General features: G+C 61.2%; 104 protein-coding genes and 2 pseudogenes (1 of these 106 cut by a window edge). 49 read left to right on the top strand and 57 right to left on the bottom strand.

Annotated elements, in window-relative coordinates; translation table 11 throughout:
* The 3 genes from ACZ522_RS01190 to ACZ522_RS01180 form a co-directional block, all read left to right on the top strand.
* A protein-coding gene (locus tag ACZ522_RS01190; RefSeq protein WP_464391649.1) for a sugar phosphate nucleotidyltransferase crosses the window boundary here: on the top strand, positions 1–847 show its 3' portion. 326 nt of this gene lie to the left of the window's left edge; 847 of the gene's 1,173 nt are visible here — the last part of the coding sequence; its start codon lies off the left edge, out of view; it ends in the stop codon at positions 845–847.
* A 3-nt stretch (positions 848–850) separates the two neighbouring features.
* Complete coding sequence (gene glmS / locus ACZ522_RS01185) at positions 851–2,668, top strand: glutamine--fructose-6-phosphate transaminase (isomerizing) (RefSeq protein WP_464391648.1); 1,818 nt, start codon at positions 851–853, stop codon at positions 2,666–2,668.
* 273 nt (positions 2,669–2,941) lie between these two features.
* Positions 2,942–3,430 (top strand): helix-turn-helix domain-containing protein, encoded by a 489-nt coding sequence (locus ACZ522_RS01180; protein ID WP_464391647.1) that lies wholly within the window; start codon positions 2,942–2,944, stop codon positions 3,428–3,430.
* A 102-nt stretch (positions 3,431–3,532) separates the two neighbouring features.
* Here the strand turns inward: ACZ522_RS01180 and glmU are convergent, their stop codons facing one another.
* Positions 3,533–4,723 carry a bifunctional sugar-1-phosphate nucleotidylyltransferase/acetyltransferase gene (gene glmU / locus ACZ522_RS01175; protein WP_464391646.1) on the bottom strand — a complete coding sequence of 397 codons (1,191 nt, stop codon included), beginning with the start codon at positions 4,721–4,723 and terminating at the stop codon, positions 3,533–3,535.
* A 327-nt stretch (positions 4,724–5,050) separates the two neighbouring features.
* Here glmU and ACZ522_RS01170 point away from each other — a divergent pair, with 327 nt between their 5' ends.
* Positions 5,051–5,785 (top strand): DICT sensory domain-containing protein, encoded by a 735-nt coding sequence (locus ACZ522_RS01170; protein WP_464391749.1) that lies wholly within the window; start codon positions 5,051–5,053, stop codon positions 5,783–5,785.
* Between the two features lie 405 nt (positions 5,786–6,190).
* Here ACZ522_RS01170 and ACZ522_RS01165 read toward each other — a convergent pair whose 3' ends face one another.
* Positions 6,191–6,859 carry a helix-turn-helix domain-containing protein gene (locus ACZ522_RS01165; RefSeq protein ID WP_464391645.1) on the bottom strand — a complete coding sequence of 223 codons (669 nt, stop codon included), beginning with the start codon at positions 6,857–6,859 and terminating at the stop codon, positions 6,191–6,193.
* A gap of 195 nt (positions 6,860–7,054) precedes the next feature.
* On the opposite strand from ACZ522_RS01165, the gene ACZ522_RS01160 reads away from it, so the two are divergent.
* Positions 7,055–7,447 (top strand): DUF7344 domain-containing protein, encoded by a 393-nt coding sequence (locus ACZ522_RS01160; protein WP_464391644.1) that lies wholly within the window; start codon positions 7,055–7,057, stop codon positions 7,445–7,447.
* A complete protein-coding gene (locus ACZ522_RS01155) occupies positions 7,440–7,613 on the top strand; it encodes a hypothetical protein (RefSeq protein WP_464391643.1) in 174 nt (57 codons plus the stop codon). Before ACZ522_RS01160 ends, ACZ522_RS01155 begins: the two co-directional genes overlap by 8 nt.
* A gap of 438 nt (positions 7,614–8,051) precedes the next feature.
* Here the strand turns inward: ACZ522_RS01155 and ACZ522_RS01150 are convergent, their stop codons facing one another.
* Entirely contained in the window at positions 8,052–8,822 is a 771-nt protein-coding gene (locus ACZ522_RS01150) for a cytochrome b family protein (RefSeq protein WP_464391642.1), read from the bottom strand.
* Between the two features lie 284 nt (positions 8,823–9,106).
* The gene (locus ACZ522_RS01145; RefSeq protein WP_464391641.1) at positions 9,107–10,072 is read right to left on the bottom strand and encodes a universal stress protein; all 966 of its coding nucleotides are present in this window, start codon (positions 10,070–10,072) and stop codon (positions 9,107–9,109) included.
* Between the two features lie 469 nt (positions 10,073–10,541).
* On the opposite strand from ACZ522_RS01145, the gene ACZ522_RS01140 reads away from it, so the two are divergent.
* On the top strand, positions 10,542–11,582 hold the full coding sequence (locus ACZ522_RS01140) for a glycosyltransferase family 2 protein (protein WP_464391640.1): 1,041 nt from the start codon (positions 10,542–10,544) through the stop codon (positions 11,580–11,582).
* Positions 11,583–11,959: 377 nt separating this feature from the next.
* Here ACZ522_RS01140 and ACZ522_RS01135 read toward each other — a convergent pair whose 3' ends face one another.
* From ACZ522_RS01135 to ACZ522_RS01120, 4 genes are all read right to left on the bottom strand, one after another.
* A complete protein-coding gene (locus tag ACZ522_RS01135) occupies positions 11,960–13,462 on the bottom strand; it encodes a lipopolysaccharide biosynthesis protein (RefSeq protein ID WP_464391639.1) in 1,503 nt (500 codons plus the stop codon).
* A 162-nt stretch (positions 13,463–13,624) separates the two neighbouring features.
* The gene (locus ACZ522_RS01130; RefSeq protein ID WP_464391638.1) at positions 13,625–14,497 is read right to left on the bottom strand and encodes a polysaccharide deacetylase family protein; all 873 of its coding nucleotides are present in this window, start codon (positions 14,495–14,497) and stop codon (positions 13,625–13,627) included.
* Positions 14,498–14,548: 51 nt separating this feature from the next.
* Positions 14,549–15,694, bottom strand: coding sequence for an FG-GAP repeat domain-containing protein (locus tag ACZ522_RS01125; protein WP_464391637.1), 1,146 nt, complete (start codon positions 15,692–15,694; stop codon positions 14,549–14,551).
* A 97-nt stretch (positions 15,695–15,791) separates the two neighbouring features.
* Positions 15,792–16,736, bottom strand: a complete 945-nt coding sequence (locus tag ACZ522_RS01120; RefSeq protein ID WP_464391747.1) for a sugar phosphate isomerase/epimerase family protein — start codon at positions 16,734–16,736, stop codon at positions 15,792–15,794.
* A 154-nt stretch (positions 16,737–16,890) separates the two neighbouring features.
* On the opposite strand from ACZ522_RS01120, the gene ACZ522_RS01115 reads away from it, so the two are divergent.
* Positions 16,891–18,108 (top strand): Gfo/Idh/MocA family protein, encoded by a 1,218-nt coding sequence (locus ACZ522_RS01115; RefSeq protein WP_464391746.1) that lies wholly within the window; start codon positions 16,891–16,893, stop codon positions 18,106–18,108.
* A 391-nt stretch (positions 18,109–18,499) separates the two neighbouring features.
* On the opposite strand, the gene ACZ522_RS01110 is transcribed toward ACZ522_RS01115, so the two are convergent.
* From ACZ522_RS01110 to ACZ522_RS01090, 5 genes are all read right to left on the bottom strand, one after another.
* Positions 18,500–19,609: a DUF354 domain-containing protein gene (locus tag ACZ522_RS01110; RefSeq protein ID WP_464391745.1), complete on the bottom strand. Its 1,110-nt coding sequence runs from the start codon at positions 19,607–19,609 to the stop codon at positions 18,500–18,502.
* A gap of 150 nt (positions 19,610–19,759) precedes the next feature.
* Positions 19,760–21,157, bottom strand: coding sequence for a sulfatase (locus ACZ522_RS01105; protein WP_464391744.1), 1,398 nt, complete (start codon positions 21,155–21,157; stop codon positions 19,760–19,762).
* A 173-nt stretch (positions 21,158–21,330) separates the two neighbouring features.
* Complete coding sequence (locus ACZ522_RS01100) at positions 21,331–22,287, bottom strand: hypothetical protein (RefSeq protein WP_464391743.1); 957 nt, start codon at positions 22,285–22,287, stop codon at positions 21,331–21,333.
* A gap of 184 nt (positions 22,288–22,471) precedes the next feature.
* Positions 22,472–23,539 carry a glycosyltransferase family 4 protein gene (locus ACZ522_RS01095; protein WP_464391742.1) on the bottom strand — a complete coding sequence of 356 codons (1,068 nt, stop codon included), beginning with the start codon at positions 23,537–23,539 and terminating at the stop codon, positions 22,472–22,474.
* Between the two features lie 157 nt (positions 23,540–23,696).
* Positions 23,697–25,601 carry a hypothetical protein gene (locus tag ACZ522_RS01090; protein ID WP_464391741.1) on the bottom strand — a complete coding sequence of 635 codons (1,905 nt, stop codon included), beginning with the start codon at positions 25,599–25,601 and terminating at the stop codon, positions 23,697–23,699.
* A gap of 457 nt (positions 25,602–26,058) precedes the next feature.
* Between ACZ522_RS01090 and ACZ522_RS01085 the strand changes: the two genes are divergently transcribed.
* Both ACZ522_RS01085 and ACZ522_RS01080 read left to right on the top strand, forming a co-directional pair.
* Positions 26,059–26,307, top strand: a complete 249-nt coding sequence (locus ACZ522_RS01085; protein ID WP_464391740.1) for a hypothetical protein — start codon at positions 26,059–26,061, stop codon at positions 26,305–26,307.
* 26 nt (positions 26,308–26,333) lie between these two features.
* Positions 26,334–27,272: a glycosyltransferase family 2 protein gene (locus ACZ522_RS01080; protein ID WP_464391739.1), complete on the top strand. Its 939-nt coding sequence runs from the start codon at positions 26,334–26,336 to the stop codon at positions 27,270–27,272.
* Between the two features lie 42 nt (positions 27,273–27,314).
* Here the strand turns inward: ACZ522_RS01080 and ACZ522_RS01075 are convergent, their stop codons facing one another.
* Positions 27,315–28,409, bottom strand: coding sequence for a DUF1616 domain-containing protein (locus ACZ522_RS01075; protein ID WP_464391738.1), 1,095 nt, complete (start codon positions 28,407–28,409; stop codon positions 27,315–27,317).
* Between the two features lie 242 nt (positions 28,410–28,651).
* Between ACZ522_RS01075 and ACZ522_RS01070 the strand changes: the two genes are divergently transcribed.
* Positions 28,652–29,617, top strand: a complete 966-nt coding sequence (locus ACZ522_RS01070; RefSeq protein WP_464391737.1) for a glycosyltransferase family 2 protein — start codon at positions 28,652–28,654, stop codon at positions 29,615–29,617.
* 76 nt (positions 29,618–29,693) lie between these two features.
* On the opposite strand, the gene ACZ522_RS01065 is transcribed toward ACZ522_RS01070, so the two are convergent.
* Positions 29,694–31,460, bottom strand: a complete 1,767-nt coding sequence (locus ACZ522_RS01065; protein WP_464391736.1) for an asparagine synthase-related protein — start codon at positions 31,458–31,460, stop codon at positions 29,694–29,696.
* 239 nt (positions 31,461–31,699) lie between these two features.
* Here ACZ522_RS01065 and ACZ522_RS01060 point away from each other — a divergent pair, with 239 nt between their 5' ends.
* Entirely contained in the window at positions 31,700–32,665 is a 966-nt protein-coding gene (locus ACZ522_RS01060; RefSeq protein WP_464391735.1) for a hypothetical protein, read from the top strand.
* A 43-nt stretch (positions 32,666–32,708) separates the two neighbouring features.
* On the opposite strand, the gene ACZ522_RS01055 is transcribed toward ACZ522_RS01060, so the two are convergent.
* The 4 genes from ACZ522_RS01055 to ACZ522_RS01040 form a co-directional block, all read right to left on the bottom strand.
* Positions 32,709–34,202, bottom strand: a complete 1,494-nt coding sequence (locus tag ACZ522_RS01055; protein WP_464391734.1) for a hypothetical protein — start codon at positions 34,200–34,202, stop codon at positions 32,709–32,711.
* Between the two features lie 237 nt (positions 34,203–34,439).
* Complete coding sequence (locus ACZ522_RS01050; protein WP_464391733.1) at positions 34,440–35,921, bottom strand: hypothetical protein; 1,482 nt, start codon at positions 35,919–35,921, stop codon at positions 34,440–34,442.
* Positions 35,922–36,034: 113 nt separating this feature from the next.
* Positions 36,035–37,009, bottom strand: coding sequence for a hypothetical protein (locus ACZ522_RS01045; RefSeq protein WP_464391732.1), 975 nt, complete (start codon positions 37,007–37,009; stop codon positions 36,035–36,037).
* Positions 37,010–38,377, bottom strand: a complete 1,368-nt coding sequence (locus ACZ522_RS01040; RefSeq protein WP_464391731.1) for an antibiotic ABC transporter permease — start codon at positions 38,375–38,377, stop codon at positions 37,010–37,012.
* 385 nt (positions 38,378–38,762) lie between these two features.
* Between ACZ522_RS01040 and ACZ522_RS01035 the strand changes: the two genes are divergently transcribed.
* The 4 genes from ACZ522_RS01035 to ACZ522_RS01020 all read left to right on the top strand — a co-directional run bounded on the left by ACZ522_RS01035 (position 38,763) and on the right by ACZ522_RS01020 (position 45,782).
* Entirely contained in the window at positions 38,763–40,091 is a 1,329-nt protein-coding gene (locus tag ACZ522_RS01035) for a polysaccharide deacetylase family protein (protein WP_464391730.1), read from the top strand.
* Positions 40,092–40,227: 136 nt separating this feature from the next.
* The gene (locus ACZ522_RS01030; RefSeq protein ID WP_464391729.1) at positions 40,228–41,559 is read left to right on the top strand and encodes a polysaccharide deacetylase family protein; all 1,332 of its coding nucleotides are present in this window, start codon (positions 40,228–40,230) and stop codon (positions 41,557–41,559) included.
* A gap of 86 nt (positions 41,560–41,645) precedes the next feature.
* Positions 41,646–44,864, top strand: a complete 3,219-nt coding sequence (locus ACZ522_RS01025; protein WP_464391728.1) for an Eco57I restriction-modification methylase domain-containing protein — start codon at positions 41,646–41,648, stop codon at positions 44,862–44,864.
* 411 nt (positions 44,865–45,275) lie between these two features.
* Positions 45,276–45,782 (top strand): universal stress protein, encoded by a 507-nt coding sequence (locus ACZ522_RS01020; protein WP_464391727.1) that lies wholly within the window; start codon positions 45,276–45,278, stop codon positions 45,780–45,782.
* A 9-nt stretch (positions 45,783–45,791) separates the two neighbouring features.
* Here ACZ522_RS01020 and ACZ522_RS01015 read toward each other — a convergent pair whose 3' ends face one another.
* Positions 45,792–46,760 carry a TIGR03557 family F420-dependent LLM class oxidoreductase gene (locus tag ACZ522_RS01015; RefSeq protein WP_464391726.1) on the bottom strand — a complete coding sequence of 323 codons (969 nt, stop codon included), beginning with the start codon at positions 46,758–46,760 and terminating at the stop codon, positions 45,792–45,794.
* 200 nt (positions 46,761–46,960) lie between these two features.
* Here ACZ522_RS01015 and rdfA point away from each other — a divergent pair, with 200 nt between their 5' ends.
* Complete coding sequence (gene rdfA / locus ACZ522_RS01010; RefSeq protein WP_464391725.1) at positions 46,961–47,614, top strand: rod-determining factor RdfA; 654 nt, start codon at positions 46,961–46,963, stop codon at positions 47,612–47,614.
* A 31-nt stretch (positions 47,615–47,645) separates the two neighbouring features.
* On the opposite strand, the gene ACZ522_RS01005 is transcribed toward rdfA, so the two are convergent.
* Positions 47,646–48,251 carry a DUF7553 family protein gene (locus tag ACZ522_RS01005; protein ID WP_464391724.1) on the bottom strand — a complete coding sequence of 202 codons (606 nt, stop codon included), beginning with the start codon at positions 48,249–48,251 and terminating at the stop codon, positions 47,646–47,648.
* A gap of 263 nt (positions 48,252–48,514) precedes the next feature.
* Here ACZ522_RS01005 and ACZ522_RS01000 point away from each other — a divergent pair, with 263 nt between their 5' ends.
* Positions 48,515–49,975: a hypothetical protein gene (locus tag ACZ522_RS01000; protein ID WP_464391723.1), complete on the top strand. Its 1,461-nt coding sequence runs from the start codon at positions 48,515–48,517 to the stop codon at positions 49,973–49,975.
* 117 nt (positions 49,976–50,092) lie between these two features.
* On the top strand, positions 50,093–50,398 hold the full coding sequence (locus tag ACZ522_RS00995; RefSeq protein WP_464391722.1) for a hypothetical protein: 306 nt from the start codon (positions 50,093–50,095) through the stop codon (positions 50,396–50,398).
* 150 nt (positions 50,399–50,548) lie between these two features.
* Here ACZ522_RS00995 and ACZ522_RS00990 read toward each other — a convergent pair whose 3' ends face one another.
* From ACZ522_RS00990 to ACZ522_RS00980, 3 genes are all read right to left on the bottom strand, one after another.
* Positions 50,549–51,289, bottom strand: coding sequence for a mechanosensitive ion channel family protein (locus tag ACZ522_RS00990; RefSeq protein WP_464391721.1), 741 nt, complete (start codon positions 51,287–51,289; stop codon positions 50,549–50,551).
* A gap of 115 nt (positions 51,290–51,404) precedes the next feature.
* Positions 51,405–52,427 carry a DUF7972 family membrane protein gene (locus ACZ522_RS00985; protein WP_464391720.1) on the bottom strand — a complete coding sequence of 341 codons (1,023 nt, stop codon included), beginning with the start codon at positions 52,425–52,427 and terminating at the stop codon, positions 51,405–51,407.
* Complete coding sequence (locus ACZ522_RS00980) at positions 52,420–52,779, bottom strand: hypothetical protein (protein WP_464391719.1); 360 nt, start codon at positions 52,777–52,779, stop codon at positions 52,420–52,422. The genes ACZ522_RS00985 and ACZ522_RS00980 overlap by 8 nt, the downstream gene beginning before the upstream one ends.
* 212 nt (positions 52,780–52,991) lie before the next feature.
* Here ACZ522_RS00980 and ACZ522_RS00975 point away from each other — a divergent pair, with 212 nt between their 5' ends.
* From ACZ522_RS00975 to ACZ522_RS00950, 6 genes and pseudogenes are all read left to right on the top strand, one after another.
* Positions 52,992–53,420, top strand: coding sequence for a CBS domain-containing protein (locus ACZ522_RS00975; RefSeq protein WP_464391718.1), 429 nt, complete (start codon positions 52,992–52,994; stop codon positions 53,418–53,420).
* 106 nt (positions 53,421–53,526) lie between these two features.
* On the top strand, positions 53,527–54,159 hold the full coding sequence (locus ACZ522_RS00970; protein WP_464391717.1) for a DUF2238 domain-containing protein: 633 nt from the start codon (positions 53,527–53,529) through the stop codon (positions 54,157–54,159).
* Positions 54,160–54,366: 207 nt separating this feature from the next.
* On the top strand, positions 54,367–54,522 hold the full coding sequence (locus tag ACZ522_RS00965; protein ID WP_464391716.1) for a hypothetical protein: 156 nt from the start codon (positions 54,367–54,369) through the stop codon (positions 54,520–54,522).
* 91 nt (positions 54,523–54,613) lie between these two features.
* A pseudogene (locus ACZ522_RS00960) lies at positions 54,614–54,712 on the top strand (hypothetical protein); the annotation flags it as partial.
* Positions 54,712–55,436: pseudogene (locus tag ACZ522_RS00955) on the top strand (DUF2391 family protein). The pseudogenes ACZ522_RS00960 and ACZ522_RS00955, both read left to right, overlap by 1 nt.
* The gene (locus ACZ522_RS00950; RefSeq protein ID WP_464391715.1) at positions 55,436–55,828 is read left to right on the top strand and encodes a hypothetical protein; all 393 of its coding nucleotides are present in this window, start codon (positions 55,436–55,438) and stop codon (positions 55,826–55,828) included. Before ACZ522_RS00955 ends, ACZ522_RS00950 begins: the two are co-directional and overlap by 1 nt.
* A 163-nt stretch (positions 55,829–55,991) precedes the next feature.
* Here the strand turns inward: ACZ522_RS00950 and ACZ522_RS00945 are convergent, their stop codons facing one another.
* Positions 55,992–56,705, bottom strand: coding sequence for an NADH-quinone oxidoreductase subunit B (locus ACZ522_RS00945; RefSeq protein ID WP_464391714.1), 714 nt, complete (start codon positions 56,703–56,705; stop codon positions 55,992–55,994).
* 166 nt (positions 56,706–56,871) lie between these two features.
* Here ACZ522_RS00945 and ACZ522_RS00940 point away from each other — a divergent pair, with 166 nt between their 5' ends.
* The 6 genes from ACZ522_RS00940 (at position 56,872) to ACZ522_RS00915 (ending at position 59,934) form a co-directional block, all read left to right on the top strand.
* Positions 56,872–57,204, top strand: a complete 333-nt coding sequence (locus ACZ522_RS00940) for a DUF5789 family protein (RefSeq protein WP_464391713.1) — start codon at positions 56,872–56,874, stop codon at positions 57,202–57,204.
* 66 nt (positions 57,205–57,270) lie between these two features.
* Complete coding sequence (locus tag ACZ522_RS00935) at positions 57,271–57,828, top strand: YciE/YciF ferroxidase family protein (protein WP_464391712.1); 558 nt, start codon at positions 57,271–57,273, stop codon at positions 57,826–57,828.
* A 233-nt stretch (positions 57,829–58,061) separates the two neighbouring features.
* Positions 58,062–58,211: a hypothetical protein gene (locus tag ACZ522_RS00930; protein WP_464391711.1), complete on the top strand. Its 150-nt coding sequence runs from the start codon at positions 58,062–58,064 to the stop codon at positions 58,209–58,211.
* Positions 58,212–58,406: 195 nt separating this feature from the next.
* Positions 58,407–58,979, top strand: coding sequence for a vitamin K epoxide reductase family protein (locus ACZ522_RS00925; RefSeq protein ID WP_464391710.1), 573 nt, complete (start codon positions 58,407–58,409; stop codon positions 58,977–58,979).
* Positions 58,980–58,981: 2 nt separating this feature from the next.
* Positions 58,982–59,368, top strand: coding sequence for an SPW repeat domain-containing protein (locus ACZ522_RS00920; RefSeq protein WP_464391709.1), 387 nt, complete (start codon positions 58,982–58,984; stop codon positions 59,366–59,368).
* A 389-nt stretch (positions 59,369–59,757) separates the two neighbouring features.
* Positions 59,758–59,934, top strand: a complete 177-nt coding sequence (locus tag ACZ522_RS00915) for a hypothetical protein (RefSeq protein ID WP_464391708.1) — start codon at positions 59,758–59,760, stop codon at positions 59,932–59,934.
* Between the two features lie 131 nt (positions 59,935–60,065).
* On the opposite strand, the gene ACZ522_RS00910 is transcribed toward ACZ522_RS00915, so the two are convergent.
* The gene (locus ACZ522_RS00910) at positions 60,066–60,632 is read right to left on the bottom strand and encodes a hypothetical protein (RefSeq protein ID WP_464391707.1); all 567 of its coding nucleotides are present in this window, start codon (positions 60,630–60,632) and stop codon (positions 60,066–60,068) included.
* 160 nt (positions 60,633–60,792) lie between these two features.
* Positions 60,793–61,119: a TFIIB-type zinc ribbon-containing protein gene (locus ACZ522_RS00905; RefSeq protein WP_464391706.1), complete on the bottom strand. Its 327-nt coding sequence runs from the start codon at positions 61,117–61,119 to the stop codon at positions 60,793–60,795.
* Positions 61,120–61,304: 185 nt separating this feature from the next.
* Here ACZ522_RS00905 and ACZ522_RS00900 point away from each other — a divergent pair, with 185 nt between their 5' ends.
* Both ACZ522_RS00900 and ACZ522_RS00895 read left to right on the top strand, forming a co-directional pair.
* Positions 61,305–62,840, top strand: coding sequence for an FAD-dependent oxidoreductase (locus tag ACZ522_RS00900; protein ID WP_464391705.1), 1,536 nt, complete (start codon positions 61,305–61,307; stop codon positions 62,838–62,840).
* Positions 62,841–62,901: 61 nt separating this feature from the next.
* Positions 62,902–63,183, top strand: a complete 282-nt coding sequence (locus ACZ522_RS00895) for a hypothetical protein (protein WP_464391704.1) — start codon at positions 62,902–62,904, stop codon at positions 63,181–63,183.
* An 81-nt stretch (positions 63,184–63,264) separates the two neighbouring features.
* Here ACZ522_RS00895 and ACZ522_RS00890 read toward each other — a convergent pair whose 3' ends face one another.
* On the bottom strand, positions 63,265–64,926 hold the full coding sequence (locus tag ACZ522_RS00890; protein WP_464391703.1) for an NADH-quinone oxidoreductase subunit D: 1,662 nt from the start codon (positions 64,924–64,926) through the stop codon (positions 63,265–63,267).
* 254 nt (positions 64,927–65,180) lie between these two features.
* On the opposite strand from ACZ522_RS00890, the gene ACZ522_RS00885 reads away from it, so the two are divergent.
* From ACZ522_RS00885 to ACZ522_RS00875, 3 genes are all read left to right on the top strand, one after another.
* Positions 65,181–65,738, top strand: coding sequence for a hypothetical protein (locus ACZ522_RS00885; RefSeq protein WP_464391702.1), 558 nt, complete (start codon positions 65,181–65,183; stop codon positions 65,736–65,738).
* 215 nt (positions 65,739–65,953) lie between these two features.
* Positions 65,954–66,613 (top strand): helix-turn-helix domain-containing protein, encoded by a 660-nt coding sequence (locus ACZ522_RS00880; protein ID WP_464391701.1) that lies wholly within the window; start codon positions 65,954–65,956, stop codon positions 66,611–66,613.
* Between the two features lie 91 nt (positions 66,614–66,704).
* On the top strand, positions 66,705–66,983 hold the full coding sequence (locus ACZ522_RS00875; RefSeq protein WP_464391700.1) for a DUF7553 family protein: 279 nt from the start codon (positions 66,705–66,707) through the stop codon (positions 66,981–66,983).
* A gap of 443 nt (positions 66,984–67,426) precedes the next feature.
* Here ACZ522_RS00875 and ACZ522_RS00870 read toward each other — a convergent pair whose 3' ends face one another.
* From ACZ522_RS00870 to ACZ522_RS00860, 3 genes are all read right to left on the bottom strand, one after another.
* Positions 67,427–67,663 carry a DUF6684 family protein gene (locus ACZ522_RS00870; protein ID WP_464391699.1) on the bottom strand — a complete coding sequence of 79 codons (237 nt, stop codon included), beginning with the start codon at positions 67,661–67,663 and terminating at the stop codon, positions 67,427–67,429.
* Positions 67,664–68,173: 510 nt separating this feature from the next.
* Entirely contained in the window at positions 68,174–69,454 is a 1,281-nt protein-coding gene (locus tag ACZ522_RS00865) for a glycosyltransferase family 2 protein (RefSeq protein ID WP_464391698.1), read from the bottom strand.
* 458 nt (positions 69,455–69,912) lie between these two features.
* Entirely contained in the window at positions 69,913–72,123 is a 2,211-nt protein-coding gene (locus ACZ522_RS00860) for a hypothetical protein (RefSeq protein ID WP_464391697.1), read from the bottom strand.
* A 33-nt stretch (positions 72,124–72,156) separates the two neighbouring features.
* Here ACZ522_RS00860 and ACZ522_RS00855 point away from each other — a divergent pair, with 33 nt between their 5' ends.
* The 3 genes from ACZ522_RS00855 to ACZ522_RS00845 are packed head-to-tail and all read left to right on the top strand — an operon-like array spanning position 72,157 to position 75,066.
* A complete protein-coding gene (locus ACZ522_RS00855; RefSeq protein ID WP_464391696.1) occupies positions 72,157–73,623 on the top strand; it encodes a DUF58 domain-containing protein in 1,467 nt (488 codons plus the stop codon).
* Positions 73,610–74,071, top strand: coding sequence for a hypothetical protein (locus ACZ522_RS00850; protein ID WP_464391695.1), 462 nt, complete (start codon positions 73,610–73,612; stop codon positions 74,069–74,071). The genes ACZ522_RS00855 and ACZ522_RS00850 overlap by 14 nt, the downstream gene beginning before the upstream one ends.
* Positions 74,068–75,066 (top strand): DUF7982 domain-containing protein, encoded by a 999-nt coding sequence (locus ACZ522_RS00845; protein WP_464391694.1) that lies wholly within the window; start codon positions 74,068–74,070, stop codon positions 75,064–75,066. The genes ACZ522_RS00850 and ACZ522_RS00845 overlap by 4 nt, the downstream gene beginning before the upstream one ends.
* Positions 75,067–75,350: 284 nt before the next feature.
* Here ACZ522_RS00845 and ACZ522_RS00840 read toward each other — a convergent pair whose 3' ends face one another.
* From ACZ522_RS00840 to ACZ522_RS00830, 3 genes are read right to left on the bottom strand one after another with little or no spacing between them, the layout of a single operon-like run.
* Positions 75,351–76,319, bottom strand: a complete 969-nt coding sequence (locus ACZ522_RS00840) for an AAA family ATPase (RefSeq protein ID WP_464391693.1) — start codon at positions 76,317–76,319, stop codon at positions 75,351–75,353.
* Positions 76,312–77,289 carry a DUF4350 domain-containing protein gene (locus ACZ522_RS00835; protein ID WP_464391692.1) on the bottom strand — a complete coding sequence of 326 codons (978 nt, stop codon included), beginning with the start codon at positions 77,287–77,289 and terminating at the stop codon, positions 76,312–76,314. Before ACZ522_RS00835 ends, ACZ522_RS00840 begins: the two co-directional genes overlap by 8 nt.
* Positions 77,290–77,304: 15 nt before the next feature.
* On the bottom strand, positions 77,305–77,580 hold the full coding sequence (locus ACZ522_RS00830) for a hypothetical protein (RefSeq protein ID WP_464391691.1): 276 nt from the start codon (positions 77,578–77,580) through the stop codon (positions 77,305–77,307).
* Between ACZ522_RS00830 and ACZ522_RS00825 the strand changes: the two genes are divergently transcribed.
* Positions 77,579–78,247, top strand: a complete 669-nt coding sequence (locus ACZ522_RS00825; RefSeq protein ID WP_464391690.1) for a metal-dependent hydrolase — start codon at positions 77,579–77,581, stop codon at positions 78,245–78,247. The genes ACZ522_RS00830 and ACZ522_RS00825 overlap by 2 nt on opposite strands.
* Before the next feature lie 320 nt (positions 78,248–78,567).
* On the opposite strand, the gene ACZ522_RS00820 is transcribed toward ACZ522_RS00825, so the two are convergent.
* The 5 genes from ACZ522_RS00820 to ACZ522_RS00800 all read right to left on the bottom strand — a co-directional run bounded on the left by ACZ522_RS00820 (position 78,568) and on the right by ACZ522_RS00800 (position 84,826).
* A complete protein-coding gene (locus ACZ522_RS00820) occupies positions 78,568–80,058 on the bottom strand; it encodes a hypothetical protein (RefSeq protein ID WP_464391689.1) in 1,491 nt (496 codons plus the stop codon).
* A 396-nt stretch (positions 80,059–80,454) separates the two neighbouring features.
* Positions 80,455–81,657: an ABC transporter permease gene (locus ACZ522_RS00815; protein ID WP_464391688.1), complete on the bottom strand. Its 1,203-nt coding sequence runs from the start codon at positions 81,655–81,657 to the stop codon at positions 80,455–80,457.
* A gap of 24 nt (positions 81,658–81,681) precedes the next feature.
* A complete protein-coding gene (locus ACZ522_RS00810) occupies positions 81,682–82,965 on the bottom strand; it encodes an FtsX-like permease family protein (protein WP_464391687.1) in 1,284 nt (427 codons plus the stop codon).
* Positions 82,962–83,726, bottom strand: a complete 765-nt coding sequence (locus ACZ522_RS00805) for an ABC transporter ATP-binding protein (protein ID WP_464391686.1) — start codon at positions 83,724–83,726, stop codon at positions 82,962–82,964. The genes ACZ522_RS00810 and ACZ522_RS00805 overlap by 4 nt, the downstream gene beginning before the upstream one ends.
* A 185-nt stretch (positions 83,727–83,911) precedes the next feature.
* On the bottom strand, positions 83,912–84,826 hold the full coding sequence (locus ACZ522_RS00800) for an NAD-dependent epimerase/dehydratase family protein (protein ID WP_464391685.1): 915 nt from the start codon (positions 84,824–84,826) through the stop codon (positions 83,912–83,914).
* 133 nt (positions 84,827–84,959) lie between these two features.
* On the opposite strand from ACZ522_RS00800, the gene ACZ522_RS00795 reads away from it, so the two are divergent.
* The 3 genes from ACZ522_RS00795 to ACZ522_RS00785 all read left to right on the top strand — a co-directional run bounded on the left by ACZ522_RS00795 (position 84,960) and on the right by ACZ522_RS00785 (position 87,510).
* Positions 84,960–85,421 carry an NUDIX domain-containing protein gene (locus ACZ522_RS00795; RefSeq protein WP_464391684.1) on the top strand — a complete coding sequence of 154 codons (462 nt, stop codon included), beginning with the start codon at positions 84,960–84,962 and terminating at the stop codon, positions 85,419–85,421.
* Positions 85,422–85,498: 77 nt separating this feature from the next.
* Positions 85,499–86,560 (top strand): GDP-mannose 4,6-dehydratase, encoded by a 1,062-nt coding sequence (locus ACZ522_RS00790; RefSeq protein WP_464391683.1) that lies wholly within the window; start codon positions 85,499–85,501, stop codon positions 86,558–86,560.
* Positions 86,557–87,510: a GDP-L-fucose synthase family protein gene (locus ACZ522_RS00785; RefSeq protein ID WP_464391682.1), complete on the top strand. Its 954-nt coding sequence runs from the start codon at positions 86,557–86,559 to the stop codon at positions 87,508–87,510. Before ACZ522_RS00790 ends, ACZ522_RS00785 begins: the two co-directional genes overlap by 4 nt.
* Before the next feature lie 3 nt (positions 87,511–87,513).
* Here ACZ522_RS00785 and ACZ522_RS00780 read toward each other — a convergent pair whose 3' ends face one another.
* From ACZ522_RS00780 to ACZ522_RS00770, 3 genes are all read right to left on the bottom strand, one after another.
* The gene (locus ACZ522_RS00780) at positions 87,514–88,785 is read right to left on the bottom strand and encodes a glycosyltransferase family 4 protein (RefSeq protein WP_464391681.1); all 1,272 of its coding nucleotides are present in this window, start codon (positions 88,783–88,785) and stop codon (positions 87,514–87,516) included.
* 28 nt (positions 88,786–88,813) lie between these two features.
* Positions 88,814–90,154 (bottom strand): sulfatase, encoded by a 1,341-nt coding sequence (locus ACZ522_RS00775; RefSeq protein ID WP_464391680.1) that lies wholly within the window; start codon positions 90,152–90,154, stop codon positions 88,814–88,816.
* Positions 90,155–90,220: 66 nt separating this feature from the next.
* Entirely contained in the window at positions 90,221–91,168 is a 948-nt protein-coding gene (locus tag ACZ522_RS00770; protein WP_464391679.1) for a hypothetical protein, read from the bottom strand.
* A gap of 103 nt (positions 91,169–91,271) precedes the next feature.
* On the opposite strand from ACZ522_RS00770, the gene ACZ522_RS00765 reads away from it, so the two are divergent.
* Positions 91,272–92,441, top strand: a complete 1,170-nt coding sequence (locus tag ACZ522_RS00765; RefSeq protein ID WP_464391678.1) for a glycosyltransferase family 4 protein — start codon at positions 91,272–91,274, stop codon at positions 92,439–92,441.
* Between the two features lie 106 nt (positions 92,442–92,547).
* Here ACZ522_RS00765 and ACZ522_RS00760 read toward each other — a convergent pair whose 3' ends face one another.
* Entirely contained in the window at positions 92,548–93,780 is a 1,233-nt protein-coding gene (locus tag ACZ522_RS00760; protein ID WP_464391677.1) for a polysaccharide pyruvyl transferase family protein, read from the bottom strand.
* A gap of 308 nt (positions 93,781–94,088) precedes the next feature.
* Here ACZ522_RS00760 and ACZ522_RS00755 point away from each other — a divergent pair, with 308 nt between their 5' ends.
* Entirely contained in the window at positions 94,089–95,222 is a 1,134-nt protein-coding gene (locus tag ACZ522_RS00755; RefSeq protein ID WP_464391676.1) for a glycosyltransferase family 4 protein, read from the top strand.
* Positions 95,194–96,411 (top strand): lipopolysaccharide biosynthesis protein, encoded by a 1,218-nt coding sequence (locus tag ACZ522_RS00750; RefSeq protein WP_464391675.1) that lies wholly within the window; start codon positions 95,194–95,196, stop codon positions 96,409–96,411. The genes ACZ522_RS00755 and ACZ522_RS00750 overlap by 29 nt, the downstream gene beginning before the upstream one ends.
* Before the next feature lie 1,262 nt (positions 96,412–97,673).
* On the opposite strand, the gene ACZ522_RS00745 is transcribed toward ACZ522_RS00750, so the two are convergent.
* Complete coding sequence (locus ACZ522_RS00745; RefSeq protein ID WP_464391674.1) at positions 97,674–97,802, bottom strand: hypothetical protein; 129 nt, start codon at positions 97,800–97,802, stop codon at positions 97,674–97,676.
* A gap of 217 nt (positions 97,803–98,019) precedes the next feature.
* Here ACZ522_RS00745 and ACZ522_RS00740 point away from each other — a divergent pair, with 217 nt between their 5' ends.
* Complete coding sequence (locus ACZ522_RS00740; protein ID WP_464391673.1) at positions 98,020–98,241, top strand: hypothetical protein; 222 nt, start codon at positions 98,020–98,022, stop codon at positions 98,239–98,241.
* A gap of 15 nt (positions 98,242–98,256) precedes the next feature.
* On the opposite strand, the gene ACZ522_RS00735 is transcribed toward ACZ522_RS00740, so the two are convergent.
* The 5 genes from ACZ522_RS00735 to ACZ522_RS00715 all read right to left on the bottom strand — a co-directional run bounded on the left by ACZ522_RS00735 (position 98,257) and on the right by ACZ522_RS00715 (position 103,167).
* Positions 98,257–99,909: a hypothetical protein gene (locus ACZ522_RS00735; RefSeq protein WP_464391672.1), complete on the bottom strand. Its 1,653-nt coding sequence runs from the start codon at positions 99,907–99,909 to the stop codon at positions 98,257–98,259.
* A gap of 1,251 nt (positions 99,910–101,160) precedes the next feature.
* Positions 101,161–102,072: a hypothetical protein gene (locus tag ACZ522_RS00730; RefSeq protein ID WP_464391671.1), complete on the bottom strand. Its 912-nt coding sequence runs from the start codon at positions 102,070–102,072 to the stop codon at positions 101,161–101,163.
* A gap of 72 nt (positions 102,073–102,144) precedes the next feature.
* A complete protein-coding gene (locus ACZ522_RS00725; RefSeq protein ID WP_464391670.1) occupies positions 102,145–102,378 on the bottom strand; it encodes a hypothetical protein in 234 nt (77 codons plus the stop codon).
* A gap of 130 nt (positions 102,379–102,508) precedes the next feature.
* A complete protein-coding gene (locus tag ACZ522_RS00720) occupies positions 102,509–102,781 on the bottom strand; it encodes an SWIM zinc finger family protein (protein ID WP_464391748.1) in 273 nt (90 codons plus the stop codon).
* Between the two features lie 74 nt (positions 102,782–102,855).
* The gene (locus ACZ522_RS00715; RefSeq protein WP_464391669.1) at positions 102,856–103,167 is read right to left on the bottom strand and encodes a hypothetical protein; all 312 of its coding nucleotides are present in this window, start codon (positions 103,165–103,167) and stop codon (positions 102,856–102,858) included.
* A 189-nt stretch (positions 103,168–103,356) separates the two neighbouring features.
* On the opposite strand from ACZ522_RS00715, the gene ACZ522_RS00710 reads away from it, so the two are divergent.
* The gene (locus ACZ522_RS00710) at positions 103,357–103,605 is read left to right on the top strand and encodes a hypothetical protein (protein ID WP_464391668.1); all 249 of its coding nucleotides are present in this window, start codon (positions 103,357–103,359) and stop codon (positions 103,603–103,605) included.
* Between the two features lie 442 nt (positions 103,606–104,047).
* Here ACZ522_RS00710 and ACZ522_RS00705 read toward each other — a convergent pair whose 3' ends face one another.
* The 5 genes from ACZ522_RS00705 to ACZ522_RS00685 form a co-directional block, all read right to left on the bottom strand.
* A complete protein-coding gene (locus ACZ522_RS00705; RefSeq protein WP_464391667.1) occupies positions 104,048–104,377 on the bottom strand; it encodes a DUF7344 domain-containing protein in 330 nt (109 codons plus the stop codon).
* 331 nt (positions 104,378–104,708) lie between these two features.
* Complete coding sequence (locus tag ACZ522_RS00700) at positions 104,709–104,963, bottom strand: HalOD1 output domain-containing protein (RefSeq protein WP_464391666.1); 255 nt, start codon at positions 104,961–104,963, stop codon at positions 104,709–104,711.
* Positions 104,964–105,254: 291 nt separating this feature from the next.
* Positions 105,255–105,854 (bottom strand): VIT1/CCC1 transporter family protein, encoded by a 600-nt coding sequence (locus ACZ522_RS00695; protein ID WP_464391665.1) that lies wholly within the window; start codon positions 105,852–105,854, stop codon positions 105,255–105,257.
* Positions 105,854–106,141, bottom strand: coding sequence for a DUF211 domain-containing protein (locus ACZ522_RS00690; protein WP_464391664.1), 288 nt, complete (start codon positions 106,139–106,141; stop codon positions 105,854–105,856). Before ACZ522_RS00690 ends, ACZ522_RS00695 begins: the two co-directional genes overlap by 1 nt.
* Before the next feature lie 366 nt (positions 106,142–106,507).
* Positions 106,508–107,758, bottom strand: coding sequence for a Cdc6/Cdc18 family protein (locus tag ACZ522_RS00685; RefSeq protein WP_464391663.1), 1,251 nt, complete (start codon positions 107,756–107,758; stop codon positions 106,508–106,510).
* A 322-nt stretch (positions 107,759–108,080) separates the two neighbouring features.
* On the opposite strand from ACZ522_RS00685, the gene ACZ522_RS00680 reads away from it, so the two are divergent.
* Positions 108,081–109,109: a DUF1616 domain-containing protein gene (locus ACZ522_RS00680; RefSeq protein WP_464391662.1), complete on the top strand. Its 1,029-nt coding sequence runs from the start codon at positions 108,081–108,083 to the stop codon at positions 109,107–109,109.
* Positions 109,110–109,584: 475 nt separating this feature from the next.
* Here ACZ522_RS00680 and ACZ522_RS00675 read toward each other — a convergent pair whose 3' ends face one another.
* The 3 genes from ACZ522_RS00675 to ACZ522_RS00665 form a co-directional block, all read right to left on the bottom strand.
* Positions 109,585–111,051, bottom strand: a complete 1,467-nt coding sequence (locus ACZ522_RS00675; protein ID WP_464391661.1) for a cohesin domain-containing protein — start codon at positions 111,049–111,051, stop codon at positions 109,585–109,587.
* Positions 111,048–112,292, bottom strand: a complete 1,245-nt coding sequence (locus ACZ522_RS00670) for a metallophosphoesterase (protein ID WP_464391660.1) — start codon at positions 112,290–112,292, stop codon at positions 111,048–111,050. Before ACZ522_RS00670 ends, ACZ522_RS00675 begins: the two co-directional genes overlap by 4 nt.
* Before the next feature lie 342 nt (positions 112,293–112,634).
* Positions 112,635–113,774 carry a hypothetical protein gene (locus ACZ522_RS00665; RefSeq protein ID WP_464391659.1) on the bottom strand — a complete coding sequence of 380 codons (1,140 nt, stop codon included), beginning with the start codon at positions 113,772–113,774 and terminating at the stop codon, positions 112,635–112,637.
* Between the last annotated feature and the right edge of the window lie 212 nt (positions 113,775–113,986).

Below are 113,986 nucleotides of genomic sequence, written 5' to 3'. Positions count from 1 at the left end.
CAACATCATCGACGACAGAATCGTCGCGTCAACGCTCGAACGGTACACGACGACCGACTCGGCGGCGACTGTCGCCGTCGCACACTCGGACACGCCCGAAGAGTACGGCGTGGTCATCTCCGACCGCGGCCTCATCTCGGATATCGACGAACACCCCGTCGAACGAGAGGGGTACCTCGTCAACGCGGGCGTGTACGTGTTCGACCGCGGGGTGTTCGATGCGCTCGACCGGACCGACCCGTGGCAGGGCGAGATTCGACTCACGGACGCTATCGCCCACCTCGACGGTCCGGTGACGTCGATTCTCGTCAACGGCGGATGGCTCGACCCCTCGAACCCGTGGAAGCTCCTCTCGGTGTCCGAGACCGTGTTGGCCGACGAACTCGGCTCGGAGGTCGTAATCGCGGACTCTGCGAGGGTCCACGAAACCGCCGTCATCGAGGGTCCGGTCATCATCGGTCAGAACTGCGACGTGGGTCCCGGCGCGGTCATCCGCTCTGGGACGTGCCTGCAGGACAACGTCCACGTCGGGGCGAACACCGTAATCGAGCGGTCTATCGTCTCGAACGACGCCTACGTGGGCGCGAACGCGCTCCTCCGGGACTCGGTTCTCGGGTCGGGAGCCGAGATATGCGACTGCGTGGCGTCCCCGGGGGGCCGCGCGGACGTCGTCGTCGACGGGAAGCTGTACACCGACCGGCGACTCGGAAGCATCGTGGCCGACCGAGCGACGGTCGGTCCGAACGCGACGCTCGAATCCGGTTGCAGCGTCGGCGCGGAAGCGACCGTCGGCGCGGGCGTCGTCGTAGACGGCACCGTGCGCGAAAAAACGGAGATAGCTGCTTAACCCATGTGTGGAATTACTGCGTGCATCGGAGAGAACGATTCGGTCGAACCGCTCATCGAAGGACTCGAACGGCTGGAGTACCGCGGGTACGACTCCGCGGGCATCGCCGTCAAGGGCCACTCAGAAATCTCGCTGACCAAGAGCGTCGGCGAGGTGTCCGAGCTGGTCAAGAACGTCGAGGAGGACTCCATCTCGGGTGAGTACGGAATCGGCCACACCCGGTGGGCGACCCACGGCGGCGTCACGGACGAGAACGCCCACCCGCACACCGACGAGTCGGGCCGGGTCGCCGTGGTCCACAACGGCATCATCGGCAACCACCAGTCGCTCAAGTCCGAACTGGAGTCGAAGGGGCACGTCTTCACCAGCGAGACGGACACGGAAGTCGTCCCCCACCTCATCGAGGAGGAGCTCAACAACGGCGCGACGCCCGAGGAGGCGTTCCGTTCGGCCATCGCCCGACTCTCCGGGACGTACGCCATCGCCGCCATCATCGACGGCGACGAGGCCATCTACGCCACCCGCTCGGGGTCGCCCCTCGTGTTCGGCATCGGTCCGGGGCGCTACTTCCTCGCCAGCGACGTTCCGGCGTTCGTCGAGTACACCGACCAGGTGGTCTACCTCCACGACGGCGACTTCATCGCCGTCCGCCCCGACGGCTACGAGATAACCGACGGCGCGGGCCGGGAGATAAACCGCGAGGTCGAACGCGTCGAGTGGAGCGCCGAAACCGCCACGAAGGGTGGTTACGAGCACTTCATGCTCAAGGAGATTCACGAGCAACCCGGCGCGCTTCGGAACACCATCCACGGCCGCCTGAACGCCCTCGACGGGTCCGTCGAACTCGACGACTTCCCGGCCGGCACGTTCTCCGACATCGAGGAGGTCCAGTTCGTCGGCATGGGGACGTCGTACCACGCGGCGATGTACGCCTCGAGCATGCTGTCGGCCCGCGGCGTTCCGGCGTACGCCTTCCAGTCCGGCGAGTACGGCCTCGTCAGGCCGCCGGTGAAGTCCAACACGCTCGTCGTGGCCGTCACGCAGAGCGGAGAGACGGCCGACACGCTCGACGCGATTCGGCGCGCGCAGAGCGCCGGCGCGGAGACGGTCGCCATCACGAACACCGTCGGGTCTTCGATCACCCGCGAGTGCGACGAGACGCTCCTCATCCGGGCCGGTCCGGAGATAGGCGTCGCCGCGACGAAGACGTTCTGCTCGCAGGTGACCGCGCTCTCGATGATCGGCGAACGACTCGTCGAGGACATCACCGGCGGCCAGTCCAACAGCGCCCGCGACCTCGTGGAGTCGCTGTCCCGGCTTCCGGGGCACGTCCAGGAGGTGCTCGACACCTCGCTCGCGTCCGCCGTCGCGAAGGAGTACCAGGACGCCGATTCGTACTTCTTCATCGGCCGCGGCGTCGCCCACCCCGTGGCGCTCGAAGGTGCGCTGAAGTTCAAGGAGATATCGTACGAACACGCCGAGGGCTTCGCCGCGTCCGAACTCAAACACGGACCGCTCGCGCTCGTCACGCCGAACACGCCGGTGTTCGCGGTGTTCACCGGGTTCGACGACGAGGCGACGCTGAGCAACATGAAGGAGGTCCAAGCTCGCGGCGCGCCCGTCATCGCCATCACGAGCAAGACCGACGGCGAAATCGCGGAGTTCGCCGACCACGTCCTCTCCATCCCCGACACCCACCCCGACGTGGCGGGCATCCCCGCGAGCGTCCAACTCCAACTGGTGGCGTACCACGCCGCGGACCTGCTCGACCGACCCATCGACAAGCCGCGGAACCTCGCGAAGTCCGTCACGGTCCAGTAACGCGCGCCGCCCGCGCCCGACCGCTTCGACGCGCGCCGACGGAATCGGTCGAATTCTCTTCTTCCCGGCAAGAATTTCTCGGTTACCGTGTCGTTTTATCCTGACGACGGGTCAAATGACGAAAAACTCCGAGAGAGAGTTTCTGCAACTGTTTCTCATTCTCCGCGACCAGCCGGTATGCCGGACTTACCGGCTCCGGTACGCGGTGATTACCAATTCGGGCGGGGTAGTAAGAGGCGATTACATAAGGTGGGTACTCTCAAAGGGAACTCTATGGCAGCGAGCACGCATTGGGTGGCATCGACGCCCCTCCAACTGGAGGACGTAGACAGTGACGATCTCCTCGACTCCCTCGGCGACGAGGTGGCGCGAGAAATCTTGGTCGCGGGCAAGCGCGGTGCGGTCACCGCAGAGGAACTCGCGGAGCGGTGCGACGTCTCGGAGTCGACGATATATCGACGCCTCGACCGGCTGAACGAACTCGGTCTCGTCGAACGGTGCAACCCCCTTCTCAGCGCGTCGAAGGGGTCCTATCGCACGCGCATCGACGGCGTGTCCATCCAGATAGACGAAGACGAGATGCAGGTGCAGCAGGGACCGAGCGACTGCACCGAGGACGCCCTCGAAACCGTCATGGACGTCGTGGACGTCCAGCACGTGAGTTACGACGCGGACGACGAACTCGTCGACGTGCAGTTCAAACTCGAACCCGAACTCTTCGAGAAGTTCATGCAAGTGTACAGTCGCTCGCGCGACTGCTGAGGCCGCACTGACCCCGTAGCCGGTAGTTCTCTCGTTTCCCGTGGCTCTTCGGTCGCGGGACGATTCCGTTCGAAAAACCCGAGAGCGCCGCCAGCCGGCGGTTCAGCGGTCGCGGGTGACCGACTCGCCGGGGCGGACGGTCGCGCCCGGCGAGAGGACCACGCCCGCGTTGAGACTGCTGTTTATCCCCGTCTTCGCGCCGCCGCCGACGACGACGCCCATCTTCCGGCGTCCGGTCGAGACGCGTTCGCCCTTGACGGTCACCTTCACGTCCTCGCCGTCGTGCCGCAGGTTCGCGACCTGCGTTCCGGCCCCGAAGTTCACGTCGCGTCCGAGGACGCTGTCGCCGACGTACGAGAGGTGACCCGCCGTCGCGCCCGCCATCAGGACGCTGTTTTTCACTTCGACGGCGTGTCCGACCTTCGCGTTCGGGCGGAGGAGCGTCGCGCCGCGGACGTACGCGTTCGGACCGACGGTGGCCCCCGACTGAATCAGCGCGGGTCCCTCGACGACGACGCCGGAGCGAACGGTCGCGCCCTCCTCGACGACGACGGGGCCGTTCAGTTCGGCGTCGTCGCTCACGTCGCCGTCGATGCGCGTCTCCAGTTCCGCGAGCTTCCACTCGTTGGCCTCGAGCAGTTCCCACGGGCGGCCGACATCCAACCACCGCTCGAACGCGACGGCGCGCACCTCGCTCTGTTCGCAGAGGCGGTCCAGCACGTCCGTCAGTTCGAGTTCGCCCCGCTCGGACTCCTCGACGTCGCGAAGCCACGCGCCCGCCTCCGCGGGGAAGACGTACGCGCCGGTGTTGACGAGGTTCGACGGCGGGTCGTCCGGTTTCTCGACGACGCCGGAGACGAGGCCCGCGCCGTCGGTTCGGAGGACGCCGTAGGAGGTGGGATCTTCCACCTCGAACGACCCGACCGCGGGGCCGCCGTCGTAGAGTTCTCCGAGCGACGGCACGTCGTAGAGGGCGTCGCCGTTCAGGACGGCGAACGGGCCGTCGTCGAGAACTTCGAGCGCCGACTTGACGGCGTCGGCGGTTCCGCGCTGTTCCTCTTGGACGGCGTAGCGGACGGGGACGCCCGCGTACTCCTCGCCGAAGTACTCTCGGACGTCCTCGGACCGGTAGCCGACCACGAGGACGATTTCGGACGCGCCGGCTTCGACGGCTGTCTCTACGGTGTGTGCGACGAGGGGGCGGCCGGCGACCGGAAGCATCGGTTTCGGCCGCTCCTCGGTGAGCGGACCCATTCGACTGCCGACGCCTGCCGCGAGAACGACTGTCTGCATACCGGGCGTACGCGGCATCGCGGAAAATGTATTTGCGGACTACGGTCGACCGGCGCGAGATTAGGAGGCGTCTACTCGCCGTCTTCGGACGGGCGCGTTCGCGACCGGTCGCCGGCCGGTCCGTCCGTCCGTCGCCGGCGCTCGCCGACGCACTTCGACCGTTCCAACAATTTCACGTCTGGAACACTGTCTCTATAGGGTGTTATTCCGCTTGTATTCGAGTTAATCGCGTACTATCCGTCTGAATTGTCCCGGCCGGCGCTCAACGGTCTGGATCGGACCGAGACGGTGTAAACTGTCAAATAGGTGGGTCGCATCTCGCTCGGCATGTCGCTGATGGACCTCGTCGCCGGCGTCGAAGGCGCGGAGAAGACGCTCACGGCGTTCAACCCGGAAGATGGCGTCCTCGAGGAACTCCGAGAACGGTTCGCCGACCGCAACCTCGCGGTGGTGGCGCGGACGACGCTCGGCGGACCGCGGAACTTCGTGGTCCTGAGCCATCGGGGGTCGTTCGTCACCGCCCTCGACGCGGCGGAACTGCTGCGCGACGACTCCCCGGACGCGTCCGAGTCCGCGCCGACGGCGTACCGGTCCATACTCGACCACCTCGACGAGACGACGTTCACCTCCTACGACCGGCGGCGGATGCTCGCGGCGTCGCGCGAGATAGAGGACCGGGCGTGGCGGGTCGGCGAGGGGTCGCTCCACGCCGGCTTTCAGGCGGTCGAACACCTCGAACGACAGCGAGAGACGTACGAACGCCTCGGCGGCCGCGACGGACTCTCCGTTCACGCCTACGTCCGTCCGAGCGCGCGCGTTCGATCCGTCGAGAACGTCCGACTCCACCTCGAACGGAGCGCCGAGATTCGGGACACGTGGTTCGTCGCATTCGACGGCGGGTCCGAGGCGGACAATCGGTGCGCGCTTCTGGCGGAAGAACGCGACCCGGGGCGATTCTACGGGTTCTGGACGTACGACCCGGACACGGTCGAGTACGTGATAGACCACCTCCGAACGTCGTACGCACTCCCGGAACCGGACGGCGACGCGGGTCGGTGCTGACCCGAGTTCACGCGCTCCGATCGCACCTCGGACAGAGGGTCGTCGCGGAGAGGGCGAGCGTTCCGGTGGACTTGCGGGTCAGTTCTGCGCCGCACTGTTCGCACCGGGGTGGGGGACTGGTCGATTCGGTCATCACGCCACTGTGTCTCACGCGTGGTCTTGGGTGTATCGGCGCTTTCACCGACCCGGCCGCCGACAACCGTTTCGTCCGGTCTCGCTCCTCACCGGTCGAGAGTGGATACTGTCACTACATACACATAATTCAACATCGAGAGACATTATCTATTCCTTACAGTCTTAGGCATGTAACGGAGTGACGGAAAAAGCACGAACGGAATGTTGCCCGCACGTTCACCGCACCTCCGGACGCGTTCGTTCTCCAGCCGAACGGGGGTGGGTCGTAGTTCAGACGGCGTACTCGTCCAGTTCGCTCACCAACGCCCGCGAGAGCACCGTGTTCGCGGCCCGGCGGACGAGTTCCGACGCCGCCTGCTGACTGATTCCGAGTTCGCTCGCGATGTCCGAGAGCGTCGTCCGCCGCGGCACCTCGAAGTAGCCCTCTCTGAGGGCGATAGTGAGCGCTTTTCGCTGTCCCTCGCTGAGTTCGCGCACGGGGTTGGGGCCGGGTCGGATGCCGCCGAATATCCGTCGAACGTCGACGTCCACGCGGCAGGCGTCGCAGATCTTCCGAAACCGGGAGAGGGCGGCGTGTTCGGCGAACCGGACGCGCCAGAACCAGCGGTTCGCCCCGGCTTTCCCTCGGATAGTGAGAACCGCACCGCCCACCTCGCGTACGAGGGTCGAGAAGTCGTCGTCCGATTCGACCCACTCCGCCAGGTAGATCGCCTCGTCGTCGTCGTCGCCGACGAGTTCGAGGGTTTCGACCGATTCGTGGGACCGAACGGTCTCTTCGAACTGCGCCTGATCGTCGGCGACGACCCGGATGTAGGGAGTGGCGGTTCGGTCCAACGGGACGACTCGTTCGGCCTCGACGCTGGCGGGCCCGGCGTTCGCCGTCGCACGACCGAGGGGGAACGACTCGGCTGACGCGTCTAACTCCAAGGTCACGGCCATCGGTTGTACGAGTGCCTCAAAAAACAAATACTTACTCACCCCTCGTGTGGCCGTTCTATCGCCCCCGAAGCCGTAGTACGTTAGATTCGCGAACTGAACTAGTATGCTCAATTACTATTTCTCAGTTCCTTCGGTTATATACGGCATGTCATTACAAGGGACAGTAGGAAGCAGATTTGGTAACGTGTAACAAACATGTCCGTCCATCCCCCTCGGTCAGCTAGTGCATCGCCCCCGACGTGGGATACGCTGTTCGAAGTTCTCAGTTCGTCGCGCCGCCGTCGCCTCCTCGCCCTCCTGTACGACGAACCAGAGGCGCGGGTGTCGCGCGTCGCCGACCGAATCGCGGCGCTGGAGGGGGACTGCCCGGCGTCGGAACTCGCCCCGGAGGAGACGGCGTCGCTCCGTACGTCGCTTCACCACGTCCACCTTCCGGCCCTACAGGAGGCGGGACTCGTCTCGTGGGACCGTCGGGCGCGCACGGTCACACTGCTTCCGGAGGCGCGGGAACTTCCGCTCTTCGAGTCGGTCGACCGACCGCTCGTCTCGCTTCGAGGGGCCGTCACGGAGGTGCAGACGGATGTCTAGCGACGACCGGAACGGCGTCGCCTCCCGCATCGAGTGCACCGAGTGCGGTGCCATCCTCGGCACCGCACTCGTCCACGGACTCACGGCCCGCGGCCCGGACGGACCGTACGGACAGTTCGACTGCCCGGCGTGCGGCGCGCGAATCGTCCTCCCCGAGGACACCTGACCGGACGTTCGTCCGACCGTACGCGGCGCAGGACGCACCGTTTCGTGAGGGTGGAGAGGCGGCAGTGAAACGTATCTATTCGGATAGTATCCTACTATTACTAGTACGAAAATATACATTCTCCGGTGACATTACCATTTGGACGGGTTATCACGGACCCTCCACGACGCCGGGGAGAGAGAACTCGGATACGTGCACTGCTCTCCGTATTCTGGTTGTCCCACCACCTTTGTTCGCTCCCGTCTTCCACGGAGGCCCCTCCCTCGGTCGAATGGCGGGCGGGACGCTCGACTCCTCGCGGAGAACCGACGGAGACGGACCCCCTTCTGTTCGCGGCGGTCGCGACCGAAGAATTCGTTACAGGGCTAACGCTGTAACGGAAAAAATCAGCACCCGGCGGCGGGATCCGCCGGCGAAGAGATCGGACGCCGCCCGGGTTCACCGCGGCGGGCGGAGGCGGTAGTAGCGCTTGTTGAGGCCGTACATGTACCCTTCGCGCATCGTCTTCAGCACGGCGTAGGTGACGAAGAACATCACGATGGGGAGGACGAACGTGAGGTCGAACAGCAAGTCCACGTTCATCGGCACCAAGTTCTTGATAGCCAGTATCGAGATGGTGAACGCGAAGGTGACGCCGCCGACGCCGACGGCCGCCCAGAACGGCTGTTCGACCGGCCGTCGCGCGCTTCCCTTGTTGAGGAACGGCACCATCGCGATGATGCCGACGACGACGACGTTCGCTAACACCCCGTACGTCCGGTCGGCCGTCAGCTTCTGCCCACCGAGGACGGCCAATTCGGGGTTCAGCGGACCGAGCTTCAACAGGCCGAACGACCAGTAGAGGTACCAGTCCGGCAGGATGATGGCCGGCGTGGAACTGGGGTTCGCCGGCGCGCCGATGTGCGGCGGCATCGTCGCCGAGAGGAACAGCATGATGCCGACGAAGAAGCTCGCGATAGAGAGGTTGCGAATCATCTCGTGGGGCCACGTCGGGAAGCCCAGCACGTCGCGTTCGACGTAGTCGGACTCCTGACGCAGGTCCTGGTCCTCGCGGCGGGAGCGCTCGAAGTACTCGTACGTGAGTCGGCTGAGCCCCTGCGAGCGCTGTTTGCGCTCCCGCCACGTCGGCGTCTCGTCGTCGGGGGCGACCGGAAGACCCGACCCGTCCGTTCGCCCGGAGTCGTCCGGTGTTCGGTCGTCCTCGGTCATGGCGCGTACACACGTGATAACGTGCGTCCCAGACGAATAGGCATTTTTCCCGACGGGGCGACACGTCCTCTCCGTTGTTCTGTCCGGATAGTTAGAAATTCGAAGGGGGGAGGAATCGTCTCCCCTCCGGCACACTTGCTATATCTGTATCCCATTTACCGGAAATCTGACTCGACTTCGGGGCTCCGTCGGTGGACCGTCTCCGCTCTCCGCCGGTCCGCCGCCGACCGTCGGGAGTTCAGCGGACACGGTGGTGTGGCCGACGAACGGGATCGGTCGCCGCGTCAGTCGCCTTCGACGTCCGAAGCGACGGTTCGTTCCGCCCACGAGCGACCGGTGCTGTCGGAAACGACGACCACCGGAACCTGCGCGCTCTCGGCGACGGATTCGGTCGTCGAACCCGAGACGAACCGGCGTAGTCGACCCTTCGTCGGCGCGCCCATGACCACGGCGTCGTAGTACCCCGCTTGGCGGACGAGAACGTCGGCCACGTCCGTCTCCGGTTCCGCTTCGAGCGACCACGTATCGACCCGGTCGAACGAGGAGAGCCTCGAACTCGCCTCCGAGAGGACGGCCCGCCCCGCGCCGCGGTCCGCCTCCGTCGCGTCGGCCGAGAAGACGTACAGCAGGTCTATCCACGCGCCGGTGGCGGCGGCTAACGCTCTCGCGGCGTCCACGGCGAGACCCGAGTGCGGGCCGCCTGCGACGGGGACGAGAATCGACCGAACGCCGTCGAGGCTCCCTCGACCGTTCGGCCGCACCACGTCGACGTCCACCTCCGCCGCGATTCGCTCGCCCGTCGAGGGCCGAAGCCCGGACAACACCCCGTCGGACGGCGGTTCCTCCACGACGACGGTTCTCGCTCCGACGCTCGACACCGCGCGTTCGACCGCGGCGGCGACGGTGTTTCCGGTTCTGACGATTCCGGTCGCGGAGACGGACCCGTCGGAGGCGTTCCGCGCCCGCGCGGCGCGTTCCTCCGCCAGAGACGACTCCTCCGCGGAGTCGTCGAGCGGTTGGGTGGGAACGGGGTCGAGGAACACGAGTTCGCGCCCCGTCGCGTCCGCGAGGGCGACGGCGTACGTGAACGCCTGCGTCGATTCCTCGCTCCGTATCGGCACGAGAATCGGACCCGCTTCGTCGCTCCCCCCGTCGTGTCGGGGTTTCACCGACCCTCGCGTTGAGGGGGACGAGCGATTCCCGTCCGTCAGGAGGTCCGACGACAGGTCGTCGCTCGGTTTCGCGTCCATGGCACGTGCAACTCTCGAACACACATAAGCGCATCGGAGACTCACGGAGCTGTGACGCTCCGTGCGCGGAGGGTTGACTTTCGCGCGTCGATTCGACGCAGAATCGGGGGCCGGCGGTCCGTTCGACTCCCGCCGTCCGTTACGACGCTCATAACGAGTTGCGCCGGGTTCGTCGCGAGACGCACTCGCGTCCGAAGAATCGGACTCATCGGCTTCGCGGGGAGAAACGGCCGGGAGCGCTCCGCGTTCGATTCCGCCGCCGCGTCTGTCACCCCGGTTCTGTGCGCCGAAGTTCCCGCCTACTCCGAACAATCAGTCTATAACAAAGTCCGCCTGAGGATACGTTACACCGAAGGCCGTACCGACAGCCGCGCGCCGCGGACCGAGAAGGGGGCGTCCCCGCCGGGCAGTTCGCCCCCGACGCGCGGTTGCGCCGCGACGGAGGGTGGCCATCGAAGATATCTCATCTATGTACAACGGAAACCGAATCGCAGTCGTCGTACCAGCATACAACGAGGAGGGGTTCGTCGGTAGGACCATCGAGACCACCCCGTCGTTCGTCGACCGAGTGTACGCGGTGGACGACGGTTCGACGGACGGGACGTGGGACGAGATTCGGCGAACCACGCGGCGACTGAACGCCGACAAAGAGAAGGCGATGATCGCCGACGGCGGACACCATGACGGCGAGTTCGTCGTCCCCCTCCGCCACGAGACGAACCGCGGCGTCGGCGCGAGCATCAAAACCGGCTACCGCGCCGCCATGGAGGACGATATGGACGTGGTCGCGGTGATGAACGGCGACGCGCAGATGGACCCCTCGATACTCCATCGGTTCGTCGACCCCATCGTCGAGGGCCGCGCCGACTACGCGAAGGGCGACCGGATAAGCAGGCGGGAGAACGTCGGCGAGATGAGTCGGTGGCGTCTGTTCGGCAACCACCTGCTCACGTCGCTCACCAACCTCTCCAGCGGATACTGGCGGACCGTGGACTCTCAGAACGGGTACACGGCCATCTCCGTCGATGCGCTCCGCGAAATCCCGCTCGACGACGTGTACGACGAGTACGGGTTCCTCAACGACCTCCTGACGACGCTGAACCTCCACGACTTCCGCGTCGTCAACGTCCCGCACCGGGCGGTGTACGGCGACGAGGAGAGCGGTATCGTCTACCGCGAGTTCGTCCCCCGACTCTCGGGACTCCTCCTCCGGAACTTCCTCCGTCGACTCGCGGTTCGCTCCCGCGACGCCCGGTACGTGCCAGCCGTCCTCGCGTACTGTCTCGGTTTGGCCGCCGCGTTCTTCGGCGCGGGGTCGGTCCTCCGGGCCGCCGAACGCGGCGTCCGCCGTCGATACTCCTCCGGCCTCCTCCGCGGCGTCGTCACCGGCGTCTGCGGCGTCGTCCTCTTCGTCCTCGGGTGCCGGTTGGACGCCCGCGCGGCGGAACCCCTCGAAACGGAGTACACCGGCGACCGCTACGAGGCGCGCGCCGACTCCGACGCCGAGTAACGCCGCGCACCCCGTTGTTCGCCACCCGTTCTCCCTACCCTCATCTGTCGGTTCCTCGTACCCCCGCCCGTCGTCCGTTCTCCGCGTCCTCGCCCGTCGTTCCCCCGCCGTTCGCTCTTCGTCACCCGCGTTACCGCCCTTCCGACTCTCGGCGCTCTGCCGGTCGCTCGCCGCCTCCCCCGTTCGGCCGCGACGATTCCCGTTCCCTCCCGTCTTCGCTCTCCTCGTCGCCGTCGTCCTCCAGTGCTCTGCTCCGACGGACGGGGCAGCGGTGAACGGCTATCCGTGGCGGTCGCTCGCGGGAGCGAACGCCCGTGCTTCGTGATACGCAGAAAAGAATCGACGGCTCGGTCGTTCCGACGGCGCGAACGTCCGCCTCAGCGACGGGCGTTCGTGACGATGCCGCGGATGTTGCCGGTGATTCCCCAGTTGGACTGCCGGTCGAGGAACAACACGGCGACGCCGTACGCCGCCGCGCCGACGATGGCGCTCACGACGAGTTCGACGGTCGGACTGAACGACAGCATCGAATCGACGTACCAGACGACGCCGGCCATGGCGGCGCTGGCGGCGAACGGGTACGCTATCTCGCGGATTATCTCGGTGTACGTCACGTCGATCATATTGACGGTGACGTAGACGTCGAGCGGCATCATCGGGAAGATGTATATCCCGGTGACGATGGCCGCCGTCCCGACGATTCCGTACATGTCCGTCGCGGGCCAGATGAGTATCGCCATGAGGAGGACGCGAATCGCCGAGAACTTCGTGACGAGGTCGGGGCGGTCGAGCGTTTTCCACACCGGCCCGAACGCCTGTCCCAACGCCCGGAGGAAGCCGTACCCGCAGAGAATCTGCATCGGGACGATCATATCAGTCCACTGCTGGCCGAAGAAGGTCAAGACGAAGTCCGAGGCGACGACGGCGATGCCGAAGGCGACGGGCGTCGCGACGAACGCGGTCACTCGTACCGTTCGCAGGAACGCCTTCTGCAGGAGCGCGCGGTCCTCCTGTACCTTCGAGAACGCAGGGAACATCACCGACGAGATGACGTTCCCCAGCTCCGAGGCGGGGGCGTTCGAGAACCGGTACCCGTACTGGTAGAACGCCAGCGCCGCCGGTCCCAGAAGCCACCCGACGAAGGCGTCGTCGCCCTCGCTGTAGAGGAAAAAGAGGATGGACGACCCGGTTATCCACTTGCCGTAGTCCACGATGCTCTTCGCGGAGTCCCACCGGAAGTCGAGCTGCGGCCGGAACGAGTCGAGGCCGTAGGAGGCGACGAGGCGGACGACGTCGGCGGCGATGTAGCCGACGACGAGCGCCCACGCGCTCGGCCAGATGAGGGCGTAACTGACGGCGACTGCGGCCTGCGCGATGTCGCCGCCGACGCGGTAGACGAACTGCTTGTGGAAGTCGAGGTTCTTCTGGAAGTACACCATCGCGGGGTTGCGGAACCCGAGCAGAAGCGGCGAGACGCCGATGACGCGGATGAGGTCCGTCGCCCGCGGTTCGTTGAACACCATCCCCGCCAGCGGAGCGCCGGCGAAGAGGACGGCGAAGACGAGCAACCCGCGGGCGATTTCGAGAATCCAGACCGTGTTCAGGTGTTCGTCGACGTTCTCCTCGATTTGCTGTACGAGCGCGTCGTTGATGCCTATCTTCGTGAACTTCTTGACGCCGCTGAGGGTGAGAAGCGCGATACCGACGAGGCCTATCTCCGCCGGACCGACGAGGCGGGCGACGACGACGAGCATCGCCATCTGGAGGACGCGTCCGAACGCGTTCTGCCCCATCGCCCAAATCGCGCTCTTGACGACTCGCTCCGCCGTCCCACCGCTGGGGATGAGGCCCTTGATGAGCGAGCGAAGTCGACCGCTCACGGTGACCTCCTCCCGCGTGTTCGTGACTGAGCCATTTACTCGATTTGGCGTTCTACGCCTGTATGGTTATATCTGGGTTAATGTCGAACGGCTGAACACGCTTCCCTTCGCCGTATGTCAATTATTCGCTCCCTGCGTTCGTTCCGAGAGCGGAGTCGCCGGTCACCCGAGTCGCTCGACGAGTCGCCACCGCACCGCCGACAGGTCCCACCGGACGCGGTGCTCGGGTTCGTGCGCCCGGACGCGCGGCAGGAGGTGTCCGTCGTTCGACGCGGGGTCGAACAGGACGCCCCGCCGCGAGGTGACACTCACGTCGTGCGTCTCGGCGACGAGTTCCGCCGCCTCCTCGGAGTACCGGCCGTACGGGAAGCAGAACCGGTCGATATCGACGCCGAGTCGCTCCGACAGTTCGTCGTGCGCGCCGACGATTTCGGGTTCGAGGTCCGCCGGCGTAGAGAGAAGCGAGAGGTCGGGGTGCGTCCGCGTGTGATTTCCGACCGTGACGTGCTCGTCGGCCGCAACCTCGCGGAGTCGGTCCCACGACATCACGTCCGGTGCGGGACCGTCGTAGTCGTGGTGCGCCTCCGGGTCGTTGTAGCGGTCGAACTCCGCGGGCGACCGGCCGAACCGGTACGCGAGGTCGGTCCGCCCGCCGCCGACGAACGCCACCGGGACGAACAGGGTGGCCGGAACCTCGTACCGTCGAAGGAGGGGCAGAACGTTCTCGTAGAAGTCGTCGTACGCGTCGTCGAACGTCAACGCGACGCGCTTTCCGCCGTCGTCGGCGAGGACGCCGGGCAGGTCGCACACCTCGAAGTGCGTCGTCAAACACTCTAAATCGCGGCGGAACCGGCCGACCGAGACGTTCCCGTACCGCCCCGGCGACCCGACGGCGTGGTACATGAGCACGCCGTTCGCCTCGTCGGGGTAGAGGTGCGAGAACCCGAGACGCCGGTCCGCGCGCGCCAACGCCTCGAACCCCGCCCGCTCGACTCGTCGCGTCGCCCGCGACAGGATGTCGTTCTCCCGCGGCATCATCCCTCGCTGGCGGAGCGCCGCGGGTGAACGTGTACCCGTGCGAACATCTCACACCACGTTGAACCACGCGTCCACGTTACGTTCCGCGTACCCCTTGCCCACGATGTCGAGGCGGCCGTCGCCGTCTAAGTCCACCACTTTCGCCTCGTGCGTCGGGACGCCCTCCTCGATGAGTTCGGCCTCGAACGTTCCGTCGTCGGTCCGGTGGAAGACGAACTGTCGGGGCTCGTGGCCGTCTTCGAGACCCATCTCGGCGACGTATATCTCCAACTCGCCGTCGCCGTCGATGTCTGCGACTTGGAGGCTGTGGGGGTTCGAGAGGTCGTCGCGCAGGATGGTGGGCGTCCACTCCGGCGGGTCGAACAGACCGAGTCGGGCGCGGCGGTCGTCGGGGTCCTGGTACGGGAGGTCGCCCTCCGTGACGAGAATCTCGTCCTCGCCGTCGCCGTCCACGTCCGCCACGGCGAGGCGCGTCCACGGCCACCCCTCGGCGATGCTCTCGCGGTCCCACGTCCCGTCGCCGTTCCGGTGGAACACGTTGGGGCCGGCGAGAATCTCGACCGTCCCGTCGCCGTCCACGTCCGCGACTTCGACGCCCTCCACGTTGAGGCCCTCGGCGACTATGTGGCGGTTCTCGACCGGCCACGGTTCGCGCCGGGGGTCCTCGGGGATGTCGTAGTAGAAGACGACCGCGCTCTCTTGGGAGAGGACGACGACTTCGTCCTCGCCGTCACCGTCCACGTCGGCGACGGCGGTGTCGTGGTACTTCTCGAAGTCGTCGGTGATGAGGCGGCGCGTCCACTCCTCGCGGGGGTCGTCGGGTTGCTCGAACCAGTAGAGGTCGTGTTTGTTCAGGTTCTGCCCGGCGACGATGTCCATCCTCCCGTCGCCGGAGATGTCGCCGAGCGACCCGCCGACCGAGAGGTCGGGCGCTTTCGCCACGTCGTGTCGCTCCCATCCGGGGTTCTCGTACCAGAAGATGTTCGTCTCCAGTTGCTTTATCACTTCGCGGGTCCCCGGAAGTTTCCGGAGGTTGAGGTCCTTGCCGAGAACGGGAACCGTAAACGGGTAGATACCGCCGAGAGCGCCGACGATGACGTCGGGGAGGCCGTTCCCCGTCAGGTCGGTCGTGAGGCAGAAACTCATCTGACCGCACGGCGGGGAATCGTCGATTCGGCTGTGTTGGAACTCCATGTACGACTCAACAACGGTACGAGAGAGAGATTGTAATGACGAGGTTAACGTCCGATCGCCGAATATCGGACGTCCGAGGCGAGTTCGACCGGTCGATTCACCGGGTCGAACCGACCGTCGGCGACCCCCCTGCTTTGGACGCCGACGCCGCAGACTCGTCGTCGAAGAACTGCCGAACGAGTGCGGCACTGTCTTCGAACTTCTCGTCGGGACCGGCGTCCAGTTCGTTCTCGTAGACGACCCACTCGACGCCCGCCTTCCGCGCCGCCGAGAGGACGCGACCGGTGTCCACGATGCCGGTTCCGCGTTCGACGTCCTCGTACGCGCCGAACCGACCGGTCGGGGCCACGTCGCGGAGGTGAATCATCGGGACGCGTCCCGACACCACCTCGAACGCGGCGGCGGGGTCGAACCCCGCGGCGTACACCTCGCTGACCTCGAGTTCGAAGAACAGATCGTCGGGCGCGGTGCGGGCGACGAGGTTCCAGAAGCCGGTTTCGTCGGGGATTCGACTCCGGTCGTCGCCGCGGAACTCCGCCAGTCCGCGGGAGGCGTAGGTGGCGAGTCCGGTCGGAAGCGGCGACCGTTCGATGGCGTCCGTCACCCGGTCGGGGAGCAACGGCCAGAGGTCGTTTCTGACGTTGTGGTACCCGAGGTCGACGTCGCGGGCGTCGAGTTCGTGCGAGAGGTCGGCGAGGCGGTACGAGAACTCGCGGACGTTCCACCGACTGCGGAAGTGCCACGGCGAGACGCGGGAGACGACGAGGCGGTCACAGCCGACCGTCTCGCACCGGTCGAGCAGGTCGTTCTCCCCTTCGACGGCCGCCGCTATCGTCGAGAGGTCGGCGTGGGCGGCGACGGGTTCGACGCTCGACTCGTCCAGGGCGTCGGCGACGGCGTCGGGGTCGGCACCGCGGAAACGGTCGGCGAACTCGACGCCCTCGAACCCCGACTCGCCGACGCGCCGAATCACGTCGGGGAGCGAATCCGAGGACTCTCGGACGCTGTGCAGTTGGAACGCGGGACGGAGCCTACGCTTCATACTCTCGAACTCTTTCATGTAAGCATTGTTATACGGTTGTTAAGCGGCTTCGGGCGTTCGACCGCCGGCGAGGGGTCGCGGCTAGCGGCTCTCTCCCCGCCTTCGCCCCGTTATCCCGCCCATACTGAACGCGCCGGCACCCGTATCCCCCACCATGACCTATCGAATCGGATTCATCGGCACGGGAGCACCGGACGGCGACGGGTTCGCCATGGCGTACCGTCACGCGGAGGGGTACGAACGACTCGACGACTGCGAAATCGTCGCGTGCGCCGATTTGGTCCCCGAGAACGCGGAGGCGTTCGCCGAGGAGTACGGCGTGCCCGACTACCGCGTCTACGAGGACTACGAGGAGATGCTCTTGGAGGCGGAACCGGACGTGGTGAGCGTCTGCGTCCCGCCGGCGGCCCACGCCGACATCGTCGTCGGCGCGGCCAGAAACGGCGTGGTCCGGGCCGTCCACTGCGAGAAGCCGATGGCGCTGACGTGGGGTGACGCGAGGCGCATGGTCGAGGTGTGCGACGCCGAGGGAGTCTCTCTCACCATCAACCACCAGTACCGGTTCGCCCGCCCGTACTCCGAACCGAAGCGACTCTTAGACGAGGGGAAAGTCGGCGACCTAAAGCGAATCGAGTTCCGCGAGGAGGACCTCTACGACAACGGCACCCACGCGTTCGACCTCGCGAACTACTACAACGACGGGACGCCGGTCGAGTGGGTTCTCGGCCAGATAGACTACACCGAGGAGAACGTGCTGTTCGGCGCGCACAACGAGAATCAGGCCGTCGCGCAGTGGCGGTACGAGAACGGCGTCTACGGCATCGCGTCGACCGGTCGCGGCGAGGAGTTCGTCGGCGCTCTCTTCCGACTCGTCGGCACCGACGGTGTCATCGAAGTCGGGGAGGACGGCACCGTCTCCTACCGCCGCGACGGCGGCAAGTGGAAGACCGTCGACACCGGTCCGGACACCCGCTACCGTCCGAAACTGAGCAAACCTCGCCTCGCCCTCCGGTACCTCCTCGGGAAGGTGTCCGAGGGATGGGCGGAGCGTCTGGACGTCACCACGTACACGGAACGGGCCGTCGAGGACGTGATCGAGTCGCTCAGGACGGGCGAGGAGTCGGAACTCAACGGCCGGGATGCCCTTCGCGCGGACGAACTCATCTTCGCGACGTGGGAGTCTTCGCGCCGCCGGGGGCGGGTTGACCTCCCGTTGAAGGTAGACGACAATCCGCTCGAAGCGATGGTTGAGGCCGGCGTAGTCGGGCCCGACTCGGACCTCCCCTCGCGCGCCACGCGATGGGCGGACGTCGCGTCGGGGTCGTCGGGTTCGCTCCCCTCGCGCCTGCTTCGGCGCGTAACTCGGTCGTAACGGCCGCGTCCTCTCCTCCTCTCCCCTCCCCCGCACCCCCTCCCCTCTCCTCCTCTCCCCTCCCCCGCACCCCCTCCCCTCTCCTCCTCTCCGTGCTCCACCGCCGACGCGGCCGCGCCGCTACCGGCGGCGCAGCGAAAAATTAGCCCTCGGTGGCCGGTTGCGTCGGCGGCGCGCGAAACCGGCGTTTCCGAACTGACCCGCGACTTCCCTCTTTGGGAGACTTCGGCGCACCACCGTGTCCGGAGTTACCAACCCGAAACGACGACTGGGCCCGTCTCCCGACGGATCACGGGGCGAAGTGCTCCGTAGACACGTTGGTTTCTACCCCACCGCGTCCGCAGAAAAAAGGTAGTTCGCGCCGCGCCGTCCGAGCCGCCTGTGTCGTCCGCTATTGGACGGATTCGTTGATGAGACTCGCCGTCAGTTCCGCCACCTCGCGGCGGACGCGTTTCGCGCGGGTCAGGTCGGGTTCCGCGTCGTCGTCGGTGAGCGATTCGACGTAGTCGAGAATCTCCTCGGCGTCGCGGGAGTGGAATATCTCGCCCTCGTCGATGAGCGCCTGGTCCACCGAGATGCGCGTGCTCGGGAAGAAGGAGACCGCCGGCGTCTCCATGCGCGCGGCTTCCCGCGCCATCGTCCCGGAACCGGTGAGCATGCACCGCGCGTGCCACGCGAGTTCGAGGCCGTCGAGGGCTTGTTCGGGGACGTACACGTTCTCGGACGGAACTCCCTCGGCGAACTTCTCGTCGCCGTCGTTGCGCGGGAGGTAGACGACGTTGATGTCGCGTTCAGCCGCGCCCGCGAGGATGTCGGGGACGATGCTGCCGTCGGCGTCCACGTACGTCGCCGAGAGGGCCTCCGGGCGGACGACGATGAACTCCTCGCCGTCGAACGGCAGTCGCTCGGGGAACGTCGGGTCCGGCTCGAACGCCGCGACGTACACGTCCTCCTTGTATCCGTCGTAGGTGTGGACGCTGTCGGGGTCGGCGCCGCGTTCGGTCAGCACAGACGTCTCGAACGCCTTCGGGACGACGTTGTGCGTCGCCTGCGCTTCGAGGCGGTGGTACAGTTCCTCGGCCTTCAGGTCGTCCACGTAGGCGCAGATGTCGTTGTCCGTGAAGTGGATGGAGGGGATCCCGCGCGCCTTCGCCGCGAGGACGCACATCGCGTTCCGCGAGGAGAGCGCCACGTCCGCGGCGGGCGCGTTGAACGTCAGTTGCGCGGTTCGCATGGGAATCCCCACCTTCCGGAGCGTGGGGTTCTCGTAGTCCTTGCCGACCGTCTCGAAGTCGAATCCGACTTCGTCCGCCAGCGGCACCGTCTCCGTCTTCTCGCGGACGGTGACCTCCGTGTTGACGTTCGAGAGGCTGTCGGTGAGCGCTTTGAAGAAGAACGGGTGGCTCGGACTGGCGAGGTCCACCCACACGTTCACCGGTCGGCCCCGAGGCGTCCGTCGCGCGTCGTCGTCGTCGGCCCGCGCGAGTTCCGTCTCGCTCACGTCCATCCCTCCGCGCGCGTCGTCTCGCAGTCGTCGCTTCTCGGTTCCCTCTCCGAGACGATCGGTGTCCTCGTCATCGACTGTACAGCGGCGGAGAACGTGTTTTGTTATGCATCGGCGAACTGAAGTTAGCCCCCCTCAGACCGCGATTCAGATGTATCCGAGGTCCGCGAGGTGGTCGCTCATCGAGTCGTCGAACTCCGCGCGTTCGCGCTGTTCGGAGTACGGCAGGCCGTACGATTCGAGCCACAACTCGCACGTCTCGGCCAGTTCGTCGCGGACGTCGGAGCGGTCCTCGCTCACGTCTTCTTCCTCGTCGGGAATGGCGAACAGTTCGTCGCCGTCGGTGCTCCGGGTGTAGCGGAACTCGGGCGTCCGGACGCTCGTCACGTCGTCGGAGTGGTACGCGCTGGCGTCGAACTGTGGACCGGATTCGGCGAGTTTTCCGAACTTCCCCTGCGCGCGGGCACCGCTCCGCTGGGTGACGGCGAACTCGCGGTCGCTCTTGCACAGGTCGTAGCCGACGGGCAGGTCGAAGTCGACGCCGGCCGCCGCGAGGGCCGTCTGCATCGCGTCCGCGTGCTGGACGATGTCGTCGCGGGTGCCGGAGAGGCCGGGGACGCCGGAGACGACCATCGGAACGTGCGAGACGGCGTCTTCGACGGATATCATGTGGGCGAGAAGCCCCGACTCGCCGAGCAGTTCCCCGTGGTCGGAGGTGACGACGACGATGGGGTCGTCCAGTCGCGACTCGGCGTACTCGACGATGCGCCGCGTCGTCTGGTCCACGTTGAGTATCTCCGCGTCGTACATCGCGCGGATGGCCCTCCACTCGTCGTCGGCGAACGGGAGGCCGCGCGCCATGTGCTCGTAGAGGTGCTCGGACATGTCCATCGACGTCTCCAACGCCTCGTCGAGGCTCATATCGAAGCCGCCGGCGAACGCGTCCTGGTAGGGGAGCGGCGGGTAGTACGGGTGGTGGCTGTCGCCGAGGTGGACGTAGAGGAAGAGCGGCGTCCCCTCCTCGGCCGCCGCGCGGACGTGGCGCTTCGAGAGGGCTTCATTGAGGTAGCCGATGGAGTGCTTCCGGGTGTCGGTGGTGTAGCCCGCGGAGTATCGGCGCAGACCGGTGAGGTACCGAATCATCGTCGGGATACCCATCTCCTCGATGAGGTTCTCCTTGCCGAGGTAGTGGAAGTGGTCGAACCCCCGCGCGAGGCCCGTCACGTCGCTCAGTTGGGGGTTTGGCGAGATGCAGGCGGTTCGGTAGCCCTCCTCGCGGAACGCCTCGGCGACGGTCGGAACGTCGCTCGCGAGGCGGTCGTCTTGCGACCACGTACGGTGCGCGGAGGGGGCCAAGCCCGTCAGTATCGACGCGCTGGACGACCGGGTCCAGATGTCGTGCGAGAAGCAGTTCGTGAACGACGCGGCGTCCGACCGCGACCCGAGCGACCGAAGGAACGGCGTCGTGTCGCGGTCGTACCCGCCGAGCGAACTGTGGTCCTGACGGACGCTTTCGAGCGTTATCCAGACGACGTCTCGGGGCATTGGATACTCTTCGAAATGATATCGGGACGGATAATTCGTCAGCGACTAACGTTTCTTCCGCGCCGACGCGCTTGCAGTTATGAGCCTCCTTAGCCGGCGGATGACCGCGAGAAGAGTCCGACTCCGCGAGACTGTCCGCGGGCGGAGCGTTCCGTGCCGCTACGACTTCCGAATCAGTACTTCCGCGCGACGTCTACGAGTGCGCTCCCCTCTATCGAGAGGTGTTCGATGCCCTCCGCGACGGTAACCGCGTCGTCGTCGCCCGCATCGAGCGTCTTTCCGTGCGTGCTCGCACGGCGCGAGGCGACGAGGTCGTACGTCGCCGACTCCTCCTCGGCGGCCGCGAAGAACTCGACGTCCGCGTCGTCGCTCAGCGTCGCAGCGTCCACCTCGACGCCGTCGATCGCGACGCGCGCGTCGGTCGAGAGGCACAGGTCGGTGAGCGACCCGGTGTACTCGAAGCGGTGGAGACCGCCGGTGAGGTACCCCTCGGTGCTCGGTCCGAACGTCGCCGCCCGCCCCTCCGTGAGGTCGTCACCCGGTTCGGTGTCCCCCTCGACGGTGAACTCGTAGGTGACGCTCTCGCCCATCCACTCTATCTCCAACGTGTGCGGTTCGGCCCCCCTGTGCGCCGAACCGGCCGCGTCGTACGTGACGTCCGTGACAACCACCGACCCCTCGACGGTCCCCCCGATGCTGCCGGCCGTGTCGCCGACGACGGTGAAGCCCCCCACGACGCTGTCGCCCGTCTCGGCGAACTGAAGCCACTGGTTCCCCGCGGCCCCGGTCGGACGGAACCGCACGTCCGCTGCCGTCTCCCCCACGCCGACGAACCCGGTTCGCTCCCCCATCTCTATCGGGATGTTCACGCTGTACATCCCGGCGGGGAACTCGACGAGTACCCCGTCGTCGACGGCACCCCCCAGAGCGTCGTCTATCGGGACCGTCTCCGTCGGGTCCGCCCCCAAGTCCTCAACGGCGTTGACGCGCCGGTCGAACGTGATGTCGTTCCGCTGAAGGGTCGCGGCGACGGGAGTGCTCGTCGCTGCGGCGCCCGTGGCGACCGCCGCGGCCGCCGCCCCCAGTCGAAGTGCGTCCCGGCGACCCAGAAGCGTTCGACTCGATTCCAATCTCCGACTATCGGGCAATAGGGGCTCTGTGTGCTCGTTCTCGTCTCAGTGGGGAAGCCCAGATACTCCATTATCGTCGTGTTAACACCGAGTTAACGGCGCGTCGCGGCGGAGGGTCGAATCCGTCGCGCGCGCGGACGGCCGAAAGAAGGACTGACTCCGCGCACCGCCCTCGGCCACTATTTCAGTTCGTTTCGCACTGTTTCAGACCGCGGTAGAGCGATTCGAGGCGTTCGACCGTCACGGGCCAGGAGTACTCCTCCTCGACTCGCTCTCGGCTCTTCCGTCCCATCTCGTCCACCTGTTCGGGGTCGTTCACGAGGTCGGAGAGGCTCGCGGCGAGCGAATCGGCGTCGCCCGGAGAGACGAGGACGCCGTTGTCGTCTATCAGGCTCGGAATCGCGCCGACCGTCGTCGAGAGCAGGGCGTTCCCGCCTGCCATCGCCTCCAAGAGCGCGATGGGCAGGTTCTCGGCGTGCGTTGGGAGGACGAACACCGATCCCTCGCTGAGGAGTTCGCGCTTTCGCTCCTCGCTGACGTATCCCTCGTAGGTCACCTCGGGGTATCGTTCCGCGAGGTCCTCCGAGAGGTGAGAGAGGGGTCCGGACCCGGCGATGGTGACGCGGAACTCCTCGCTGCGCGCGGACAGTTCCTCGACGGCGTCGACGAACTCGCGGATGCCCTTCCGTTCGATGTGGTTCGAGACGAAGACGACGTGCGGCGGGCGCGCGCCGTACTCCGGTTCGTACTCGTCGGGGTCCACCGCGTTCGGAAGCACCGTCATCTTCTCCTGTCCGACCCGTGGCCCTACCACGTCGCGCCAGTACTCCGAGAGAACGATGACGTTCGCGCAGTGGTCGAAGACGACCGACTGGTACCACCGCAGGAGGCGCGAGTCGGACTGGACGAAACTGTCGAACGACGACCCGTGGACGTGGAGGATGACCGGCACGCGCCAGACGACGGCGGCGTAGAGCACGTAGAGGCTCGACTGGAAGAACGAGTACCAGTGACTGGAGTGGACGTGAAGCACGTCCGGCGGTCGCCGGAAGGGGAAGCAGAGCGCCTGCCACATTGCGTGCAACACCGCGCGGACGAACGCCAACGGGGAGTCGGTGTCGGCGACGGCCACGTCGTACACGCGGACCGAGACGCCGTCTCCGAGACGCTCCCGTTGCTCGCGGATGTACTGTGCGATGCCACCGGTCGGCTTCCCCGCCGGTCCGACCAGCATAATATCTGTTGCCCGCATTGAGTGTTCCCACGGTAGGAACGTGGATAGTAATGGAGTAGTTACGCCGCGGCCGGACGAACCGGCGCGTCTCGCGCGCCGTCGGCCGAGCGTTCGACCGTCGTCCGACGACCGGGCGGCGGCGTTACAACCGCGGTAACGCCGCGCGGTCACGAGCTCAGTCGGTCGTGTTCACCAGTCCCTCCTGGTCGACGTAGTACAGACGGTAGTCACCGTTCGTCTGCACGCGGGAGAGCCGCGGCGTGACCGTCTGGTTTATCTCCCGGAAGTCGTCCTGCTGATAGCGGATTCCGTGGAATCCTTTCACCTCTCGGTCCCTGTCACGTTCGGAGATGACGAGGTAGTATCCGGGGTGGTCGGTCCGATTGTTCCCCCGATACTTCGTCAAGTTCTCCACGCTGTCGAACTGGGTCTTGTTGGGACTCCACAGCAGACGGCCGGGAACCGTCACGCCGAGTGCGTCCGCGAAGCGCGAGGCACCGATGCGAACCTTCGCTATGGGGACTTCCTCGGCTTGGTGTTTGAACGTGGCGTCGTAGCCGATGAACTGCGATTCGGGCGTCTCCGAGGAGGGGAGGTAGATGTACGGCGAGGGGTAGAACGCCACGAGCGACCCCGTGAGGACGAGGACGGCGAGGACGACGCCCGCGACGCGCGCACCGCCGCTCAGGACGGAGTCGTACTCGACCGCCACCTTGTAGAGGGCGATAGCGCCGAGAACGCCGACGAGAACCATCGCGAAGCCGAGGTGGCGGAAGAAGTACGACGACACGTTGCCGACGAACTGCGCGGCGAAGAACGGCCCGAGGGTCAGCGCCGAGAAGCCGATGTACGTCGCGGCCATCCCGGAGTCGTCGACTCGGCCGCGGACGCCCCCGATTACCTCCTTCACCACCAGACCGCCCGACAGCAGGATGTACAGGAACGAGATGCCGAACAGTTTGACGAACATTATCTCGAGACTGACGTTCAGCGCGTCGGCCGAGTTTCCGCGGTCCTGCGCTATCCTTGCGGCTCCCTCTCCCGTCTGGAGGAACCCCGTGACGGAGCGTGTCAGGTTCTCGGCGAAGATGAACGTCTGCTGGTGCTGGACGGCCCATGCGATGAATATCACCCCGAGGAGGAGTACCTGCCCGGTGAGCAGTCGGTGATTGAACGACCCGGTGGTTCCCGTGGTCCCCATGGCCCCGGTCCCCGTCGTCCCTGTTGTCCCCGCACGGCGGCGCAGGACGTACCCCACGGCGAACACCGTAGACAGCAGGATGAGCACGTCGATGGCCACCTGCGGGTGGTAGAACACCGTCGCGCCGAGGGCGATAGGCGCGACGAGGCTCACCGCCGACGCCCACTCGGGGAGCGTCTCGTCCTCCGCGCCGCGCATGATGTGTTTGAAGGTGAGATAGAGGACGAACGGGAAGTACAGCGTCGTCAGCGTGTAACTGTGGAAGCCGGGGTGGGTGCTGATGTTGTTCATCGGGAGCATCAGCATCGCCGTGAACACCGCAAACCCTACCGCGCGGCCGTCGGGAACGACGGCCCACACGGCGAGGGGGACGAACACGAGGGTGACCACTGACGCGGTCATCATCGCGTACATCAACCCGTGACGGAGCGGAACGCCCATCACCTGCGAGAGGAAGATGGCGAGCGAGTGCCCGCCGGGGTAGATGAGGTCCATGAACGCGAAGTCAGTCCGCAGGAGCGACTTCGCCAATCCGAGGTGAGTCAACGCGTCACCGGACCCGTAGAAGTACATCCCTCGGAGGAACGGCAGACCGAGGAAGGTGAGCATGGCGAGTCCGGCGAGTGCGACGCCGAGCGCTCTCGTCACTCGTCCGCCGAAGACGGCGGCCCCGAAGCCGAGGAGGATCGCGAGGCCGACGCCGGCCCAGTAGACGAACGGCGTCGCGGCGTATATCGACGCGTCGTACCCGGGCGAGGGGTTCACCCTCGCTATGACGACTCCGACGGCGAGAGCGAGGTAGCCGACGACGAGTGCGATGCGCAGAGCGTCGGTAGTCTCCGTTCGCGACTGCGACCGCCCCGTCCAGGTCGCACTCATCGGCCGAGGGGCGAACAGCGACCGTGTCTGTCCGCCCCGATAGTGCGTACCGCTGTCGATACGAATTTCACACTCACTACCACGAATACATATACTATCGTTATGTCTGATGTAACGTCCGCGAACTCCTGACCGTCGGGTTCGAAGACCGGATTCGAACGGTCGCAGTCCGAGGGGGAACGCGCGGCGCTTCCCCCCGAGCGTCGGGCTTCGCTCGGGGTGCCGGCGACGCCTTTGTCGTTCGTTCACTCACCTCTCGCGCCGAAGCGTCGAATGGTCCGAGATTCGCCCGCGCGTCGCGTGCCCGCGGTAGACGATCGTGGAACGGTCTTCGCTTCGGGCAGAATAACGATAATGGCCCGAATCGTACGAGTAGCCATGAACGGATGTACCGGAGCGGGCGCGTCCCACCCCCCCCGACGAAACCGTGCGCTGACTGACTCCGCGGACGAAAACGATGAGTGACGACGCACCGGTCGAAGGCGACGAGTACAGCCACACGGACGGGACGACCGAAATCGTCTATCTAACCGAGGATGGGCGGGTGCTCACGCTCCGTGAGTACCCCTCGACGAACGCGTTCCAGGACACCGTCGAGACGGCGGCGTACCGCGGAATAAACGAGGCAGTGGCGGCGCTTCCCGGCCGAGAGGGGTTCTTGGACATGGAGTTCCCGGAAGACGACGAGGACGACGGACCGACGTGAAACGACGCTTCCGAGGAGTGACACCGATGTCCGCCGCGACTTCGTCTCGCGTCGACGAGCTCCCGGCGCAGTACCGCGAGATGGTCGACAGCGCGACCGAGCGTCGACTATCCTCCGCGCCCTCCGCGAGCGTCGTCGTCGTCACCTACCGGACGCCGCGGGAAGAACTCGAGGAGACGTTCGCCGCCCTCGACGACCAGACGGCGGACGACTTCGAGGTGATAGTCGTCGACAACGGCGTCCGGTTCGACCTCGACGAGCTCGTCGAACGGACCGAACGGGCGAGCGCCCTCGTCCGCCTCGACGGCAACTACGGCGTCACGGTGGCGCGGAACGTCGGCGCCGAACTGGCGGACTCCGACCTCCTGCTCTTCCTCGACGACGACGGCGTCCCCGACTGCGACTTCGTCGCCGCGCACCGCGACGCACACGACGACGGGGCCGTCGCCGTCCGCGGCCGAGTCCTCCCGCGGACCGAGTCGCTGTACAACCGCCTGCAGACGTGGTACGACCTCGGCGACGAGCGAGTTCCGTTCTCGCTGAACATCGAGGGCAACACCTCGGTCGAACGCGCCGCCTTCCGGGAGGTCGGCGGGTTCGAGGAGTCGCTCTCCGGTCGGGCGGGTCACGAGGGAATCGAGCTGACGTACCGACTGCTCACGAACGGGTACGACCGCGAGGGCATCGTCTACGACCCCCGTCCGGTCATCTACCACGACTACGCCACGGACGTCCGCTCGTACCTCCGAAAGCGCGTCGCGGGGCGGCGTCGTCGCCGCCTACTGGCCCGGGTCCGGCCGGAGGTGTCCCGATTGGCGAAGGAGTACTCGAAACCGTCCTCGTCGCGCTCCGAACGGGCGCGGCGCGACGAGTTCGCGCTCCTCTGTCTGGACGCGATGGTTCGACTGACGCTCACGCTCTCATCGCTCCGAAAGAAGGTGAACCTTCCCGGCGGCCGGGTGTGAGGGCGAATTCCCGCGAGAGAGAGAGAGAGGCTACGACGGGGTTCAGCCCTGCGTCGTTCCGGTCGCAGTTTGCGTTGCCGTCTGCGTCCCGCCGTCGGCCGCGGTTTGCGTACCGCCGTTCGCCCCGCCTCCACCGCCGACCGGAACCACGTCGAACCAGATGTTGACGGAGCGGTACGCCGTCTCCTCGCGCGCGTCGGCCGGCGCGTCACCGCGGTAGACGAAGTAGACGAGTCGGAGGTCTTGACCCTCCATCGTCGGCGTCACGCGGTGTCCGTACTGCCACGACTGGCCGGGGAGGAGCGTCTGCGACTCCCGCTTCAACTCCTTGCGTTCGACCACCTGGCCGTTGTCCACGCGCTGAAGTTGGACGACGGCGGTGTACTTCGTCCGTTCCTGCTCGTAGTTCTCCACCAGCAGAACCAGTTCGGAGGACGTTCCGCTGGTGAACTGCTCGGGGTACCCTCCCGCGGTGAGGTTCCCGTTCTCCTGTTCGGTGAGGATCGACACCTGCGTGAACTCCGACCCGTCGGCGGGAGCGGCGAGACTGAACGTCACCGCGACGACGGCGAGGAGTATCGCCACCGCGAGGGCGAGGTTCACCGCCGGGGTTCCGTTCGACCCGTCCAGTGCGCTCTGTGCGCCTTCGATGCCCCGATCGAACGGAACGACGTACCGCGTCCCGTCGGGGGTTCGCGCGCGTCGAACCGCGCCGAGAATCGTCGCCACGACGGCCGTTCCGGTCGCGATACCGATAATCGCCGGCTGCTGGTACTCCAACATCCCGACGTCGAGCGTCCACGCGAACACCGGGATGAACGCGACGCTGAGTCCGAACCCGAACGCGAGACGTTCAAGGAACGGAAGTCCGGCGCGCTGCGGTCCCTTGTTGCCGCCGCCGCCGCCGAGGTGCCAACCTCGGTTCCTGCGGCCCGACATCACGTCGGTTGCGGACCGACCGGACCCCGCGGCCGGGAACACGACGGTCGAGACGGCGTACCCCGGGAGGAACAGCACGAGAAACGCGCCGGCGACGACCTGTAACGGGCCCCCGATGCCAACACTGACGGCGAATGCGGTTCCCGCGACGACGGCGAGGGTCAACACTACGTCCGCCGCGAGTTCCTGCCAACTCACGGCTTCCTCCCCTGCCTGACGGCTTCGAACGACGGTCCCCCTCGGATGGTCGAATTGCGGGTCACTACCGGCTCTGTACTCCGTAGCATCTTCGTTACTATCAGAATAACAGACATCCCGACCGGAGACGCCGCCGCTTCGGCTCTCTGACCGACTCCGAAACCCCGCTTCTCCCGTTCGATTCGAGCCGTTTTCGCGGAACGCTCCCTATAACAAAACCCGCTTCGGTGAATGTTCCGACGATGGACGCGACATCCGAGTACGCCCCCGAAGTGAGCGTGGTCATCCCGACGTACGGCCGGCCGGACTACCTCCCCGACGCAGTCGAGAGCGTCGCGGGGCAGACGTACTCGAACGTCGAACTCGTCGTCGTGGACGACCACTCGCCCGAACCCGTCGAACCGGTCCTCGAAGACCTGTCGCTCGACGGTCTGTCGTGGCGGTGTCTCCGCCACGAGGAGAACCGGGGCGCGAACGCCGCCCGTCGAACCGGCATCGACGCCACCGACGGCGATATCGTCGCCTTCCTCGACGACGACGACTACTGGGCGCCGACGCTCCTCGAACGATATCTGCAGGCGTTCGACGCCGGCGGCCCCGATGTCGGCGTCGTCGCCGCCGGCGTACAGATAGTGGACGCCGAGGGCGAACAGATCGGCAGCGTCGTCCCCGAGTACGCCGGCGACGTGACGGAGAGACTCCTCCGCGGGGACCTCCAGGCGGCGACGTTCTCCCGCTTTGCGGTCCGCCGCGATGTCTTCGACGACGCGGGCTACCCCGACGAACGACTGCCGAGTCTGCAGGACCGCGAGTGGCACATCCGCCTCTCGCAACACACCCGCTACGCCTCCGTCCCCGAGGCGTTGGTCGTCCGGCGCGTCACCGACCACGGGCAGATAACCGACAACTTCGAGAAGAAACGCGACGAATCCGTCCCCCTCATCGTCGAGAAACACGAGTCGTTGGCGGCGTCGTACGGCGACGACTGCCGCCGGGAGTTCCTCTCGAACTTCGACCGCACGCTCGGGTTCTCGGCGCTCAGAAACGGCTACTACCGCGACTCCGTTCGACACCTCCTCCGGTCGATTCGCCGCGACCCGACGCAGGTGTCGGCGTACGGCTACCTGGCGTTGGCCCTCGGCGGCCCGTTCACCTACGGGTCGGCGCGCCGAGCCAAGCAGTGGCTCTCCGGGCGCGTCTCGGTTTGAAACGTCGGAAAAACGTTCTCTTAGAGGGGCTCGTTCGGCGTTCGGCGTCCCTCGCGGGGCTACTCCGACGTCGCGTTCAGTCGTAGTTCGTCTGAAGCCACTGTTCGAGCGTCGTGAGTCCAGACACCGCGCCGATGTGGTCATTCTCCTGCGTCTCGAAGTGCTCTTCCGCGATGGTCTCGACGGCGTCGCCGTCGAGGAACTCCCGGTCCGCCGCGTCGTCCATCAGGCCTTCGAGCATCGACCGCATCTCGTCGTCGGAGATGGACCAGACGCTCTGCATCCGGCGGCCGCCGTAGGCCGTCGTACCGCGGAGGCGCTGAATCGACGTGCTGGTGACGAACCCGGCGACGTGCTTCCAGAGGGGTTCCTCGGGCGGCATCTTCGTCCGTTCGTAGGGGACTTCCGCCATCCCGTAGCCGATTTCGCGCGCGAGGTCGAGTTTCGCCTCGGCGGTGCCGGACGGAATCTTCCCCCTCGTCCCCGGAATCCAGCCGACGCGCTGTTCAAGGGGCATCTGCGTCACCGCGCGGAGGAACTCCCCGTGGGCGAACGGGACGCGCGTCCCGGCGCGACTGCGGACGAGTTTGTTGCTGGCGAAGTCGCCGCGGGGGAAGTAGTTGCGGTAGTACGCGTCCAGTACCGTCTCGGCGTAGCCGTCCTGCCCGCTCTTGGCCACCTCCTCCTCGTAGGTCTGGTCGAGGTCGATTTCGCCCGCCAGCAGGTCCGACACCGTCCTCTTGTCGGTCTGGTGTTTCGCGCGGTAGAGGGCGTCCTCGCGGGAGTCGCTCAGTTCGATGGAGGAGCGTCCGATGCCGTCGCCCATCATCCCGCCCTGCCCGCACGCTTCGAGGAGGATGTCGGTCGGTTCGGGGACAGAGAACGTGGCGGTGAGGTTGAGGAACGTGTTCCACCCGAGCATCCCGTCGGTGATGGTCACCGCGTCCTCAAAGTTCTCGACGAACGGTCCGGGGGTGAGGTCCACCTCCTCGTTCTCCAGCCCGAGGATGTCGCAAATCTCGCGCGCGAGTTCGATGTTGCCGCCGCCGGCGGGGTTCGCGTCGTACGTGTACGTCCGCATGTCCGGGACGTACTGGCTGAGTTCGCCGGCCATCGTCCGACTGTCGAGGCCGCCCGAGAGCCACAACCCGACGGAACTGTCGTCCATCGTCGCCGCCGAGTCACGAATCGCCGTCCGGTACGCCGAGACGAGGTTCGGCGTGAACGAGGACTTCGGACGGGTGTCGAAGTCGAAGTTCCAGTAGCGCCGCACCATCGCACCGTCGTCATCGTACTCCAGTGCGCTCCCGCTATCGAGGTACGTCACCTCCTCTAAGAGCGTCTTGTCGCCCCAGACGTGGCCGATCATCAGCAGGTCGCCGACGGCACGTTCGTCCACGGTGGGGTCATCCACCGTCTCCGCGACTTCGTTGAGGTTCGACCCGAACACGAAGTCGTCGCCGTCCTCGGCGTAGTAGACCGACCGCGTGCCGAGTTTGTCCGTCGCGACGACGAGTCTGTCGCCGTCGGTGCAGGCGAGGACGAACGGCCCGTCCACGTTCGGGAGGGTGTCGGTGGGGTTCTCGAAGGCGCGCTCAAACAGGTCCCCCGCGTCCCAAGAGAGCGTAGAGAGGTTCGAGACGGCGCCGTAGACGACGCCGGTCAGGCCGTCTTCGTCATACGTCTCCCACCCCTCGGGGTCCCTGTCCGCGAGGTGTTCGACGCCGAGCGCGTAGTCGCCGCGAGAGAGCGTCACAGTCTCGCTCTCCGCCTTCGTCGGGGTCTCCCCGAGGAGGCGGCGGAGCGTCGATTCGGAGTAGCTTCCGCCGATGAGTCCGGTCATATGTTTGAGAACCGCGCGTGCTGCGTGCGCGTTATCTTTCCGTCGCCGTACGTGATATTCGTTATAGTGAAACTAAGGGGCTGAGGGGGCCGAAGAGGGCGGTTTGGGCTCACCGAGACTGAGTCGAGAATCCGTCTCGTCGGCGCCTGCACCGTCGAGTTCGAGCGCCGCCGCCGCCCGCGCCCATTATCACTCTAATAACAATGTCCACGGAGTGGTTCTCTCCGTTCGATACACGCATGTACTCTCTCTCGCAACTAAAGCGAGGACTCGATTCGCCGCACCTCCTCGTCCGCGAAGCGAACCGTCTCGTCCACACCCGCGGAAACCGTCGGTACAACGACGGTATCGACGTCTTCTCCGAGGACTGGGACAATCTCTTCATCCTCGACGCCTGCCGCTACGACATGTTCCGGGAACAACACGACCTGCCGGGCAGACTGGAGTCCCGCGTCTCGCAGGGAGCGCACACGAGCGAGTTCCTCGAGGCCAACGTCGCGGGCCGCGACCTGCGCGACACGGTGTACGTGACCGCGAGCCCGATGTACTACCGGAAGCGCGAGGAGTTGGACGCCGAGTTCCACGACGTGATCAACGTCTGGAAGGAGGGCGGGTGGCACGACGCCTACCGCACGGTGATGCCCGAGACGGTCGTCGAGTACGCCCAGACGGCGGCCGAACGCTACCCGAACAAGCGCCTGTTGGTCCACTTCCTCCAACCGCACTACCCGTTCGTCGGCGAGACGGGGCAGAAGTACTTCGACCTCGACGACCTCGCGTTCGAGTGGGACGCCGCCTTCGGCGACGAACTCGGCGTCTCCGATGAGATTCTTTGGCGCGCGTTCCGCGAGAACCTCGACGTGGCGCTTCCCCACGTGGAACGTCTCATGCACTCGCTGCCGGGCAAGACGGTCGTCTCCGCGGACCACGGTCAGATGATCGGCGACCGGTCGCGCCCCGTGCCGAACCGGGAGTACGGCCATCCGCCGGGCATCTACACGACCGAACTGACGAAAGTGCCGTGGCTGGTGTTCGAGAACGGGTCGCGCAAGACGATTCATCACGGCGCGGCGGAAGAGGAGGCTGAGACGTCGGAGACGGAGAGAGAGGCGTCTCCCGAGGACGTCTCCATCGGAGACGGAGAAGAAGAGGCGGAAGCCGACGACCTCGTCGAAGACAGGTTAGAGAGTCTCGGCTACCTGTAAGCGCGAACCGAGAAGCAGTGACCGAAACGGGTGTGAGCGCGCGTTACCCGTTATTGTCCTCGAAGGAGATCGACGCCTTCCTGATTGTCGTGCTGTCGCCGACCGTGAACGAGTCGCTCGGCACCGGGCAGCTGTCGGTGTGCGTGATGCCCGAGGTGGACACGCTCGACCCGTCGAAGACGGTCGCTTGTCCGGTGACGTTGATGTTCGTGTTCTCGACGACGCTGTTGTCCGAGTTGCGGAGGTAGATGCCCTCGCGGTTCCCCGTCAGGTGGAGACAGCTGTTTCGGATGGTCGAACCGTTCCGGTTGTCGATGCGGATGGCCGGCGCGGACCCGGAGGAGGACCCGGTGACGCTCACGCGGTCGAGGGTGACGCCCCACGGGCGTTCGCTGGTGACGCCGAGGCGGGGGTCGCGCGGGTCGTCGATGCGGATGGCCGCGATGCCGTCGACGTCCATCTGGAACCGGCTGTTGCGGATGGCCATCTCGCCGGCGGAGCCGTCCACCCAGACGGCCGCCGTTGTCTTCGAGGGGGCGGACTTGTAGATGAACTCGCAGTCCTCGATGTAGCCGCCCGCTTCGCCTCTGTTGCCCGTCTCCCACGTGATGGCGTGGGGGTTGATGAACTCGCCGCCGTTCTCGTCGGTCGCGTTGTCCGTGTCGACGACGAACCGGCAGCCCTGGACGTAGGAACCGCTGCCGCCGATGCGGAGCGACGTCTGGTTGTTGTTGACGAACAGACTGTTCTCTATCTTCACCGCACCCTCCGCCGCGCGGGCGTAGATGGCGTTCGTCCCGGCGTTCTCGATGTGGGAGTTCCGGATGACCAAGTCGCCGACATGTTTGCTTCCGAGCCAGATACACCCCTCGTTGGCGTCCCCGCCGAGGTGGCCGTGGGAGGTGATGTCGGTGGGGCCCGTCCGGACGAGTCCGTCGACGATAACCTGACCGTCGGGGTCGAGCGCCTGCGGGCTGAGGTTGTCTACGGCGCCGTTGCCCTGCGTCGGGTTGAAGCCGACGAAGTGGACGTCCTGCACGCGGAGGTTGTCGTGTGCCTTCAGGAGCATCCCCAGGCTCCCCTGTCGGTCGAAGCCGTAGTCGATGGCGAAGTTCTCGACGAGGATGCCGCGTCCCCCGTTCACCTTCAGGAGGAACTGCGACGCGCCGTCGTCCGAGACGAACCTCACGTCCGTCGGGTGGTCGCCCAGCCCGCGGATACCCCAGTTGTTGACGCCGCTCTCGGCGACGGTGTCCTTCCAGTAGTAGGTGCCCGGCGGGAACTCGACGAGGGTGTCCCCCCGGTCGATGGCCCGGTTGATCGCGGCGTCGATGGGCTCGTTCCCGTTCGGGTCGAGACCGAGATCGTTCACCGCGTTCACCACGCGGCTGAACGAGATGCCGTACCGTTCGTCCGCGGCGGCGGCCGCCCCCATCTTCAGCGCGTCGCGCCGGTTCAGGAGTGATTTACCCTCTTCCGTCCCCCGGTTCTGGTTTTCCCCGTTCTCCGTTTCACTGCAAACCGTGTCTTCTGCCATTCCGGCTGATCCACACTCTCTACAGAATATACTTTCGTATATTTCTCGAAATCTGTTTAGAAACTCGATAACGGACAATAAAAGTAGAAGAATATGCTACTTCACTTAATATGTTTGGATCCTACTTGTAGGCGCGGATTCGCCTCTACCCGCCGAAAGCGCCGGTTAAGGGGTACTTTACCGGCGCATTAACGAGCCGGGAACGGAGATCACGCCGCGTGAAACTCCGTTCGGAAATCAGTTCGCCCCGACCGATTCGGTCAGATCCGCACATACGTTGTTCCTCGTTATATTCTTCTTGACTAACTTTTTTGTCTTGGCGGTTAGCCAGTTTCCGGAGCCGGTGACGTTGATGTTCTTGAACAAACTCCCGGGCGACCGGACGAGTTTGACGATACCCTTGCCGTCCGGGACGGCGAGACAGCAGTCCGACAGAATCGAGTTCGGCCGGCCCTTTATCTCGATAAGCGGCGTCGGACTGGTCGCGACCTTTCCCTCGACGACGATGTCTGTCAACTTGACGCCCCACGGCTTCGCCGCCGTGATTCCGAGACGCGGGTTGCGCGGGTCGTCGATGCGAATCGCGCGGGCGTTCGGGACGTTGATGACGAACCGGCAGTTCCGAACCGCGAACGCGCCTGCGGACCCGTCGGCCCAGATGCCCGAGAGGATGCGGTTCTTCGGCGCGGAGTCGAAGATGAACGTGCAGTTCTCGATGGATCCGCCCTTCAGTCCGAGGTTGCCGGTCTCCCAGACGATGCCGTTCGGGTTTATCAGCGACCCCTTGTTCCTCGGCGCCGCGTTCTTCGTATCGACCTTGAAGGTGCAGTTCTTGACGAACGACCCGCGTCCGCCGATGCGAATCGACGCCTGATTGTTGTTGACGAACTTGGAGTTCCGCACCTCGACGCCGCCGGGGGCGCGCGAGCAGTAGATGGTGTTCGTCCCGGTGTTCTTGAACAGGCTGTTCCTGATGACGAGGCGTCCGACGTGATCTTCGCCGAGCCAGATGCACCCCGCGTTGGCCGTCCCGTTCAGGTGACCGTGCGAGACGATGTTCGTCGGCCCTGTCCGGACGAACGAATCGACGATGCCGGTCCCGTTCTTCGAGAGTATCTGTGGGCTGAGGTTATCGACGGCGCCGTTCTGCCTCGTCGGGTTGAAGCCGATGTGTTCGACGTTCTGGACGCGGAGGTTGTCGTTCAATCGGAGGATGTTCCCGATGGAACCGGCGCCGCGGCCGTGGTCGAACGTGACGTCCGCCAACAGGAACCCGTTTCCGCCGTTTCGGATGTTGATGAACTCCCGGCCGTCCTTCGCGGGCGTCCAGAAGATGACCTGTCGTCTGCCCTCTCCGATTCCGCGGATGCCCAGCGTGTTCGCGCGTTCGATTTCGTGGGAGTTCTCGAAGCGGTAGCGTCCGGGCGGGAACTCGAGCAGGGTTGATTTCCGGCCGAGAAACCTGACGAACGCGTCGTCGATGGGCTCTTTCCCCGTCGGATCCATCCCGAGATCGTTGACGGCGTTGAGGACGGTGTCGAAGGTGAAGCCGTACAGTCCCCCCTCGGGCTCACCGCTCGGCGTTCCGTCCGGTTCGCCCGGCGGCGTGGAGGTACCGCGGGGCGGCGACTCGGTGGGCGTGTCCCGACCGCCGCACCCCGCCAGCGCACCGGCGGCCGCGGTCGCACCGAGCAGTTTGAGATACCGACGACGGTTCATTCTATCTCGTTCCTTGCCGGCTTATTGATATGGTTATATTCACCGTAAAGATACAATCTGGGATATCGATACCAACGGGGACCGTCCGCGGCGCGCGGAGAGGGGACGCCATCTCACTCGAGATACCCCAAGTCGCGGAGTCGTTCGGTCGCCTCGTCCGTGGATTCTTCGGCCTTCGATTCGTTCTCTTCGGCGACGACGGTCCGGCGTTTGTCGCCTTCGACGACCAACCACGGCACCTTCACGAGTTCGTCGGCGTACACGCCCGGCGGGTGACCGTACATCTTCATCGGCACCGGACACGGCGAGGGACGTTCGCCAACGAGGTTCCCGTGGTCGGAGGTGATGACGCTCCTGCCGCCGAGTTCGTCCACGAGTCGTTCGACGTGCGGGAGGGTGATTCGGAGGTTCTCCACGTACGCCTCCCAGAGGGTGGACTTGTCTATCTCGCCGCGTTGGAGCATGTCCCACACGTTCAGGTGGTCGCTCTTGGCCTCCCGGCCGTCGGCCATCCGACGGGAGAGTTCGAGTCCGGCCTGTTCGCCGAACAGTTCCTGTCCGCGCGGACCGATGAACGGGTAGTGTGGTTGGACGAAGTGGCTGATGATGCGCTTTTTCGGGTACTTCTCCTGCGCGCGGAGGGTCGCTTCCACCATCGCCTCCGGCGTCACCGTGTTGAAATCGTCGTCCCACGCGTCGCGCCACACCGAGATGGTGTCGTGAAACGGCGAGTCGAGTCGGACGTCCACCTGCGGGTTGGCCGTCACGTACACCACGTCGTCGAACTGCCCGCCGCGGAAGTTCCGCTTGAGGAACTCCTCGGTGTTCGACCCCTTCGAGATGCGGTGGTCCAACTCGCCCTCGATGGTGTTGTTCTCCGCGAACATGTCGTAGCGGCAGGCGTCGAGGATGACGAGGTTGTCCCAGTCCTCGTCGAGGTACTCGACGCCCTCGTCCCGCGGTTCCACGTACTCGAAGTACGGTTGGACGACGCCGGCTCGAACCCCGAACGGGAGGGCGATGTCGCGCCACCATCCGGGGTCGTTCCAGTACTGCCTGAGGTTGTTGAGTAGTATCGAAGTGTCCATTCAGATTCCCTCCGTTGCGGGCGTCTCGGCGCTGTTCGCTCCCATCTCGTCGCTCTCCTCGGTTCGGGCTCCGGCGGCGATGGTTCCGTTCGCGCCCGGCCCCTCGTCGGCCGTCGCGGAGAGGTACTCCGCGAGGGCGTAGGCCATCCACGCCTGACACCACCGCATCAGCGTGAAGTTCTTGGTGTAGAGTCGGCGCTTCTGGTAGTAGAACTGTCCCTGACCGCCGTAAAGGTTCGCGAGGGTCCAGTCGATGATGCGCCGCGCGAACGCGGTGTCGCCCGACTTCGAGAAGACGATGATGCCCTGCGTCGCGTGGTGGATGTCCTTCGGGTACGAGGAGTTCTCGTCCCAGTTCGGGCCGCCGTCAGGGTCGAAGAGCACCGTGCGGTAGAACTCCAGCGCCTTCTCTAACGTCTCCTCGTAGCGCTTCTCACCGGTGACCTCGTGGTAGTGCTGGTACGACTCGATGATGAAGCCGTTGTGGTGGTTGTCCATCGAGAGGTGAGACGCCGACGGCGGGTCGCGGTACATCCACCCGCCGAGGTCCTCCTGTTTCTCGGCGATGTAGTCGAGGAGGGCGGCGGCGCGTTCGCGGTACTCCTCGTCGCCGAAGTGGTCGTAGAGGTCCACGAGGAGGCGCGCACCTATCGCGCCGCCGTTGAGCGTGTAGAATTCCCCGTCGTACTCCGGTTGGTAGACGATGCGCGCGCCGCCGTCCACCTCGTGGAACCGCAGGTCGTCTATCAGGAAGTCGGCGGCGGACTTCGCGGCCTCGGCGTACCGTTCGTCCCTGTCGGCGAGTCGGCAGAGCGCTTTCACCGCGAAGGAGGTGGGAATGACGTTCGGCGTCTCCGCCTCGCGGAACTCGCCGATCTGCTGCATCGCGTGGCGGTGGCCGCCGCAGAACCCGCTGTACCCTTCGCTTTGGTTCTCCAGCAGCCAGCTTGCGAGGTAGTCGGCCTCGTTGGCGTACAGTTCGTCGCCCGTGAACCGGTGGGCGGTCTGGTTCGCCATCGCGAACAGCGCGCTCCCTTTGAAGTTCTGACGCTGCTCTACGAGGAAGAAGGGTCGGACGTTGACGGGCGCGCGCTTGATGCTCTCTTGGACGGCGATGTTGACCCACTGGTTCTCGACGGGGAGCGCTCTCAGGAGTTTGCTGCTCATCCCGTCGAAGTAGTCGTACCCGGTGTAGTCGCGGTCTCTCGCGTACGCGAGCGTGTCCTCCAATAGGCCGACGACGAACTCCCGGTCGTCGGCGCCGCGCCGCGAGTCCAGAGAGAGGCGGTGCCCCCGCTTGCGCCGACGCCGCCGGCGTTCGCGGAGCGGTTCGAGAGCCGATGTGACGATATCTGGTGAGGGAATCATTGGTTGGAAATCCTCGCCGAGCGACTCGCTCGGCCGTTTGCGTTCACGAGGAGAGACAGGTTCTCGGGGCTTTGTTATACGGCGTATGACCGCCGCCATCGTGTCGTTCCGCCGACTCTCCGCCGACACCCGCCGCCCCACCCCCCGTCCGCGGCCGTCCGTTCCACTCCGCCTTCCATCCGTCCTCCCTCGCGTTCCGCCCAGTCGCCCGATTCCGAGGTTTCGGTCGGTTAGGGCGGCTGTAATCGGATTTTCCGCGTCGCGGGTCTCGCCACCTGCCCAGGCGCGCGCCCGCCTTCAGCGCTCGGCGCGAGGCGGTGATTTCCGGCGACATTTCGTCTTAACAGATACATAACAAACTTTGAGAGTAGCGTCGGCGAAGATAATGGACGAGGACACGTCTCTCTCGCGGCGATCGATGCTGGGGGCCGGCGCGTTAGCGCTGGCTGCCTTCTCCGGTTGTCTGGGGGGTCCCGACGACCTGACGCCGACGCCTATCGTCGAACGCCCCGCGGGGCAGGAGATAAGCGCGACGACCGACGAGACGTGCGAGAAACCCGAAAAGAGGAACTCCAAGGATCCCCTCGTCGTCGAGTTCGACAGTCGGGAGGCACTCCGCTGTCAGGGGCGACTCCTCGACGGGTTCGAGGACCTTTCGCGGTGGAAGACGTACGAGGGGTCCGTCGGGGGCGACCTCTCGACGGTCGCCGGAGGGACGCAGTCCGCGCGCCTCACCGCGAAGGGGTCCCGCGCGTGGATGTACCGCCGGTTCGAGGACGGACTCGACCTGAGCGACCGCGACGTGTCGGTGGCGGTCCACCCCGGCGAGGACGACACCCGCGTCACGCAGTTCCGCCTCCAGTTGCTCGCGCCGGACCGGGAGAACCGCGTCGAGATGTGGCACGGCGTGGACGGCGTCGGCGGGTGGATGCGCCTCGACTCCGGCCCCACGAAGTTCGTGGGCGACCCGGACCTGAGCGACGTTCGCGAGGTGCGGATTCAGTCGCTCGCTGAGGGTGCGAACGCGGTGTCGTGCAACGTCGACGGACTGCGGACGACGCCGAAGGTATCCGAACCGGCCGTCGTCCTCACCTTCGACGGCGCTCACGCCACGCAGTACCAGCACGCCTTCCCCATCATGCAGAAGTACGGGTTCCCGGGCGCGGTGGGAGTGACGCCGCGACTCCTCGGGACGTTCAAACACCTCGACGCGTCCCGACTCGCCGAGATGCGGAAGGCGGGGTGGGACGTCGTGAGCAACCCCCGGCGCGAGAAACCGCTTCCGGAGTACCCCCCGAAGAAGCGGGAGGAGTTGATTCGAACGTCCAAGCAGTGGCTCGTCGATAATGGGTTCGAGGACGGCGCGCGGTTCATCCACTGGCCGCAGGGCCGGGCCGACGCGACGACGCTCGATTTGGGCGCGAAGTACCACTACATGGGCTTTCTCGACGGCCAGTCGCTGACCGGGCGCATCACCGGCCCCATGACCGTCGGCCGCGTCAACGGCGACGACGCGGAGCGAACGCTCGAAACGCTCGAACGCGCCGAGCGAAGCGGTCAGATCGCCGTCGTCGAGTATCACACCGTCGGCGCACCGAACGACAACAGGGTCTCCGTCGACGAGTTCGTCCGGACGATGCGGCGAATCAAAGAACTGGAACTCCGCGTCCTGACGCCGTCGGACCTCTGGGAGATGCAATCGACAGGGACGTGACACCTGATTAACACGATAACGCCTGCCCTCGGCTCTCTCCTCGGTGATCTGCGGTATCCGTCCGCGCTCGGGAGAATGGTAAGAGTTCTCACTTAACACGTATATAACAACAGTCAAGACGTGCTATATACCATCGATGGACGAGAACACGTCCTTGTCACGGCGGTCGGCCCTCCGAGCGGGAGCGCTCGTCGTCGGCGGCCTCGGGGGATGTCTCGATGGGGCGGGTGAAACGACTCCGGAACCCGTAGTCGACAACCCCGCGGGGCAAAAGAGGAGCACAACGACCGACGAGACGTGCGAGAGACCCGAGAAGAGAAACTCCGAGGACCCTCTCGTCGTCAAGTTCGATAGTCGGGAGGCCCTCCGCTGTCAGGGGCAACTCTTCGACGGATTCGAGGACCTCTCGCGGTGGAACACGTACGAGGGGTCCGTCGGCGGCGACCTCTCGACGGTGAGTCAGGGGGTACAGTCCGCGCGCCTCACCGCCAAGCCAGACCAGTCCCGCGCGTGGATATACCGCCGGTTCGAGGACGGACTCGACCTGAGCGACCGCGACCTCTCGCTCGCGGTTCACCCCGGCAAAGGCGATACCCGCGTCACGCAGTTCCGCCTCCAGTTGCTCGCGCCGGACCGGAAGAACCGCGTCGAGATGTGGCACCCCGTCGGCGGCGTCCGCGGGTGGGTACGCCTCGACTTCGGCCCCACGGAGTTCGTGGGCGGCCCGGACCTGAGTGACGTTCGGGAGATTCGAATCCAGACGTGGGTCGGCGCGAAGCAGGCCGCCTCCTGCAACGTCGACGGACTGCGGACGACGCCGAAGTTACCCAAACCGGCCGTCGTCCTCACCTTCGACGACATCCACACGACGCAGTACCGGAACGCCTTCCCCATCATGCAGAAGTACGGGTTCCCCGGCGTCGCCGGGGCGATTCCGTGGCTCTCCAAGTCGCCGAACCGAATCGGCGCGGGTCGACTCAGGCAGATGCGAGACGCAGGATGGGACATCGTGAGCCACCCGCAGGGCGAAAAACCGCTGCCCGCGTACTCCCCGAAGAAGCAGGAGGAGTTGATTCGAACGTCCAAGCAGTGGCTCGTCGATAAGGGGTTCAAGGACGGCGCGCGGTTCGTCCTCTGGCCTCTCGGCCGGACCGGCAAGAAGACGCTTGATTTGGGCGCGAAGTACCACTACATGGGCTTTCTCGGCGGACGGAGTCCGAGCGGACGCATCACCGGCCCTATGACCATCGGCCGCGTCAACGGCGACGACGTGAAGACGACGCTTCGGATGCTGGAAATGGCGAAGCGAAGCCGGCAGGTCGTCGTCATCATGTACCACACTATCGGCGGGGACGGGAGCCGAATCACGACCGGCGAGTTCGAGAAGACGATGCGGCGAATCAAAGAGCTGGGACTCCGCGTCGTAACCGCCTCCGACCTTTGGGAGATGCAATCGACGGGCATGTGACCTCGAACCGGTCGGCGAGGGCGTCCGCGCCCGACGAACCTACGCCTAGCTTTTTGTGCGATGCCGAGGCGATTGTCCCTATCCCGATGGCTCGCTACCGCCGTTCGACCGCCCCCGAACCCCTCTTTTCGCCGGCCACGCTCAGGCTCGACCTTCCGGCGGCGGTCGAATCTCGACGCGGCGTGGTTCGGGCGGCCACCGAACGAGTGACGAACGCCGTCGAACGCGCCAGTCGGGCGGAGGCGGCCGAAGCGATTCGGGACGCGCTCGGGTACGACGAACTCGCGGACTGCGCAACCGCACCCGTCGCGTTCGAGAGCGTCGCCCCCGGCGAACTCGAACCCCACGGGCGCGGCCCGACGGCGCGACGCCTCGTCTCCCGCCTCGCGTCCGACGGCGGCCCCGAGTGGGGCGTCTCGACCGACGGTCGGTACTGGCGACTCCGCGGCGGGAGGCCGGACGAGGAACGGTACCACGAGGCGGACGTCACCGCCCGGGCGGCCGCGGGTCCGGAAGCGCTCGAAGCGTTCGTGGCGCTCTTCTCCCCCGCGGCGTTCGCCGGGGCGGACAACGGACCGGGCGGAGGTGCCGATCCGGGGACGGCGGACGCCCTCCTCGCCGCCGACGCCGACCGACGGCGCGCGGTTCGCGAACGACTTCGCAAGCGAACCGTGACCGCCGTGGAGGAAGCGTCCGAATCGGACCGCCTCGCGCCCGCGGCGGCACTCGTCGCGCGCCTCTCGTTCGACCTGTTCGTCGCCGACCGAACCGGACGGTCCGCCCTCGTCGGGGCGGACGAACTCGCCGCCGCCCGGCGTGCGCTTCGGGACGCCGCGGCCGCGGGGGGAGAGGCGGAGGACGCACTCGCCCCTTCGCACGTCGAGACGTTTCGCCGGTGGACGAGGGCCGCCGCGAGGGCGGACCCGACGGACGCGTTCGGCCTCTCGGAACCCCTGCGGATACTCGCTGGCGGCGACGGCCTCGTCCGAACCGCGGACGCCGCCGACGCCGTTCGACTCGCCGAACTCCTCGCGGCGGTTCCGGTCGAGGGGTCGGTCGTCGGAGCCGACTACCGGACGGTCGATTCGCGCCTCCTCGGAGCCGTCTACGAACAACTCGTCGCGCGCGGCGCGTTCGCCGCCGACTCCGACTCGTCGGTCGCGGGTCGGCGGAAGGACGACGGGTCGTTCTACACGCCGGATTCGGTCGTCTCGTACGTCGTCGAGCGGACGATTCGCCCCCTCGCGGCGGAGGCGCACCGCGACGCCGAACAAGCCGCCGATACGCGGTCCGAGAGCGACTCGGATTCGGGCCGGACGTTCGAGGAACGCGTCCGCGAGAGGCGGATTCTCGACCCGGCGATGGGGACCGGGAACTTCCTCGTCGCCGCGGTGGGATGCCTGACGGACGCCGCGCGCGAGGCGGCGAGAGACGGCGACAAGCCGGTCGTCCCGCGCGCGACGCGTCGCGCCCGAATCGCCTCGGACTGCGTCTACGGCGCGGATCGGGACCCCCGGGCGGCCGACGTAGCGAAGCTGACGCTCCGAGCGGAGACGCTCGGCGAGGGACTCGACCGGTCGGCCCGCCTCTCCCTCTCGGACCGACTGGTGACCGGCGACTCCCTCCTCGGGTCGGCGTCGGAACTGTTCCCGGACGCCGTCGCGGACGCCGGTGACGGAGCGGAGTTCGACGCCGTCGTCGGGAACCCGCCGTGGAAGGGCACCGCCGGTCGCTCGGACATCAGCGCTCGCCTCTCCGAGGACGTTCGGTCGTCCATCCGCGAGGAGTTTCGGTCCGCGGACGGGTCCCAACCGAATCTCGCCGCGGCGTTTCTCGAACGCGGACGGCGACTCGCGCCGAGGGGTCGTCTGGGGTTCGTCGTCCCCGACGCCGTCCTCGTCCGCCTCGGCGCGGAACCCCTCCGGCGGTACATCCTCCGCGACGGCGGACTCACCCACCTCCTCCGCGTCGGGGCGGTGTTCCCGGACGCCAACGAGGGTGCCGCCATCGTCCTCGGCGCGGACGAGGGGCGGGACCCCGTTCTGACGTGGCACGGCGACGCCGAGGAGTTCGCGGCGGCGGCGGAGTCCGACTCGTTCGAGTACGGTCGCCTGCGGCGGTCGGTGGTCGAGGACGAACGCTACGCTCGGTTCCAACTCCTCCGCGACGACGCGTCCGACGAGATACTCCGCAAACTCGAACGACTCGACGGGGTCTCCGCGCGCGCGTCGGTGGGGCGCGGCGAGGAGTTCGGCAAGCGCGACGACCGAATCGCCGACGAACCGGGCGAGGGCCGCGTCCCCATCGTTTCGGGGGCGGCGGTCAGACCGTACGGAATCCGGCCCGACGCCGTCCGGTACGTCGAGGCGGACGCGGTGGCGAAGGACGTGTACGACCCGCCGAAACTGGTCGCGCGGCAGACGGGGAGTTTCCTCGTCGCCGCCGCGGACGAGGCGGGGAAGACGAACCTCAAGTCGGTGTACGACCTGCACGTGGACCACGACGACCCCAAGGCGGCGTTGCACCACCTCCTCGGAGTAGTCAACTCGACGGTGTGCAACTACTACCACTACGTCCGGCGGAACGCCTACCCGGCGCAGTTCCCCCAGCAGAACCAACGGAACTACGAGACGCTCCCGGTGTGGTCCGGCGAGGCGGACCCGGAACTCGTGGCGTTGGTCGAGTCCCGCGTCGAACTCGCGCGGACGCGACTCGCACTCGACGCGGACGTCCGTTCGCACGTCGCGTTCGAGGCGGCGGACGTTCCACTCGCCGCGTTCGACCCGACGCCGGTGGACGACCCCCTCCTGTTCACCCACCGCGGGACGACGCCCGGACTCCGAATCGACGCCCTGCGCGTCCGCGCCGACGGTTCCGACGCGGTCCTCTCCGTCTCGTACGACCGGGACGGCGGCGAGGCGACGCCCCCGCGCGAAGCACTCCGGTTCGAGGACGCCGCCGCCGACGTTCGGACCGTCCTCGACGCGTGGATACCCGCCGTCTCCGACGCGTCGTTGGCCGACCGGCGGGCGGTCGGACTGCGCCGCGTCGGTCGGAGCAGTCGGACGACGCCCGCCGCGCGCCTCCGCGCCCTCCGCGTTCCGAACCCCTCGGAGTACGCCGAGACGATGGCCCGCTATCTCGCCGCCCGCGACCGACACTCGTCTTTGACCGACCGCGCCCGCCGACTCGACGCCCGAATCGACCGTCGAGTCGCGGAACTCGTCGGTCTGACCGACGAACAACTCGCCGCGGTCAGGGCGACGATGGCCGACGCGGACGGGTGGTCGTCGCTCCGCCCGTAACCTCTGGACGGTCCGCCTCCGCCTCTCGCAACCGGCTGTTTCACCTCTCACTCGAACAGATATATTCGTACTGACGGCCCGTCCGAGAAATCCGTTCACTCTTCCGCCGAGGCTACAGGTACCCGAATAATGCCCCATATACTAAGAATTCGTAAAATTTCTACAATTTCTAAAAATTCCCAACTTTCGGTGCGATACTCGCGGAAAGACCGTATCTCTGTGGGTAGAGGGACCAGTACGGAATATTTAACTAATTTTCGTCTATCGAGCAGAGATGGTCGGACTACAATCTATTATGTCCGAGTAGGGTCTCGGCGAACCTCCAGATGGATCTCGTTGTCGGACCGAACTGTCTGCGCACGCTATAGACGGCCCCGCAGTTTATGAACGAGAGCGGACTAGCCCGAGTCAATGCCCACAAGCGACGCGGACGATTCGCCCGTCCGTCCCACGTCCCTCGACGATATCCTCGTCCCTCACGACACGAGAAAGGAGTCGGTCGCCGCCGCAGGACACGCCTTCCGAATCGCGCAGATGTTCGACTCGACGGTTCACGGACTGTACGCCGTCGAATCGTCGAGCGTTCTCGACGGCCCCGCGTCCGACGACGCCGAGCACTCCCACGAGGAGATAGACTCCATCGTCCGGCAGGAACTCGAACGACAGGGGGACGCCGCCCTCACGCAGATGGCGGACCGCGCGGAGTCCCGCGGGGTTTCGTTCGTCCGCGAGATACGGACGGCGTCCACCGCGCAGGCGATTCTCGACTACGCGGAGGAGAACGACATCGACATGATCGTGATGGGGAAGGGTCGGCGGAAGAGAGACGGCCCCTCGAAGATCGGCGGCAGCCTCCTCCACGTCCTCCAGTGGACGGACATCCCGGTTCTCACCGTCAGTAACCCCGTCCAACTGTAGCGTCCTCCCTCACGAGAACGACGGAAGCACCTCCTCCTCGTAGAAATCGATGGCGTCTCGTTGGTCGGGACCGACCTGGTGGACCGACACGCGGTCGAACCCCGCGTCCGCGAACTTCTGTATCTTCTCGATGTGCTGGTCGGCGTCGGGGCCGCAGGCGACGGCCTCCGCCACGTCGTCTTCGGTCACCATCTCCGCGGCCTGTTCGAAGTGCGCGGGCGTCGGGAGAATCTGCCCGAGTTCGCCGCCGATAGCGACGTTCGGCCAGTGCTTGTACGCCGTCTGCAGACCCTCGTCCTCCGTTTCCGCCCAGCAGGCGGTTATCTGCCCGTACTTCGGCCGGTCGCCGTCGCCGTCGCCCGCCTCCTCGAACCGTTCGACGACGGTCTCGTCCGGCGACGTGGAGACGAGTCCGTCGCCGATGCGTCCGGCAGATTCGGCGGACTGGGGGCCACCCGCCGCGACGTGTATCGGAGTCGGATCGTCCGGGAGCGTGTACAGTTTCGCGTCCTCGACGGTGTAGTACTTCCCGTGGTGGTTGCACATCTCGCCGGTCCAGAGGCTACGGATGACGTCTATCGCCTCCTCCAACCGCTCGAGGCGGACGTCGTGCGGCGGCCACCGGTCGCCGAGGACGTGTTCGTTCAGGTTCTCGCCGGTGCCGACGCCGAAGAAGAATCGGCCGTCCATCATCTCCGCCACCGTCGCCGTCGCCTGCGCGACGATGGCCGGGTGGACGCGGAAGGTGGGGCACGTCACGCCCGTCCCCACTCGGAGCGACGACGTCTCCCGGGCGATGCCGCCGAGCGTCGTCCACACGAAGGAGTTGTTCCCTTGGAAGTCTATCCACGGGTGGTAGTGGTCGGAGGCGAGTGCGAAGGAGAATCCGGCCTCCTCCGCCGCGACGGCCGTATCGACCAGCGTGTTCGGGTCGTGTTCCTCGCCGCTGAGGGAGACGCCCAACTCGGGGTCGGTCACCGGCCCGCACCCCCTCGGCGTCGTACGTCCGTCGCCGCGCCGTCGCTTCGCCCCCCGCGAATCGCGTCCTCGTGGTTCGACATGGTTTCTCATAGGAAGCCCAAACCAGCGGAGTAAGAGGCTACTGCCTGCAGTTTAGCCGACGGCGGCGGCGTCACCCGTGCGCTTAATGGGCTCAGTCACCAAGCACCGATAACGGAATGACCGACGAAGCGGCATCCCTGCGCGGCCCGCCCCCGAGGGTACACTGCGGTTGTAAGGTCGGCAGCGTCGCCGACCGGTACGGCCTCGGGGACATCTCGCGGGAACTGGGCGTTCTCTGGACGACCGAGGGGGAGGACCGCTACAGTCTGCGCGAGTTGGCCGACCACTTCAACCAGCGAGTGGTGGAGTCCGCCATGTTCGACGCCGGCATGAACCCCCTTGAAGGCGAGGTAGAGAACGTCTACCGCCTCCTGACCGACGAGGAGTCGAGCGCCGGCCACCGGGTGCAGGCCGAGAACCGACTGGAGTTCGAGGGCGTCTCCGTCGCGGAGGTACGGGACGACTTCGTCACCCACCAGACGGTGTACCGACACCTGAAGAACTGTTTAGAGGAGGAGTACGAACGGGAGACCGGCCCGTCGTCGAGAGTCGAACGCGACGTGGACAGGATCGAAGCGTTCCGGAACCGAATCAGGGTCGTCGTGGACGAGACGGTCCGGAGGCTCCGCGACGCCGGCCTCTTCTCAATAGCGAGTCCGAGCGCGTACGTCGAAATCCGGATTCTCTGCGAGGAGTGCGGCGCGCGCTACACTCCCCGGGAACTCCTCGAACGCGACCGCTGCGACTGCCCGGTCGAACTCGACCGGTGAGGGGGAGAGGGACGGCGAAACGCCGACGCAGTCACCGCTCGGTGACGGACGACGAGGCGTCGGCCGATCCGGAGGTGGCGATATCGACCGTGTAGTACTCCGCTTCCTGCGGCACCTCTGTGATGAGCGTGACCGTCTCCTGTTCGTTCGCGCCGAGGCGTATCGACTCGCCTCTCACCCGCGTTATCTCCTCGTCGTCGCGGTAGAACGGTATCTCGACCGTCACCGACCGTTCCTCGCCGTCGTTCGCGAGGACGACCCAGAACTCGACTTCCTCGCCCGCCGCGTCGTCCTCGATTCTGTCCGTCCCGGCGTCGGCGACCCTCGTCTCCACGTCGATGACGGAGACGCCGTCCACCGCCCCGGACCGCGCGTTCCGGAAGAGGTGAATCCGGTTGCGCGCGGCGTGTAACTGCTCTTCGACGGCGCCGTCGGCGCGCGTCTCCAACTTGAGTAGGCGGTTGTCCACGGTGTCGAGGACGCCCTCCTCGTCCGTTCCCTCCGTCTCCGTTCGCTCCGTGTACTCCGCTATCTGTTCTTCGACGGCGTCGAGTTCGTCGTCGATATCCCCGTCGCTCTCCTCGCGGGCGCGTTCGAGGTTGTCCCTGATGTCGATAATCCGCGGTACGGTTGCCATCGCTGTTCCGCGTTGGGTCGGTAATGTAGGTAGTTGTTGTGGCCCTCGCGGTCGATTTCGGTCGCGTTCCAGCCCCGGACACCCCCGTCGCCCCCGCCGTTCGACTCTTCAGCTCGACGGCGACTGTAGTGGAACTTTACCGGTAGCGGCTTTGAAACGTCCGAAAACGGTTCGAATTGGCCCCCGCGCATAAGGCAGTTCGCGCCGAAGATGTGAGTGAACGTCTTATGTCTAGAGAAAATGATACCGGTCGCGAGAGTCGAATGACAAGAGACCACGACACGGTACGAGGATGGATAGAGGAGGAGGACCACGACGCCATCCCGGTCCGCTACTCCGGCGTCGAAGGGCAGTCGAACGAGCTTCAGATCGTCCCGGAGTCCGAGGTGACGGACACGCACGAGGAGATGACGTGGGACGACTTCGGGCGAGAACTGGAGCAGTCCGAACGCGTCGTCGTGTACCACGGCGAGGGCGACTTCGAGGTCGTCGACCGCGACGAGGCGGAGACGCGCGCCACGGTCGATAGCGAGGGCTTCGAGGAGGCCCTCCTCGAAGGCGAGACGGTGACGAGCGAAGTCACCGAGACGAAGGTCGTCGAGCGAACCATCGTCGAGGAGGCGACGATCGAGAACGAAGTCGTCGACAGGCGAATCACCGACGAGCGAATCGTCGAGGCGGAACTCGTCGACCGCGAACTCGTGGAGTTCGGACTCCTCGTCGACGACCCCGAGACGATAGAGGTGGACGACATCAGTCGGTACGACGCGAGTTTCCCGCCGAACGAGGACGTCGGCGTCGAAGCCACCCTCGACGAGGAGTGGCGACTCACCAAGGAGCGAACGGAGGAACTGGTCGTCGAGAGCCGAGTCGTCGACACCGAAGCCGCCGAGACGGACGCGACCGTGTCCGACGATATCGAGGCCACCGTCGATACCGAACACGTCCAGCGGTCGGTGCTGCAGAGCGGTATGTTCGGCGACGAGGTGGGAGCCAACGAGATAATCGAACGCGGCGACATCCGCAGCGAGTACCACGAAGGCGCGGTCGTCCGGACCCAACTGCCGGTCAGGACGATGGTCGAGGAGGACATCACCGTCCAGAAACTCCTCACCGGGACGTTCACCGAAGGCGAGACCCTCGAATCGACGACCATCCGGGAGACGGAACTCTCCAGCGAGGTCGTCTCCGACTACGAGTTCGAGTCTGACCTCCTCGCCGCCCAAGAGTCCCGTGAGGGGACCGATGTCGAAGGTACCACCGAGGGTTCCAGCGAGGGAATCACCGGGTCTGACCGCGCGGGCGAAGGTATCACCGGGTCGGAAGGCTCCCGCGAGGGGATCACCGACGAGTCCGACGCGGGGATGACCGAGTCCGAAGGCTCCGTCGAGGGCATGGTCGGCTCCACCGACGACAGTTCGACTTCCGACCAGCGTCCCGACGACGCCGTCGCCGGGACGCCCGAACGCCGCCCCTCCTCGGAGGACGAGGGCAAGCAGGTCGTCAATCAGGACGGCGAGAACGTCGGGCACGTCAAGGACGTTCGGGGTGACACCCTCTACGTCGAACCCGACCACTCGCTCACCGAGAAGATCGCGGAGTCCCTCGGATGGAGCGACGACAACGACGAGGACATCTATCCCGTCGAAGCCGAGAGCGTGACGAGCATCACCGACGACCACGTCTACGTCTCGACGTCCTCGTCGTCCTCCACCGCGACGTAAGACCTCCCGTCGGAGTATCCCGCTTTTTTCGCAGTCCGCCCCGCCAGTCCGCGGTGCGCCGTCGCAGCCGACGTAGCCGGAGTACCCAAGTGCGTTCCGACCCATCCACCGCACACCATGTCGAACGACCCCGACGACGGCGACGTGAGACGCGCGACCGAACCGACGCTGGCGCGGACGGTCATCGAGAACCACGGCGGGTACCCGGCGCACGAACCGCAGAGCGAGGGCCAAGGCGACAGCGGACTCCTCCGAGTCGGCATGCGCGGCGACGACGAGGACCTCAAGGAGATCAGTTGGGAGGAGTTCGAAGAAGAGTTCGAGGAGAAGGACCTCGCATTGGTGTACGCCGAAGACGGGGACACGGACGTCGGCGGCGACAAACCCATCCGCCTCGTGGAACGCGGGAGCGACGAGGAGTGAGCGACCGGTCGCTGTGCGTCTCAGCGCGGTATCGGGCGACGGACGCGATGTGATGCGCCGTTTCCGTAGGTAATCCTCGCGGCCGTCTGGTTCTCCGCGACCGTCGAAAAAAGGAGGTCCGGTTTCTTCGCCGCTTCGACGCTCGCCACGTCAGTCGTCCGAGGGCTGAGACTGCGGCGAGGGAGTCGAACTGGACGCTCGACTCATCCACTGGTCGATGTTGTTCGAGACGTACTCGTGACCGCCCACCCCGACGGAGATACCAACGCCGAGGGCGATGGCTGCGGCGAGTCCCCACGCCAGTGCGCGTGCGAACAGGTACAGTATCTGCACGTCAACGCCCATCGTGTCCAGGCCGATGACGACGACGGTGAAGTAGAGGAACATCCTCGTCCCGAGGGCGAACCACGAGGTGTAGGCCGTCTCCGTCGCCGCCTGCGTTCGCATTATCATGTCGCCGACGAAATCGGCGAAGATAAACCCGAACAGGATGATGAGCACGCCTGCGACGAAGGCGGGCAGGAACGACACCGCCCGCGCGATCCACCGCGAGAGCAGCGGAATCGCAAGCACGTTGGACATCGCCAGCACTGCGAGTGCGATGATGAACCACTTGGTTAACGAGCCTAACGCTCCGGATATTCCGCTCCCGCTGCTATCTCTGCTGTCGCTGCTGAACATATTGCCGAGAGGCGTCCCCTGCACGCGTCTGTCGAGGTCGGCCCCGTCGGCGAGTTTCTGTACGACTTTGCCCACTACGATGCCGATGAGCCATCCGATGATGAGGATGACCAACGCGCTGACGAGTCGCGGTAAGAACGCGACTATCTGCGATATCGTCTGTTGGAGAAACTCCGGCACCGCTTCTAACTGTAGTACTGTCGGAATCATATCGCACCCAGTAGTGGTACTCGTTATTTGTCAATCAACGCGCTGCCTGTGTGTGCGGGTTCGTCACATTCGGGCGCGGCGCGTGTTACAGAGATACCTCCGTAACAAGGACTGTTTACTCGCCGCCGGGGAGTTCTTCGGCGGGGAGGAACGTCCCGTACGTCGTCGTCCGCATCGCCACCGTCGTCAGTCGGAGGACGAACGAGAACAGGATCAACAGCGGAATCGTCGAGACGGTGAACGTGACGCTCACGAGGAACACGTTCGCCGCCGGGGCGAGCGACACCCCCTCTCCGAACGCGAGGACGCCGAGCGACGTGACGAACAGCGCCGGAACGCCCGTCAGGAGCATCGCCTGCGTCAGCGTCGCCAACTCCTCGTGGGTGTACAGCGTCTTGAAGTAGTGGCGGGTGAGGTTCACCTGTTCGAGGACGTGGACGAGTTCGGCCAGCGCTCGATCCTCGCTCTCGGACAGTTCGCCGTCGAGGGTCGTCCGGAGGAACCGCGCCGAGTGGATGTGCTGGGAGTAGTTGTTGTTCAGAACCGGCGCGAGGGAGACGTACATGTCCTTCGCCCGGCTCTTCTCGACCTCGCGCTCGATTTTTCCGACGACGCGTTCGCTCAGCAGGGTGAGCGAATCGACGAGTTCGCGGACCCGTTTCTCCGCGCGCGCGTCGTGGTTCTCCGCCTCGAACGCGGCGTCGAGCGCGCGCGTTCGGTCCCGGAGCACCGTCGTGACGAAGCGGAGGAACTTCGGCGGTTCGATGGGGGGTATCTCCCGGGACGGGTCCATCTTGTCGAGGCGGTCGCGAAACGACTCGACGCTGTTCATCCGGGTCCGAATCTGCTCCGGCGTGCCGAGTATCCGCGAGAGGATGAGTTGGTTGATAGAGATGGTGATGGTGACGAGCGTGAACAGCCCCGTGTTCGCGGTGGCGAACAGGCTGTTGTTCGCGCTCTCGGACGTCATCGGAACGAGGCCCGTCCACCCGAGAGCCAGCAGTATCGCGAGTTCGACGGCAGCGAGGAGGGCGACGAGGACGTACCGATTCCCGTCGAGCAGGAACCACCGCTTGACCGACGACTCCTCGTTCGTCGGGGAGGACGGCTCTCCGGCGCGCCGGCTCTCGTCACGCACCGACGACACCGGTCGCACCCGGCGCGACGAACCCGACAGTGACGAGGATGTACAGGATGACGACCGAAATCAGCCACGCGACGAGCGCGATTCCGCCGGCCTGCAGCCAGCCTCCGGGGTAGCGCCAGTTGATGACGCCGATGTACGCCAAGAGCGCCAGTAGCGGCCCGAGGAACGGCACCCACCCCACGAAGAAGGCGACGACGCTCCACACTATCGACGCGATCAGCGCCGAGACGAGAGCGTACGTGAAGTCGCTTTCGCCGACGATGACGCGCGCGCCGACGTAAATCGCGGCCGCGCCGATGAGCAGACTGACGACGAAAACGATAGCCGTGTCGATGAGCGCCATGCCGTAACTGTTAGACTAGTGTCAACTATGCGCTGTGCCTTCCTATTCAGGTGTTCCTCCCAACCCTTATCGGGCCGATTCGCCCGACTCCATTCCACCCGAACCGGCGCGTTCGCCCTCGAAACCCCGTCCCTGTCCGCGCCCGACGAAACCGCTCTCGGTTAAATGCAGGCACTATCTTGGTAACCCCTCGGGCGGAAGTGACAACTGCAATGCCTATCGGTAAACTCGCAACCCAAGACGCAGTCACAGCGAGTAGAGACACGAACCTCAAAGACATCGCCGATCAGATGGAGTCCGAGATGGTCGGGTCGGTCATTATCGCAGAGGACAACAAACCGGTCGGCATCGTGACCGACCGCGACATCGCCTTCGCCGCCGCCGACGGCAAGGACGTCTCGTCCACCTCCGCCGAGGAGATAATGACCGAGGACGTACAGACCATCGACTCCGACATCGAAGGCTACGAGGCGATAGAGCAGATGGGCGACACGAGCGTCCGTCGGTTCCCCGTCGTCGACGAGAACGACGAACTCGTCGGCATCGTGACTCTCGACGACGTCGTCGCGACGGTCGGCCGCGAACTCGAACAGATTGCCGACATCATCGAGAAGCAGTCGCCCGAGTACTCGCCGGCGTAAGGCGAACGGCCGCAGATGATCGCTCTGCGCCTCGGCGGAGGCGCGTCCTCGGCGTCTCCGTCCCGTCCGCCCGAAGATACTCCTCCCTCCCGGCGGTAGGTCGGGTATGGCGCAGCGTTCGGGACAGATCGTCTCCGACCGTCACGAGTATCTCCTGACGCGCTTTCTCCAACTCCTCCTCGCCGGGTTGGCGGTTTTCGGCGTCGTCCGCGGTAACCTCGGCGTCGCGTTCAACGCGGGCGTCGCCTTCGCCGTCAGTTGGCTTCCCGCACTCGTCCGCCGCGAAGTCGGTCTCCGGATGGACCTGCACATCGTCCTGTTGATAACCGCCGCCGCCACCCTGCACGCGATCGGTACGCTCGGCCCGTACCGGAACGTCTGGTGGTGGGACTACCTGACCCACGCGTTCTCGTCGTTCACGGTCACCGGCATCGCCTACGCCGTCGTGGTCACGGCGAATCGCCACTCCGACGACGTCTCCCTCCCGGAACCGTACCTCTCCCTCGTCCTCGTCCTATTCTCCCTGGCGGCGGCGGTTCTGTGGGAAGTCGTCGAGTTCGCGGCGACGAAACTCGGGCACGCCTTCGGCACGCAGTCGGTTCTCATCGTCTTCGGCGTCTCGGACATCGTCACCGACATCGTGTTCACCGCGCTGGGGGGCGTCGCCGTCGCACTCGGCGGGACGACGTACTTCCGAACGCTCGCGCGCAAACTCGCCGCTCGCCGCCCCCTCTCGTAGCGTCTTCCGGACGCTCTGGGCACGTCGGTTCCGTTCTGATACCGGACCGCTCGGTACCACTCTCTCGCGTTATCGTTCCGGTTTCCGCGCGTCGGCCCTTCGGAATCGGAAATGTGGCGGTATAACGACCAATCGTGTAATCCAAATTATGATACTAAAACCAACAAGAGTATATATGGAGAGTAGTATCTCACGCCAAGAGATACCATGGACGAAAACGACCTCACGTGGCTGATTCAGGAGTTCAACATAACCGCGGAACGGGCGAGCGACCGGGGAATAACGCCGAAGGAGTTCCTCGTCGCCTTACGAGCGTACGCCGACCGCGCCCGCGAGCAGTGCGAAGAGCCGATTCCGGAGTAACGCCCTTCGCGCGGTAGGGGCGCGGCCCTCGGTTGTCGTCGGGGGTGCGCGGCGGACACGTATTTAGGAGCCGCTTCGGAACAGTCTCTCGATGAGAGAGGCGCACGCATCGATACTTCGGGACCAAGGACGGGGCGTCGCGGGAGCACTTCTGGTCGTCGGCCTCTCGCTCCTGTACACGATGGAGACGTGGTGGCTCACCGCCACGCTTCCGATGAGTTACCTTCTCGTCTACGCGCTCGTGGCCTCGCGGTGGTCACGGTCACCACCAGACACGTCAACTTCCGCGTTCAGGGCCGCGACCCCTCCGAGCAGAGTCGGTGGCGCGTCGTCGCCGACTTCTCCGAACTCCTGCTTCAGGGCTTCGTCACCGCGTACCTCGTTTTGCTCCTGTTCGGCATCCTCACGCTCAACGACCGGCTTCCGGTCGTCGTCAGGCACGGTCTGATCCAGGTCGTTCCGCTGGGGTTCGGAGCCTCCGTCTCCAACCTCCTCGTCCAGGAGGGGGAGGCGTCCAGCGGCGAGGCGGACTTCCCGAAGAACGTCGCCGTCTTCACACTCGGTGCTCTCTTCGTGGCGTTCCCCGCCGCGCCGACGGAGGAGATGGAGAAGACAGCGAGCCACATGAGTGGGCCCACGCGTTGCTTCTCATCGCCGTCAGCCTCGTCGTCTCGCAACTCATCCTTCACGAACTCGGTTTCCGAGACCAGGAGGGGCGCGTCTCGACCCGTTCGCGCGGCCACCAGTGGGGGATAACGTTCGTCGCCTACGCCGTCGCGGCGACCGTCTCCGTCGCCCTCCTCGCCGCCTTCGGGCACTTCATCGACACGACGCTCTCCGAGGCGGTCCAGCAGGTCGTCGTCCTCTCGTTCCTCGCCTCTGTCGGAGCCAGCGCCGGGGAGGTGGTCATCTGATGGGCGAGTCGAGCGACGGCGCGGACGGCGGCGGACTGCGCGACGAGCCGTCCACCGCCGAGAAGGTGATCATCGCCGTCAGCGTCGCGTTCACCCTGTCGTTGTTCGCCTTCGCGGCCTTCCAGATGGTCACCACGCACTCGGCTACCGCGCCCACGGTGGACGTCGTGAACCGACAGACGATGGAGAACGGCGACGTCGTCTTCGTGGTCAAGTTCACCAACGACCAGGACGCCGGCATCGAGTCGGCCACCGTCGAGGCGAACTGCACGTCGCCGTCGACCACGCTGGAGTTCACGAACGTCCCCTCCGACGGGACGCGGTACGGTCGGATCGTCTGTCCGCCGGGGACGGAGGACCCGGGGGTGTCCGTCGCCGCGTGGAAGGAGTGACGGAGCGCACTCGTTCGTCGATACCTGAGTGACGCCTCCGGTTACCCGTTCCCGTTACAGATATATCGGTGTAATGGAATTCCTCGCGGGTCGGTCGGTACGAGGCGGGGACAGAGCGAAGAATCTTCGACGCTCCCCGATCGAGGCGTCTCTGCGGCGGTCGTTACGGCGAATCGGCCCAGTTGTACCGCATCACCAAGTCGTCCTCGTCTATTTCCTCGGCCAGACCCTGGACGACCTCGTCGCGCGAGAGGTCGCCGAACTGTTCGAGTTCGTACGGTTTGACGACGACCGGCGACGATTCGCCGTTGGCGATTCGCTCCTGCAGTTTGGCGACGCCGTAGACGAGTGCCTCGGGGCGCGGCGGGCATCCGGGAACGTGGATGTCCACCGGGATGGCCTCCTCCGCGCCTTTGATGACGTTGTAGCCCTCTTGGAACGGGCCGCCCGAGATGGTGCACGACCCCATGCCGACGACGAACTTCGGTTCGGGCATCTGGTCGTACACGCGCTTCATCCGAGGCGTGAACTTCGAGACGATAGTGCCCGGGATGATGATGACGTCCGCCTGTCGCGGCGACGCGCGCGGAACGCCCGACCCGAAGCGGTCCAGGTCGTGCTTTATCGCGTACGTGTGCATCATCTCGATGCTACAGCAGGCGATACCGAACTGCAGCATGAACATCGAGGACCCGCGGACCCACTCCATGAACTTGTCGAACTTCGTGAGGATGAACGGCGTCGAACCGAACGCCTGTCGGAGTTTCGAGTTGAAGCGGGTGTCCACGCCCGTGTTCCCCTTCCGGGCGTCCTGCGTTCCGGTCATTACCTCGTCTTTGTCCGGCGTAACGAACGGCTTCTCTTGTTTTTCGCTCATGATTGGGTTTGGTTGGTGGAAGGAACGCCCCGCCGGTGACGGTGCGGTTCCCGAAGCGGTCTCACTAGGGGTAGCGGCCTCCTCGTACATAGGCCTACGGTCTAAGATGGTGCGGTGACGGTGCGGGCCGCAGACTTTTGTGGCTTTGCCGAGAACAGAGTGGGTGATGAACGACGACGACGACCTCGAGACGACCGACGAGCTTCGTTCGCTGGAGATGAACCGAATTCAGGAGATGTTCAGCGAACAGGAGTTCCCGGTGACGACCGAGGAGCTCCTCGAGGAGTTCGACGACGTGGTCGTCGACTACCCCGGCGGCGACTCCGAGATGCTCAGACCCATCCTCGAAACGTCCGGACGCGAGACGTACAACACCTCCAAGGAGCTCCAACACGCCGTCCTCAACGGCGTCAGTCGGAACGCGGTGGGGCGACCGCGGTACAGCGACCGGGACCCGCCAACCGTCGGCGACGAGCAGGACTTCCAACAGTCGTTCTGAACGTTCCCGATTCGTCGAATTTTTCCCGCAATAGTTAACCGAATTCCGACCGAGTCCGTACCGTACATGAACATCGAAGACGCCGGAGACCTGTTCTTCTACGAACTCAAGGGGGCGTACTATATCGAGACGACTCTCGGCGAGGAACTGGCGGAGTTGGCCGACCAAGCGAACATCGAGACGTTGGACGAACAGGCCGACGGGTCGTTCCGCGAGGACATCCACGAGGCGTTCCAGACGCACCGCGACCAGACGGAGACGCACGTCGGACGGTTAGAGGCGGTGTTCGACGCCCTCGATCGTCAGCCCGAGACGCACGAGATTCGGGCCATCGACGAGTTCTTCGCGGAGAAAGAGCAGTTCAACAACGTCGTACTCAACGACGCGGCGCGGCCGCTTTACTACCTCGACGTCGGCGCGAAAGTCGAACAACTCGAAGTGCAGTGTTACGACTCGCTGCTTCAGCTCGCCGAGGCGTTGGACCTCGACGACGACGTCGTAGAGAACCTGGAGGCGAACCGCGAAGAGGACGACGAGATGCGCCGACGCGTGACGGAACTCGCGGAGGGCGACGGGGCCGAGGAGGTTCTCGGCTACCTCGCCGATGAGACGACGGTCGTGTGAGGTGACGGCGCGCCTCGGCCCCGAACGGGCGAGAGCGATCGACCCGCCGGTTCGGCCGTCCGGCGGGCCACATCGTACGGTTCGAGGGGGCGTCACGGCGTTACCGACGTGCACAGCATCGAGGCGGTGTACGAGCCCGCAGAGGCGGACGAACGCGTCTCTCTCTCGGACTCGTGAACGTCTCGAACGAGTCTGCCGTATCGTTTAACCACTGATAGACGAAATAGTATGGTATGGGGTTTCCTAGCATAACCTCGGCGTCAGGTGTCTTCACCTACTACATGGCGGCGATGCTCGCGTTCACCATCGTCCTCGCGGTGTACCTCGTCGCCGTGTTCCTGGGCCTCGTCCCACCGCCGTCCGAGATTCCGGTCTCATACTGAAGGCGTCACGCGCGTCCCACCGCTGACCGGGTGGCGGAGAGCCATCACGATTTTGTCGGTGGTAACGGTAGGAACCGTCAGACGGCAGGAGTCCGAGGCACCCATGACAATACACACCAATTACCGAACCCCGGTTTCGGACGCATCGGTCGGAGAGAGCGGTCAGTTCGGTTCCTCGACGATCCGACCCAAACGATGACGCGGGAGGAACGAGTTCCGCACGGGTGGCGAACGAACCCGTCGAACCCCTCAAAGCGGCGGCGGAGCGTCGCGCTTTCAGTGCTCGGTCTGGTGACGACGGTCTACCTCGCGTCGTTCCAACTCGGCGTCGTCTCGTCCGTCTGGGACCCCGTATTCGGAACCGCGAGTCGGACGGTTCTGACGTCGCCCGTCTCGTACGTGTTCTCGATACCCGTTTCGGTGTTGGGGTCGCTCGGGTTCGCCGCCGTCGCCGCGACGGCGACGCTCGAAGGGCCGGAACGCTGGCGGACGCAACCGTGCGTGGCCATCCTCTTCGGGGCCGTCGTTCTGACCGTCGGGGCCGCGAGCGTCGCGCTACTCGTCGCGCAGTCCGTCCTCGTCGGCGCATGGTCGGCACCGTGTCTCTTCGCGGCGGCGGCGTCGCTCGCCCTCGTTGGAACGGCCACAGACGAGACGCTAGCCTCCCTCCAGTACCTTCGACAGGTGTACAACTACCGAGGGTCGCTCTGGCGCGCGTTCTGGAAGGGGTCGCACGTACGCTCGCGGGTGAACGAGTCCGAGGGGTAGTCGTGGGTCCGAAGGTTCAGGACGCGTGGGGCCAATCGCTGAGCGTCCTCGTCGGCGCGTGGTTGGTCGCCGCGCCGAGTCTCGTCGGGTACGACGGCTTTGCGGCTGACATCCACCACGTCGTCGGCGTCCTCGCGGCGAGCGTCTCCTTCGTCGCCCTCTGGGAGCACGTGCGACCGCTCAGGTTAGTGAACGCGCTCCTCACGATTCCGTTGGTCTCCGCACCATTTCTCGTTCCCCATCCTCCCGCCGCGACGGCCAACGCACTCCTCTCCGGCTCGTTGCTCGTCTGCCTGGCGTTCGTCCGAGGACGCACCTCCCAGTCCTTCGGCGGGGGGTGGTCCTCGCTGTGGACGGGCGACGTCGGCGACCGGTCGAGAGACGAGTGACTGAGACACGTCGCGGCGAGTGTGTTTATTGTTCGCAAGCAACGTCCAACAGATTTACACTACCGAATACGGCGTATTGCGGCCTGAAAGGCGGTATCTTCGGAAGTACGCGCGTTCGACGGACGCGCTCACCCTACACATACAGGCATAGGGTGTATCACCGAGGCCCCTCCATTTGGAGTACCACAACGATGTGTCCCCCACCGTACCGACTCCGACCCGAGCGTCCGTCAGTCCGCCTCCGTTCGCTCTCCTCCCCCGGTGAGCGACGGTTCCCCTCGGACCGGACGACGGGACGCTCCGGTCGGAGTACCCCCCGCAGTCGCCTCCGAACCCCCTCGGCGGCGTCCGTATCGCGCGAACATCACCACTCCCTCACACACTAGCCCATGTTATTCGACGAACCCAAACGTAGGATCGATCTGCCGAAGCGCCGTTCCCGACCGTTCCTCTCGGCGGAGCGACGCGTCGCCGACTACTGCTCGATACGCGCGACGATGCGCGAGGTGAACCGACGCTTCGCGCTGGACGACGAGATCGAGTCGATGATGCCGATGCACGGCTAACGAACTCTGTATCGCCGCGACCGACGCGACGCCTCTTCTTCACACGTCTCACTGACGGTTCGGGCCCGACGACGAGTCCGCCGTCGGTCCCCGACTACCCTCGAAAACGAGAAAGTCGCTCGTGCACGACGTCAGGGCGTCTCAGTCGTCTCGGCCGCCTCGTCGTCGTCCTCTTCGGTGCTCGGGCGTCCGCTCTCGTCCGTATCGACGCCTTCGGCCGATTCCATCCCCTCGTCGCCGGCGGTTCCGTACCCGGCGTCTTCCTCCTCCGAGAGGGCGCTCTGGCCGCCGTCGTCCTCGGAGGACTCGCCGTCGTCCTTCCACTCGGTTATCGACTTCTGGACGCCCTCCCCGTCGGACATCTGTCGCCGCCAGAGGTAGACGGCGGCGAGGCCCATGCCGAGCACTATCCACGAAAGCTTCGAGGACGAAGACGAGGACTGGTCGGACTCGGACGATTGGTCCGACTCGGTCTGCTTTGTCTCGTCCGCGGAACTGCTCTCTTCGACTTCCTTGCGTTCGTAGCGGTCCGACTCCTCTATCGCCTCGACCATCGCCTCCTTCAGAACCTCCTTGAGCATCGCCCGCCCGCGCTCTTTCACCACGTCCGTGGCGATAGACTTGCCGCGGGCCTTCAACGAGGAACTCTGTCCGCTACTCGATCCGTCTGCCGACTGCGACGCTCTACGAGATGCCATCGGGTGAGATACGAACACACCGTCCAAGAGGCCCATGCTTGCAAACTAAAGCCGGAACGCGCGTTCGGGCCGAGACTTCACGCTCGCGGTCTGCGAACTGCAGAACTCGACTTCCGTCACTCCGCAAAGCGGACGGGAGAGAACGCTCGTCTCGGGCCGGTCAGTCCTCGGTCCAGTACATCAGGTTCTCCTTCTCCGTCCCACAGTTGGGACAGTTCCCCGGGAGGCCTTCGTCTATCTCACCCATCTCGCCGCAGTTCGTACACCGCCACATGAGTTCCGCCATCCCGAAGTTGTGCCCCGAACGGGCGTGTTCGACGGAGAGCTCCTCCGCCCCCTCTCGAACCGTGACGAACACGCCGGCGTTCGTCATTCCGCGAATCGTCCCAACCTCCGTTCCGTCTTCCGTATACAGCGTCGTTCCGAACGAGAGTTCGTTGACCTCTGCCTCGTCGTCGTCGTCGGGAGTCTCTCCGTAACTACTCATGGCTCTCTGTTGGGCGCTTTCGTACTTAGTCCCACCTGCCGTTCGCCGAATCGCCTCCGAACCGGCCCCGAACTGTCGTCGGGCGGGTTCGACGATTCGGCGGCGTCGCTCGCAGGCACGACGCTTTTCAGCCGATAGTGAGACGCTCTGACTAGCTTTCGCGGTCGATACGCTTCCCACTCACCATGAGCGACACAAACCCGCCGGACGGCGCCGAATCGCACCCGACCGAGTCGGTCTGGATGTCCACGACCGACCCTACGTCGTACCCCCCGCTAGACGGCGATGGAGAGGCGGACGTCGTCGTCGTGGGCGGCGGCATCACCGGACTGACCGCGGCGACGAAACTCTCCGAGGAGGGTGCGAATGTCGCCGTCGTGGAGTCGGGACGCATCGTTGAGGGGGTGACCGGGCGGACGACGGCGAAGTTGACCCTCCAGCACGGACTCATCTACGACCACCTCCGCTCGGAGTTCGGCGCGGAGAAGGCGCGGCGGTACGCCGACGCGAACCAGGAGGCCATCGAGACGGTGAAAGACAGGGTCGAACGGTACGACATCGACTGCGACTTCGACCGGACGGCGGCGTACACGTACACGGAGTCGAGCGAGAAGCGCGCTAAAATCTCCGACGAGGTGGACGCCGCGAAGGCCCTCGACATCCCCGCGGAGTTCGTCGAAGACACTCCCCTGCCATTCGACGTGGAGGCGGCGATTCGCGTCGAGGACCAAGCGCGCTTCCACCCTCGAAAGTACCTGCTCGCCCTCGCCGAGGCCGTCGAAGACGCCGGAAACGACATCTTCGAGCAGACGAAGGCCACGGAGATCAAGTCCGGCGGCAGGAACCGCGTCGTCACCGACCGCGGGACGCTGACCGCCGACGCCGTCGTCGTCGCGACGCACTTCCCCATCCTCGACCACCGCCTGTTCTTCTCCAGACTGTACCCGCACCGCTCGTACGTGCTGACGATTCGCACCGACGACGCGCCGACGGAGGGGATGTACTACCGCGCTGAGGAGCCCGAACGGACGATTCGGACGAAAGTCGCCGGGGAGGACGACCTGCTCATCGTCGGCGGTGAGGGACACAAGACCGGACACGCGGACAGCAACGAGCGGTACAGACGCCTCGAACGGTACGCCAACGAGCAGTTCGACGTCGAGTCGATGCCGTACCGGTGGTCCACGCAGGACTACGGGACGCCCGACCGGATTCCGTACGTCGGACGCGCCGGTCCGAAAGCCGACGGCGTCTACGTCGGCACCGGGTTCGGCGGGTGGGGCATGACGAACGGGACGGCGGCGGGCGAACTCCTCGCCGACCTCGCACTCGGCCGTTCGAACCCCTACGAGGGGGTGTACGACCCGAAACGCGTCTCGAAATCGAGCGCCAAGACGGCCGCCAAGGAGAACGTCCACGTCGCAAAGGAGTTCGTCGAGGGGTGGGCGAAGGGTCTGCTCGGTTCCGGGACGGTGACGCCGCCCGCGGGCGAGTCCCGCATCGTCCGCCACGACGGCAAACCGTACGGCCTCTACCGCGACGATGACGGCGAACTCCACGCCGTCTCCGCCGTCTGCACGCACATGGGCTGCATCGTCAACTGGAACGACGCGGAGAAGTCGTGGGACTGCCCCTGCCACGGGTCGCGGTTCGAGGTGGACGGTGACGTCATCGACGGCCCCGCCGTCGAGGGCCTCTCGAACCCCGGCACGCGGGAGTGAACGCCCCGGCCGTGCGACCCCGGCCGGACGACTTTTTCCCGGGCCGAGCGAACGTCCCAGTATGGCCGAGAACCACTCCATCGAGGCCGTCGAAGAGGGAGATGACTACTACCACGTCCGCTACGAGGACCCGGACGAGTTCGATACGATTCGGACGCCCGACTGGGCGGCGAAGGCGGCGAGTTCGGTCCTCGACGGGAGCGAAGTCCGGACCGGTCACGAGGCGGACGGCGGCGACGACGACTGGGACACCCAGAGCGTCCTCGTGCCCGTGGACGGGGTGGACGACGAGGACGAAGCGAGGAGCGTCGCGGACGATATCGTCGAGAAAATTAACGAGTGAAGCAGTAACAGCAGTGAGGGGCGGTAGGCGCGGGCGAGGTGGAGAGAGCGGAGTCGGACGGTCACCCCGCCGGCGTACGCGTCACCGGTCCACGCTGCCGAGGACGATGTCGAGACTGCCCAGCGACGCAATGAGGTCCGGCAGGTACTCCCCGTTCGACATGATGGGGAGCGCAGAGAGGTTGTGGTAACACGGACTCCGAATCTTGAATCGGGCGGGCGAGTCCGTCCCGTCCGACCGGATGTAGACGCCCAATTCGCCCTTGGCGATTTCGACCGCTCGGTAGATCTCTTTGTCGTTCTCCGGGCGGAGCGTCCGCGGGACGTTCGCCTGGAGGGTTCGGTCGTCTTCGGGCCAGTCCTGCAGGAGGTCCACGCACTGTTCGACGATTCGGGCGGACTCCTCGACTTCGCGCATGCGCACCAGGACGCGAGCGAAGTTGTCGCAGGTGTCCTCCGTGACGACGTTCCAGTCGAGTTCGGGGTAGTAGCCGTAGGGGTCGTCGCGGCGCAGGTCGTAATCGACGCCCGACCCGCGGGCGACCGGTCCGGTTACACCGTAATCCTTCGCCACGTCGTGCGGAAGGACGCCCGTGTTGACCGTTCGCTTCTGGAATATCTCGTTGTTCGTCATCAGGTCGTGGTACTCCTCCAGCGTCGGCGGGATGTCGTCCATGAAGTCCCGCACCTTCTCGAAGAACTCCTCGCGGGGTTCGGGGATGTCCCAGACGACGCCGCCGACGCGGAAGTAGTAGAACATCATCCGCTGGCCGGTGAGGTCCTCTAAGATGTTCTGGACCTTCTCGCGGTCACGCATCGCATACTGGAAGATGGCCGTGAAGTCGCCGTACACGTCCAGCGCGAACGTCCCGAGCGCGAGGAAGTGACCGAGCATCCGACCGAGTTCGACCGACATCGTGCGCAGGACCTGCGCGTACTCCGGCACGTCTACGTCCACCAAGTCCTCTATCGCCCGCGCGACGGCCCACTCGTTCGGCATGTTCGCCGTGTAGTCCCAGCGGTCGGAGTAGGGGATTATCTGGTGGCGGTAGGTCCCCTGCTGGGCCATCTGCTCCTCGCAGCGGTGGAGGTAGCCGATGTCGGGTTCGACGTCCGCGACCTGTTCGCCGTCGAGGTGGGTCTTCAGGTGGAGGACGCCGTGCGTCGCCGGGTGGTGCGGCCCGATGTTGATGTACAGCGTGTCGTCGTTCTCGGTCTCCGTCTTGGAATCGAGCAGCGACGTGTTCTCCCGAAGCGAGACGATCTGCGGTCGGTTCTGGTCGTAGTCCATCGACAGGGGGTGACCCTGCCACGTCTCGGGGAGGAGGATGCGACGCATGTCGGGATGCTCGTCGTACTCGATGCCGACGAGGTCGTACGCCTCCCGTTCGTGCCAGTTCGCCGTCTCGTAGACGGGCACCGCCGTTTGACTCCGCGGGTCGTCCTTCGCCGCCGGAACGACGATGCTGACCTCTCGGGTCCGGTCGTCGTAACTCGTGAGGTGGTAGATGGATTCGTAGCGGTCGCCGTACTCCTGCGCCGTGAGACAGGAGAGGTGGTCGAATCCAGCCTCGTTTTTGAGCGTCGAGAGGACGTTCTGTACGTCGTCCGGGCGGATGACGTACGCAGGCGCGTTCACGTGGTCCTCTCGGTCGATGACGTACTCATCAAGTAGCGCGTCTACCTCGTCCTGACTGGCAACGGCCTCCTCTCCGATAGCCTGTGTGTGTCGTTGTGAACTCATGGTGTATCGTCCTCGTCGGACCGGGTGCGCCCGACGAGCGCTTCCGTGCCGGGAATCGTCCATCGGCGCGTTAGTCCCCGCTCTACCCGGCGTATATACGTTGCTCCGTGGACGAGGCTATTCAACCTTCGGCCGATGGACTGAAACGTCCGCGAGTACGAACGGGCCGCCGAACGTCGTCCGCCCGAGGGAGGGCCGGAAGCGTTTATCCGGTACGATGCGAATCCCCGGCCGAGAGGTACGCCCTGAGTACGATGACTTCACCAGAACACGCGCAGGCGACCGACTCCGGCGACGAGGACGCGAGGCTCTTCGAACCGACGCTGACGAGCCTCTTCGAACACCGTCGCGTGAGAGGCGGCGTGAAGGGCCTTGCCGCCGGCGGAGTCGCTACGATCGTGATGTCCTGTTTCCGAATCTCCATCTCCCAGTCGCCCCCGCCGACGTCGTGGTTCTGGGCGAAGTACGTGAGCGGGGGCGAACCGGAGGACCACCTCGTTCCCGGGGCGATACTCCACCTGTTCTACGGCATCGTCTCCGGCGGGATGTTCGGCGTACTCGTCTCCGCGCCGTCGGACTCCTCCGCACCGCGGGACGGCGGGGAGGCCGACGAACGGAGTCAGGTCATGACCGAGCAGAAGACCACGGTGTTGGGCCTCGTCTACGGCGTCCTCCTCTCGGTGTTCGGAACCGCGACGTTGATACGGCGCGTCCTGCAGTTGGACCTCGACGAGGACGAGCGATTCGTGTTCCACGTGAGTCACGTCGTGTACGGACTCGCACTCGGCGCGTGGTTCGGTTCGGACCGGTGACGAGCGAAAACCCCTCGGCCCGTTGGATTGGGGTGGCGACGTCGCCGGGACGGATTTTTTCCGGACCGCGCGCACCGCAAACCGATTTTTCATTAGTCTCGAGTCGAGTACTCGTCCGTCGGAGAAATCGTCCTGCGTCTATTCGCCTCGTAGACTGTGTTGCCCGGTGGGAATAACGCATATACCGGAGCCGTACGTTGATCTGAAAAACTACCATGAGTCTCGTGACAGTCCGCATTCCTGCTTGCGATTTAGCCTTCGAACACGCGTTCGAGGTGGTACCGAACCTCCGATTCGAGATGATCCAGTCGGTCGCCGCGGACCGATCCGTCTCGATGGCTTACGTCCGCGCGTGGGGCGCGCCCCAGGAGGAGATAGAGGCGGCGTTCGACGGCGATCCGAGCGTAGACGACTTCGAGGCGGTCTCCCAACGCGCCGAGAGTTGGCTCTACGAGATCGATTGGGACTCCCCGCGCCTGTTCGTCCTCCGGGAGATTATCTTCCAACGCGACGGGCAGATCATCTCCGCCTCCGGCGAGGACGACGAGTGGGTCCTCCGACTGCTGGTGCTCGACCGCGACGACATCTCGAAGGTCGTAGACGACACGACGGACCACGGCTTCTCGGTGGACGTCGCCCGAATAACGAAGATGGACCCGCAGACCGCGAGTCCGGGCGAACTCACCGAAGAACAGTACGAGACGCTGCTGAAGGCCGTCGAGAAGGGCTACTTCGAGATTCCTCGCCGGACGACGATGGAGGAGCTCGCCGGGGAGTTCGGAATCAGCCACCAGGCGCTCTCCGAACGCCTTCGGCGGGGCCACCGGATGCTCATCGAGTCGGCGCTGGAGGGGCAGACGCTCAACTTCGACTGACGGCCCGCACCGCGCGAGACTCGCGAGACTCGACGCCGCGACGGTGGGGGAGGGCCGACGAATCTATCCGCGGCTAACCCGAGTTACGACCGTGACCGACAAAATCGCTCGCGCCCGCGAGGAGATTGAACGCGCCGGCGACGAAGCCGAGAGCAACGTCAGAGAGCCCCTCATGTCGCTCTCCGACGGGCTAAAGGAGATCGTTGGCGGTGACAAGACGCAGGACACCCGCCCGCACGACGACCGCCTGCGCGAAGTCGAGCACCAACTGGACGAACTGGAGGACGAAGCGGAGGGGTCGCCTCGGGAGCGAATCCGTCGAGCGAAGACTCTCATAGAGGACTACCGACAGAACGCCTCGACGGAATAGTACTCGAGGCTGAATCCCACCGCGACTGAACAGTACGTTACAGACATAACACTGTAACACGGACGCGGCGGCGAGCACCGCAAAAAACGACCGCATCCCGTCGTCAGCGTCCCGAACCGACGACGAGGGAGGTCGCAGCGTAAATGGCACGCGAGATGATGACGAAACACCGCTGGCGGATGGGTTCCGTGTTAGCTCCGGACGAACTCGTTTGCTCGTTCCGATGTCCGCGGTTCGACGCTCTCCGTCTGGCAGTCAACCGTCGTGAACGTCGGCCAGTCACCCGTTCGCGTCAGGCCGTCTCCGTCGGTTCGGTCGTCCCTGGTGTACTATGTTACCACCCACCACTGATAGACGCTCAGTTCGCTTTACCTTGACGGCCGTCGGCGCGGCAGAAATCGTCCCTTTCGCCCAAATCGTTGCTCGGCGCTCGGTTCCCCGTTTCAGGCGTGCTGGTCGCGGCTGATGACTCTGGCCGAGATGTAGGTGACCAAGATGAGCATCAGAAGCGGGAATATCGTGAGGAAGTGACTCAGGGCGGTGAGAAAGAGGTTCTCCTCCCACGGCATGTAGAGAAGGAAGAACACGACGAAGAACGCGAGGATACCCATCGGTATGATGTTCACGACGATGTCGAGAAACGTCTCTCGGTCAATTCCTGTGGCGCCAAGCGAGACCATATTGACCCATCGTTCGAGGCAGGACAAAGTAATTCCGGCCGGAACGGGCTCCGAACGGTGACCTACTCGACCCCCCGAGACGCTTTCTCGCCTATTTCCCTCTCGGACGGGCGGGCACACCCTCTAGCGAACAAAATATCTTGTACTCTCCCGAAAAGAACACACTATTTTAGTACGATTCCTATCTAACTACATACGTGAGGTTTCTTAGCCTAAATACGCTGATTTTGGATTGTCACTCGTTAAAATCGATGGTCATCTACGTATCGGATATCTAGTACCGGAAAACCGAAGTACGAAGAATTCAGACGGAAGCGGCCGCGAGTGAAGCATCCGCGGGCGAGAAGAGGACGCTCTCCGAATCTATCCTGTCCAATCATCTCTCCGATAGATGAACAGCAATACCGCACACTCCGCCGGGAGAGGCGAACGCGCAGGAGAACTGCCGCAAAAGGAGAACCGTCGAACCGACGGTGATCGTGCGTACGGTGTCTTCGCTCTACGCTTCGCTCAGTTCACCTGCGACGTTCCGTTCGCCACCATGCTCAGGAAGAACGAACTGAACACGGTTTGAACGCCGAGGATGATGATTGTCATCGCAAACAGGTTCGGCATCGGGGCCGGCAGTTGCGTGTATCCGGTACTGGCCCACCGAGCGAGAGCGGCGGCGACATAGAGGGCGCCGACGCCGCAGAGGAGGAGCCCGAGAGTCGCGCCGTGTTCGAGGCGGAAACTATCGCGCAGTCGCTTCGTGATGGGGTCGCTCGGCTTGCGGATGGGGTCGGTCGTGTAGGAACTGAACAGCGCGAACGATCCGACCTGGTGGCCGATGACGGTGAGGACGCACCCTGCAAAGGCGGTCTGCATTCCGAAGTTGACGCCGTAGACCTCGGCGCCGAGGAGTGACCCGAATATCGTCAACAGGCCGACGAGCGAGAATCCGACCGCCGGGGCCGAGAAGAGGTACCCCGGCGCGTTGACCAGCATGAACCGGATGTGTCGCCAGCCGTCGCGGAAACTATCGAGCGTCGCTTCCCCGGTCCGCTCGTGGTACGTGATGGGTCGCTCCGCGATCTCTAAGTCGTTCGCCCCCGCCTGCATTATCATCTCGCTGGCAAACTCCATTCCGGTCGATTGGAGGTCCATCTGCTCGAGAGCGTCGGCGTCGATGACGCGGAATCCGCTGTGAGCGTCGCTCACTCCGGCGTCGTAGAACGTGTTCAGGAACTTCGTCAGGAGGGGATTGCCGATGTACTGATGAAGCGGCGGCATCGCCCCGGATTTGATTTCGCCGCCGAGGCGGCTTCCCATCGCCATGTCCGCGTCGCCGTCCGCGACGAGGTCGTACAGCTTCGGCAGCTCTTCGAAGTCATACGTCGTGTCGGCGTCGCCGATGGCGATGTAGTCCCCCCGGGCTTGTTCGAATCCGTGGAGGTAGGCCGCGCCGTACCCCGCTTCGGTCGGTTCAACGACGTGCCCGCCCATCGACTCCGCGATCTCGGGCGTCCTGTCGGTCGAACTGTCGGTGACGACGATCTCCGTCGGCACTTTCATCGTCTCCACCGCCGACTTGACGCGGTTGATGCACTCGGCGATTCCCTGCTCCTCGTTCAACGTCGGAATGACGACCGAGAGCGTCGGTTCGAGATCACTCTCCGGCGTGATGAGGTATCCTTCATCCGGATCGCGCCGGAGTTCGGATTCGCCGTTCGCATACTGCTGTTCTGTCTTGGTTCCGTTCTCGTGGATGGTCGATCCGGAAGTCGAGTCCGCCACTGCTGTGGCGTTCATCGCCACGTCCCCCGCGTCGCGGACTGTCCTTCTTTGACCGTTTACGTTGTCTCCGTTTGAATTCATCTCTGACATCTCTTCATTTTGCTTACTGACATACTGTTTTCTGCCTGGTGGGTTCCCCACCCTTTCTCCGCTCTTCACCTTACCTCGTACCGCGGTCCTGTCAACTAATTAAGGTTGTTATGTACGACACCGCACACTAAAATCAAAGTTTCGGTGCCGTCAGTTGACTGTCTGATTGTCTAATAAGCCTCGTTCTGAACGCCAAACAGTACATGATATTATCAAATTCATACATAGCTATGGTAATAAATTTTTTTAAATACGTCTGACGTTGTACTCCGCTCTCGGCGTTCGCTCCAGTCGCAGACTGGGCGTGAGAATCGCCGAACGAGGTGGATGCCCGAATCGGCGGAGTACCGTCGAGAGAACCAACTCTCTGACCCATCGGCGTTCTACTCGGAATCATCGGAACTATCCGTTTGGAACTGCCGGACGAGTCTCTGTGCGGCCTCCACCGCCTCGTGAACCCGCCCCACGTCCTCCGTTTGTCCGCCGTAGACGGCCATCTCGTACGTCTCGACTAGCGTATCGAGTTCGTCTCCGGCGGCGATACCGGAGCGTTGGCAGGCGCGGTAGAACTGGCGGTGGGTCTGTCTCCGATGTGACCCATCGAGCATCGGTGACACCGCGTTCTGTACGGAACGATACGCCAGCCGAATCGCCCGTTCGAATTCTCCTTGTTCCAGCAGTTCGTCAGTCGAGAACACCGCCGTCGGAGACAGCACTTCGGGTACGTCCTCGGGTTCTTCCTCGCTCTCGTCGTCATCCGACGTCTCATCATCGGAGGATCGAATTCGATGGAGTACGTACCCTCCCGCGGCTAGTACTACTGCCACGATCCCGAAGACGAGAGATGGGGGGAGGGGCCCCCTGAACACCCAGCTAAGAAGTAATTCAACGAAGCCGTTTGGACTATTGATTGCTTCAAGGCCCCTGAGTTCCTCGGGGAGCGGAGCGGTCGCATTCGACGACTCGAGGTTGGATTCGGAACCCTCGAACGTCGCCTTCACCGTCGAACCGCTGAGGTTCTCCGCCTCAACTCGAAGCTCGTAGCGACCGTCTGCGTCGGTTTCAACGCGTTCTATCGCCTCTCCACCGACCGACACGCGGACTGATCTCCCCTCAAGTCCTTGTCCACCTTCGACGGTCAGTCGGCCGGTCGCGATGAGATCTGATTCGTTCGCCCGCACTGAGAGCGTCGTGTTTGTCGGTGTCGGTTCTACAACGATGCTTTCGCTCTGGGTGGAGACGGCGACTGCGCTGCCGTTCTGGGGTCCCTCAACGCGCAGCGGGCGTTCGCCCGTTGGAACGGACGCGGAAATCGACTCGTTCGCCGCAAACGACCCGTTGGCCGTCGTACGGTTTGTCGCAAGCGATTGGTTACCGAGCGTTAGCGAGAGTGGGTAGCCCGGGACGGCTCGGCCGTCAACCGAGAGCGTCCCTCGCGCAGACACCTGTTCGTTGTACGCGACACGGTCAGTCTGATTGTCGATGGTGACGGTAGCGTTCACCTGCTTGACGTCGATTGGGAGCGTCCCGTTCGATGCTGTATAGAGGGACGTCTCGGTAGGGACGTAACGGACACTTACGTTCGAGGCGTTCACGGACAACGTGGTCGGACGATACTCGAGCGCGAATTGGCCCTTTTCGTCGGTCTTCGTCTCGTACCGTCGATTGCCGACGGCTATCGTGACTGTCTGATTCGCGACGGAACTTCCGTTGGCCGCTATGAGTTGGCCGCTGATGCCCATCGGATCGACGAATGAGGCGTTGGAGTCGTTGGCGGTGAGCCGCAGCGTTGTCGCTCGGAGTTCTGTCATCACGACTTGGTTGCCGGTGGCGGAGATGTTCTCCTTCACCGCCGCGATCTGCTCCCGTTGGTCAGAGAAGTTTTGTTTCGTCTCCTCACTCAGGTTCGCGTACGTCTCGTTAAGGCGGTCTGCCGAACGTTCGGCCTGCGTCGAGATGTTGTTCAAGCGATGAGCCAGTTGTCTGGCCTTTTCCTCGTCGCCGCGGCGTTTGGCGTCCTGGTACGCTTCGTACGTCTGATTGAAGTCTTGGGCCGCCAGCGAGAAGTTTACTGTGCTATTCCGCGCGCGCTCGAAGTCGCCAGCCGTCACATTGGCATCGTCACTAAGCTCCACTTCGACTTCCTCGTACTTCTCCAACGACTCGAGGAACTCCTCGTCCAGTTCACCCCGTGCACTGGCGTATTCTCCCTCGCTGATTTTGATGCTACTCTCGTTGAGGCGGGCGGCCATCCGATCGGAGAGAGCGCCCCGTAACTCCGTGAGCGTCTCTTCGTTGCTCACGTTGTCAGGGTTCACGTGACGAACGGTCGAGTTGTTCGTCGTCGAGTCGTTTGTCTCCGTGTTCGTCGCCGAATCGTTTGTCTCCGTGGCGTTTGCGGGTGGCGACTGTTGTGCGAAGTCGTCAGCTCCCTTTGGTTCGGCGGCTTGCGTCTGCGCTACTGCGGGACCAACGATTCCACTTCCGACCAGAGAGAGGGCGAACAGGAGGGCGACTGCAAGCGATCGACGAGAGCCTTGCACGATGATGTTCTCGTGGTGACGGCATATATGTTCTTCCGTTGTCGAGAGCAAAACATTCAATGGAGGACGCCCAGATGAGTATCTATGGAGTTGACCCGACGAGGACACGCAGTTATCGGCACGGCCGGAACGCTGCTTCTCGTCGGCGTCCTCGGCGACAGGCCTCTGGCCGTCGTTGGTGCTGCGACGCTCTGTGCATGGCTTCTCGTTGTTCAACACCGCGCAGTGTCACGCTTCGTCGCGTGCGACGAATCGCTCTCGGTGAGCGTAGCGACGGAACAGCTAGCTCTCCAACCGAACGAGAGAGGAACGCTCACGGTCGCTATCGAATTCGAGGAGACGCAGCGCCTCTCCGCCTCGGTAACGGTTGAGTGGCCGGTCGGCGTCGACGGAGAACGGCCGACGCTGATGGTCGGGCCCGAAACGAACCAAGCGGAGACGACGTGCACGTTCTCGGCACCCCTCGCCGGTCAATACGAACTGCCTGAGTTGCAGTGTAACTACACCGACGAGAGCGGTCTCTTCGAACAACGCGTCGGACGATCCGAACACACGAGTATCGTCGTAGAGACAGCGTCACTCTCTGACCTACAAGTCGGCGGCGACGACCTCGCCGCAAAGCTGTACGGCGAGCATCCGAACAATCAGAGCGGGTCCGGAACGGACGTAATGGGGATTCGGCGGTATATTCCCGGTGACTCACTGAGTCGAATCGACTGGAACTCGACCGCTCGCCTCGGCGACGCGTACGTCCGAGAGCTCGAAGACGAGTCGTCAAACCAGACGCGAATATTCCTCGACCGCCACGAGTCGATGAACGACGGGCCACCGGGCCGGAAGAAGTCCGACTACATGCGCGAAGTCGCTCTCGGTATCCTGCAGATACTCGAACGTGACTACGACCCCGTCGGGCTAACGCTCATCGACGAAGGCGGCATCCAGTTCGACAGCGATATCCGCGAGACACCGCGGCATTATCGCCAGTGTCGCCGCGTTCTGAACGCCGACCGAGACCGCGTCGCCGAGACGCGGAGTAGGCGGCACAACGAGGGGTGGACGGGAACGCCGTCTAACGTCGCACAGCAAATCGGAGCAAGACTGAGCGCACAGGACAACGAGTTCGCGACGGTGCTCCGACCGTTCTTCGAGGCGTCCGGATCATACACCCAACGGTTCGACTCGGAACCCTTGTTTAACGGACTTCGGGTGAAGACGTCGACGGAATTGACCCGCGGGTGGACCGTAATCTGTACGGACGACACTCGACCGCAAGAGACCCGAGAGGCGGTGAAAGCGACCGTCAGCGAGGGAACGCTCGTCACTGTCTTTCTGACACCGACAGTCCTCTTCGACGGTAGCTGGGCGGACACAGAACGGACGTACGAGCGCTACGTCGACTTCGAGACGTTCCGGAAGCAACTCAATGCGATGCCGGGTGTCCACGCGTACGAGGTTGCACCCGGAGAGCGGCGTACCGCAGTCCTCGAAGCGAGGCAGAACGAGCGCGACGACGAGGGTCTAAACGGAGGTGAGAACCATGCCCGAGCGTAGGGACCGAGCGATTCGATTCGTCCTCCTCCTTGGTGGAACCGCGAGCATCGCGGCGGCGTGGTGGTCCCTCACCGGCATGGGTGGCATCCTCTTGGCGTTCGCCGTCGCTATCGTCACCGCGGTAAGCACGCGGTACTACGGCGTCGCGATAGCGCACCTCGTCACACTCGCACTTACGTGGGAGCCGGCGTTAGTCACCGTCGCCCTCCTCGAAGCGGGGTCGTTCGCGTATCTCGCAACCGACCTCGGCGCCGATCGCCGCATAAGGGACGGGGTCGCGTTAGCCGTCGCCCTCGTGGTCTTCACTGGCGGTGTCACGGCGGTGGCCCGCAACGTCAGCACGCTTTGGTCGGCTGCCGTACTGATCGCTGTCACCGGCGGCCTTGGCTACCTACTACACCGGTACGGTGCACTTCAGCTCGATATGTTAACGGAGGGTAACACGTGAACAACGACAACAAGAGAGAGCGACGAGCCAAAAACGGCACGTCCGAGGGATCGCCCGCCGAACAGACGAACCCGAAGAACACCGAGAGAGGAGACGCTCGCCGCGTCCGTCGAACGGCGAATCAGAATGAGAAGACCGACGGTGACGAAGCGACTGACGCTTCGGAGGTGCGCCGACTCAAAGCCGAGAACGAGCGTCTCCGTGAACAGTACGCCCAGAGCCGTCGGTCACGACATCGGCGGACAGCCCTCGGTCTCGCCGTTGTTGGTCTCATCGCAGGCGGCATTGCCGCTCTCGTCCCGAGCGTTCGCGGCCCTCTCGTCGCCGTCGCTGCGACGGGCATCTTCGCCAGCGTGTTGACGTGGTATCTCACGCCCGAACGGTTCGTCCCCGCGGACGTCGGCGAGGCGGTGGTTTCGCCGTTACTGACGAACGAACGGGCCGTCGTCGACCAATTGAACCTCTCGGACCGGCGGACGTACGTCCGAACTGAGGACGGTCCGCGCGTCTACGTTCCGCGAACCCCTGTCGAGGGCGTTCCGTCAGGCGTGGACCTCGACGGCCCGTTCGTCGTCAGCGACGACGCGACGACGTCGGGCGTGGCGTTCGTCCCCAGCGGCGCAGAGCTCTACCGCGAGTTCGACGAGAGCGACCCCCTAGATGGAGACGACGAACCAGAAGCAGTCGTCGCTCGTCTCTGTGAGGCTCTCGTCGAGACGTTCGAGCTCGCCCGGTCGGCCGAATCGACGGTCGAAGCGACGGACGACGGTACCCACGTGACTGTCGAACTATCTGACCCGGCGTTCGGGTCGTCGGCCGACTTTGACCATCCCGTCAACTCGTTTCTCGCCGTCGGCATCACGACGGAGTTCGGTACGGCTGTCACAGCCGACGCGTCACGCCTCGATGATGGCCGAGTCGTCCTGACATACCGGTGGCCCGCCGGCCAAGTTGAGGCGGACGGCGGATCTGGCGAGTCCGTCCGAAACCGGTGATGATCAGACGGAACTGAGCCACGGTGGTATCCGAGAGCCTTCTGCTACGCTCGTTTCGCATGAGGCTCGTTTTGTTACTCAATAAGTACTACCTCGGCTCGGCGGAAATACACTCGTCTAATGTATTGCCGCGAACAGTTACGAACATAACACTGTAACGCCGAGTATTAATTAAGAAACATTATGGACCTGAATATCACCGACAGCGGCCAAGTAGCGGATAGACGGCGAAAAATCCGCTTGAATCGAGGGCGCTTAGACGAATCGACTTGACGGAACTGCTGTCACTGTCCTTCGGGGATGTCGATGCTCCCCTCCGGGGGGTCCACTGACTCGACGACCGTTCGGAGAACGTCCGCCGGGTCCCTCTCGTTGAGTTCAGCGTCGGTCGTGAGGATGATACGGTGGACGAGCGCCGGCTCGACCATCGTGAGGATATCGTCCGGAATCACGTAGTTGCGCCCCTGAATCGCCGCGTACGCCTTCGTCGCGTTGAGAAGCGAGAGCGTTGCACGCGTGGATGCGCCGTGTTGAATCTCCGTGGACTCCCGCGTCGCAGTCACTATGTCTAAGAGGAAATCGCGGACGGCCTCGGCGACGTGGACCTCCTCGACGAACTGCTGTGCATTAAACAGATCATCGATACTGACGACCTGTTCGACGTCCGTGGCGCTGAGTTCTGGACGGGAGTGGAAGCGGTCGATAAATCGTCGCTCGTCGCTCCACTCCAGATGATCCATCGTGTACTTGAGTTGGAATCGGTCCCGTTGGGCCTCCGGGAGTTCGAATGTCCCGTCCATCTCGATAGGGTTCTGCGTCGCGACGACCATGAACGGGTCGGGGAGCGAGAACGTCTCCCCGCCGATAGTTACCTGTCGCTCCTGCATCGATTCGAGAAGCGCGCTCTGTGCTTTCGGCGTCGCGCGGTTTATCTCGTCCGCAACGACGAGATTCGAGAAGACGGGACCGCGACGCACCTCGAACTCACCGGTCTGTTCGCGGTAGATCTCCGTGCCGGTGATGTCTGCCGGAAGGATGTCTGGCGTGAACTGGATGCGGTTGTAGTCCAATCCAGTCGCCCGAGCGAACAGGTTCGCTGTCATGGTCTTCCCGATACCGGGGACACCTTCGAGAAGGAGGTGTCCGCGAGTAAGCAGCGAGACGGTGAGTCCCTCGAGAATATCGTCGTTCCCGATGAGAACCGTTCCGACCTCCTCGCGAATCGTGTCGTAGAGTTCTACAGGCTCATTCATCTTCGTCACCTTCTCTCCGCTCTGTGTTAGGTTCTGCTATCGACGCACTGTCGCCGGGTCGTTCCGAGTCGGCAGGCGACGACGAGAGCGTCGGGAGGCGACCGGACTGTCGAAGGCCGACGACGAGTAAGCCAAAGAGACCGAGACCGACCTGCATGGCCGACGAGTCCTGTAGTCGAATGAGGGCGACGCGAAGCGGCGGTTGGGACTCCGAGTGCGAGTAGTCCAACAGTACGGTTTCGTGGCCGTCGACGAGTCCCGAGACGAAACGCGGGTTGTCCGCGCGTTTCTGCATCGCGTTGATGAACAGACTGGGGTCGCTGACGGCGATGACGCGTCCCTCCCCCACCTGATCGGCGGCGACGACGGGGTACGACCGGAAGGGTTCGTCCTGGTCCGGTTCGTCGTCGCCGTCAGTATCGAGGTAGGCGAACGAGGACGTTCGGACCAGTACCGTCCCATTCGTGTTGTTGAGGACCGTCCCGTGGTTCAGCATGATGGATTCGACGCCCTCGGTCGTCGCGTTGTCGCTGACGTTCGTCGCCTCCGGCATCGCCGTCGTTGGACCATGGTAACGCAAATCATGAACAGTCCGGCCGTCAAAACGCGTCTCGACGCCGAGGTCCGCTAATAGATCGTTTCCAGTGTTTCCGTAGTCCTCTGCGACGACGAGTGTCCCACCGGCCTCGACAAACTTGCGGAGTCGGTCCGCCTCCTCGTCAGTGTACGTACTGTCGGGCGCGATGACGAACGCCACGGTCTCGTTCGGGTTGACATCGTCGTACTCGTCTGTCTCGAGTGCGACAGTCGTTGTCGCGCCCGCCTCCGTCGCTGTGGAGCGAACGGTCGACGATCCATCCCACTCCGCGTTGTACACGCCGAAGGCTGCGGACGACATCGTTGCGGCGAAGATAAGGGCGACGATGCAGACGGCGACAAGGCCGACGAGAAGCGCCTGCGGAGTATCCATATCTGGGAGGCGCACTCAGATCACCTCTATTGGGAGAATTGCGAGTATCCTGCGGACAACGACGTATCCGAAGCCGATGATTCCGAGGACGGTTATCCACCGCAGACGACGTCGCCACCGTGGCGTGACCGAGAAGGGCGCGGTGAGTTCCGTGACGGCGAGAAAACCGATCAGCGAAACGACGAAGAATAACTCGTACGAGAACGCACTGAGGACACTCAGTACGAACAAACCGGCGAGCATCCACGCGAGTTGGGCGTAGACGAACCGCTCGCGTCGAGTGACGGCCATGGTTGTCGGTGGCGTTCGCCACCTATACGTAGTTTTCGGGTCGGAGATACGAGTGGTCGTACGAACGAAGCACCTATGCACGTTCGACGGGGACGAAGAGCTAATGCTTCCGTGGGCTCACGCTGCGTTCGGCTATCTTCTCTATTCGATCGGCTCTCGAATACGCGCTCATCGCCCTCCAGCGGGTGTACCTGTGCTCGCACTCGTCTTTGGGACGCAGTTTCCTGACCTCATAGACAAACCCGCCGCGTGGACGTTCGACGTGTTGGCGTCGGGGCGGAGCTTCACCCACTCGATTTTCACGTTCGCACTCGTCGTCGGCATCCTCTGGATAGCCTTTGACGACGTTCGTTCTCGAAGCCTCGTCACCGCATTCGGCGTCGGGTACGCCTCTCACCTTCTCGGCGACGCTGTCGGCCCGCTTTCGCACGGACACGTCGGACGTATCGGGTTCTTGCTGTGGCCGATACTACCGGGGCCGCAGGGCAACCACACGAGTTTCCTCCAATTCTTCCTAACCCGTCAGTGGTCACCGATGCTGGCGTTCGGAATCGTCCTCACCGTGTTCACGCTCGCCATCTGGGTGAAAGACGGGATGCCCGGCATCGCTGACGTGTTCTTCACAACCTCATCGGAGAAAGACGGGACGGGCTACGGAAGCCGATAGCTCACTCGCCCGACGCCGTCTCCGTCACCCGCGGTTCCGAGACGTTGATCTATAGGTGGGCTTCACGCTACGCGTTCTCGATAGTCGATTCAGCCGGTGTCTCGCCGTGGTACACCACGTACGTTAATCGACGGCGATCGCTCGTCATCGTTGGCTGTACCGACTGTTGCCGCTACCACGCCCGTTGTGTTCGAGCGCCATGCCAGCGCTCCGCGGCTGTTCCTCTTCGAGAACTGTCGTCACTATCGCTTCGATGCCGGTCGCGAAAAAACACTGCAAGAAGGACCGCAGAAAGGGAAACAGAGAGAGGAGGAGTCAGCTTAACTCGGGGTAAAGCTGCTCAGCAGCTGCGTCGTCCAGCCGACGAAGTCCTCGTCCGACGTGGAGTCTCCGGTGTCCTTCTCGTCCGATTTGTGTTCGGACTTGTCGTCCTCTTTGTTCCACTTGCCTTTGCACTTTACCGTGTTGACACCGTAGAACGACGATCCGCTCTCGACGTCGAATTCACCCGAGAGGATGAATTTGCTCTTGCCGTCTCCGAGGAGATGGGTCACCTTCGACGCGGGGAACTTCGCGATGAGTTTTTCCCCGTCCACCTCCACCTTGGTGGCGTGAATCCCATTGAGGGACGGTGCCACCGGTTGGTACGGAGTCAGCCTGACCGACTTCTTGTTGACATCGCTGAGGTCGAGACCTTCCTCGTCCTGCTGGAGCTTGGCCTTGACGGTGAAATAACCCTTCTTCCGCGAGTTGAGACGGCTCGGCGCTTTCACGTAGGCCGGAACCGCAGCCGGGAAGTCGAACTGCTTCGTTTTGGTGTCACCGTCGACGGGATACTTGACCGTGAGATCGTCGTAGTACACGTCGAGGACCTCTTTGTCCCGTATGCTCCCGCGGCCGACGCCGACGCCGACGAGTTCCGCATCCTCGCCGAAGCGGTCGACGAAGCTGTCGAACGACACTCCCTCGTCGCGGAGCCGGGTGGCGATGTTCTCGACCGTCTTGCTCGACAGGAACCTGCTGTTCGGTAGCGGCACGGCCCTCCACGTGCCCTCGCTCCCTCGCAGCGCCTTCGAAACGTTGAACGTCTTGAATTCGTCGTCCGACTCAGAGTCGGAGTCGACGCCGTCGTCCACGGTGATGACCGCGAGGTACCGCTGGGACGTCGGCTTCGCGTCCGAGCCTCCTTTGACGGTCTGGGCCGCGTACAGGCTGTCGACTTGGGACTGATGGGTCGACGAGAGGCTCTCGTACGACTGGTCCCAGCGCTGTTGTGCGATCTCGTCCTTCGACAGTTTGCTGTCGTCGAACTGGTTGACGTACACCTTGGCCGTGACGGACGACTCTAACGTCGTCTGGCTCAGGGTGAGGTAGTCGTGTCCGAACGCGTTCTGCGAAATCTCGTTGAGCGACTGGAAGTCAGCGTCGAACTGACTGCGGTATTTCTTGTCGACGGCGACCTGCTGTTTCGGCTCGAGGTCGAGGAAGTCCTCGCCGTACAACTTGTTCGCGAGTTCGTCGAGCGTCTTCGACTTCGACTTCGAGGGCGTCTCGACGACCGCGTACACCTCGTCGGGGGCGGCGCCGGTGTTCTCGGGTCCTTCGTAGTAGTCGAAGGATACCCGCTGGTCCGCAGTCGCCGTCCCGAGCGTGAACGGTTTCGACAGGCGCGCTCCGAGGTTGACCATGCTGATCGCGTAATCGCCCGTCTTCGACCCGTTGGACGTGATGTGGACGACGCCACTTCTGTCCGACGAGTCGTCGGTGGGGTCGCTGACGACGTGCATCTCCGCGTCGTACGAGGAGTTCATGTCACCGTCCCAGACGAGGGCGCGACCGTTCGGGAGTTCTTCGCTCTTTACCCCGTCATCTTCGTCATCTGTACTGGATCCGGCCGAGACCGAACCAACGCCGGCCGTCGAACCGACGGCGAGGGCGCCCGATGCAGCTAGTCCTCTGAGGTACGTCCTTCGATGTATACGCGTCATTGTGTGGCTCGTCTTAATTGACAACCACATCACATTTATAGTATTTTATTAGATATGCTAGATCTGCAGTGATTGAGGAAAGTCGCGGTCGGATACCACTTGCGTACCGATCACATGGTTCGCACTCGCTATCGCGTTACACTCATATCCTGATGGTCGATGTGTAAAAACGTACCGTCTCGAAGGTCGCTGGGTGCTGAATCCGCCAGTTTTCACCGCTTACCGGCGGAGGTCGACGTACGCCGGGATACGCGATAACTGCCACCCGACGACGGCGGCGCTTCCGGTGCCGATGGCGAACGCTATCGTGCCGCCGACGGCGTAGACGACGGGCGGCGTCCGCAGGAGGGATTCGAGGCCGACCAACCGAACGACGAGGTCGTTGGTAAGACCGACGGCGAGAGGTGTCGCGAGGAGACCGCCGATACCGCCCCCGAGGCAGATGAGAAGCGCTTGCACCCCGACGATGCCAACCAAGAGGCCCCGAGAGATACCCATCGCCTGTAGCGCCGCGAACTCCTCGCGTTGTTGGTAGACGACGATTGCCAGCAGGTTCACCGTGAGTGCGAGGCCGACGATGACGGCGAGACCGACGAGGACGAATCCACTCGCGATGATGAGAGCGTTCTGTTGGAGGATGCGCTGGAGTTGCTCTTGGTTCGTCCGGAACTCGTACTCGGGGTGTCGTGCAGCGAGTTCGTCGCTGACTGCCTGAGGATTCGCACCGTCTTTGAGGTCGAGCGTGAGGAACGTCGCCGGGTCGGTTCCGGTCGTTCCAGTCACTGTCTGCAGTTCGCTCAGGTGGACGGCCACCGTCGGCGTCCCGAGGAACTTGGAGAACGTGGGCGAGATGCCGACGACCGTAAACTTGTGCTCCGAGACGGTCTGGCGACTACCGCCGACGTAGATGGTGTCTCCGACGGAGACGTTCAGCAGTTCCGCCGTCCGCGGGTCGATGATCACCTCGCGAGTCATCGGGCCGTCGTACGACCCGTTGGCGTAGTGAACGTCGCCGCGCGAGAACTCGGAGCCGTTCTGGATCTCGACGCTTCCGGTGTTCGGGATACCGACGCCGGTCAGGAGTTTCGGCTCCGTATTCTTCGACGCCGCATACACCGTGTGGAACAACACCGGCGCGGCCGTTTTGACTTGGTCATGTTTACGGAACTGGCTCCCGAGGCGGTGCGCGTTCACGAACTGGCTCTCCAGCGAACCACCCCCCTCGGCGGAGAACTCGACCGGTCCGCCGGTCACCCAGATGTCGCGCCCGGCGGCGTCGAACTTCCGCTCGCCGGTGTCGATGACGCCGAATCCGACGCTAGCCAGAAGCGTCGTCAGAAGCACCGCTAGCGCGATTCCGACGACGGCGAGTGTGGTCCGTTCCGGGGCGCGGCGCAGTTGTGCGGCCGCGATACCCACCACGGCTCGCACTCGACTTCCGAACATTTATTGCAACACCTCCGTGACCGAATCCGACCGCCACGCGACGAGAATCGGATACGGCGTCGCCACGAACCCGACGACGACTGCGACGACCATGGCGTAGACGGGGAGCACCGGCGGGAAGAGCGCGAGCGAATCGATGCCCGTCTGTGCGAGGACGAGTCGGTTCAAAACGACGATGCCGGCACCGCCGAGGAGACAGCCGAACAGACCGCCGACGACGGCGACGGTCAGCGTTGAGGCGGCGACGAGTGCAATTCGCATCCGAGTGTCGAAGCCGACCGATTCGAGAATCGCGTAGCGCTGTCGGTCGGCGTCGATTTCGAGCGCCATCGTCGTCGCCAAGAATAGCGTCGAGACGACGAGCGCGATGGCGAGCGCCGCGGCACTCACGGCCAACGGGAGATCCGAGTTGAACAGGCTTCGCGTGGCGAGTCCGGAGCGGGCGACGACGGACGCGCCGGGGTAGACTTCCTTGATGTTGGATTTCGCCGACGGATCGTTCGTCTGGACGAGGAACTGGTCCGCGAGGTCACCGTCGTCCGCGCCGGTGAGCGACTGTAACTCGCTCAGATGGAAGACGGCGATAGGAACCTGACCCTGCGCCGTCTGCGTATCGGTTCCGTTGACCGCGGTGGTGGAGAAATCCTGTTTCATCCGTCCGGTTGAGAGTCCGAGTACCGACAGCGAGTCGCTCTCGGAGGCGTTCAAAACCTCGGCGGCTCCCGGGGAGAGAACGACTTCGCCCGTGAATTTACCGTCGTATGATCCGTTCGCGTAGTAGGGATCGCCCGACGACAGCGGAGCCGTGGAGACACCCGCGATAGCCGAATTCTGGTCTGACGGAATGACGCCGACGGCGAGAACGAACTCCGGTTCGGAACTGTGCTCGCCCCGCATCTTGACGAGTTCGACGAGTACCGGCGTCGAACTCGTGACGCCGGCCACGTCCTGTAGTTGACTCTGTCTCGCGTGAACGTCGCCGAGTTGCGCGCTCTCGGCGCTGAACACCGTCGTCTGTGTTGTTCCGCCCTCGGGGACGAGCCAGTAATCCACGTTGTCCCCGTAGACGGTAGACTCCGTCGCGAGTCCGAAACTGAGGCCCGTGACGACGACGAGCAACGCGACGGTGATGGCGACGATAGAGACGGTGAGCGCCGTTCGGTTCGGCAGGTCCGAGACGAGACGCCCGACGACGCGACGAACCGCGAGGCCGATGAGTCCTCGCCACCGGGCGATTCGCGACCCGGTTCGAGACGGGTCGTCGATGCGAGGGTCGTTCGTCATTGGGAATCGTCCCTGCGCCCGTCCACGAGTCGGATTCGGCGGTCGGTGCGGTCGAGAACTTGTTCGTCGTGAGAGGCGACGACGACCACTCGATCGTCGCTGAACTCGATGACGTGGTCGAGGATGCGTGCGCCCGTCTCTCTGTCGAGTTCGCCGGTCGGTTCGTCCATGAGGAGCACTTGTGGGTCCGTGACGAGAGCGCGTGCGATAGCGACGCGCTGTTGCTCGCCGCCGCTGAGTTGGCCGGGAGTGTGCGTCGTCCGATCGCCGAGTCCGACTCGGTCGAGGAGGTCTACCGCGCGTTCGCGACGCTCTCGCTTCGGGACGCCAGACTGAACCAACGGGAGGGCGACGTTCGCGCGCGCCGACAGGGACGGCAGCAGTTGGAACCGCTGGAACACGAGCCCGACGTTGCGGTGCCGGAGACGGCTCCGTTTCTGTGCTGACTGAGCGCCGATATCGACGCCCGCGAGTTCGACCCGTCCGCTCGTGGGCGTCGAGAGACCCGCGAGGAGGTGGACGAGCGTGGACTTTCCGCTTCCGCTCGGGCCTTCGATGCCGATGAACTCGCCCGCGCGAACGTCGAGGGAGACGCCGTCGAGGGCGCGGACGGTCACTCCCCCTTGTTGGTGCCACGGGAGGAGCGAGGTGCCGCCTCCCCGACGATATTCCTGAACGACATCGATGCACCGGAGGAGAGTCTCCGGACTCCCTGATAGGTCGTCAGATTCGACAGAGCGTGCTCTCGTCTCGCGTTCCATAAACTGTCGTCCGTGAGTTCAGAGGCCGATGGTATATGGTTTGTTCTTGTTGGTAGATTCGCCACCGGCAGTGTCTCTCTCGCCCGTGCCTACACAGTAGCTCATGCCCACGCCCGAGTGGCTCGCAGAGGATAGTTCGTGGTCTGAGAGGTCTCTATCAACGAGCTTTGTCTGCGGGTTCCGAATCAAAGGTATGATTCACACACCCGCTGGACACCCTCTTCGAAGGAAACCTCGGGTTCCCAGCCTGTTGCTTCCTGCATCTTCGAGATATCGGCCTTGGTATCGTGCACGTAGATATCGAAGGGATTCTCGATGTACTTCGGTTCGATATCGGTGCCGAGTTCCTCGTTTATCATCTCGACCATCGTATTGAAATCGTAGCTCTCGCCCGTGCCGAGGTTGTAGATACCCTGCAGTTCGTGATCCGCGGCGAGTTCCATACCGCGGACGATGTCGTCGACGTGCGTGAAGTCGCGAGTCTGGGTGCCGTCGCCGAACAACTCCGGCCGCTCGCCGTTGGCGATCTTGTCGGCGAACTGGGCGACGGTGTTGGCATACTTACCTTTGTGCTCTTCGGCCCCGCCGTAGCCCTGATAGACCGAGAAGAACCGCATACCAGCAAGCCGCATGCCGTAGTGATGATGGAAGTACTCGGCGTACCTCTCGCGGGCAAGTTTCGACGCTTCGTAGCCTGTTCGGGCCTCGATAGCCATATCTTCAGGGGAGGGCTCAGTTCGTGAGCCGTAGATAGAGGAGGTCGTCGCATACACGACTGTTTCACACCCATCTTTGCGCGCCTGCTCAACCGTATTCACAAATCCTTCTACATTCACGCGGACACCAGTAGTTGGGTCGTCTTCATGCATCTTGTAGGAGGATAGCGCAGCGAGGTGAAACACCACATCGACATCCTCTGTCGGGAGATCCTCATCGAGAACGCTTGTGTTGACAAATTCAACGCGTTCATCAAGGTTATCGGCAGTACCAAGATACAGATCGTCGACTGCGATAACGTCGTTATCTACCGTGAGATGGTTAGCGAGATTCGAGCCAATAAAGCCGGCTCCGCCAGTGACAAGAACACGCTTATCCTGCATGACACTGAGTTGAGGGAACGCACCCAAATAGATGTTGATCGACAACGCACGTGTACTACAACGGCATAATCCACCGGTGCCTCAAATAGGTAATTTCGTCACTTATTTGCTCAAGACCAATTAATATCGTCTGATGGACGAAGTTAAATGGATCTCGGAGGAGGATTGGGAAACCATCGTAGGTCAAATTCCGATAGTTTCTGTCGACCTTATCGTACTCCATAAGGGCGGAGTTCTATTAGGCAAACGTGAGAACGAACCGGCCAAAGGGGAGTGGTTTGTCCCTGGAGGGCGAGTGAACAAAGGGGAAACGCTCGCTGATGCGGTTCACCGAATTGGCCGAGAAGAGCTCGGGACCGATGTCGAGATCGTCGACTCCCTCGGTGCTTACGAGCATTTTTACGAGACCGCCGATGTAGAGAGCGCTGGCGGAAAGCACTATGTGGCAAACGGATTCGTCGTGAAACCCAAAAGTACCGACTTCACCCCCGACGCACAGCACTCTGACTTCCGTGTGTTTCACACACCCCCAGCTGACCTCCATACATACACAGCTCAGTATCTTGAGGATACTAGCGAACTTAGTGGATTTTGACGATGACAGAATATCTCCAAGTCTGATAATTTTATGAAGGAAAAGTTAGTTAACCCTCCTATACAATGGGATATTTGATGAAGCTAGAATCGCAGTTAGCGGACCGTCCAGTATTCGTAACTGGAGCTGATGGATTTGTTGGTTCACATCTGGTCGACACGCTTGTGGAGTATGGCGCTGATGTTCACGCATTTGTCCGTGCAACATCTAGTGGTGAACTTAACAACATCGTACATAGAGCAGATCAAATTACGGTTCACCGAGGGGATCTACGAGACAGGCACTCGGTTCGAAAAGCGCTTTCCGCACTCGAAGGCCACGACGATTCGATAATCTTCCACCTTGGAGCACAGGCCCACGTGGGAGAATCCTGGGACCGGCCATATGAGACAATCGACACTAACATTTACGGGACTCTCAATCTTCTCCAATCCATCGTAGATCTTGACCTCGAGATCTACAAGTTCGACGTTGCAGGAACAAGCGAGGAGTACGGAAACGTCCGAGAGGAGGTAATCGACAACCATGAATTTAATGACGATGGGGGAGTCCTTCTAAGTGAACGATCACCGGTCAATCCAACGAGTATCTATGCGACGTCGAAGCTCGGAGCGGACTTCCTCACGATGAATTATTACGACGCGTATAATTTGCCGACCGTCACAACGCGGATGTTCAACAACTACGGCCCTCGTCAAAATCCGCGTTATATTACTGGGACGATTATAACGCAGGCGCTTGAACGCGAGATCGTTGAGCTTGGAAATCTCACTCCACGGAGGGACATGTGTTATGTGAGCGACGGCGTTCGCGGACACCTCCACGTCGCACTTGAGGGAACTCCTGGCGAGCAGTATGTCTACGGCTACGGGGAGAATATTTCGATGCGGGATTGGACCGAAACAATCTTGGATGTCGGCCGTGAGCATGGGTACTGGGGTTCCGTGGAGATCGTTCAAGACGAGGACCGATATCGACCTGGAGATAGTGACGTCGAAGAGCTCTTAGTCGGATATGAGAAGCTTCACAACGAAACTGGATGGGAACCCGAGGTTAGCTGGCGTGAAGGGATCCATCAAACCATCGACTGGTACGCAAATAATAAACCGTCTTGGTATGGGCGGGTGGATTGGCGATGACGGAGAAGCACGATTACTGGGATGACAAAACGGTTATGGTTACTGGAGGTGCCGGATTCCTCGGCAGCCACCTTGTAGAGCAATTAAAATACAGGTCTGATCAGGTAGACATCTTCATTCCGCGGAGCAGCGAGTACGACCTCCGGAAGAAAACGGACATCCAACAGGCGTTCGATGATTCGGAGGCTGACGTCGTAATCCATCTCGCTGCATCCGTCGGTGGCATTGGTGCAAATCGAGAAAACCCCGGTCGCTACTTCTATGATAACGCGATCATGGGGATCGAACTCATCGAACAGGCGCGGCAGTACGGCGTTGATAAGTTTACGATCCTAGGAACGATCTGTTCGTATCCGAAGGTCACGGACATTCCGTTTAAGGAAGAAAATCTCTTTGACGGATATCCCGAAGAGACGAATGCACCGTATGGTATCGCAAAGAAGGCGCTTCTCACTCAATCGAAAGCGTACCGGAAGCAGTACAATTTCAATAGCATCTATCTGATGCCAGTCAATCTCTATGGACCCCGCGACGATTTCGATCTCGAAACTTCGCACGTGATCCCCGCGATCATCCGTAAGTGCATTGAGGCCCGTGAGCGCGGCGATGACTCGATTACTGCGTGGGGGACAGGTGAACCAACTCGGGAGTTCCTTTACGTGAAAGACGCCGCAGAGGGGATTCTCGATGCAACTGAGTCCTATAACAAGAGCGACCCGGTCAATCTTGGGAGTGGATCCGAGATTAGTATTCAAGAACTTATCGAGTTAATTGCGGATCTCACAGACTTCAACGGTGAGATCAAGTGGGATACCTCTAAACCGGACGGTCAGCCACGACGTCGACTCAACGTCTCGCGAGCGAAAGAAGAATTTGGATGGGAAGCGGACACAGAGTTTGTCGACGGCCTCAAAGAAACAATCGAGTGGTACGAAGAGAATCGAGACTGAATATTACTGTTTAACGACGGCTGCAGGATTTTTGTCACTTATTCGGGTTAACAATTGATAGTAGCGATCAATTGCTACGTCTTGAGTGAACTTCTCTTCGAAGACCTCGCGGGCGTTCTTCCCTTGCTCTTTGACGAGTTCGGGGTTCTCTCTCCACGTTTTGATTGCCTCAACCACGCCATCGACATCTTCCTGCGGTACTTGGATCCCTGACTCCGCTTGCGTGACTATCTGGGCCTCATCATCATAAGGCTGAGTGATAGTGAGGATAGGCATCCCCGCGGCCATTGCCGTATAGAGTTTACTCGATACGCAGATTCCCTCAAAGCCCTCTCGAACAGTAACCACCGACACATCTCCGGAGGTAAGGCTGTACGGGACATCTTCCCAGGGCTGATACGGAAGGAATCGTATGGTGTCTCCTGTCAACTCTAGTTCTTCTGCTAACTCAACGATATTGTCTTTGTTGTCACCTTCGCCAATGATGACGAAGCAGACATCATCTTCTTTGAAGTTAGCTGCTGCCTTGACGACCGTTTCAAGATCGTGGAACTCAGCGATGTTCCCTGAATAAAGTACCGTAAATTGATCGACAAGATTGTGCTGCTCACTAAACCAGTTGTTCTCCTTGTCTTTCGGTTGAATAAACGATTCATCTGCCCAATTGTCGATGATTGCAACATCACTTTCCTTTAAACCCGGTTGTGCACTTTTTACGAGCCGATCCCTCATGGCAGGCCCAAGCGCAACAACGTTTTTCGCCCTCTGGAGAGCTTGGGCATCGAACCAAGTCCATATTTGATCGATAATTCCTCCTTCTTGAATATATCCTAGTTCGACAGGTTGGTCTGGGTACACATCGTGAACAATATACGTGTAGTCCCACTGACGTATCTCACAGACAATCCACAGTAAAGCCGGTAAAAACGGAGGATTCGAGACGAAAACTATCTCTCGTTCCTTCTCTGGTTGGCTAATAAGTAACGTTATAGACATCCAGATTGAGAATACGACCCAGTTGAAGAGCCGTCTTACAAGAGACGTTTGTCTTACTTGAGGAGCACGTATTCGCTTTACGAGAACTCCATCGTGAGTCGACACACGCGGCTGTTTCTCGTTTTTGCCACTGTGGTAATTCGGCTGGCCCGTGTAAACGGTCATATCGAGCCCTCGTTCCTGAAGACCAATTGCTAAGTCCGTCATTAGCTTACCCGTTGATGCTGTATCCGGATGATAGTATTCTGTAACTAACACCGTTTCTTTTTCTGGTTTCATATCTGTATGTAAATAGAATACGTTTAAACTATAGGTATCCCAAATCCTCTAAACGAGACTCAACATCATCTTCCATTTCATTTTGAAGGTAATGTGCATCAACATCTAGTTCATTGAGCCTAGAGAGAACTGCTTGACGAACTAATCTACCTTCTGAGCTATCTGTCTTCTCTTGAACAAATCCATCCTTTAAATTGAAGAGACGGTGCTCATCTTTAATCTCGTTACCTTCGTATAACCAGTTGGTAGAGCGTGCTCCCACAACCACCTCTCCCTGTACTTCATGTTCTGCCATAATCATCTCCCTTGGTTCATCTCTCCCCGGTAGTCGTCCCTCGTACTCAGTAGGAATCTCAACTTCAAGGACATCATGTATGAGTGGTGGTATATCAAGTAGACTTATGAGTTGATCTTGAGCGTCTCTTAAGTACTCAGGACCGTTGACAACAATAAGCGGTACATGGAGTAGTTCATCGAACATACGCTCTGGTTTTCCGTATAGTCCGTGATCACCGAAGAGTTCGCCATGATCAGATGTTACCAAAATCGTAGTCTCATCATATAGACCTTGATTTTTAAGCGTCTCAACTATCCGTTGGATTTGGTCGTCCACATACGCAATAGAGGCATCATACAAAAGTCGTAGTTTCTTAATCTCAACTTCAGATAGGGATTCTGGATCGCGAAGAAGAGCAGAATACAATTCAGAGACTTCAGTTTGTGTTACATCTTGAACTGTATACTTCTCGCGGTATTCTTCAGGTGGAAAACAGGGATGGTGGACATCCATATAATGTGTCCAACAGAAAAATGGTTGATTTGCTTCCTTCAGCCATTTAATCGTATCCTCTGTAATCACGTCTGCGCTAACGTAAGGACGTGGCTTTCCCTTAATAATCTGATACGATTTTTTGATAATATCCGTGAGATGCAGAATATTATCTATCTGAGCCAATTTTTGATTATTGATCTCTATACCTCTTGGGAAAATTTTCGTTGCTATCCCCATTAGGGCATTCTGATAGTCTTCAAAGCAGTCGAACCCGACATCATAGTTGAAGTGCCTTGACAAAAATGGATTACACTGAAAAGCTGCCGTTGAGATCCCTTCTGATTGGAGATTTTGAGCCACTCTTGGTCGTTCCTCTGTCAATGGTCCTAACCCGCCGTAAGATAGCGGATACGTCCCCGTGATCATAGCAGGGAAAGATGGGGTTGTCCCAGGTCCAGTAGCGAAGGCATGGCTAAATGAAATTCCGTTTTCAGACAAGGCAGCCATCGTCGGTGAGTTTGTTTCGTTTGAGCTGTGTGGCTCAAATGAATCCTTCCGTAAGGAGTCGATAGTGATTAAAAGTACGTTCTTAGTCATTTACTCTCTGTATTGCTCATTTTCCGTCACCCAATATACATCTTATGTATTACTCATTTCTAAGGGTCAGTGATAGCCGAGTGCTTCCAATTGGCTGGCAGTTTCGGAAGTCACATCGCTCGGTGGCTCAAGCGACGGTTTCATTTCTCCTGTATCCTCAGCGGATGTTGTGACCCAAGGAACACGTCTCACTGGAGATCTTGGATCGCCCGCAATGTGAGCGTAGCAATACTGTTCCCCAAATCCGTCTCCATGGTCCGCTGTAATAACTACCTTATCAGCATCAATATTATTCAGTAGCGGTTCTACGCCTTCTTTTAATACATATCTCAGGTCACTAACATGATTACTGAAAACCCGTTCTCTGTCCCCACCATTTTTCAGATATGTAAAGGGATCTTTCTCTTCGGGTCTGAGCTCTCGACCTTCAGAGATAGCTTGTGAGATATGTGGACGATGTGGAGGCATATAATGGATGATCATTCGTTCAGGCGATTCTTCACGGTGTAATTTAACAGCGCGTTGAGTGACATCATATGGAAGGACATGGTTATATCTGTCATCCGTGGCGTACTGCCAGGGTTGATCAATGAGCTGGAACTCATCAGCATGTACTGTATTCCAGTCTGTCCATGCAAAGTACGCTCCCTTATCATCCTCTGGAAATTGCCGATCAAAAATTGTGTGCTGAACGTGTGGGTTCGCAGAGACTAAAACGGTTTCATTAATCTGTTCTATATTTCGCTCACTAAACGTGTGAGCAATCCACTCACTACTGGTACTTCCAACTGAACGTATACTATCAACATGGTCAATGAAATTGAACCCGTCTGAGACCTTTTTCATCGCATCGACACGAGCAGTATCTAGGACAATTAGCACATCCCACTCCTTGTCGTAAACATTTTCCCCAAATTCTATACGAGAGAGAGCAGACATAGACAGCCCAACATATCCGCGGTATGCAGTTTCTAGGAGTTTCCACCAGCCTTGATGAGCCTTGTTCCTTATCATTCTGTTAGAGTTAATTCGCAAGAGACATGAGAGTATCGGATTCGTCATTTAGAAATAGAGAAAAACCGGTATTTAATTATCCCCCTTCTGAATACTTTACTTCATGAGGATACTGAGAACAACTGCAACCTTCTATCCCCACGTCACAGGACCATCATATCAAGCATATAGGATATCAGAAGGGTTAGAGGATAGAGGACACACTTCACCTATTTTTACGTCAGACTATAAGCCAGATTCCCAATTAGCTGGCTATCCACCTTCAATTGAATCGATCTCTGATTTTGGATTTGAAGTTAAACGATTTCCATCCGTATTTTCATTTCACCAATACCGAGTACCTCCTACCGCGCTCATTGAGTATTTAAAGGACGATTTTGATCTCGTCCACTGTCATGGATACCATAGTGCTATTAAAGATGTTCTATTTTTCGGCTTATTGATCAAAGATAAGCCGTTTGTACTACATGCACATGGGTCATTTGGAAAACACAAGGATCCAACGATCGAGGAGGACATCCATCTCAGATTATACGATTTGTTCGGAGAAAGAACACTACGTAGGGCTGATGCTGTTATTGTTTCTAGCTCGCAAGAAAGGAAAGAAGCGATCCAGTTTGGAGTTGACCCAGATAAAATACATATTGTTCCCGTTGGGAAGGACTTAGAAACATATACGAGTGTAGAACGTCACATCCCCTCGGATGAGCTTAGGATATTATTTGTGGGTCGCCTTGCTCCTCGACGTAATCTTGAGTTAGTCCTTAAAGGGATCAAACAGTTCCAAGATACACATCCTAATAGGAATCTTGAATTCCGTATCGTCGGAGGAGAAGACTCGCTCTCTGAAGCCAGCGGCGGCGGTTATAAAAGAGAGTTAGAGAGGCTCGCTAAACGTCTCGGAATAAGTGATGAAGTCAAATTTGTAGGACCAAAGTATGGTGATGAACTCATACAGGAATTCCGGACTGCAAGCCTATTCGTGAATCCGTCTCACTATGAAAACTTTGGTCAAGCGACTCTAGAGGCAGCGTTTGCAGGCTTACCTATTATTTCGACTCTAACAGGAGTTGCAAGTGATTTGCTCGAAGAAGGGAAGACAGGATATCCAATCCAAGACGCAGAGACTCTTAGTAATGCTTTATCCCAATTCGCTAAGGATTCCGATCTTATAGAGGAAATGGGAAATGCAGCTCAGCAAAAAGCGGTCGACAATTATACATGGCCACAGATCATAGATTCATACATTGAAATATATGAATCATTGATTTAACGCTAGAAACCGTAAGAAGATATCTGAAATTTTTGAAAGAAGCTCACTCTTGATCTACGAATTGTTCTAGCCAACAGGGAGGTAATGTCAGACAGGGGGTATAGAGCTACTCATCGATCACACCGCGATCTCTCATCAATGATATGAATTCAGAGATAGAGAGGATGATCACAGAGAATAGATAGAGAAGTGAGATCTTCGTTAGTTGGTACTTTGTTCTGGGCTCTGGTCTAAGATCAAGTGAATCAATCGATTCTTGTACCATACGCCTATTTTTTTCTACTTTTTCATTGTATTTGCCCTCCTTATTTAATATATTGTCAAATGACGATCTTAGATTCTCTTCGCTTAATTCGTTCAAATCTTTTATGTACTGATCTTCCTCATACCCTAGCTGTGTAAGTGTATCTCTGACTTTTGGGAGGTAAGAGATCCCGAGAACAGGTGTCTGAGATGCACTAGCCATTATTACACTGTGGAGCCTCATTCCAACTACTATATCCATATTACCGACTAATCCAAAGATTGTTTCTGGCCTGTACTCCTTTGAAAGCACGTGCCCATCGTTATTCATTTGTTCTTCGACCTTTCTAGAGGTCACGATATCGTTGTCGCTTCCCGAGAAGCTGAACGGAATGAACACGACCCTGTAATTATGCGTTGAAGCGAGGTAGTCCAAGAAGTTCGCGAGTTCTGAAATTCTCTGCTCGGTGAGCCCAAACTCCCTCACAGATACACCTAGTAAAGGTCTATCTTGGGTGATCCCGTTATCATTGAGTATCTCTTTAATATCTTCTGAGTTAGAGCTCCGTAGCGAGAATACAGGATCGGCAGATACGCTAACGGAATCTTGATTAACTCCTAGTGAAGCGACACGATCTTTCGACTCTTTATCCCGAACGATGACCGCATTTGCAAGCTGAAGAAACTTGCTTGTCAATTTTCGATTGAGGGGGTTGTTAATAGGTCCTATGCCGACAAACAAGTAGACTACAGGTGTATTTAACCAATGAGCGACTAATGCTGTTTGTAAATAGCGTACGATTGTTATGTTCGAATGGGCGTCCTGTAGCAGTCCACCGCCCCCAATAACGACAACATCAGATGATCGCACTGCTTGAATTGTCCTCTTAAAATCCGTCTTTGGCCACTTTGGACCAAAGTTTGGACGGTAGACTGGTTCTATATCCTCTTGGGAAGTAACGTTCTCTGGGTGTAGCGTGAACACCCATACCTTCTCAATATTGTAGGTATTCTTGAAAAGCCCGATAATTGATCTAAGTATCGCTTCATCACCAGTATTTTTCGAACCGTAAAACCCAGAGATACTTATTTTCATGATGAATTCATCTCCTACCGTCTATTTAAATATTCTCAAACCATCACAACCAAATAGCACCGTGAGTAAGATAATTCACATGAAGCCGAGAAGCCATATGCGATATAATCTTGAAAGTCTCTGGGAACAGGTTTTAACGCAGGGTGGACGGTTGGTGAACTTTGGGGTATCTCCTTACGACCAAGAGGGGGATGTTCTGATAACTGCTGATGCGTGTCGATACCATCTGTTTGAAGAGTTTGCTCCGAAAATTCCTGCTACAATCACTTCCAATCTCTAGAATCTATCTACTCCTGCAATAGTTAGAAATGAAGATCGATATCGTCACCCCGACATTCCCTCCAGAGGATGGAGGTATTGCTACACTAATCTCAGACTATGTAATATACTCTAATTTAGATATTACTGTAATCACTGATGTGGACGGTGCAAGCTCATTATACGGTGATAAGATAGAGATCATAGAAGTCAACAACATTCATGGCGCAGTAGGACTATTGAAACTTGCTCTATTAATCAGACAGAGGAAACATCAGACAGATTGGTTTCACTTTGCACATCCCATCCAATCTTTTGCTGGGTATATAGCTGGCGTCAACTATTCCGTCCACGCTCACGGTAAAGAACTGCTTGTTACCCAAGAGACACCTCAGTCTCGAGCTCAGCATTTCGTCACGAGAGTTGGCCTGAAGAATAGTAATACAGTTATTGCCGTTAGTGATTGGACAGAAAGAAAGCTCGCAGAGCTTGGTATTAACAATGTGACCGTTATCCACCCGGGGATTCCCTCTAGTACTATTCGATCTTCTGATAGTCAGATGGCTTCTCAAAACAAGCCGTCAAATCTAATCAAGGAACAGTTTAACATACCAAGCAAGGATCCAATACTTCTTACTGTTTCTCGTTTAGATCCCCGGAAAGGTCATGATCTAGTGATCGAGGCGATGAAGGAATTCAAATGTCATTACATAGTGTGTGGTAAAGGTGAAATGCAGGAGTCCCTCAAAAGCCTTGCTGAGCGTCACTGTGTCGACAACAGAGTTCACTTTGCGGGATATGTAGATGAGGATATGCTGACCAAGTATTACGACCTCTGTGATGTGTTTGTGATGCCAAGCAAGCATCTGGAGCAGCAAGGAAATATAGAAGGGTTTGGTATCGTTTTTCTTGAGGCAAACGCAAGAGGTAAGCCCGTAATTGGTTCAAACACAGGCGGTATACCTTCTGCGATTAAACACAACTCAACAGGACTCATAGTAGACCCTTCGGTCGCTGAGGTGAAGGATGCGATTGAGGAACTCGTATCGAACCCCACTCTCCGGGAGGAGATGGGAAGTCAGGGAAAACAATGGGCCCAGAAACATACCTGGGAACAGATCTCTAGTAAAATTGACGAACATCTCATGGATACATATGATCAATCTCAGAAGAAAAGTAACTGAATTGTTGGATGACAACGTACGCAGACATTCGTCATTTCTAATTTTAACTTCGCTATCAAATGCTGTCACTGGTCTAGTGTTCTGGACAGTAGCAGCACGATTATATTCAACTGAAGATGTAGGTATGGCTACAACTCTATTTTCAAATCTATCGCTACTGCTGATGATAGCTCAATTTGGAATCCCACAATCGATTATTCGCTATCTGCCGGAAAAGGACACGGATGACCTTGTTACTACCTCTATGATAATATGCGGTAGTACTTCTGCAGTGTTTGGTCTAATATTCATTGTGATTTCGAAACCATTATTGAAAAGTGATATACTAGTTGGAATTTCAGGGGTGTTTTTCATCCTATTTCTTATATCAGATATGTATGAAACTGTTCTGGGTAAGTGTTTCATGACACTGAGAAAGACAGAGAAGTACCTGATACAGAATTTGATTTTGGCTACACGAATTCTCTTCTTACCTATTTTTCTGATATATGGAGGTGCAATGGGTGTGTTTTCTTCTATTGGTGCGTCATTCGTTATTTCAAATGCTTATTCATGGTATAGTTTGAAGAGAGAGGGTCTTCGTCGGGGTGACTTCCGTAGTGACCTTGTTAGAGAATTACGGGATTTCTCCCTGGGGAATTATTCAATCGGTTTATTCCTCACAGTTCCCAACCATGTCATGCCATTGGTAATCCTTAGGAGCCTTGGTCCTGAGAGTGCTGCCTTTTTCTATATGGCAAATAAGATCGCTTCACTGTTATATACTGTTCCAATCGCATTTAGCAGCTCTGTCTTCATAGAGGGGAGTCATGGAAAAGAAATTCGGACTATAAGTAAGCAAGCCATTATCTCAAGTATTGGACTAATCCTCCCAGCGTTGATAATAATATCCATTTTCGCAAAAAATATATTGGGGATTTTTGGTGATGAATACACTACTGCCTCAACATTATTAATTTACCTCTCCATCTCGAGTATATTCATCACCGTTTTTCGGATTTATGTTTCTATCGAACGGATCAGAGAGAATATATCCCGCCTCGTTATCTTCAGTTTTGCAATTTCTGTTGGAGTTATAGGTATAGCTGGTCTGGGCCTCCCCAGATTGGGGATACAGGCCGTCGGCCTTGCGTACATACTGACATATGGCATAGCCTCACTTATTGTGAGCTTCATAATTCTTAGATGATAAATCAGGATGAGAGCGGTCATCCTTGTTACCGAAAAGGGAACGCACCTTTGGCCACTTACCGACACAAAGCCGAAGGGCAGGTCAATCTTGCCAGTGAGCCAACCCCCACATTGTCTCAATCAGTTAATCGACATAGGTACCGATAAGTCTGTTATGGTGATCGCTTGCCTTAAAGAAGAAATCATGGACCTGACGTTATGAGCATGAAGGAATCTCCTAATTATCTATACTCATCAGCTCCCAACAGAAAGAGCTCGCCCACGCACTCCTTATAGTTGAAAGGTGCATCGATGACGATTCCATGTTCATCCTTAGAGAGAATATGTGGGAGGAGGCCTCTCGATACGGAGCCTCTGGTACCAATAAATACAGCGAAATTACAGATGCCATTGAGAAGCCAGAGGATCCACCATTCAACCTGCTCATGACCGGCTTCTATACGTTCACAGAAGGATCTTCCACGCCTACCATCCGGTCTACCCTCTAAGAGGGTATTTGAGCGTTATTGCTGATTATTTAGCGGTAGATTGCTTCTAAAACCCTCGTGAGTACAGAGTGCTCTAAGCCGATATCTTCTATCTCTACTGGAATAGTAGCCCCCGATGGGAAAATTTTTCCTTTACAAAAGTAACTCTGTAACGCTTGAGTAGTAATGGTTCAGCCTCCAAGAAATCTTCTGAATTCTTGTCTCCTTACAGGAGATTCGGTAGATATTCCCTACGTCGCAGAGAGCGGTCTCCTGTTCTTGAAAGAGAAAAACGTGTTGTAGTTTTCTCGAGTACTCGGCGTCATCTCCGCTGAAGACATCCCTGCTTCGGGGACAACGCTATCCACGCCAAACCCACTCTGGCTTATGCCGATAAGCCAAAGTGAGCGTGGAGATCCGGAATACCGTTTTCTTAGGACTTGTAGACTACGAATTTGTTAGAATCACCTCAATCCAAAACCGGGTAAACCATATATCGATATACCAAATACGCTGTGTCGTTCCTCATCTTCAGTCGGCGATTTCTTTGGGAATCCCGACGGTCTCGACGAACTTATCGTCCTCAACGCCGGAGTTCGACATCGTCCCGTCGCACGTCCACAACTTCCGTCTCGAGGCGCAACTCTACAGCGAGGCCGGCAGGGTCGCCGCCCTCCGCCGCGCCCTGGACAAGCTCGACACGAGTACGACTTTGTCGTGATCGACTCGCCGCCGAACCTCGGCCCCTCGCCGACGGGACGCTCGTCGCTGCGGGACACGTCCTCTTCTCGAGTCATGCGAACACCACATCGCTCAGGACTCGCTCCGCATCCTCTTCGACGAAATCGACACACTCGAAGAGCGTCGCGAAGGTGTGTCGGTGACGACCGTCGGCACCGTCCTCAACGAGGTCGGTCAACACGGCGTCGCGACGGACGTCCAGGCGTAGTTCCACAACGTCTTCGGTGACGAGACGTCTTCGAGGTGTCGGACTGGGCGGTCGTCGGGCACGCCATCGAGTACCGCCAGTCTATCTTCGGGTACGACTCGGAGGATGCAGGTTACCCCTGGGATGCAGACAAGGCGAGTGCCCTGTTTGACATGTATGACCAGATCGCAGAACATGTCGAGGGGTACCGATGACGGACGACTGTGCTCGCGACGAGATGCGCAGTCGCTTCGATGTATACGAAAAAGGCGAGGGCGAGACAGAGGACGCAGAAGGTACGCAGCCTACACAGGACACGGACAACGTGCAACAGACCGGTCACACGCAGAACGCGAGTAGTATAGATGACGTGGACGATGCTGAGGACAAGAACAATACACGTGACCGCTCACAGAAGGAGAGATCTCTCTGAATATCTGTATGTTTATCATTCCTTACTTCTCGAATACGCTGTGGCATTACCATTTGTGTACACTTTATTGAATGTGTCAGTATTGTCCCACTTCTGCATGAATCTCTCGTTCGCTGGTTTAAATGGAGTGAGTGAAACGTCAAGAATCGCGACTTCAGTCTGCCGACTTGTTACTAACACGGTGTAGCTGTCCTCCGAAATTCGTTCATCCAAGACGTCACTAGGGTTTTGAACATCGTAGTAAACATTATCGAGCAACATCTCTGTCTTTTTGGGGTCCTCTCTTCGAGAATCAACTGTATATATTCTCTCAGGACCATATAGCATAAAAGAGGTTGAGAGCCGATAGTCACTGAAGACTGCTCGATCTGTTGGAGTATGACTTCCGACAGTCTCGATGGCCTCTGCTTCGGTGGTCGAAATCTGGTATGAGAGCGCTGGAGGGTATAGTGCAAGGCTGACTAAGCAGAGACAAATGGCTACTACTCCGAGAGTGCGAACTACGTTCTTGAACCGATGAGACGGCGCAGTAATAATAAGATGTGCGAGTAGAACTCGGCTAATCGGAATGCTAATCTGAAAAATACGTGACCGAATTCCAGTAATACCTAGCCAAATAAAGAGACCGCCAGCGATTATCGTTTGGGCACCATAAATTGCCGTAAACCCCTCATCTACTCTATCTGTTTTGTGGTGGTAGAATCGATACACAAGAAGAAGTCCAAAAAGAACAAATAACAGAATTATTGTCACTGCATTCACCAACTGAAGGTCACCGTAGAGTGGATTACGTTGGTAGAGATACGCTGAAGCAATGTCACTAGTAGAAGATGGGCGGAGAATCGACTGAAGATCTCCAAAGACAGATGCAAATCCTACAAGTATCCTAGTTGGTTCTAAGATCTGATTCTCAACAAGATAAACTGCAACGACTAACCAAATGAATAGGCCGTATCCTGCGAATTTTTTGAATGAATCGTGTCCTCTAATATACCCTACAACACCAATTGCACCAACAATAGTTAGTAGGTAGTAGGACCAGGTGTGATGGAGTGGAAAATACGACACCAAAAGGACGACATACACTGCTGAACGTCGTTTACCAAACCGTCGCTTACTGCTGACATCCACTAAGATAAGAACAACAATCAAATGAAACAGGACGACCGCAGCAGCACTACGTGCAGTTAATCCACGCATCCCGGCAAGCGGTCGACTCGCCATCGGAAATAGTGCATACATTAGCACAATTGCGGCATCAAAGCTTGAGAAACTCCCAGTAGAGACACGACGCCGCAGATGTACAAACGTGTAGATTGTTAATGGTATCAGAAATAGATATGGCCATGGAAACAGCTCATGAATGCGATCTGCTTCGCGAATCCCAGTTGTCCCCGTAATGAGATTCACCTGAGCAGAGTAAATTACGTTCATGACGTCGTGCAGAGCGTTATCCCGAAGCGCTCCTACCCAGGTTGGCCCTTGAACTTCTGGAGGTAACCTTCCCGTTGCAAAAATGTGTTGCCGCCCATAGGAACTAATTATTCCAAACTGAGCAGGTAGAGATGAAGCTCCCCAAACTCGGTGAGTAATAAGAGGATAAGCCAGACAAATTACAATAATGAAAATCTTAGAAATACGGCTTCTATCCACCCCTACATTACTCATATGACGCCATACGTGAAAGACGTATTAATACTACACGGTTCAGACCATTGAGAACTAGTCGAACGCACTGCCGTCACCTCGCAGTTTCCAATATCTGTTGTTTCCACGGTCCCAAACGGTGACGCCGGGTGTCCAGTTCCAGTCAGACACAGCGGGCGGACTCCTGGCGATGTTGTCCCACCCGAGCCCGTTTATGACGTTCAGGTTCGCGTTTCCGGTCGTACTCTCGCTTATTATTCCGCCTGCCACATCTTGCACAAGGTTTTGAGTTGCGTTTGCGTTGAACTCCACTCTATCAGGGAAGGAGCCATGAGTATGGCACTCCGAAACAGGATTTAAGAACCGTAGCCCCGCAGAAGTACATTCCTTCTCGGAGATTCCCTATACCTGTACGTTGTCAGCGGTGATGTCGAATCCGAGCGGTGGTTCGTTCGTCGGGGTATATCCCCCGTATGCTTTGGCGACGGTTTCGCCAATGAGCGTGTCTCTGTTCCTCCGATTTTGTAGGCACGGGTGGGACTTCAGTCGCTCCCGAGTCGAGCCCGATCCCGACAAGCAGGTCGTCCTGTCCCTGCGTGATCCCCGTTCTTCAGGTCGGGAGTTGTAGCGGACTGATAAATTTCGTTATAGAACAAACTTGCCCGTCCAGTCGTCTTGACTGCCCAAAACCCGGATTTATCTCGCATTCCCATATCCAAATCGGCCGGTATTGTCCACCTATTCAATCACGTAGTTCCCGGCTGTGTTAGGGGCTTCGTCGATGTTGGTGTCCCACGGATAGCACTCATCTCTGGCAACTCGAATCACCGAACCACCCGCCGCAGTATCAGCGTCAAACCAGCTTCGATGTGGTATCTTCGTAGTTAGCAACGTCAACGACAGGAATCATATCACTGTACACGCAGGCGTGTGTGCCGTTGAATCGGAGACGGAGAGCGGGACCGAGCGAGAGCGTAATCTGTTCGTTGTAATCGAGTCCATTAACCTTGCCGCAGATCAGTAACTCGGTGATGACATCGTTGTTAGAACCGTCGAAGGGGGGCCGTTAGAATGCAACGACGACTCCACGACCTCGTCTCAATTCTCCATGCTGCGAATTAAAAGCGAAGGAGATAGCGTCTCGACTAACGGCCGTTTGTTTACAACCACTATCCCCGTGTATTTTGGACGGTAGTAGTGGGTTCGTGACGTATTGGATCAGGAGGTGCCCGTGGTCCTAACGTGGACCATCGGAGCGTGCTAACAACATCGTTAGAACACGTCTCCTTCACCTCCAGTTGTGTTTGTGGACATGGTCGAGAAAAGGACGTCAAGGCGGTCGTTTGCGTTCGTGGTGTTCTCCTCGGAAGCCTTGTTGGCCTGTTCACCCAGGCCATCGGTATCTTCATCACCGCCATGGATGGCAGCTTGGACATCCTCCATCGCGTTGTGGAGCCCCGTCTTCGGGGTAACGAGTTTGTTCACCTTTTCGGTGTCGTCGAATTGGATGAGACCGTCTGAGAATTGGTCGACCGCCTGCATCGCACGCTTGACTGTCTGAGCAGCAGGGTAGGTCGGATCAGCAGTAGCCTCAAGGATCTCGTGGGCGTCCGTCGACCGGAGAACGTAGTGCTTCTCGGTGACGGTAACAAGCAAGCGGAGTTCGTCCTCGTCGTTGTTCCCGGCACGCCGGACCATCCGACCGAAGAGACGTGCGCCACGTCGCGGAGAGGCGTTGTTCCCGAGACGATCCTCGCGACCGTTGACGATGTCCAGCCACATTTCGTGGATGGGGAGCATTGTTTCGCGAACGTCCTCGGTGAGTGTAGCCGAGCCGGGACTCCCACTCGTCTCAGCAACTCGATCGATGATGGCACCGTTCGACTTCACCTCCTGGTAGAACTCGTCGTCCACCGCATCGGACCCAAAGACGACGGTATTCAGTCTCTTGCTGCGGTGAGACGCATTCGCCACAGACATGCCAACGGGGAGTTCTCCAATCCAGAGATCTTCGATCCGAGTGGCTTCATCGTTTCCCCGGAACTTGATGGATGGCCGCGCCTTGAGTTCCTCGCGAAGGCGTTCGTTCTCCGTTTCGAGCGCATCAATCCGAGCTGTAAGCTCGCGAACGTCAGCAACGATCTTTTCGCGGGAGACCTCAGATGGAAGGCTAGTGGGAGACATCAATCCTCGGAGTCAGTACCCAAGTGAGTTTCCCATCGAAGCGAACGACGTCCACCAGGGAATCCTCGGCCATTATGACTTCCCCTCCCTCTGGAGCTCGATCATAGGCACCCGATCGCCTGTGACCGTGATGAGACAGGGTTCCGCAACGGCTTCGCGACCGAGTTCACGCCAGACGGTGTGCGTGACAGAGTACACTTCCTCGATACACCAGAATTCAACCCCAGCAACGGCCGCACGCTCGAACGTAAGACGTCGCCGAGGAGCTGCTGTCGGGAAGTACTCGATGACGATCTCATCACTCACGGGCACTCACCTCTCCTACGAGAGTGTCGCACACGCTCTTACTGCGGTTGTCAATAGCGACATCCGTAGCGGTGCGGTTTCTCGCTTCAAGCGTCTTCCACCTACGGTCACGACAGACGATCTGAGACATCTATTCATCCTCCAGAGACCGCCCGTCACTATCCAGAGCCAATCGCTTCAACAGCGTTGAGTCGACGTGAGTGAGCACCATCTCACAAGGAATCTCTTTCTCCCGGTGAGCAAACTTCACGCGCTCGCGGTGTTTGCACGGACCTGGGTTATACCGATCAGAGGGGCACTCGCAAAATCCGATGATTGGATTGACGATGTACCGACGGTGTGCCGAATAAACTGCCACTTCGCAGTCGTTGTAGCACGCAGGATCATCGTCGACCACAATCATGTGCTCGGTGAGCGCGCGCACTTCGTCAGCAGTGAGGTCGTTGTGTGGGTCAGAGACAGTACGAGGAACAGTCATCAGTTAACCCTCCACACCTTGATGGAGTGGTGCATGTCGAGGATGACTTTGCCCGTGCGCTCGCCCGTCCACGCGTCGCGCTGATTGACGAGGAGGTAGGTGTTGGCGTTGGCCCAGTCGCCCTCCACCTCGACAGCGTGTTGGGTAACGGGCTCCGATTCGATAGTTAGCAGGTCACGGGTGCCGCTGTCGCGAACGACGAGCGGCTTCGTGCGGTCGTCCCAAACGACGCGGTCGCCCTCTGAGAGGGCGCGCACGTCCCTGATGACGGTGTCGATACGGTTTTCTTCCGGCAGAGTTTGGTTCTTCATGCTCGGTTGCTCCCGAGCACGGTCGGGTGGTGGAACACCCGGCCACCTTCTGCGATGGCCTCCCGTGCTCAGTTACATCTACGGCGGCATCGTACTAATAGGTATGCATGCTCGCAAACGTTTGAATACTCACACACGTTTTAAATTGTCAAAACGTTTTTGAATACGTAAACCGTATGTACATATGCAATGGGCGGTCAAACGCGTGGCCTAATGGGACGTTCTCGCGCTCTCCTGACGGCCACGGATCGAGAATACATCGCAAGTGACCCGGATCCTGATTCTGATGAGGAAAACTATCGGTACCAGGCAATCTCGCGCGTGCGGGACAGATTCGACGAGTTGGAGCAGGATGTAGAGGTGTTGGAGGAACATCATCCGCAGTTGCTTGCTGAAATGCGAGAAATCGTATGTGAACAGAACGATGAAAAAGAATAGCACCTGTGAATACTGTGGCGACGATTTTCGAGGTGAAGCTGGCCTTCGAATCCATCAAGCACAGGCGCACGACGATGAAACGTCGGCGGTTGTCCCCTGTACGTGGTTCGGGGGCGATGTTGCTGTGCGGTGTAGCAGGCCTCTGGACGTACCGGTGGGGAGGAGCAAACGGCAAATACGAGCGGTCCACGTCTAATAAGCCTAAAACGCGTCCTTCAGTCGGCTATCTATGACGTATCTAATTTGGTGATCCCCGGGACTACTAGCCTGACGGTTACGACGGCGCCGACGCTGCTACCCGAAGAATCGAAAGACTACAGGCAGTTTTGACATACGTCACACATCCATCCGAACCCTCTCGATGAAGGTTGTCGCACCCCCGTGCAACTTACAACGCATAGACTCCCACCCCCGAATGAGAACCGTATTGCAGCGCAACCGTTTATACGAATCTCTCGGCTGTTTTCAGGCCCTCAGTCGGAACAACATGATGGTTCTCCGAACAGTACTCGAGTATCCCCACCGCATCCAGCGTCGGGAGGTGGTTGTGGTGAAGCTCCACCGCCACTCGTTCGACATCCCAGTCGGTCAACTCGTCGAGCGAGACGCCCTCTCTCTCCGCAGTGACCCATCGGGCAAGAGACGAGAGAGTAACAGGGCGGTCTTCCCCGGTAAGAATACTGACGACGGCCCGTCGGGTTGCATCGCTCAAGGCCGCGAAGTAGTTGTCAATCGATTGTCCAGTCAGAGTGTCGTCTTGTGTGACCCCCATTTCTAATTCTCAGAATCTCACCCACCATTAAGTACTTTGTCATCGAGAGATTAGTGTGACACAGACTGTTTCCTATCTTTATCAGACTCGCCTGACTCAACAGAGATACTGAGGCTGACAGCGAGGTCCCCTTCTTGCTCTGTCGTCCACGCAGTCACGAGGGGAATGGAACTCTGACACAGCCATTTCAGGAGCAATCACAGCTCACAGAGATCCTGAGTGCTGCGTCCGGCCGGGAAAGACGCATATGCATTAAACGATCATCCCAGTAGCCAACGGCTGTGTCCGCGTTCAGCCTCGCTCCGTTTCTCACTAAGAGCGTGTGTCCCTGTTAGGTGTCTCTGACTTCTCGTTCAGCGGTAGTACCGTCAGTAGGTAGTTCCTGCAGACTGATCGTCTCATGACTGGTGACTGTGACCTCGTACCCCGCGTAGATGAATGAGAGTTCACCATTTGACAGCTGTTCTATGAGCAGATCCAACATATCAGGGTCGATAGCGTTGGAGAGACGAGGAAGCTCTAAAGCGTCGCTGTCACTGGTATCCGCGACGAGCTGGATAACTCGATCAGAGACAGGTGCTTTCATTTGTTCGATACATCATCAAGGCAAAGACATCACATAAACGTCCGTCAGACATCTGTCAGTACAAATTCGAATAGAGGAAACATACGTATAGAACATGAGATAGATGCCCGCTACTGCACTATTTCATGTAGTATCTGTACGGTCAGTTCGTGTCAGATACTTGGTTCGCGAGCAGACAACGCATAGCTCACGGGCAGAAGCCAACGAAGACACTCGTCCCTCACCTCCGAGCGCGTCACCTCTGCCGAGAAAAAGGCAGGACTGTTCGAGCACCTGTACTGTGTGTCGCCCTTAGCCGGGGAGAAAGATATTGAGAACGGCAACGACGACGCCAGCAAGCCCCATTCGAATGCCAGCGACGTACCACCGCTGACGCGAAATCGACGCCATGTACGCCCCAAATATGAAGAGGATGCCGACAGCGACGGCGACAGAGAGGATCGTCGCATGGAACAACGACAGTACTGCCCCTTCGAGCAAGAACGGCACAAGCGGTATCACGAGTCCAAGCAGTGGACCGAGCCCACTCATGAGTGCGTTGACGACTTGGTTACTCATTTTCTCGCGTTCGACCTGCGTATCGCGCAGATCGGTGAGCATCGCGTTCTCTGTTTGCTGAATCTCAGCCTGCATCTCTGCGCGTTCGATCTCCCAGACACTCCAGACGCCAGATGTGCAGAGGCCGACGGCGGCCCCAAGACCAATACTCACGACGGTCAAGCCGTCGGGCACTCCAGAGAGATATGCCCCAACGGTTACTCCAACCCCTGTGAGCGCACCGTCGAATCCATTCGAGACGAAGTATCGCCGCGCAATTGGTCCGATGCTAGCGGTTCTGATCTGCTGGACTAGCGACTCCGAGTCCGGATCAGGGTCCGAGTCTGTACCCATCAGTCCTGGGGCGTCTGCTTGTCCTCAACAATATACTCACCATATGCAGCCTGATCGACTGAATGAACACTTGCACCTGTGTCTTCGATCACCGCAACAACCGTGTCGTAGTCGATATCTTCGCCCTCAATGGTGAACTTGACGTTGCGCACCTCTTCATCCATCTCTAACAGAATTGCGTTCACGCCGCTCACGCCATCAGTTTCTGCGACTGCGTCGGCGATCGAGAGCATAGCCGGTTCGTGTGGCTTGAGGATATCTACGACGAGCTGACGAAGGGGAGCCATACAGTACTATTACAGGTTCGCATGATATGGATGTGTTGCCGGTCTTTTCGAGAACGCTGCAGGAGCAGAGGTCGTGGGCCGTCGGCTTCGTCGTCCCCTCCGTCGCGGTCATCGGCCTGTTACTCGTCTAGACGCAGGTCGGGGAGACAGCCACGACTCCTCCAGCCGCTCCTCGATCCCGTCTCGACGGCGCGTGAAAACGACGAGCTGTTGCCGCCTCTTCACCGACGGTCGATGCAGTGAAACGTACCACCAAAGGCACAGGCCAGGACTCTGGAGGTGGGTCGACCCGCCTCTGACAAGTCGACGTTCACTCTCGCGCCACGGTAGAGGTTCTCTCCCCAATCGTGCTTGTGACTCCCCGCATCACTCACGTATAGGCGGTTGGTAGTTCTTAAAGAGATCTTCAGGAGACACTTGGTCACTCTTTGCAAGATACGGCGCAACGGCATCCTGTACCCACTGTGGCTCAAAGGTCGTCTCGATCTGTTTTACTCGGCCATCGCGACCGCGTGATTCGATCCATGTTTCGACGAGCCCCATTGTCTCGAGATCCATGATAACTCCCCGAACTGCACGTTCGCCAAGGTGGAACTCAGCGTTAAATATCCCCCATTGCGTTGCAGCAGTAACCTGGGCTGTCGTGACAGGTTGGGCGGTCTCCTCCCTACCTCGATGATACGAGATAATTGCGATGAGCACGTAGAAATGGTTGAAGGGCAACCCCATGAGCTTCTCCTGAACTGCCGCCTGTTCGGTCGTCTCGAGATTCGTTGTAATGCACTCTTCGGTCACCACCTCTCGCCCCTCTTCGGTGGCGGTCTCGCCGGCCTGCCGAAAGAGCGTCAACGTCTTGCGAACGTCTCCCCAGCGGCGGGCAGCCTCGAGAATTGCTCGTTCACGCACAGGAGCTGGTAATGCTCCGTCACGAAACGCCTGCTCAAGTCGCGGCTCGAGAATGGCGTCTAGTTTGGTCTGCCCATAGGGTGGGAAGAAGATCTCCTCACCGCTCATCGCACTCCGGACTCGACTGTCGAGTCGGAGGTCAACGTTCAGTAATTCATTACTGAGCAGGAAGACCGAGAGGTTCAGGTCTCGTGATAACCGCCCTTCACCCCGAAGCAGGCGATAGAAGAACTCGTTGGGATCGTAGTTCGAGTCCTGGGCGATATGGTCAATCTCGTCGAGAATCAGGACGGTGTAGGCGGGGTACGCTTCGAGTGCCGTCCAAATCCCCTGAAAGACGCCATCCAATCCCGCGTACGCCTGCTTTCGTTCGCCCGTGAGTTCGAGGAGGATCTCATTTGCGGCGCTGAACAGCGTGCGACACTCCTTGAGGTTGACGTACTCGACGGCACAGCAGGGAGTGCGTGCGGCAAACTCTCGACAGACCCGCCGCGTCGTCATCGTCTTGCCCGTCCCCGGAGGACCATAGATCGACAGTGTCGTCGGCAGATACCCCTCGTGGACCCCGTTGAGGATGGTCGCTAACTGCCGCTCTTGGTCATCGCGGGCGATGATCTCCTCGGGTTCGGCAAGCGGGTCGAGCGCGCCTTTGTCGGCGAACACGCTCTGGTCGGGGCGTGTCCCGTCGAAGAGGTCGTCGTACTTGGTCATGGGGAGAAGATCGATTGGAGGGCGTGTTCATATGACATGGATTGTGTTTTTTTGGCGAGTTCCAGCGGAACTACGAGTGTGTATGTGTCTCATCGGCGCGGCGCTATGTGACCCTTTCGTCGAGGACGGCGGGGAAATAACGGTTCTCCCCCATCAGAAGTCACTAACGACGGTGCCTCCCCAGGACGGACTCCCCACCGATGAGCCGCGTTCGCCCTGAACGCGTGCTCATATACGCACGGAAGACATCACGACCGCCCGCCCAAGCGGTCGTCACGAAGACCGACCGACTTTAGTGAGCAGTTCCCGGTACCATTATCTAATGAGTGCTGACATGGATTGGCGTCTCCTCCTCCCAAAGTCCATCCGGACGTTCCCGCCGGATCTCGTCGCCGTCCTCGTTGTCGTTGTGGTAACATGCGGCGCCGTCACCATCCCAGGCGTTCGCGAGACACCGCTTCGCGTAATCGTTGGTCTCCCCTACGTCCTCTTTGTCCCTGGGTATGCGTTCATTGCTGCCCTGTTTCCAAAGGCAGGGGGACCAGCCGAAGCCGAATCGGATGAGTCCCCCGCACGCGACGAATCGGGTATTGACAGTCTTGAACGAGTTGCCCTGTCGTTCGGGACGAGCATTGCCATCGTTCCGCTGATTGGTCTCGTGCTCAACTTCACCCCGTGGGGAATCCGCCTCATGCCGATTATTCTCTCGGTCAGCCTCTTTACTGTCGGAGCGGTAGGCGTTGCCGCGCGACGACGACGAGCAGTCGCTGCTGACGAACGATTTACCGTACCGTACCGGCAGTGGGCGGCGAATGTGCGGACTGAACTCTTTGAACCGGAGAGCCGGTGGGATACAGTATTCAACGTCCTTCTCGTCTGCAGTCTCCTTCTTGCAGTCGGGAGTGTCGGATATGCAGTTGGGGTCCCACGGTCTGGGGAGACGTTTACGGAGTTTTCTCTGTTGACCGAGAATGAAAACGGTGAACTGGTGGCCGATGACTACCCAACCGAGTTCACCGCTGGCGAATCCAAGTCACTCTATGTCGGAATCGGCAACCATGAGGGAGAGAGAACCTCTTACACGGTTATCTCGCAGTTACAGCGTGTCCAGGTCGAGAATAACTCTACGACGGTAGTGGAGCGAACCGAACTCAGTCGGTACACGCCAACGGTCGCTGCGAACAGCACCTGGCGGACACAGGATACCATCACGCCGCGTATGACTGGGGAGCGATTGCGATTGACGTATCTGCTCTACAAAGGTGACCCACCCGCCTCGCCGACTGTAGAGAACGCGTACCGAGAGGTCCATCTCTGGGTGAACGTTACTGCACCGCAGCAAGGGCTGTGAAGACGCGAGAGAATACAGTGTAACCGCCGTTCTGTCCACTAACGTTCTATCGGAGGACCATCGCTCGGTCGCTCGCCGCCGACTGCAACCGTCCTACAGAAGATGGAGCTGTCGCGCTCGATACTACGAGGATGATGAGCGACGACCGGGTCACGGAGGCGACCTCCGACCGTGGACAATTGAAGAGAACAGCAGGCTCTCTCTGCGCCGTTCCAAGAGAGACGTACCAGGTCACTCACCACGCAAAAGGACTCACTTCGCCGAACCGTCGAGAGATCGGACGAGCGTCACCAATCCGGCTCTACCGACCGACCGATCGCTCGTCTGCCTGTCCACTCTGTGAAACACGGGATAGAGACAGTGCTGGCTAAGACAGACACGAGATAACAAAGAAGGAGTCGTCAGCTGCGAGGACGACAGGAGCAGTTACCGTCTACTGCCGTCCCGATCGTCTGTGAGAGAGTGAGCGCTTCTCTCAGTTATCTCTCCTGCGTCGCATCCCCGCCCATCCGGCGAGGGTAACGAGGGTACCGACGGTGATACCGAAGCCGAACCCTGGTGCGGACTCCGTCGTCTCCCCACCGGACGCGGTCTCGGTTGCGGCCGAGGTAGGAGTACTCTCTGTGGACGTCGCCGTCTCGGACGGAGTTGCCGTCGCCGTCGAGGTTGCAGTGGACGTTGCAGTCGAGGTTGCGGTGGACGGCGACGTCGATCCGTCCGTCGCCGCGGACGGGGTAGACGTCGCGTTCGCCGCTTGGACGCTCACGTTCCCGACGGAGGCGTTACCGACCGAGACGGTGTGCGTCCCGGGCGAGTCGAGCTTCAGCGAGAAGTTCACTTTGCGCCGTTCGCCAGGCTCCACCTTGACGGTCCGGTTCACTCCGGTCGCGTTCTGGTCTACGTACACCTGCGTGTCCAACTCGCCGCTGGCGTCGCCGGTGTTCTCGACGACGGCCGAGACGGTCACGGGTTGACCCGCGACGGGCGACGACGTGTTGATGGTCGCCTCCGTGACGTTCACCGAGGGTTCGCCAGCGGAGGATGAACCGCCACTACTGCCGCCTGCGATGTTTCCGGCGTCGTCGTCATCGTCGTCGTCTCCGCCACTACTGCCGCCCGCGGCGGCTCCAGCATCGTCATTTCCACCACCACTGCCGCCTGCGGCGGCTCCAGCGTCGTCATTTCCGCCACTACTGCCGCCCGCGGCGTTTCCGCCGTTGTCGCCTCCGCCACCATCGCCGGTCACGTCGACGGAGCCGCTACCGATGTTCACACCGCCGTCACTGCTGTCATCTCCGGACGTCTCCGTCGGGGCCGGCGTGGGAGAGGACGTATCGGTGGGCATCGCCGTCGCGTTCGGCGTCGATGTCGTATTCGGGGCAGACGTGAGCGTAGACGTCCCGTTCGGCGTGGACGTCAGTGTAGACGTCCCATTCGGCGTCGCCGTCGAGGATTCGACGCTCACCGTCATGTCGTCGTACGTCTGCGGTGAGAACGTCTTGCCGTTTCCGTTGGCGAACTTCGTGTCGCCCTTGGTGAACGAGATTTTAGTCGAATCGCCTGCTTTGCCGGTCACCTTGAACGTGATCGTCGCCAGTACCGGGTTGTCGGTCTCGGACGACCGAATCTGATTGAACGAGACCCAGCCCGCGTCGTTGTTCACGTTCGCCACCGGTTTCTCGAAGTCCGCGCCCTTCGAGACCGACTCCACCGTCACGACGCTCGGGTCGAAGGTGACGTTCGCCTGATAGCCGCGCACGCTCGTCGCGTCCGCCCGAACGGTCACCGTTACCGTCTTCTCGCCGGGCCCCCCGGTGACGGTGGTGTCGTTTCCGAGGGAAATCGCCGTCGAAGTGGACCCCGCCGAGGTGACCGCCACCGGCAGAGCGCCCACTAGAACGACGAGGGCGCAGGCGACGACGAGCGCGTTCGCGTGTCTCATTGTCCGCCCTCCGTCGCGTCTTGAATCGAGACGACGTCGCCGATATCGACGTCGCCGTCGCCGTCGACGTCCGCCGCCTTTTCGTCGATATCGACGTCCTCGCCGGCCACCGACCGCTGGGCGAGCTCCACGTCGGAGTCGTCCACGTCGCCGTCGCCGTCGACGTCGCCGTCGGCACCGCCGCCGCCGGACGCTCCGAAGCGTTTCTCGAAGGAGAGGTCGAAGCTAAACTTGCTGTCGCCGTCGTTTTCGAACTCGTTCCGGGAGGGCGAGTAGGTACGCACCTGGATCCGATCGGGGTTACCGCCTCCCGGTCGGAACTCGATGCGTCGGAGGAGACCGTATCCGCCGTTCGTCCGCTCCTGGTAGTTAGCCAGCATCTCGTAGACCTTCCCTCCGGAATTGTTCGTCGACACCTGATATGATTCGCCGTCGTTGGGGGTGTGCCAGTGGCCGCCGATGACCATGAACACCTGCGGGTTCGGCGCGACGAGTTCCTCCCAGACGGTCTGCCCGGAGTTTCCGTACCCGTTGGTTTCCTGAACGCTCGTTGTCCGTTTACCGCTTACTTTCAGGTACGAGTGCGTGGTGAGTATCGTCGGCCGGTTCGGGTTGTTGTCGAGTACCTGCTGGGCCCATCCGAGGGGCGTCGACGGATCGTCCGTGCTCCCCGGAGGTTCCCACTCCAGTCCGAGGTGGAGGAAGTCGTACCCGCCGGCGGAGAACAACTGGTAGGTGTTGAGGTTCTCACGGTTCGGGTTGTCGCTAGTCGGTCCGGCGCCGCCGAACCAGCTTCGACCCTGGTAACGCGAGGGGCCGAAGTACTTCTTGTACTTGGCGCTGGAGGAAGTTCGGTCCGCCATGCCGACCCAGTCGTGGTTCCCCGGAACGACCGAGTACGGGACCGTCCCATCGAGGGTGGAGAACGCCTTGTCCATGTACTTCCACTCCGCCTCGACGTCGGCGTGGTCGACCACGTCGCCGGAGTGAGTTACGAAAGCGATGTTCTCGGAGCCGCGGTTGTTGGCGATCCATTGGGTTTGATCGCCCGCGTACGGGGACTGGCGTTTGGCGTAAATCTGCGTGTCCGGGAGGGCAACGATGGTCCAGTAGTCCGAACTCTGAGCGGTACCGAGTGTCGAACCGAACGCCGTCAACCCGGCGCCGGCTCCGAGCGCTCCGAGAACGCGTCGTCTCGTCGGGGCCGACAGGGAGGCGTCGGCGTCGCAATCATTACCCATCCGTTTACACCCTCATGGAACCGCACGACTGAACGGTTAGCGAGGCACTCGCCGATCGATCGACCGTCGCTCGCTTCCGCGACCGACCGCGGTCCGGAGCGAGCCCCCGTGACAGTTCTGGTTGCTCACTAGTCAAACGGCACTCTGTGTCATACATCACAAGTATCCCTGAGAAGGGGTATTCAACGAACCCCGATAGTTATACCTTAGTTAAATTACAGATCCGTTGGAAAATCGTCGGAGACGTGGAAACGTGAAACGAAAAGGAGACCGCGCCGCAGTAACCGGTGGCGAGGCGAACGACCGCCGTCGCACCGTCGGGCGCCGAGAAACGGTTTCGGGTTAGTGAATCGTTTGCGCCGCCCTACGCGTTTCCAGCGACGTCACGGCCTCCACGAGGGCGGAGTCGAGGCTGCGGTCGCTCCAGTTACGTTCTCGCGGGATTTTCGCGCAGTACGTCGGGATGTCGTCGAACAACTCGCGGAATATCTCTCGCTCCCGGTCGATTACCCCTTCGAGCGTCGCAACCATGTCGCCGCCGACGAGGGCGTCATAGGCGTGGAAGTACTCCCGCATGCGGCCGTCCCACTCGTAGTTGGAGATGGCGGTGGCGCTCGACATCGCCTCCTCGGTCGATACTCGTTCGACGGCGAGGGTGTCCGCGTCCGGGGCCGCCTGCAGGAACATGATGTTGTCCACGGTCGATTCCTCGACGAACTCAGTGTCGGGGGACACCGACCTGACGTCGTTGAACGTCCGGTCGTTGTCGGCCAGGAGCATCTCGTTCAGGTAGGCGACGCCCATCTCGGGCAGCGACCCGCTCTTGTCGAACCGCTTGTCGAGGAATTCGTACACCTCCTGACGGACTCTGTCCTCGAGCCCATCGTGGTCCTGTTGGCGTTCGAGTTCCGGGAACGAATCGAAGTTGTACGGCCCGAGGTTTACCCCAAGCGGATATCCGACCGCGGACCCGTCCGCACCGACCCACAGGCGGTCGTCGGAGAGGAAGTCGGCGCCCTCTCGGATCAACGAGAAGAGCGTGTTCGTCTTGCCGGCCCCGCGCCACGCTGGGAACACCGTCGTCTGCCCGTCGAGACGAACGCCGGAGGCGTGTATCAACGCCTGGTCGCGTTCTATCCGGTGCTCTCGGATCTTCAGTTCCATGGGGTACGTCAGGTAGAACGGCTCGAAGCCGGTGGATGCGTGGATTCGGTTCCAACCGGGCTCGACCGCCATGTAGTCCGAGCCGTTGCAGACGACGAACTTCTCGCCTGTCCAGCCGTAGTAATCGTTCGGGAGGCCCAGAACCGTCTCCGGGTCCACGTCCTCGTTCGTCTCCCGAATCACCATGTCCGGTTCGCGGTCGGGCGAGGAGACTCTGAAGTGGTCGAACATCCGCCGGTACTGGGTGGCTGTGCGGCCGTCCTTTCCGACCACCTCCACCAGCAGGTCGTCGAAGAAGTCGTAGTAGTACTGCGTCATACGTTCTCTCCCCTTACGTCGGTCCCGGGGACCGGAGACTGTCTCTGAGAACGGTTCATTGTGGGTGCCGATAGGCCAGAGTCACCTATTGTTATATTACCCAAAATAGGTCACATATCGAGAGATGACTGTATGTTGAGAAGAGTATTCTCCGGAACGAAACATAACTCAACCGTTGTTTGAGCCCGGTTTGACCCGCTTCCCCAGTAAAA

The organism is Halopelagius fulvigenes (assembly GCF_055398025.1).
This window is presented reverse-complemented; position numbering and strand designations above follow the sequence as displayed.

Coding starts and splice junctions, on each gene's coding strand:
- glmS (WP_464391648.1), top strand. CDS start 851: ATGTGTGGAATTACTGCGTGCATCGGAGAGAACGATTCGGTCGAACCG.
- ACZ522_RS01180 (WP_464391647.1), top strand. CDS start 2,942: ATGGCAGCGAGCACGCATTGGGTGGCATCGACGCCCCTCCAACTGGAG.
- glmU (WP_464391646.1), bottom strand. CDS start 4,723: ATGCAGACAGTCGTTCTCGCGGCAGGCGTCGGCAGTCGAATGGGTCCG.
- ACZ522_RS01170 (WP_464391749.1), top strand. CDS start 5,051: ATGTCGCTGATGGACCTCGTCGCCGGCGTCGAAGGCGCGGAGAAGACG.
- ACZ522_RS01165 (WP_464391645.1), bottom strand. CDS start 6,859: ATGGCCGTGACCTTGGAGTTAGACGCGTCAGCCGAGTCGTTCCCCCTC.
- ACZ522_RS01160 (WP_464391644.1), top strand. CDS start 7,055: ATGTCCGTCCATCCCCCTCGGTCAGCTAGTGCATCGCCCCCGACGTGG.
- ACZ522_RS01155 (WP_464391643.1), top strand. CDS start 7,440: ATGTCTAGCGACGACCGGAACGGCGTCGCCTCCCGCATCGAGTGCACC.
- ACZ522_RS01150 (WP_464391642.1), bottom strand. CDS start 8,822: ATGACCGAGGACGACCGAACACCGGACGACTCCGGGCGAACGGACGGG.
- ACZ522_RS01145 (WP_464391641.1), bottom strand. CDS start 10,072: ATGGACGCGAAACCGAGCGACGACCTGTCGTCGGACCTCCTGACGGAC.
- ACZ522_RS01140 (WP_464391640.1), top strand. CDS start 10,542: ATGTACAACGGAAACCGAATCGCAGTCGTCGTACCAGCATACAACGAG.
- ACZ522_RS01130 (WP_464391638.1), bottom strand. CDS start 14,497: ATGCCGCGGGAGAACGACATCCTGTCGCGGGCGACGCGACGAGTCGAG.
- ACZ522_RS01125 (WP_464391637.1), bottom strand. CDS start 15,694: ATGGAGTTCCAACACAGCCGAATCGACGATTCCCCGCCGTGCGGTCAG.
- ACZ522_RS01120 (WP_464391747.1), bottom strand. CDS start 16,736: ATGAAGCGTAGGCTCCGTCCCGCGTTCCAACTGCACAGCGTCCGAGAG.
- ACZ522_RS01115 (WP_464391746.1), top strand. CDS start 16,891: ATGACCTATCGAATCGGATTCATCGGCACGGGAGCACCGGACGGCGAC.
- ACZ522_RS01105 (WP_464391744.1), bottom strand. CDS start 21,157: ATGCCCCGAGACGTCGTCTGGATAACGCTCGAAAGCGTCCGTCAGGAC.
- ACZ522_RS01095 (WP_464391742.1), bottom strand. CDS start 23,539: ATGCGGGCAACAGATATTATGCTGGTCGGACCGGCGGGGAAGCCGACC.
- ACZ522_RS01090 (WP_464391741.1), bottom strand. CDS start 25,601: ATGAGTGCGACCTGGACGGGGCGGTCGCAGTCGCGAACGGAGACTACC.
- ACZ522_RS01085 (WP_464391740.1), top strand. CDS start 26,059: ATGAGTGACGACGCACCGGTCGAAGGCGACGAGTACAGCCACACGGAC.
- ACZ522_RS01080 (WP_464391739.1), top strand. CDS start 26,334: ATGTCCGCCGCGACTTCGTCTCGCGTCGACGAGCTCCCGGCGCAGTAC.
- ACZ522_RS01070 (WP_464391737.1), top strand. CDS start 28,652: ATGGACGCGACATCCGAGTACGCCCCCGAAGTGAGCGTGGTCATCCCG.
- ACZ522_RS01065 (WP_464391736.1), bottom strand. CDS start 31,460: ATGACCGGACTCATCGGCGGAAGCTACTCCGAATCGACGCTCCGCCGC.
- ACZ522_RS01060 (WP_464391735.1), top strand. CDS start 31,700: ATGTACTCTCTCTCGCAACTAAAGCGAGGACTCGATTCGCCGCACCTC.
- ACZ522_RS01055 (WP_464391734.1), bottom strand. CDS start 34,202: ATGGCAGAAGACACGGTTTGCAGTGAAACGGAGAACGGGGAAAACCAG.
- ACZ522_RS01050 (WP_464391733.1), bottom strand. CDS start 35,921: ATGAACCGTCGTCGGTATCTCAAACTGCTCGGTGCGACCGCGGCCGCC.
- ACZ522_RS01045 (WP_464391732.1), bottom strand. CDS start 37,009: ATGGACACTTCGATACTACTCAACAACCTCAGGCAGTACTGGAACGAC.
- ACZ522_RS01040 (WP_464391731.1), bottom strand. CDS start 38,377: ATGATTCCCTCACCAGATATCGTCACATCGGCTCTCGAACCGCTCCGC.
- ACZ522_RS01035 (WP_464391730.1), top strand. CDS start 38,763: ATGGACGAGGACACGTCTCTCTCGCGGCGATCGATGCTGGGGGCCGGC.
- ACZ522_RS01030 (WP_464391729.1), top strand. CDS start 40,228: ATGGACGAGAACACGTCCTTGTCACGGCGGTCGGCCCTCCGAGCGGGA.
- ACZ522_RS01025 (WP_464391728.1), top strand. CDS start 41,646: ATGGCTCGCTACCGCCGTTCGACCGCCCCCGAACCCCTCTTTTCGCCG.
- ACZ522_RS01020 (WP_464391727.1), top strand. CDS start 45,276: ATGCCCACAAGCGACGCGGACGATTCGCCCGTCCGTCCCACGTCCCTC.
- rdfA (WP_464391725.1), top strand. CDS start 46,961: ATGACCGACGAAGCGGCATCCCTGCGCGGCCCGCCCCCGAGGGTACAC.
- ACZ522_RS01005 (WP_464391724.1), bottom strand. CDS start 48,251: ATGGCAACCGTACCGCGGATTATCGACATCAGGGACAACCTCGAACGC.
- ACZ522_RS01000 (WP_464391723.1), top strand. CDS start 48,515: ATGACAAGAGACCACGACACGGTACGAGGATGGATAGAGGAGGAGGAC.
- ACZ522_RS00995 (WP_464391722.1), top strand. CDS start 50,093: ATGTCGAACGACCCCGACGACGGCGACGTGAGACGCGCGACCGAACCG.
- ACZ522_RS00990 (WP_464391721.1), bottom strand. CDS start 51,289: ATGATTCCGACAGTACTACAGTTAGAAGCGGTGCCGGAGTTTCTCCAA.
- ACZ522_RS00980 (WP_464391719.1), bottom strand. CDS start 52,779: ATGGCGCTCATCGACACGGCTATCGTTTTCGTCGTCAGTCTGCTCATC.
- ACZ522_RS00975 (WP_464391718.1), top strand. CDS start 52,992: ATGCCTATCGGTAAACTCGCAACCCAAGACGCAGTCACAGCGAGTAGA.
- ACZ522_RS00970 (WP_464391717.1), top strand. CDS start 53,527: ATGGCGCAGCGTTCGGGACAGATCGTCTCCGACCGTCACGAGTATCTC.
- ACZ522_RS00965 (WP_464391716.1), top strand. CDS start 54,367: ATGGACGAAAACGACCTCACGTGGCTGATTCAGGAGTTCAACATAACC.
- ACZ522_RS00950 (WP_464391715.1), top strand. CDS start 55,436: ATGGGCGAGTCGAGCGACGGCGCGGACGGCGGCGGACTGCGCGACGAG.
- ACZ522_RS00945 (WP_464391714.1), bottom strand. CDS start 56,705: ATGAGCGAAAAACAAGAGAAGCCGTTCGTTACGCCGGACAAAGACGAG.
- ACZ522_RS00940 (WP_464391713.1), top strand. CDS start 56,872: ATGAACGACGACGACGACCTCGAGACGACCGACGAGCTTCGTTCGCTG.
- ACZ522_RS00935 (WP_464391712.1), top strand. CDS start 57,271: ATGAACATCGAAGACGCCGGAGACCTGTTCTTCTACGAACTCAAGGGG.
- ACZ522_RS00930 (WP_464391711.1), top strand. CDS start 58,062: ATGGGGTTTCCTAGCATAACCTCGGCGTCAGGTGTCTTCACCTACTAC.
- ACZ522_RS00925 (WP_464391710.1), top strand. CDS start 58,407: ATGACGCGGGAGGAACGAGTTCCGCACGGGTGGCGAACGAACCCGTCG.
- ACZ522_RS00915 (WP_464391708.1), top strand. CDS start 59,758: ATGTTATTCGACGAACCCAAACGTAGGATCGATCTGCCGAAGCGCCGT.
- ACZ522_RS00910 (WP_464391707.1), bottom strand. CDS start 60,632: ATGGCATCTCGTAGAGCGTCGCAGTCGGCAGACGGATCGAGTAGCGGA.
- ACZ522_RS00905 (WP_464391706.1), bottom strand. CDS start 61,119: ATGAGTAGTTACGGAGAGACTCCCGACGACGACGACGAGGCAGAGGTC.
- ACZ522_RS00900 (WP_464391705.1), top strand. CDS start 61,305: ATGAGCGACACAAACCCGCCGGACGGCGCCGAATCGCACCCGACCGAG.
- ACZ522_RS00895 (WP_464391704.1), top strand. CDS start 62,902: ATGGCCGAGAACCACTCCATCGAGGCCGTCGAAGAGGGAGATGACTAC.
- ACZ522_RS00890 (WP_464391703.1), bottom strand. CDS start 64,926: ATGAGTTCACAACGACACACACAGGCTATCGGAGAGGAGGCCGTTGCC.
- ACZ522_RS00885 (WP_464391702.1), top strand. CDS start 65,181: ATGACTTCACCAGAACACGCGCAGGCGACCGACTCCGGCGACGAGGAC.
- ACZ522_RS00880 (WP_464391701.1), top strand. CDS start 65,954: ATGAGTCTCGTGACAGTCCGCATTCCTGCTTGCGATTTAGCCTTCGAA.
- ACZ522_RS00870 (WP_464391699.1), bottom strand. CDS start 67,663: ATGGTCTCGCTTGGCGCCACAGGAATTGACCGAGAGACGTTTCTCGAC.
- ACZ522_RS00865 (WP_464391698.1), bottom strand. CDS start 69,454: ATGAACGCCACAGCAGTGGCGGACTCGACTTCCGGATCGACCATCCAC.
- ACZ522_RS00855 (WP_464391696.1), top strand. CDS start 72,157: ATGGAGTTGACCCGACGAGGACACGCAGTTATCGGCACGGCCGGAACG.
- ACZ522_RS00850 (WP_464391695.1), top strand. CDS start 73,610: ATGCCCGAGCGTAGGGACCGAGCGATTCGATTCGTCCTCCTCCTTGGT.
- ACZ522_RS00840 (WP_464391693.1), bottom strand. CDS start 76,319: ATGAATGAGCCTGTAGAACTCTACGACACGATTCGCGAGGAGGTCGGA.
- ACZ522_RS00835 (WP_464391692.1), bottom strand. CDS start 77,289: ATGGATACTCCGCAGGCGCTTCTCGTCGGCCTTGTCGCCGTCTGCATC.
- ACZ522_RS00825 (WP_464391690.1), top strand. CDS start 77,579: ATGGTTGTCGGTGGCGTTCGCCACCTATACGTAGTTTTCGGGTCGGAG.
- ACZ522_RS00830 (WP_464391691.1), bottom strand. CDS start 77,580: ATGGCCGTCACTCGACGCGAGCGGTTCGTCTACGCCCAACTCGCGTGG.
- ACZ522_RS00820 (WP_464391689.1), bottom strand. CDS start 80,058: ATGAACTCCTCGTACGACGCGGAGATGCACGTCGTCAGCGACCCCACC.
- ACZ522_RS00810 (WP_464391687.1), bottom strand. CDS start 82,965: ATGACGAACGACCCTCGCATCGACGACCCGTCTCGAACCGGGTCGCGA.
- ACZ522_RS00805 (WP_464391686.1), bottom strand. CDS start 83,726: ATGGAACGCGAGACGAGAGCACGCTCTGTCGAATCTGACGACCTATCA.
- ACZ522_RS00800 (WP_464391685.1), bottom strand. CDS start 84,826: ATGCAGGATAAGCGTGTTCTTGTCACTGGCGGAGCCGGCTTTATTGGC.
- ACZ522_RS00795 (WP_464391684.1), top strand. CDS start 84,960: ATGGACGAAGTTAAATGGATCTCGGAGGAGGATTGGGAAACCATCGTA.
- ACZ522_RS00790 (WP_464391683.1), top strand. CDS start 85,499: ATGAAGCTAGAATCGCAGTTAGCGGACCGTCCAGTATTCGTAACTGGA.
- ACZ522_RS00785 (WP_464391682.1), top strand. CDS start 86,557: ATGACGGAGAAGCACGATTACTGGGATGACAAAACGGTTATGGTTACT.
- ACZ522_RS00780 (WP_464391681.1), bottom strand. CDS start 88,785: ATGAAACCAGAAAAAGAAACGGTGTTAGTTACAGAATACTATCATCCG.
- ACZ522_RS00775 (WP_464391680.1), bottom strand. CDS start 90,154: ATGACTAAGAACGTACTTTTAATCACTATCGACTCCTTACGGAAGGAT.
- ACZ522_RS00770 (WP_464391679.1), bottom strand. CDS start 91,168: ATGATAAGGAACAAGGCTCATCAAGGCTGGTGGAAACTCCTAGAAACT.
- ACZ522_RS00765 (WP_464391678.1), top strand. CDS start 91,272: ATGAGGATACTGAGAACAACTGCAACCTTCTATCCCCACGTCACAGGA.
- ACZ522_RS00760 (WP_464391677.1), bottom strand. CDS start 93,780: ATGAAAATAAGTATCTCTGGGTTTTACGGTTCGAAAAATACTGGTGAT.
- ACZ522_RS00755 (WP_464391676.1), top strand. CDS start 94,089: ATGAAGATCGATATCGTCACCCCGACATTCCCTCCAGAGGATGGAGGT.
- ACZ522_RS00750 (WP_464391675.1), top strand. CDS start 95,194: ATGATCAATCTCAGAAGAAAAGTAACTGAATTGTTGGATGACAACGTA.
- ACZ522_RS00740 (WP_464391673.1), top strand. CDS start 98,020: ATGACGGACGACTGTGCTCGCGACGAGATGCGCAGTCGCTTCGATGTA.
- ACZ522_RS00735 (WP_464391672.1), bottom strand. CDS start 99,909: ATGAGTAATGTAGGGGTGGATAGAAGCCGTATTTCTAAGATTTTCATT.
- ACZ522_RS00730 (WP_464391671.1), bottom strand. CDS start 102,072: ATGTCTCCCACTAGCCTTCCATCTGAGGTCTCCCGCGAAAAGATCGTT.
- ACZ522_RS00720 (WP_464391748.1), bottom strand. CDS start 102,781: ATGATTGTGGTCGACGATGATCCTGCGTGCTACAACGACTGCGAAGTG.
- ACZ522_RS00715 (WP_464391669.1), bottom strand. CDS start 103,167: ATGAAGAACCAAACTCTGCCGGAAGAAAACCGTATCGACACCGTCATC.
- ACZ522_RS00710 (WP_464391668.1), top strand. CDS start 103,357: ATGGGCGGTCAAACGCGTGGCCTAATGGGACGTTCTCGCGCTCTCCTG.
- ACZ522_RS00705 (WP_464391667.1), bottom strand. CDS start 104,377: ATGGGGGTCACACAAGACGACACTCTGACTGGACAATCGATTGACAAC.
- ACZ522_RS00700 (WP_464391666.1), bottom strand. CDS start 104,963: ATGAAAGCACCTGTCTCTGATCGAGTTATCCAGCTCGTCGCGGATACC.
- ACZ522_RS00695 (WP_464391665.1), bottom strand. CDS start 105,854: ATGGGTACAGACTCGGACCCTGATCCGGACTCGGAGTCGCTAGTCCAG.
- ACZ522_RS00690 (WP_464391664.1), bottom strand. CDS start 106,141: ATGGCTCCCCTTCGTCAGCTCGTCGTAGATATCCTCAAGCCACACGAA.
- ACZ522_RS00685 (WP_464391663.1), bottom strand. CDS start 107,758: ATGACCAAGTACGACGACCTCTTCGACGGGACACGCCCCGACCAGAGC.
- ACZ522_RS00680 (WP_464391662.1), top strand. CDS start 108,081: ATGAGTGCTGACATGGATTGGCGTCTCCTCCTCCCAAAGTCCATCCGG.
- ACZ522_RS00675 (WP_464391661.1), bottom strand. CDS start 111,051: ATGAGACACGCGAACGCGCTCGTCGTCGCCTGCGCCCTCGTCGTTCTA.
- ACZ522_RS00670 (WP_464391660.1), bottom strand. CDS start 112,292: ATGGGTAATGATTGCGACGCCGACGCCTCCCTGTCGGCCCCGACGAGA.
- ACZ522_RS00665 (WP_464391659.1), bottom strand. CDS start 113,774: ATGACGCAGTACTACTACGACTTCTTCGACGACCTGCTGGTGGAGGTG.